Genomic DNA, 115343 nt, shown 5'->3' with positions numbered 1-115343 from the left:
TAAAAAGCTATCGTTTTAAAATTTAAAAGTTTAATTAACCTATGTATCTGAGGTCATCTTGAGTTTGTTGTGGTGCTTGTTGACCCATAGCCCTTTGAAGCATTTCTTGCTCCATTTGTTGAGCTTGGCTAATCATTTCACGGATTTCTTCAGCTTTTGCTTCTAACTCTTCAGTACTTACTTCGAGTTTTACAAGAATAGCTAATTTTTGCAAAATAGCTTCAGCCGCTTCAGCATCAATGAAATAACCCGGAGTTTTACCCATTAAGCAAGCCCCTTTCATTCCTCTGAGTCTACCTAAACCTAAGAATAAACCAGAAGCACCAACGATACCACCATCTGCAGATCTGATTTCAACATCTGCTTCCTTAAGCATTTCAATACGCTCTTCATCAGTAGCAGCACCTAAAACACGACCATCTGTACCTTCAATAGGTTGACCAGTAGCAAGACCACCTAAAGTGTAAAACTCTTTAGCCCCTTTTGATTCAACGAAGTCAAGGATAGAACCACAGAGTTCGTATTGACCTTCAGGTGCTAAAGCTTGACAGTTACCTACTAAAAATATGAAATCTCTTTCATCTGCACCAGCAGACTTCAAGTAATACATTTCATTTGTCATATCCTCTACAATTCCCCCTTCACCAACAAGAACTTGTGGAGGGAAGTAAGGAGAATAGATTTCTACAAATTTAGTAGCATCAAGTTCATCAATAACATGATCAATTGCTAATTTTCCTACATGACCGATTCCAGGAAGTGCTTCAATAAATATAGGATTGTTTAAACTAACTTCTTCTAATACTTTAAATTGAGTTGTTCTCATAAGATCACCTTTAAGAACATTTTATATATAATCAATAATCGCAAATCAAATAATTGTAAATCAATAATTGTAAACCAAATAATAGTAATCGTAAAATCCATAAAAATAGAAAAATAAAAAAATAGAATAATGGTTTTTAAACTAACAATAACTTGCTAATCAAAAACTTTTTATTCATTATTAAGCATCTCTTTCTTTAATTGTCTACGATATTTACCATACTTATCCTCAACGGAAAATTTAGGCGGATAAATCACTTTAAGTTCACCACCGCAATTAGGACATTGGGATTTAAGTGTGTAAATATTACAAACAGGACACTTCTTCATTTTCATTTTCATCTGATTCACTAATTAATTTTCAATTTCACGTAAGAATTCTCCAGTTCCATCTGCATCTTCTACAATAGAAATTGCTTTTTCTGCTGCTTCCTTCAATTGCTTTTCAGCAACCAAATAATCAGTAGAAGTTACAGTGATTCTGTAACGAGGAGCTCCAACACATTGAACTTCAATGTTTTCAGCTTCTGCTGCCATAAGTGCTTTCTTAATAACCTCTACACCATCGGGGTTGTAGTTTTTAATATCTACATAACCTGAGATGTGAACTTCAGGAGGTTGAATGTTCTTCTCAGCAACTTCAGTTATGGCATCAGCCCACTCTTGGCTAATTCCCTCTTCAGTAAGAGTTTCTGCCCCTTCTTCAGAAGCGCTTTCAAATGCACCATAGATATCTCCAAAGATATCCATAAGCTCATATCCCACTTCATCGTAAGCGGTATCCAAGTCCTTATCTAAAGATTTAGCAGCTAATTCCAAGAATTTTTCAGCTTTTTGTTCAATTTTCCATTGTTGGATCTTTTTAGTCCTTTGGTCTTCTCTGATTCTTTTTAAAGAAGCATCTACATGACCTTTTTTAGGATTAACTCTTAAAACACGAGCAACAATCTTTTGATTTTCTCTTACATGATCTCGAATATTCTTTACCCAACCAGAAGAAACTTCAGAAATATGAATGAAAGCTTCCTTACCTGCGTATTCTTCCAAGTTAGCAAATGCACCATAGTTAACAACTTTGTAGACAGTTCCTACAATATGATGTCCTTCATCTGGCCATTCTTGACTTTTTCTTACCAATTAAAACACCGAAATAAAAACAGTTAAGATATGGTTAAGAATAATTAAAATAATCATTATAACCAATCTTTATTCTAAGATCACATAACAACCAATTACATATTCGGCTAAAATAGCGTGTTTTGATAGTAATTGGCTATTAATAATTTTAAGCTTATTGTAAAACTTCATCGATGTGAGCCATGATTTTAGCTTTTCCACCACGGGATTTTACAATAGTTTTACCGCAGATGATACATTTTACATCAGAAGCTGCACGATCGAAAATGATTTGTTCGTTATCACAATCTAAACATTTAACTCTTAAAAAGTTTCCTCTTCCATTACTTGCCATACAAATCACCTAGTTAGATACCCATTCAGGTTTTCCTACTCTGAAAGATTTTCTGATGTGGGATTTTCCACATTCTTTACATTTGTATCTTAAATCTAATTTTTTAACCGGCTTGTTACCACCTGGTAATGGTCTTGGATAACCTCTGTACCCTGCAGTAACTCTTCTGAATTGTCTTTGTCCCCATTTTAATTCACTAGCTTTTCTCTTTTTGGAAGTATGCACTTCATGCATAGTGTGTTTTTTACAATGTGGACAGTAAGTTCTTTTTTCTTTAGGCATTTTCATATTTTTCACCTTTAATTGATTTCTCTGTTAAAAGACTTTTAGAACTTAATTAACAGATTATATAATAAATAATTACAACAAACCACTTGGAACTGTTTAGGTTTCCATTTAGCATGAGGATAAATTATAACATACTAATAAGAACATCTTTCAGTTTCCTACGAGCATGAGAGCATCTACACATCTTATAAAAATATTTTTACTTAACATTTCTAATAGATTGAACATTATAGTCCCTATTCATTCATAGGATAAACTAAATTGAAAGTTTAAAAACTATAAAAAAAGATTTAACAAACTGTAAATCTTGGAATCTAATAATTAAAAAAATATTTTAAAATAAGAAAATATCATATTATTATAGATACATTAATTATATATGATTATTATCTATATATAAACCTTTGTAATGTTTATATAATTTTTATATAAAAATAGTGAGTTTAAGAAAATAGAAATAGAATTTAATATTTCACTAAACTTGCCTTATTGTTGCCAATGAGAATTTGAGCAGTTATATTAGGCAAGATAACAACATCATTCGCTAAGAAAGGACCATAAACCTTTCCATCAATGCCTACCATCTCACCGACATCCTCACTAATGACAACAGTTGCATTCTCTATTTCATCTCTAGCAAATAATCCTCCTCTTGTCTTATCAACTGGTTTTTTAGGAGCATTATCCTTTTTAGAACCATCATTATTATCATCAATAGCTTTATTAAAACCATCAGTACGACTAATCTTCTTTTCCTTGACATCAAGACCAGATGAAAATCCTAAATCTGATTTCGCAGATTCGTCCTTAGGCTTTTTAGGTTTTGCAAAAATAAGATTGAAGTCATCTTCACTTGGAGCAGCATAATTGGATCCTGCAGCTATTGAATTATAATAGTCATCATCATAATTAGGTTCCAATTTGTCCAAATCCACAAACTGACTGTCTGGATTTTTGTAAAAGTCCTCTGGATTAGTGGAAACAGAAGTCTCATTTTTAATGTCTTCTTCCCCATTGGATTGAATTTCTTTAGTTTCTTGAGACTCTTGGCTAAGAACTGAAGTTTCTTCTTGTTCTTCTCCCACTTCTGCAACTTCCACTTCTTCAGCTTCCTCTTCAAGCTCTTGATCAGTTTCTGCATTACCTTGGCCAGGATACATTTGATTAGCTACTTGCTTATCAATGTTTTCATAAGTTTCATCAGTGATTACCTTTGCATTCTTGATTTGATTTAACCTATTTAAAACTTCATCAGACTCGCCAAGAGCATCAGAAATCTCATCTTCCATATCATCGGAAACATCACTTTCCTCTTCAACAGAACTGCCGGATTCGTAGGAATCCTCTACAAAAGAGCTTTCCTCATCCTCATCGAAATCCTCATCGTAGTCTTCATCATCTTCATAATTTCCTTCAATAGCTTCTTCAGTATATTCATCTAAGGAAATTCTATATCTGTGATTTTTAAGAGCATCCATCAATGAGAAATACAATGTTTCCTCTTCATCTGTAAGATTCAAAGGAGTTGTATCCAAGAGATCAAATTGAGGATTGTCCTTCTTGAACAAAAGAAAAGATCTGTAGATATTGTTATTGGCTGCTTTAGTAATTTTAGATTCCCTAAGCTCACAGATTTCAGTAGCAATTCTTTGAGCATTATTGAGCAACAATTGCTCATTTCCAAAAGGATCGTTAGCTACAGAACGTTCTAGATCTTTAATGTAATCACGTAACTGCTTATAAAAATTATTATCCACTCTAGCTAGAGATGATTTGTTACGTTCTTCCTTTTGAACTCTGCGTAATACTTGAAAAAAGTCGCCTTGCATAAGAATCATAAATTTGAAATAAAGTCGCCAAAACTTAAGAAACTAAAAATTTAGTTAATACTGATTTAAGTTAATACTTATTTAATTAATACTGATTTAATATTGATTTGGTTAATACTGATCGTTTTTAATAAAGTTATAATGTATAAAAAATTTAAATGGTGTAAATAGCTTTAAAGCTATAAAAAATAAATAAAATAAATTAATTTAAGAATAAATTAATTTATTGACTTTAAAAAAGCTTAAATCTTCTCAATTAGTCTTCAGATTCTATTCTTGGAGCAAGCAAGAAACTGAGTTCCCCATCTTCGGATACCATTTTAAGACTTAAGGTCAATGGCATGTCATTTCCAAGAGAGATAGTAGCGATTTCAGAGAATTTGTCTGCTTTAAGCATTTCTCTGATTTTTTCTAAAGAGAAAATGGATTTGGCTTTAGTGTCTATTTTTTCACCATGTAAATATTCAATGTTTGCATCTCCAAACTCACCTTCAGCAGATGCATAGAAGTTTTCTTGATCTACCATTAAAGTGATTTTATCAGAGAAAATATCCATATCTTGAATTGAGTCTTTTAAAAGTGTGAAAGGAATCTCAAATTCAGTTGGATAATCCAATGAAGGAGGTGCAGGAGAATCATATTCTATATCAATCAATCTGATCTTGAAAGTTCTTGTAGCTTCACCAACAAAAGTGAGAATAAGATTTCCTTCATCTAATGACATTAAGACACGGTCATTAGATTTAGAACGTTTTAATACTTTCATTAACTCATCTGTGTCAATATTGATCTTTTCCGGTTCATCACAAATGAACTCATCAAATAAACTGGATTTAAGTTCTAGATGAACAAAAGTAATATGACTACGGTCTAAGGCATCTAAACGAAAACCTTCACTGTCAGTTTGGATTTGTACTTCATCAACAATAGATGAAATAGCATCAAAACTGGTTTTTAAAATACTAGAATCACTTAACTCTGCTTTAAACATTAAAAATCAACTCTTGATTTAATTTTAAGCATTGATTATTTATTTTATAAATCAAAATAGCTAAATTGAGCCATATTTTATTTATAAAAAATTTATTAAAATAATGCATAATTTAATTTTTTAAATTCTTGAAATTTAATAAAATCATATTATTTTATTATAATATTATATAAGTATCTAATCATTTATAAATCTAATCAAAAGTGAAAATTTTTTAAAAATTTTTATATGAAAAAATGAAAAAAATATTGAAAAATATTAAAAAAAGTGTGAAAAAAACGAGCATATAAGCTAAGTGAATAAAAAATAGATGATATGATTTTACGAAAATAAAGAAAAAATAAATTTAAGAAAAATTAATGTTTTCTTAAACTATTATCAAAATTGGTTCCTTCAATGATTCTTCTTTTTTTCTCTTCCAATTCTTGAGCTTTCCTTTCCTTTTCAGCCAATCCCTCTTCACTTAAGGAATCGCCATCAAACTTTGACAAGTCAACAGACTTTTTGAATTGAGGTTTAGAACTTTTAGATTCTTCAAAGGTCTCATCAGAATCATCTTCAAAATCGTATTTGGAATATTTTTCTTCTAAACCATCCATCTTTTCAGCCTCTAAATTGGAATCAACATCTTCGACGATGCCCTCTTCAAGATACTGCTCTTCAATAACTTCCTCTACAGGCTCATCCACAGGTTCAGCTATAGGCTCTTCAATATCCTCATCAACAATCAATTCATCTTCTTCAACTAAATCAGAGTCATCTTCAGGAATTTCTTCAGGAACATCCTCAGAAATCTCAACAACTGAATCATATTCATCCTCATCATCTTCAAAATCGTATTTGGAATACTTATCCTCCAAATTGGATTCATCAGCTTCTTTGTTTAATCTTGAATGAATAGGAATGATCTCATCAGAGTCATCATCAGTTTCATCATCTGAAAGTTCTGTTGAATTGGCATTTTCATGCTCTTTAAAAGAAGATTGATTTTTTTGAGATGTTAGATTTGAATCAGAATATAAAGAATTGATATCATCATCAGAAAGTTCTTCTTCCTTGTCTTTCTCAAATAAATCTTTAGGGGAATCAACAGATTTGTCATTATCGCCGTTATCGGAAAAATTAGAATCTTTTTTTCTCTTTAAAACGCTAAAAATAGCATCAAAGTCTTCACGAGTGATACCGTCCTCGCTTACTTCGTCATAATCAATACTCTTAATGCTGTTGAACGTATCGATAATTAACGAAGACTTTGAGGAAGAGAAGAACTTCAATAAAGAAAATCCAATAATAATAAGTCCAATAATTACCAAGAAAATAGCAAGCCCTGCAGTTTCACCGGATAAAACATTATCCACAACCCTGTCAGAACTTGAAGCCTAATAAGTTATTCCAATAATTAGGATTGCCAAACCTACAATAAAACCAACAAGGGTAAAAATTGTAGAGGAATCAAAAATATCTAAAGATTTTTTAGAGTCAGAAGATTTTTCCTTATTATTTATCAATACACCTTGAGCAGAAGATTTGCCAATTTTTTCTTCTACATCTTCATCTGCTAACGCAACATCACTATCTTTTACATCGATAAATGAATCTTCATAATCAATCTCTTCATCACTATCAAATGATTCGCTAGACTCATCACTAGCTTCATCATCAATAGAATCAGTATTTTCTTTTAAATCAACATTCCCAGTTGATTCAATAACATTTGCTTCAATTGAATCATCTACATTAGGATTAATGATAACTCCTCCTTCAATAGATTCATCATCGAAAGCATCAGATTCTTCTAAATCCTCATATTCATTATGAATAGGAATGATCTCATCTACATCATCTTCATAGTCATTAGAAACTTCATAAGATTCATCATCTTCAAATTCCAATTCCTTGAAAACCTCAGAGATAGATTTGGATTTATTGAATCTAGTTTTTTTATTAGAAGCGGAATCGTTAGCTCTGGGAGCTGATTCATCGTTTCCCTTAGAAACGTCTTCCAAATTACTATTTTTTGAATTAGTCATTTTATCTCCTTACTTAAAAATACTAAGAATACTCACTCATCAATAATTAACACACCATAATACCCTTAGTAAAATCGCTATAAATACGATTAAATGAATAATAAATATAAATATTAATTTAAAACTAAAATATTAGATTAAAAGCATTGCATCAAAGCAATGCAAAAAAATGATTAAAATTAATTAATCATATCCTCTCCATTTATGACCACATTTTTCACAAGTGAAGAAACGAGTTGGCGCTTCATCAGCACTACGGGTTTGTAGCAATTCGTAGGAAGCACGATCATGTCCACATTTAGGACAAATTTCTCTTACAGTAGAACGTAAACCGCTTTCATCTCCTCTCATTATAACAGTTTCTTTGGATTCTACTTTCTTTTCTATTGAATATTCAGCTTTATCCACTTCAGATGAATCATAGCCGCAGGTGGAACATTTTAATACAATCTTTTTGTCATCTTCATCCCCTACTTCTTGAGGGAGAATCATGCCACCACATTTTGGACAAAATTCCATTATTTACCTCCAATATTTAAGATACTACTCTTTAAAAACAGAAATTAAAAAATTTTAAATTAAAATTAAACAATTAGAAACTGATTATAATCTCCAATAATTATAATCGAAAACATTTACCTTTCATATAATAATTCAACTTAATTAAAATTCTAAAATTTAAGTTTTTTAAATTTCGTAAATGATTAAATACTTTATATATAACATACTTATAAATAAAGATTATTATGTCATAGTATTTAAACTTAATTTAAAAATAGGGTAAAAAACGCCTAAAAATTAAGAAAAATTGTAAAAATTTAGTAAAAAATAATAATAAAAACAGATTGTTAGTAGATTGAAAAATAGTAAAAAATTTACTATTTTTTTGAAAAAATTTATTCAAAAATCAGTCAGTTTTTTCTAAATGTTCCTTGACTTCACTCAAAATTTTTGCATGGTCAAATGCAAGTTCTTTTTCCTTCAAAACATCAAATGAAAATACACCGATATCATTAGCATCATCATCTGCCTTTGCATCATCAAAATTTCCATGAGCCAAATAAACTATAGAAACCGTATGCCTTCTTGGGTCACGGTCCGGCTCGGAATATACACCGAATAATTCAACAGATTCAATATCAATGGAAGTTTCTTCCTTTGCTTCTCTTACTGCAGCATTTTCTGTTGTTTCACCATAATCAACAAAACCACCTGGCAATGCCCAACTGCCTTTAAAAGGGTCATTTTTCCTTTCGATTAGTATGAATTCATGATTTTCATTATAAATAAAAATATCAACAGTCAATGATGGAATCTTATATTTAATACTCTCACCCCACATAAAAATAATAAAAAATAATAAATAAATCAATAATACATCGAATTTAAAACAAAACCTAAAAAATAATTTAAAAATGATAAGAAAATAATAAAAAAAGATTATTAAAACTAAAAAATAAAAAAATAAAAAAGAAGAGAGAATTAAACTTAAATTCCTTCAAGCAATTCTTTAAATTCAGCAGTTTCTTCTTTTAATCTTTGAGCTGCTCTTAAAAGAGAATCTCTTGGCCTTTTTGTTCTTTTAGTTTTAATGGTCATGATAGGTTCACCGGTAAGAGGGTGGTCAATACCATAAACCGCATATTCTACATCATTATCTTCCATGAGATATTTTCTTAAAACATTACAAAGAGAGTGGTTTTCTCCGTGAATAATCATTTCGAGTTCTAATTTGGTATCTTTTACAACTTCAATTTCCATGTTATCTTTTCCTTCAAAGTTAAATGACTTCAACAATAAAATTTACAATTTGGATGCAAGTTAATTATAAAAATTAATAATCATAATTTTTAGAAACTTTTCTTTTTTCCTTTCTATCACATACAGGACAGTATACTTCAGATTCATTGCAAGGATCCATAAAGGTTCTGCATCTGGTACACATAGCCTTTACAACACCAGAAGTAATGTCTTCTGTGTTTAAATCAAGGTTATCTCCCATGATTTTAACTACTTTAGCTTCAATTAAATCTCCAATTCTAAAAGCATCTGTAAGCTTATCAATATAACCTGGGGTTACTTGAGAGATGTGAATAGCTGCCAAATAAGGAAGAGCCAATTCACGTTTGGTTCCCTTCTTAGCATAAATAGTTATTAAAGCTCTTTGGCCACGTACATCTTTTACTTCACCATATACAATATCTCCAACTTTCAATAGGTTTGGACCACCAGATTTTGATATTACAGAGATTTCCTTTTCATCTTCATCAATCAATACATTTCCAGGAACACCAGATTTTACGCTACCATCATCTTCGTATGCTCCTTGACCTGGTAAAAACTGTTCACTTACACTTAAAAAGTCACCAGGCATTACAAAATCTCCAGATTCCATTTTCATCTAAACACCTCATAACAGGCAATTTTGCCATGTTCACCAATAGGCAATTACGCCAATTTCAACATTTTATAATTCCGTTTATAAAATAGGACAATCATCCGAATAATCCCATAACTCCGTTTATAGAATTAGGATAATCAATCCATAATAAATCCCATAATTCCATTTATAAGATTTATTAAATTATGAAATTAAATTTGATATAAATTTTCATCCATAAAATTATCAATTATTTATATGTAAATTATTTATGTTTTTTAGTAATATATAAAAAATTCGGTTTTTAGAAATAGTTTTAAAATTATAAAACAAATAAGCAGGGCATTATCTGAAAAAATATTTTAAAAAATAAAAAAATAGAAAATTGAAAAATAAAAAGAGAAAATTGAAAATAGCAAATAGAAAATAGAAATTGCAAAATGGAATATAGAACATATAAAAATAGAATAAAATCTCAAACTATTGGTAATATCTATCTTCAAACAATATTTCATCCAATTGATACTTTTCCCATTCCCTTTTGTTTAAGACAATCTCTAACTCTTTTGGAGTTATAACCGGCTTTTTATACATTTGAGAATCATCAATAGCTATTCTAGGACATGCAGTTACAACAAATCCTTCAAGTTCCATATATGGTAGCAATACATCAGGATTTACATGATCCATGAGAAGTATATAGGCCTCCATTCCTTCATCCTCAAGAAGTTTCTTAATTTCCTTAGCCAATTTCATCCTGTATTGGCCTTCTTTAGAAGAAACTATAATTCCCCATTTTGTAACTTCCCGTGCCTTCACGATTCTTGCAAATCTTATTCTCAATATCCTGTCTGCATAGGCACTCATTTCACGAATGTCACCGCTATAAGGATCAATAGCTAAAACTGGAGCTTTTGTGAATAGATAGATTCCTAAAGGATGGAAATTGCCGCTGCCAATGAATAGGTAAACATCTGCTCCCAAGTTCTTTACAGAAGCGAAATTGCAACCTAAAACCTGACCTTTTCTTGTGCTTCTTGAAGAGCCAATAACAACTTCCTTGCCATTATCCTCTAAAAAGTCCACTATCTCATCAAGCAAATGCAAGTGCTGTGCAGTTGTTGCAATAGCTATTTTGGAATAGCCCTCCAATTGCTCCAATGCCTCTTCAAGGTAATCCTTGATTTTAACATTGGCTTTAGCTTCTATAAACATTGTAGGGATGCTGTATCTGAGCGGAAGAGGAGTATGCCCATAATGAACAATGAAATCCACAATTCCATTCATCTTTCTGTCTGAAACATCACAAGCTCCAAAGCAAGGATCTGCTGATACAATTACAGTGGCATCAGTTTGCTTTTCGATTTCCCTTGCAAGAGCTACAGCCTGCATCTTAAGCCCTTCTGGAAACTGCAATCCTACATTCCTAACATTCAAAGAGTTTATTTTCTTTATAACCCTTTTAAGCTCCATATCATATAATGCCATTTTATCAACTAACAATGAAAAATAATTTAAAAAAACAAGATAAATCTGAGAACCAAAACCCTAAGACTTATCTTAAAAATAGAATAAATGAATAAAAAGTAAAAAGTTAGCCATTTCGACTAACAATTAAAGCTTAGCAAATTTATATCAATGAATCAGCTACAACTTTTCCATCAACAACATCCAATTTTACAAGAGTCTTGATGTCTTCACCGGTAGCTTCTTCAACAACACCTTTACCTTCACCTTTTTCCACAACAACAACAGTGTCAACTAAGTTTACACCAATGCCTTTCAATTCATTGATTACAGCAGTAAGAGTTCCTCCTGTACTTACTACATCATCCACTAAAAGGATATTATCTCCCTCATTCAAGTCGTTGATGTATAATTTGGAAGTTGCGTAACCAGTGGATTTCACGATTTCATGTTCTCCAGGCAATCCGTATTGTCTTTTACGAATAACGATAAATGGAATGCCAGTTTCTAAAGACAATGCAGTTGCAATGTGAATACCCATTGCTTCAACACCTACAATCTTATCGATTTTAGACAAATCTAAAATTTCATCAATCACTTTAGCAATTTCCTTTAAAACTGCTGGGTCCATTGCAGGCACTCCGTCACTGATACCGTGAACGAAATAATCATACTCTCCTTTCTTAACAACTGGTGCTTTTCTTAATGATTCTACTAATTTTTCAAGCATTTTTTAACCCTCAACTACAAAAATATTTATCTTTGACATAAGATTCAATTCAAATTTTAAATTAATGATAAAAAATAAAAAACTTAAAATCAAATTTATGTATTTATATCAATAATTTTATAATAAAAGATAAATAAACTTTTATATAATATTAATTTATACATTAAAGTTAATAAGATAATCTATTATTCTGTTTTAGAGAACCGAAACAGAATAGTGATTTAAAAATTATAATTATTTAATCCATTATCAAAAAATATCGGAGAGATATTATGTCAATGTTAGGAAGTTTAGGAGAAAACCTTACAAACACCATGAAAAAATTGGCTGGAATGAGTGTTATTGACAAAAAGGTTGTAAAGGAAGTAGTTAAAGACATTCAAAGAGCTTTAATCCAATCAGACGTAAATATCCAGCTTGTATTAAAATTATCCAAAACAATCGAAGACCGTGCACTTAATGAAGAGCCACCAAAAGGAATTACCCCTAGGGAACATGTAATCACAATTATCTATGAAGAAATGGTTAATTTGCTCGGTAGTGAAGCAAAAGAGCTTGAAATCAATAAAAAGCCATTCAAAATATTGTTCTTAGGATTGCAAGGTAGTGGTAAAACCACCACAATCGGTAAATTATGCAAGTACTTGCAAAGAAAAGGTTTCTCTCCAGCAGTTGTTTGTACAGACACATGGAGACCTGCAGCATATGAGCAGTTAAAGCAACTCACTGAAGATATGCAAATCCAACTTTATGGAGACCCTAATAATAAGGATGCATTAGACCTTGCAGAAAAAGGTTTAAAACAATTTAAAAATCAAAAAATCATTATTTTCGATACCGCAGGTAGACATAAGAACGAAGAGGATTTAATTGAGGAAATGAACAAGTTGGATAAGATCATTGAACCTGATGAATCCATTCTAGTTATTGACGGTACAATAGGTCAACAGGCAGGAGAGCAAGCTAAAGCATTTTCACAAGCGACCGATATCGGTTCCATAATCATTTCAAAACTAGACGGTACTGCTAAGGGGGGAGGAGCTCTCTCTGCAGTAGCTGAAACTGGCGCACCAATCAAATTCATTGGTACTGGTGAAAGAATCGATGAATTTGAAGCATTTGACCCTGAAAGATTCATTTCAAGATTATTAGGTATGGGAGATATCAGAAGCCTTATCGAAAAGGCTGAAGAGGTTATTGATGAGGATGTAGCTACCAAAACCATGAACAACATGCTTAGCGGAAAGTTCACACTTATGGATATGCAAAACCAGTTTGAAATGATGAACAGCATGGGGCCTATGCAACAGGTCATGAACATGATCCCTGGTTTAGGAGGCAAGATTCCTAAAGAGGCCAGCCAAATGACTGAAGATAAGATCAATGAGTTCAAGATCATCATGTCTTCAATGACTGAAGAGGAAATGCTCAACCCTAAAATAATCAAGACTTCCCGCATTACCAGAATTGCAAGAGGTGCTGGTGTAGACGAGAACAGCGTAAAGGAACTTTTAAGATACTATAACAATACTAAAAAAGCAATGAAAGGTATTGGACGTAGAGGAATGGGTGGAGGAGCCATGAATAGAATCATGGGCCAATTCATGAAATAAACATTCCACACACCAAACTAAACTACTTTTATTTTTTATATTCATTTTTTTAAAGAGAGATTTTAATGAATCAGGAAATACTTAATAAGGCTGAAGAATTAATCAATTATACAAATGGAAATATCTGCAATCATTGCCTTGGACGTAAGTTCTCAGATTGCGTAGAAGGAGATGGCAATGAGGATAGAGGGATTAGAATTAGAGAATCCCTAAATTTGGATGCTTACAATGGTGAAGAATGCGAAATATGCCATAATCTCTTCAACTTTATTGAAGATGATGTTCTTGATTTGGTGAATGAAAAGATAGAGCTACTCAAAGTTGAATTTGACACCTTTGTTGTTGGCTGCAAATTACCTAAGGAAATAGTTGAAAAAGACCAGGAAATCAGCGATGACCTTGATTTTAATGTAGAGATAATCAAAAAGGAAGTCAATAGGGAAATCGGCAAATTGCTTGAAGCAAATCTCAAGCAGAATGTTGATTTTGATGGAGAAGATGTTCTTGTGATGGCTGATTTTAGAAGAATCCTAAAGGAAGACATTGAAAATCCAGTGAAAGTCAGACTTCAAATCAACCCTATTTTTATTGAAGGAAGATACAGAAAGCTTGTTAGAGGCATACCTCAAACAAAGTGGCCATGCACCAAATGTAAAGGAAGAGGCTGTGAGGAGTGCAATTTCACAGGAAAGCAATACCCTGAATCAGTGGAGGAACTTCTATCCGAAACTGTCTTAAAGCACACAAATGGATATGAAGCCAAGTTCCATGGCGCTGGAAGGGAAGACATTGACGTTAGAATGTTAGGCACTGGAAGGCCATTCGTGCTTGAAATCAAGGAGCCTAAGATTAGAAAGATAGACCTTGAAAGGATTGCTGAAGAGGTTGCTGAAGTCGCTAAAGGGAAAACTGAATACTTGAATCTCAAGTTTACAGAAAGGAAGAGAAAAGCTGAAATCAAAGTATCCTCACCAGACACCTATAAGGTTTACAGAGCATTGGTCAAATGTGAAGATGACATCAAGGAAGATGACTTGGAAAAGCTTCAATCACTTCATATGATTCAACAAAGAACTCCAATAAGAGTATCCCATAGAAGAGCAGACAAGATTAGAGAGAAGGAAGTGAAAAACATTGAAGCTAAGTTCATTGATTCAAAGACCTTTGAAATGATCATTAAGACAGAAGGCGGACTGTATATCAAGGAACTTATCTCAAGTGATGAGGGGAGATCCAATCCTAGCGTGACTGAAGTCCTAGGCACACAGGCAATCTGTGCAGAATTGGATGTGATTGAAGTTGGAATTAAATAATTCCAATTTTAAAATTAAAAAAGCTATTTTTTAAAAATTTAGAAATAATTTTAAATATACTTTAGAAATCTTTTAAAATATTATAAAATACCTAAAAAACATAAACTTTATTAATATCTTAAAATATATAGTTTATTACTATCAAAAATAGAAGATTGGATTATTGCTGAAATCCAGTCACTAAAATTTTATGATATTTTATAATATTTTTGATATTTTTTTCTTTCAATATATAAAATTTAGATATGTCTTAATCAATTAAACCTACGGTTAGGGCTAAGTCTAAATAAGACTTATATATTGGCTTTTACAATGAATAGCTAAACCGAAGGGCTTAAGCTATGATATTCAACTTAAATATCGTACTGGGCTACTAGCTATTTAAAAAGATATAAAATGATGGGTTTTATATTTTTACTACACAATTAATTAAATATTAAAGAGGTATAAAAATGCAAAGATCCAGAGGATTTAAAAGTAGAAGTAGAAAAAAATTGACCAAAAGAGTAAGACCTGGTCGTGCAAACCCAATTACCAGAAGAATTCAACAATTCGAAAATGGTGATATGGTACACATTATCATCGACCCAAGTATCCAAAAAGGCCAACCTCATTCCAGATTCCATGGAAAAACCGCTAAAGTAGTGGACAAAAAAGGTAAAGCTTACATACTTGCATTAAAAGATGGTAATAAAGCAAAAGAATTAATCGTTACTCCAGAACACTTAAAATTACAAGAGTGAGTACAATGATTGGGAAAAAAACATTAGAAACAGAACCAATACCTGCAGCTAAAGTGAAAGAAATTCTTGAAGAGTTTTCAGAAAAACATGAACTTAGTTATGAACAAAATTTAACTTTAGCTCATGTAACTAATCTAAATAAACTTTCCCTTGAAGATACTGAAAAATTAATCGAAGAACTTGAAGCTTATGTCGACCACAAGCAAGCTGTTCGTATGGCAGACATTGTGCCAAGAGACATGGCTGACTTAAGATTAATTTTCGCAAAAGAAAGAAATGCTCCTTCAAACGATGAAATGAAGGAAATTCTTGAAATTTTAGAAAAATATGATATTGAAGAGGATTTATTCTTATAAATCTCTTTAAATCAAATTATTTTTCTATTTTTATTCTTCAATGCAGAGATTACTTTTTAACAATTTTTACTACTTTTAACTATTTCTTATTTTTATTAAAAAATAACAATTTACTATTTTTTAAATATTTTTTTAAATTTCTTAATTTTTTTTAGATTTTACTAATGATAAACTAATGATCTTACTAATTTTCATTTTTTAAAATCCTCCCTTAAACTTCAATTAATCTTACTATTTTTAACAAAAAAGAATAAAATTATAAATATTAATAAGATTAAAATATACTAATATTATATTAAAAAATTAAATAATAATTAAAAAAAATAAATTATTACAAAAACATATCGTAAACAGATGGCAAAGTAAAAAGAATATTTGCTGGAACTAATAAACATTTAAAATTAAAATGAGGTGAAAATATGGATAATCCAAACATTGATAATCCGAATCCAAAGAAAGAGGAGTACGTAATTATTTTAGATTATCTTAAATTTGGGTATGTAAATCCAGAAAGACCAACTGCTCATGGCAAACCTATTGCACAAGCTATTGGAGTAGACAAATTCACATTAATCGAAGTTACCCCTAAAGAAGGTGTTGATTTAGATATTCATGACAAAGTCTATATAGGATCTGGAAAAAGGGATAAGGTAAATAGAGTAAAAGGATTATTAGACTTTGAAAACTTAACTGCAACCAGTAGAATAGAATTGGAATATGCAATTAAGGAAATCATATTGGCTCATGAAGACATTTATGTAAAATTCTTTAATGAAATCGATTCACTTAACATCAAAATGCATAAATTGGAGCTAATCCCAGGTATTGGTAAAAAGCACACACAAATGATTTTGGAAGAACGTAAAAAAGAGCCTTTCAAAAGCTTTGAAGACTTGAAGGAAAGAGTTCCTCTCCTTGGAGAACCTGTGGATATGCTTGCAAAAAGAGTCAGATTAGAACTTGATACAACTACCGTCAAAAGAGGTAAAAACAAGTATTACATGTTCACCCAAGTTCCTTCTAGACACCCTTCCAACAGAAAGAAAAAATTCAACAAAGGCAGAGGAAGAGGTAGAAACAATAGGAACAAAGGTAGAAAACCAAATAACAGAGGCAAAAAACCTCAAAACAAACCAAATTCCGAAAACAAGGAATAAAATTCCTGAGTGAAACTCTAAAAAGAGTTGAACTCATTTTTCTATTTTTTTAATTTTTTATTTTTTTTAAATGTAATCATCAATGATTTTCATATGATAAACTACTATTTTAATGGCTAAAAAGGTGATTAGTTGACTGAAAGAATATCCTTAGCTAAAGAGACTAAACAAATATTGCAGGAAAATGGGATTATCTTAAATAAGAATTTAGGTCAGAATTACCTTATAGATGACTTCAAAAGAAAGAAAATCATTGAATATGCAAATCTTACAAAAGAGGATACTGTACTTGAAATTGGTCCAGGTATCGGAACATTGACAATTGAACTTGCCAAGAAAGCTGGAAAAGTAATAGCTATTGAGCAAGACACCGCTATTTTTAACATATTGAAGAAACGTATAGAGAAAGAGAAAATCGATAATGTGGAGCTTATCAACGGCGATGCCGTTAAGGTGGATTTCCCAGAGTTCAATAAAATCGTTTCAAACCTTCCTTATCAAATATCCTCACCAATCAGCTTTAAGTTCCTAAAGCATGACTTTGACCTTGCAATTCTAATGTATCAGAAAGAATTTGCAGACAGAATGAACGGTAAGGTAGGAACTAAGCAATATTCAAGGCTTTCTGCTATGCTATACTTTAAGGCAAACATCAAGTTCCTAACAAAAGTTTCTCCTGAATCATTCATACCATCCCCTAAGGTGGATTCATCTGTTGTGGAATTGAAACCAAAAGAAAGTAAAATAGCGGATGCCGACTTTAAGATCTATTCAAAAGTCGTTAAGGCATTATTCCAACACAGAAACAAAAAGGCGAGAAATGCATTGATTGATTCAAGACATATAATTGGTTTTAAGGACAAGAAAGAATTGAAATCAATTTTAAACAATTTAGAAGATGAAAATCCAAGAATCAAGGAATTATTATTGGAAAGAACAATTAATCTATCTCCAGAAAACATTATGGAACTATCTATCTTATTAAAAGAGCATATTAACTAAGGGCATGAATGAAAATTATAAATGCTAAAAAACCTAATTGAGGATTATTTATGAAAATGGGAAAATTTGAAATAGAAACAGATGATTTGGTTTACATTCCATCAGATGACACTTTCCTTTTGGCGGAAAATCTTGAAATCAAAAAAGGACAAAGTGTTCTTGAAATTGGAACCGGATCAGGTCTCGTTTCCATGTATGCAAGTCTCTTAACCGATGATGTTACAGCAACTGACATCAACTACAATGCCCTTGAACTTGCAGAGAAAAACTTCAAGCTAAACAATATCGGCACAATAAAACTTGAGTTCGGTGATCTCTTTGAACCTGTAAAAGATAAGAAATTTGATGTTATACTATTTAATACTCCATATCTCCCTACTGATTCAGATGACATTATCAATGACGATTTAAATTATGCATTTGACGGCGGATTAGATGGAAGGAAAGTCATAGATAGGTTCATTAATCAAGTGTCAAATCATTTAAACGAAAAGGGAATTGTGCAGATAATTCAGTCCTCATTATCTGACAATGATAGGACATTGCATATGTTTGATAGGAATGGATTCATTGCAGAAATAGCTGCAAGCGAGAAGTTTTTCTTTGAAGAGATTGTTTTGATTAATGCATATAAGATTTAAGGCAAAATTAATTTTTATGATGATAATATGTCAAAAAACACCACAAACACTACTTCAAGACCACCACTTACAAAAGACCTGAAAAGTGAAGACTTTAGGAAATACTATTTTTTAAAAGAGGAATTAAAGGACTTTTGTAAAAATGAAGGATTGAAAGTTAATGGAAGCAAGAACCAATTGGAAGAAAGAATTATTTACTATCTTGATACAGGAAAATCCTTAGACGATTCTAGACATGTTGAGAATAAAAATAATTATCCGAAGTCTAAATCAAACAAAGTCACCACTTCTAAAGAAATCAGATTAGATTCTATTTTAGGTGAAAATTTCAAATGCAGTGAAGATAAAAGGGAATTTTTTGAAAAGGAAATAGGAAAAGGATTCAAATTTAAGGTTCAATTTCAAAAATGGTTAAAAGCTAACCCCAATAAGACATATCAAGATGCAATCAAGGCTTATTATAAAATTCAAAACTCAAATGAAAAAACTGCAATAGACAAGCAATTCCAATACAACCAATACATAAGGGATTTCTTTAAAGACAATGATGATAAAACATTAGAAGATGCCATAAAATGTTGGAATTATAAAAAGAGTTTAAAAGGCCATAATAGATATGAAAACTCCGATTTAGATGCTTTAAACTAATCTATTAAAAACCCTTAATATATTAAACTAAGTAAAGAATACATTTAAGGATAGAATAATCATATTTAATCATATAATCTAGCAAAATTAATCAAAATCAAAAAGAAGGAATTATTTATGGATTTAGAGGAGAAAAATTCAAAGGAAATAGAAGAGTTTCTTAAATCAAAAGGTGCAGAAGTAGTTGGTTTTGCTAGTTTAGAAGGTATTAAAAACGTTCAAAAGGAGTATCCAAACAGCATTCTAATAGGAATTCCAATAGAAAAGGAAGCATTGAAAACCATTTATACAGATGATCAGTCCAAATATGTGAAATCCATGAAAAGTTTAGCATTGAAGCTTAATGACATCGTCCTTGAAGGTGAGGATTACATTAAGGAAAACATGAATTACAATGCATTGGCAATGTCTCGTGAAAGAGTTGCAAAAGACTTTGAGGGTTTGGCAAGCAAAATCCCACATAAGACAACTGGAACAAGGTCTGGACTTGGATGGATCGGAAGATGTGCATTGCTTATCAGTCCAAAATATGGGGCTGCACTTAGATTATCCACTATTCTAACAGACATGCCTATAAAAGTAGGCACCCCAATCGATGACTCATTATGTGATGACTGTACAGATTGCCAAGACGCTTGTCCTGTCGATGCAATAAATGAAGTTAAATGGGACTCCAGAAAAGAAAGAGAAGAGTACTTCGATGCAGAAAAATGCTTTGAATTCATTAAAAAAGAAATGCAAAGAACTCATGGAAAAAGCTTATGTGCCAAATGTGGTCTGGCTTGCCCTTACACTAAAGAATACTTAGGAATAGAAACTGATAGGGATTTGATTAAGGAAATATGAGACCTGATTAACAAATATGATTTAAAATTTAATTAAATGTTAATTAAAGTTTAATTTGCTTCTTTAAATAGGAATTTTTAGGGGGTTTTACTATTTTTAATGGAAATCCATTAGATTTTTACAAGCAAGAACTGCCAAGATTTATGATTTTATCAAAAAACATTTTGAAATATTTGAAAGAGGGAAAAACACTTGAAGAGGCTTGCGCTAAGGCAGGTGTTGTTCAAAATGAGTTGAATATTTGGAAGCTTTGGGCAGATAAAGGTTTGCAGCCTTATGCAGATTTCTTTAGGGAAATTCAAAATTATAGATGAATTCAGCAAGTTATGAAAATAAATTGCAATTTGAAAAAAAAATATTAAAAATAAAGTTTAAAGAATATAAAAATAATATAAAAATAATTTAAAAATAATTTAAAAAAAGTAAAAAGAAAATTTATTTAAAATTAATAAATTTATTGGATTTCAGCATTGAAGACCAATGCTGCAGGTCCTTTCATGAATGCTCCGAGTTCTCCCTCCTCTTCATAGACATTAAACTCTAAGTCTCCACCAGGTAAGTGAAGAAGAACTTCATTATCAAAAAGACCTAATTTTACACCAGCAAGTGCAGTTGAAGTTGCACCGGTACCGCATGCAAGTGTAACACCAGCACCACGTTCCCAAGTTCTCATTTTTCCTTCATTCTTGCTTATAACTTCAACAAAATGAACATTGATCTTTTCTGGGAATACTTCATGGCATTCAATAGCTGGACCATATTTGTCAATGTCAATAGCATCAACATCATCAACAAAGAGGATTGCATGTGGGTTTCCTACATTGACACAAGTTGCCTTGAAGGTGGTGTCAATAACATCAAGGTCACCGTCGACAAACTCCTCTGAATCTGCAATCATTGGAATTTGTGGAACTTTGAATGTTGATTTGCCCATATTGACCTTAAAGAGAACAGGTTCGCCATCTTCTACAGTAATTTCAATGGTCTTGATACCGGATTTGGTTTCAACGGTCATTGTTTCCTTTTCAACGATTTTATTTCTGTAAACGAAATCTCCGAAACAACGGATACCATTTCCACACATTTCAGCTTCAGATCCATCTGGATTGAACATCCTGTATCCAATGTCTGCCACTTCAGATGGCACTACAAATAATACTCCATCTCCACCTACACCAAAGTTTCTGTGGCATAATTGTCTGCATGCTTCAGCTTTGTCTGCTTCTGGAATTTGTTCCCCTTGACTTTCATCTATAATAGGGAAATCATTACCGATACCATGCATTTTAGAGAATTTTAAACCTTTTAAATCTACCATTCTATCACCTTAACATCTATTGTAAGTGGTCAGGAACAGATTGTTTTTCAAAGATGTCATCGTAGCTTTGTGCTTCACGGATTACGAAAGACTCTCCGTTTTTAACAAGAATCTCTGCAGGAAGAGGTCTTGAGTTGTAGTTGGAAGCCATTGTGTAACCGTATGCACCAGCATTCAATATTCCTAAGATGTCTCCTTCTTCAATGTCTGGAAGAGGTCTGTCTCTTGCAAACAAGTCACCTGATTCACATACATTTCCTGCAACATCCACTTCTTGAGTTGGCTCTTCATTCATCTTGTTTGCAACAACAATGTGATGATAGGAGTCGTACATAGCAGGTCTGAGCAAGGTGTTGAATCCAGCATCTACACCGATGAATTTTCTGTAGCTTTCCTTTACACTGTTTACTTCAACTAAAATAACAGAAGCGTCACCTACAATGTATCTGCCTGGTTCAAGGTATAAGGTAGGTTCTCCCATATCAAACTCTTCTAATTTTTCTTTGAATAATTTGACGTTTTCTTCTGCAAAGTGTTCCAAGTCAAGCAATTCTTCATCAGGAGTGTATGGAATTCCAACTCCACCCCCGAAGTCAATGAATTCAAAGTCAATTCCTGCTTCCTGGTGAACTTTTCCTGCAATGTTCATAGTGGATTCAATAGCTAATTTGAATGGTTCTGGGTCTAAAATGCCTGAACCAATGTGAGAGTGCATACCTACAGGTTCAAATCCTAATTCCTTAGCTAATTTGTAAATCTCTACAGCTTCGGTTTCCATAATACCGAATTTACTCATTTCCCCACCGGTAATGCAGTGGCCGTGGTGACCAGCACCTACCATAGGGTTTACTCTGAATGAGATTTTTTTACCATTAGGATCAATGCTTTCTGCAAGTCTTTTAAGAGCTGAAACAGAGTCAATGTTTAAGATTACATCTTCACTGTTTACATAATCCATCTCATCGTTTCTGATGTTGTTTCCGGTAAATAAGATTCTGTCTCCAGAGAATCCCATTTTTTTACAGATGTATACTTCTCCAGGAGATACAGCATCAATGCAGCATCCTTCTTCCTCGAGGATTTTTAAAACAGCAATGTTTGTATTTGCTTTACAAGCATAGAATACTTTGAATTTAGGATAAAATTTAGTGAAAGCATTATAAAATCTGTTGTAGTTGTCTCTAATTCTTTCTTCATCAATTACATAGATAGGAGTACCGTATTGCTCTACAAGGTCGCATACATCAGCACCACCAATATCTAAATGGCCTTTATCGTTTGTTTTTATATTTAAATCCATTTTGTGCCTCCGATAAAAATAATATATAATGAATAATTATCTTTATAATAATCTGAAAATAAGTTTTCAATAAATATCTATTTAAACTAATATATAAAATTATTTAAGGAAATGGATTAGCCGACTCGAGAAAAATATGAAATAAAGTTTATTAAAAAAGGATGAAAGCCTACCTAAGGCAAGAGTAAACCTAAAACTTTTTGTAAAATTCGACTGTCTAAAAAATCACTTATTCAACAAACAATAAAATCATTTGTATGAATAGAATTAATAACAATAAAAATTGTTTGAAATAAAATTCCATGATTTTTCCTCCTTTTATCTGAAATGGCATTCTTTTTAAGGTAGTGAAACCTAAAAAATAATTTTTTAATGACTATTAATAAACATGACGATTTGATGAGCTTTAAATTTAAAAATAACAATTATATTGACTTAAAAATAGAAAATTAGATTTATATTGTGAAAAATAATTAAATTGAAGAATTATAAAAAAAGTAAAAAATTATCAAGGTTTAGTGAATTCAAAAGAATTCAAAAACCTTACCATTTCAGATAATTGGAGATTTACTCAAAGAGAAAAACTCCTTAAAAATACTTTAAACATCATAATATATAAATCTAATCAAATTTAAAAACTAAAATAACGAAATAAAAGCAATAAAAGAATCAAATAGAATATTCATAGGTGAGAAAATGAATGATAAAAAGGACTGGGGATTGACAGTGAGAGGAGTAGTTAAAAAAGAGGATAAGACACTAATCCTTAGAAGACATCCTAAATCAAGAAACAATCCTCATAAATATGAGCTTCCTGGTGGTAAAGTGGATCCTGGAGAGTTCTTTGATGTGGCATTGATAAGGGAATTCAAGGAAGAGACTAACCTTGATGTTAATATAGAAAGCTTGTTTGAAGTTGTGCAAGATGAATTCATTAGCAGAAGAACCAATCAGCCAATAAGCACAGTTCAACTGATGATGAATCTGGAAATATTAAGTGGAGAAGTTCAGATAAGCGATGAGCATGATGATTTCAAATGGGTGAGCATTGAAGAACTAAAAGAGCTTTACAATGAGGATATGCTTACTCCTACACTTAGAAAAACTTTAGAAAAAAGAGATTTTGAGATTTGAATAAATCCCATTATCTTTTTTGTCTTACATTTTTTTAATCTTAAACTTTTTTTAAAATAAGCCTATTATTTTTCATATAAACGTTCAACATAAGGATTTAAATGAGTTTGAAGAACCTTTACAATAGGCCCAATTATTAGAGCAGAAACGATTGTTCCTTCACGGACTCCTGCAAGATATCCTAAGAATACAATTGACAAAATAGCTGCAGTAAGTACAAAGCTTGTGTCAACAAATGGCTTTACCTTTGGAAACTCCTTTTTTAAAACCTTTGAAATGGCTACAATTATCCCATCCGGAGGAAGATAAACCACTTCTGTTTGAACTTCAAGCATCACACCAAAAGCAACCACTACACAGCTTAAGAGAAGTGTTGCAAATTGACTTAAATAATCTGCAGGATTCAAGAAACTTACCAACATCATTGAAAAGTCTAAGGTAAGGGAAAAGATTGTTCCTACAATTATCTGCAGATACTGTCTCTTTTCAAATCCGCTTCTTAGAAGGATTATCTGTACAGATATAAAAATAACATTAAAGATCAAGCATACTGTTCCAACACTCATTTTCAATATCAGACTTGAAACATATGGAAGACAAATGATAGGGGAAGTTCCTAAATTCGCTTTTATTGATATGGCTCCACCTAAGGATATTAAAAACAGTGAAAATAAGTAAATGACATATCTTGAAATCTTTTTTACTTGCATAAAATATAGTTTGCTTTAAAATACTTAAATAATTTTTTAAAAAAAAAGAAAAAATAAAGAATAAATAAAGAATGAAAAAAGAATTAATAAAAAAATAATATAAAAAAGAGAAAATTAATTATTATTTAAATTTAAAACAAGTGCTCTCTTTTTTGGAGTAACAGTTATTGCAGCTTTGACAAATTGAAACTCCTTCTCCATTTGCTTTCCAATCAGCTAAAAAGTCTGGCTGTGCTACAAATGGCTTGGACATGGATAAGAATTCCACCTTGGAATCATTTAAAACATCATTCATTGATTTCATATCCCTCATTGAACCGCCTAAAATGACTGGAACATCAATCTCATCAATCAATTTATCCACATACACAAGGAATGGATTTCTATCATTGCCATCATAAAGATAGGATATTGTCCTTGCAGTCAATTGAATGCTGTCAGCACCTGCCTTTTCAAGTTCCTTTGCAACCTTTATGCTTTCTTCAGGAGTCATTCCATTCTTTCTGACATCCCAAGGGTTAATTCTGCAGCTGACATGGAAATCCATAGTCTTTTTTAGAACCTTAATAATCTCTGAACAGATTCTGACACGATTTTCTGTATTGCCCCCATATTGGTCCTTTCTTTGATTGAAAAAAGGATTGATGAATTTAGCAAGGTAAAAATTATTACCAATGTCTATTTGCATTCCATCAAAACCTGCAAAGGAGAACTTTTTAGCAGCCATGATAACATCTGCCTGAAGACGTCTTATCCCTTCCAAACTAATGTCATTCGCTTCAACCTTTTGATTCAATCCGTCATTATAATAAAAGAATGCCAACTGTCCGAGAACCGGCACATCATGATTATGGCATATGTCTGTAATTTCCTTATAGTCCTTTACAAAACCCTTATAGTTTACATTATTGCAGTATTCTGCAAATCTATCTCTTGGATCAAACACAAACATTTCAGAATTAATCAATCCTACACCGCTTTTAGCCATCTTTTCATATCTGTCAAAGACTTCACTTTTTAGGAATCCCCCATCTTCAGTTTGTCTTTCCCAAGTTCCTGTTCTTACAATACGGCTTTTTAGCTTTAAATCTCCTAAACTACATTCATCAAATATATCTTTCATAATATCACAATTTACCTATTAAAAAAATAAAATATTAAAAAATAAAAAGCGAGGAAAATACTAATAATTGTATTTATCCTCTATTACTTGACCATCCTTGATTTTTATGGTTCTTTCTGCCAAAGCGGCAACACCATTGTCATGTGTAACTATAATCAAAGTCACATTATAACGCTCATGCATTTCCATAAGCAAATTCAATATCATTTCACCTGTTTTTGAATCAAGAGAACCTGTCGGTTCGTCTGCTAAAATGATAGATGGGTTATTTACCAATGCCCTTGCAATAGCTACCCTTTGACGTTGACCACCAGACAATTTATTAGGCCTTTGCTTTTTCTTATCCTCCAATCCTACAGCACGGATAATTTCACTTGCCTTTTCCTTCATCTCCTTATTGGACATTCCAGTAGGAAGCAGTGGAATCTGAACATTGTCAAATACGGATAAGTTAGGAATCAAGTTGTGCAATTGGAAAACGAAACCTATTTTTTCCTGCCTGAACTGGCTTAAATCCTTCTCTTTAATAAGGTCAATGCCGTCAATATAGATCTTTCCTCTTGTAGGCTTGTCCAAAGCGCCAAGCATATTCAAAAGGGTGGATTTTCCAGAACCGGAAGGTCCAATGATGGATACGAATTCCCCTTCAAAGATATCAAGGTTTATTCCATTCAATGCCTTGACAGTTCCTTTATCGTATTCCTTTACAACATCGAATAGGCTGATCAATGGCTCTTCATAATAGTATTCCTCGCCATCCTCACCGATGAAGGTTTCATTATAGATATATTCATCATCAGGATATGCATTCTCATTTTCTATGTAACCATCCATAAAATCACCTATTCATACCTCAATGCTTCTGTTGGAGCAAGCTTGGATGCCTTATAAGCAGGATAGATTCCTCCGATTATTCCAACGATTATTGTAATTCCGAATGCAAGAATGAAGGTCTTAGGGGAGTAACCTAATGCAAAATCTGTTACATCAAATAATCTAAGGCCAACTTCAGGTATCAATATTCCAAATATTGATCCGACTATTCCGGATAAGGTTGTCAGTACCAATGTTTCCCCTAGAATCATGGTTAAGATCTTTCTGGATTTCCAGCCCACAGACTTTAAAACACCGATTTCCTTTGTCCTTTCATAAACTGCCATAACCATGGTGTTTATGATTCCAATAGCTCCCACAATAATTGCAAGAGCTGAAACTGCAAGGGTGGCAGTGTCCAATATTCCTAAAACATCATCTGCTATTGAAGATATCTCTTCACTTGTCAATGTTGTAAAGTTTTCATAATCCTCTTCAATCTTATCACTGATTGCTGAATCGTTTACATCTTCGCCTGTTTTTACAAGAATACGTGAAACTCCATCATTATCGGTTATATCCTGCAAAGTGTCCAATGGAACATAGATTCCACTATCTACAAATGGGCTTCCTGTCTCAAAGATTCCTGTAACATTGAATTCCTTGCCTTGTAGGGTAATGTCATCTCCACGACTTACATTATTTAGTTCAGCGTATTCGGCTCCAACAATTGCATCTCTAGAGCCATTTTCATACACTTTTCCATCAATGTTCTTTATTCCCATCATATAAAGTTTCTCAGGTGCCAATCCTACAACAGTGGTTGCAAAACTGCTTCTAGAATCCGAACTGCCTGATTTCAGCCGATCCATATTCATTTCAGTAACCGTTAGCGAACCTGCAGCATCTATTACTCCAGTCCTATTTTTCATCTCATCAACTATTTCGCTATCTATCAATCCGGTGTTTGTGCTGACAGAACTAGAATTACTGACTGTTATCTCAGCACCAACATCATTCAGCGAAGTTTGGACTGAATCCTCCATTCCAGTAGTGATAAGACCTAATGCCACAATTGTTGTGATGCCTATAGCGATTCCGATAATGGACAATGCACTACGGGTCTTATTCCTAAATGGATTTTTTAAAATTAAATTAATGAATCTTATAATAACATCCCCTTATAAATAATTATTATTTTACTTTTTAAATAATTAAACTTAACTAAAAAATTATTGAATATTAAGTGAATTAAATTTAAATAATGATGATAAAAAGGATTAAAATAGCTATTTGAGTGATTTAAAGCTTAAAAAAGAAAAAACAAGCAAACCTAGGAAATAATAGACAATAAATAAAAAAAATAAAAAAATAAAATAGATAGAAAAAGAAAAATTAAAGAAAAAAGAGACTTGTTTAAAGAGAAGCGAATACCTTATCAAGTGCTTCCACAAGTGCATCAATTTCCTCTTCCTTAACCACTAAAGGAGGTGCAAACCTTAATACGTTTCCTGCTGTACAGTTGATCAAGAATCCTTCTTCAAGCATTTTGCCAACTATATCTGCTCCTTCGAAGTTCAATTCCACACCAACCAAAAGACCGGATCCTCTTACATCAGTGATGAAATCGTATTTTTCTTTTAAAGGAGCTAATTTTTCCAAGAAGTATTCTCCCATTTCCTTACTATGGTCTACAAGATTTTCCTCTTCAAACACATCAAATACTGCATTTGCTGCCGCACCTGCAAGTGGACTTCCTGCAAAGGTTGTACCATGGTCACCAGGTACAAAACCGCCAGCTACATCCTCTTTTGCCAAGAATGCAGCCATTGGGAATCCTCCACCAATACCTTTAGCTACAGTCATGATATCTGCATCTATGCCGAATAATTCATGAGCGAATAAAGCACCGCATCTTCCGAAACCGGATTGAACTTCATCTACAATGATTAAAACTCCTTTTTCCTTACATAAGTCATTCAATCCTTTGTAGAACTCTTCGCTTGCAACATGAACACCACCTTCACCTTGAACAGGCTCAATAATAATAGCTGCAGTGTTTTCAGTGATTGCTTCCTTAACACTGTCCAAATTGCCGAATTCAACTTTCTTGAATCCTCTTGGCAAGTTTTCTGTGTAAGGTGCACTGTATTCTGGGTGGTCAGTTACAGATAAGGTCAAAAAGGTTCTTCCGTGGAATGAGTCACCACAGAACAATACCTCATGCTTGCCGCTGTATTTGATTGCAAGCTTAAGTGCTCCCTCATTAGCTTCAGCACCAGAGTTTGCAAAGAAAATTCTATCAAAATTGGTTGCATCAACTAATCTTTTAGCATAAACGGTAGCAGGTTCATTATAGTAAATGCTTGAAATGTGAATTAGCTTTTCAGCTTGATCTTGAATAGCTTTCACAAGCTTAGGATGATTGTGACCTAAACAGTTTACAGCAATCCCTGCCAAAAAGTCCAAATACTCGTTACCGTCAATGTCCCATACCTTAACCCCTTCTCCATGGTCAAGTACAATTGGGACTCTGTTGAATGTATTAATGAAATATTTATCTTCAATATCAATGATTTCTTGTGTATTCATAAATAAAAACTCCTAATTTTTAAAATTATTTAGTCAGATTGAAATGTTTTAAATAATTGACTAATAAATCAATTGAAAAAGTTATAATAATTTAACACAATTATATTTATAGTTTATTATATAAAAAAATAAGTAATGGAATAAGACATATGGAATTAGAAATGTAGTGATAAGAAATAGGATAAATTCCATAATGTATTACATATTATATTTGGATTGATTATATGGCAAAAATTATTCTCGGTAAAACTGGACTGAAAATAGAAAAGAATGGTTTTGGAGCTCTCCCTATCCAAAGGGCTTCATTTGATGAAACTAAAGAGATCGTTCAAAAGGCTTATGCAAATGGAATTAACTTTTATGACACTGCAAGAGCATACACCGATAGTGAAGAAAAGCTAAACTATGCCTTTGAAGGATTCAATGATAAATATCCGAGGGAAAGCATCATAATAGCTACAAAAACCCAAGGGGAAAACAGAAAGGATATAGAAAAGGACATTAAAACAAGCCTTGACAATCTTGGCACTGATTACATTGACCTTTATCAAATCCATAATCCATCATTCTGTCCTACTGAAGGTGATGGAAGCGGAGCATATGATGCCTTATTCGATCTCTATGATGAAGGAATCATAAGACATATCGGTTTTACCTCCCATAAAGCGGAAATTGCTAAAGAAGCTATTGAAAGCGGATTGTATGAAACTATCCAATTCCCATTCTCCTACCTTACAGGCCCAAAGGAACTTGCCATTGTTGAGATGGCAAGGGCAAACAATGTAGGATTCATTGCAATGAAAGCAATGAGTGGAGGATTGATTGGAAGCTCTAAAGCGGCTTATGCTTACATAAATAGCTTTGATAATGTGGTTCCAATCTGGGGAGTTCAAAGAATGTCTGAACTTGATGAGTTCCTATCCTATATGAAAGATGAACCAACTCTTGATAACGAATTGGAGGAAATCATCAAAAAGGAAAGAGAGGAATTGCAAGGAGATTTCTGCAGAGGCTGCGGATACTGCATGCCTTGTCCTGAAGGAATTGAAATATTCCAATGTGCAAGAATGTCCTTATGGATTAGAAGATTCCCCTCAGCTCCAAGCTTGACTCCAGAGTCTCAAGAAAAGATGAAAAAGATTGAAGAGTGTACAGAATGCAGACAATGCGTAAGCAGATGCCCATACGAATTGGACATCCCAGAACTCTTGAAGAAAAACTATGAGGATTATAAAAAGATCTTGTCTGGCGAGATAAAAGTAGATTAATTTTTATTTAAAATAGTTTAAATATTAAGTAAAATAAATTATAAATAGTATTTTTTAAAAGATGTTTTAAAAATATGTTTTAAACAACTGAAAAAATAACTAATCATTAAAAAGTGAAACGTGATTATAATGAAAAAAGCAATTATTGAAACTGAAAAAGGAGATATCGTATTGGAATTATTCCCTAATGAAGCTCCTGGAACTGTAGCAAACTTTGAAAAATTAGCAAACAGTGGATTTTATGATGGACTAACTTTCCACAGAGTAATCCCTAACTTTGTTATTCAAGGTGGTTGCCCTATCGGAAACGGTACTGGCGGACCTGGCTGGACCATCAAATGTGAAACTGAAGGAAACCCACACAAACATGGAACTGGAGCATTATCCATGGCTCACGCAGGTAAAGACACTGGTGGAAGCCAATTCTTCATTACTCACAGTCCACAACCACACTTAGATGGTGTTCACACCGTATTCGGACAAGTTATCGAAGGTATGGATGTTGTAAATGCTATCCGTGCTGGAGACAAAATGTTAAAAGTAACCATTCAAGGTTAGATTAAAAATTAAAGCAGTTTTTAACTGCTACTTATTCTTTTTTTTAAGATTTTTTCATGCATTATTTAAATAAAAACTTTTTTTAAAAACATTACAATACTATAAAAATGAAAAAATAGAAGAGAAAAAATGAAAAAAAAGAAGATAAAAATTAAGTAAAAATTAAAAAAATTAATAAGAAATCAAAATCAATAGCCATACTCTTCATCGGCTAAATCCAAATCATCAGGATTTCTAATCATATATCCGCATTCATGACATTTGTATGTATTGTAGTTGATCTCTTCAATAGCTTCAGAACCACATCTTGGACATCTTGCCATTAATCACCCTCCTTTAATGAATGATTATTTTATATGCTTTGCAGTTTATAAAACTTTCTAAAAAATTTCAGCTCGAAGAAAAAATTTATTTATAAAAACAATTATATATTATTAAAATTAATACAAAATTAAATAAAAATAATAAAGGTGAAAATATGGAATATGAAATACGTGGAGGAGCTTTCCCTATTGTAATATGCACATTGCATGAAGGGGAAACCATTAAAAATGAAACGGGGGCAATGTCCTTTATGACCTCTGGAATGAAAATGGAAACCAATACTGGAGGAGGCCTTTTAAAAGGGCTTGGAAGAGCATTGTCTGGAGATAGCTTATTCTTAAACTTCTTTACTGCAGAGTCCGGCACTCAGCAAATAGGATTCTCAGCACACAGCCCAGGAAAAATCATCCCTTTTAAATTGGATGGAACCAACACCATAATCGGTCAGAAAAATGCATTCTTGGCTGCAGAAGACTCTGTTGAAATTGAGATATACTTTAAAAACAAACTTGGAACCGGAATATTCGGTGGTGAAGGATTTATCCTTCAAAAGTTCTCTGGAGAAGGATTAGTATTCTTGGAAATTGATGGTGAAGTAATTGAACATGACCTCCAAGAAGGAGAAACCTTACTTTTAGATCCGGGACATCTCGCTGCAATGGAAGAAACTGTTGGATATGAGATTGAAAGAGTCAAAGGTGCTAAAAACATATTATTCGGTGAAGGACTCTTCTTCGCTAAAATACAAGGCCCAGGAAAAGTTTGGATTCAAACCATGCCTATCAGCAAATTAGCTGAAGCAATCATCCCATTCATTCCAACAAGCACTGGATAATAATGATAATGTAATAAAAAATTTTAAAAAGTTTATTATTTAATAAACTTTTTTTCTTTTTTAATATTTGAACCATCCAAAAATCAATATTAACTTCATTCCCTTTTTTTAATTTTTCTAAACAATTTATCTCATTATTTCTCGTCTTTTTTTAAAAAATTTTTAAACAACATTAAATAATATAAAATCATATCTATAATTATATTATTCGAAAAGGAAAACACAGAAGAAAAAAATCATAACCGCTACTTTTAACATTGTTCAAAAAGAAGGTGTTCAAAAAGCAACAACTAAGAAAATAGCTGCTGAAGCCGGAGTGAATGAGGTAACTATCTTTAGGAAATTTGAAAATAAAAAAAATCTCATAGAGGCTACTAAAGATTACTATATGTCAAAGCTTCTTTCCAGACTGGAAGAAACCTTCGATTATGATGAGGATGAAAGCATCGAAGATTATCTTAAACACTGTTTTTATGGAATTCTAGATTTTTCACAAGAGGATATTAGCATTATCCGAGTTGCTATGCAAGAAATTACAGGAGAAACAGATGAAAAACTTTTAATTCCCCACATCACTGATACAATTATCAATAAAATGGAAGAATTCTTTAAATTGCAATTGGAAAAAAGCGTTATAAAAAATGTTAACTCCAAAGCAATATCCGTAATGTGCTTTAGCATAATATTCCAATCCACTATTTTATGGCAGATATACGGAAACAATGCAGATATTGATTCAGACATTTTCGCTGATGACTATCTCGATATCATCTTTAATGGAATAAAACCTTAATTAAAGACTAAATTGCCACTTATTAATCAAATAACGACAATTTATTGTTGTTTTTAGCATTTTAACATGTAAGTAAGCACTTACATTCGAAAATCTTTATATAATAAGGTTTTTAAATATAGTAGTGTGAACTATAATCACACTATATCCAAAAAAAGAATTCATATATTAGACCTTTAAAAATTCGTAAAAAATTAAAAAATTTGTTTAATTTTTTTATCAACCTTAATTACTGTTAAGAAGTGTTTCTGCATCTATGATATGGATCACTACAGTAATTCTATTTTTAAAAACTTTTTCACTTCACTATTAACACTATTTTAATAATACTATTATGATAATTTATAATTTCTAATTTTTAATTTCTAATTTTCAAAGATCAATTAGTTAAAAAATATACTGCTAATAAAATGAAAAGCAAAGCTAAATTCAAAACTGTAAATACAATCAGATATCTGATTTTTAAATCATTAAACTCTCTAGCAAGTATTTTATAGGAAATAAGATTAGCCATTGATGCAATGAGAGTACCTAAACCCCCAATATTTATTCCCACAATAATGGCTTCATAATTTGTACTGAATCCACTGAGCAATATGGCTGCAGGAACATTTGAAATGATTTGGGATGAAAGAATTCCAAATAGAACTTCATTTCCTATAATCCATTGCTTAAATAGTGAATTTAAGAAAGGAATGCCTTGCAGATTTCCTATCAATACAAATAAGGCTATAAAAGTTAAAAGCAAGTAATAATCTACGCCTAAAAACACTCTTTTCAGGAATCCTTCCCACTCGATTTCAATCTTTCCCATACTTGGCAAATTGATTACATCACGTGGAATAAAGAATGACAATATGATTAAAAAGATCACTGATACAACAATATAAGGTAAAAGCAACATGAAAAATGATTGGAATGGGATATGAGATACAGTATACATTACAATATTGTGTGGAGCTCCAATAGGAAGAACCATGCATCCTACATTAGCTGCAATGGTCTCTAAGCTAACTGCAAATATTATTAAATCAAGCCTATCCACTTTCTTTAATGCCAATAAGGCAAATGGCACAAAAATAATCAGGGAAACATCATTTGTAATAAAAATGGAACTAAAGAAGCATGTGAAAACTAAAAACAATACAAGTCCACGAGTGTTTTTAACTTTATTCAATAGCTTACGGACGAATATCTCAAAAACAGCCAGATTCTTTAAGATCTCTACAAAAACCATTATGACAAAAAGAAGAATGATTGTTTCCCAATTGATGTAATTCAAATAATCAATGCTTGGCAAAACAAAAAAGCATGAAACAATAGCCAATATTAAAGAAATGCAGAATATTGTTTCATTTTTAAAAAAGTTTAAGAATCCGTCTGTCAAATTATTCATAATATTATTTTAGTGAATATGTTTAATAAAGTTTTTAAATAGTTTAAAAAAATTTAAAAAAAGTCTTAAAAAAAAGTTTGGAATATAATTAAAAATAGTTTAAAAAAAAGAAAAAGAAGAATATAATTAAAATAATTATATTCTCTTAAGTTGGTCTATCTGTATTGAACTTATCTTTGGATCTTACACCAACCAATGAAGCAAATACAGCGAGGATACAAGCTACTGCACATATTCCACAAATGATTTGAGATGCTTGAACCACCATTCCAGCATATTTGGTTGCAAGAGGCAAGGTTCCCATGACCCAAGCGAATACAAGGGTAAGAAGACCTAAACTCATGGTCTGACCAATTGTCCTCATGGTTGCTTGAGATGCTGATGCTGTTGGAGCGTCTTTTGGTGGAACTGAACTCATGATTGCATTCATGTTTGGACTTGAGAATAGACCCATACCGATACCTTGAAGCACCATAGCTAAAATAACCAAGTAGATTGGAGTGTCTCCATTCAAGAATGTCAAAATCAACAGCGCTACGGTTGCAATTCCCATACCAATAGCTGCCAACTTTTGAGGATGTATCCTATCTGAAAGCTTACCTGAATTAGGAGCCATGATTGCCATGATAATAGGTGTGATAATCAAGATCATACCAGCCATTTGAGCATCCCATCCCCTTACATACTGGAAGTGGTAATTCAATATTGTTGTAACTACCATAACTGCAATGTAACTGCATAAAGCTGCAATATTGGATGAAGTGAACTTCTTGTTTTTAAACAAGTTCATATTGAATACAGGAGATTTTTGCCTAAGCTCATAAGCTCCAAATACAACCAATATGATAAGTCCAAGAATAGTCAAGATAAGACCAATGCTTGTTGTTAAAGTAGTAAATCCATAAATGAACAATAAAATTCCTATTCCATATAAGATGGAACCTATTGTATCGATTTTATCGTTTTCATATGTTTTCCATTCATCTGTAATTTTCCAAATCATAAGTGCAATACAGAGCACTAGGAATGGAATTACAAAGTAGAACATTGATCTCCATCCTAAGTTATGCACCAGGAATCCGCAGATTACAGGAGACAATGAAGTTGCCAAGTAAACACCAGTTACAGTAAACCCTAAAGCCTTACCTCTGTTTTGAGGTTTAACAGCTTGAACTACCATTGCCATAGCGGACACATTCAAGAATGCCACACCTGCACCTTGAAGCATACGGAAAATCAAGAATGATTCTGTTGAAAATGAAAGCACTGCACCTATTGAAGCGAATAGGTAGAGCAATACCCCTCCAAGCAAAGACTTCTTAACACCGAACTTACCTGATATCTGCCCTGCAGGAACTGTGAATACAGCAACCACAAGGAAGAATATGGTAGGAACCCAATTCTGAATAACGTTATTCATCGCAAATTCCTGTGCAATAGCTGGAACACCTATAATGATTCCATTGGATAAGAACACCGCAAAGAATGAAGTGATGAATGACACCGCTATTACTACAGTTTCTAAATCAAATTTCATAACAATCCCTCTTTTTATAAAAATTCATAAATTTAAATTAAAACTGAAATATTTATAAATCGAATTTTATTTTTCACCTTTTTAAGATTTTAAATAAGAATAAATAAATTTAACTTGCATTTGTATTGAACTCATCTTTAGATCTTATTCCCACAAGTGAAGCGAATATTGCAACTACACAAATTATTGTACATATTATACAAACTATTTGAGAAGCTTGAACAACCATACCTGCATATTGGGAGGAGAGCTTTAAGCTTCCCATAATCCAAGCGAATACAAGGGTAAGAAGACCTAAACTCATTGTCTGTCCAATTGTCCTCATAGCAGATTGAGCTGCAGATGCATTTGGAGTCTCCTTTGGAGGCACTGAACTCATGATTGCATTTGTATTTGGAGATGTGAACAGCCCCATACCGATACCTTGGAAAATCATTGCAATGACTATGAGCCAAATTGGAGTGTTTGCATCCAGGAATATCAAGATCAATAGCGCCAATGTTGCAATTGCCATTCCAATAGCTGCCAATTTTTGAGGATGTATCCTATCAGAGAGCCTACCTGAATTAGGAGCCATTATCGCCATGATTATTGGAGTAACTATTAATATAAGTCCCGCCATTTGGGCATTCCATCCTCTGACATATTGGAAATGATAATTCAATATTGTAGTGAGTGATGCTATTGCAAGGTAACTGCATAATGCTGCAATATTGGATGAAGTGAACTTCATGTTCTTGAATAATCTCATGTTGAATGCAGGAGTGTTGACTCTGGTTTCATAATATGCAAATACAAGAAGCAAAATGAATCCTATTGCAACGCTAAGCTTACCAAATGTGGTCATCAAGCTTGTAAATCCATAAATGAAGAGTAAAATTCCTATTCCATAAATGAGATAACCTATACTGTCAATCTTATCGTTTTCATATGTTTTCCAATCTCCAGGAATCTTTAAAATCATAAGTGCAATACAGACAACGAAGAATGGTATTGTAAAGTAAAACATTGACCTCCATCCGAAGTTATAAACCAAAAATCCGCATATCACTGGAGACAGTGACCCTGCCAGATAAACACCAGTTACAGTAAATCCTAAAGCCTTACCTCTGTTTTTAGGATTGATTGCCTGCACAACCATAGCCATGGATGCGACATTTGAAAATGCTCCGCCAATACCCTGAATCACTCTAAAGAATAGGAATGATTCACTAGAGAAGGATAAGCATGCCCCTATTGAACCGACAAGGAAAATCAAGACCCCTATCACTAAAGACTTTTTAACACCAAACTTACCTGACAATTGCCCTGCAGGGAGAGTGAAAATAGCTACAACAAGCAATGCAATTGTTATAATCCAGTTTTGAACAACATTGTTCATTCCAAACTCACTTGCTATTGATGGAACCCCTATGACTATTCCTGCAGCTAAAAACACCGCAAAGAATGATGTGAGGAATGATACAAGCACTACAGAGGTTTCTGAATCAAATTTCATATTATCACTTTAAACCTATAATCATAAATCTTCAACTAATTTCATGCCATTAATAGCTATTTCCTTAATTCTTTCAATGACTTCTCGATCGTCTTCTGTTATTCCCACTTCCTTCTCCCAATCCTTAGATATTTGCCTAACCTTAGGAACCAATTCGTCACCTTTGGAAGTGGTCTTTAACATGTATTTTCTTCTGTTTTTCGGATTGACTTCCCTTTTAATGAATCCATCATCCTCTAATTTCTTTAAGGATTTGGCAATGTTTCCCTTGCTTTGACCAGACATTGCCACCAAATCATCCTGTGAAATGCAAGGGTTATCATAAATCATCATTATGTATCTCACTTCATGACCCAAATCAAATTCAGCAATCTTAAACTTTAAGTATTTAAAATGATTTTTAGATAGATTATGAATCCATGCAACTAAAGGAGAGCTATCCATTATACCTTGAAAGCTTTCACTTTCCATTATTTCACCTACTTTAAAAATTTAACAAGTAATCACTTTCAAGATTATATTGTCTTTCATATGATATAAATGTTTCATTTGAAACAGTTAAAAATGAAACTATTAAAAAATTAATTATCTCTCCTAAAAAGATATTTAAGAATTGAAAAGAAATATAATATAAGATTAAAGAATAAAGGGAAAGAATATGAAATTAGTCATTCAAAGAGTAACAAATGCCAGTGTAGAAGTTGAAGGAGAAATCACAGGCCAAATTGATGAAGGGTTAATGGTTTTAGTTGGCTTTGGCCAGACTGACAGCGAAAAAGAAGTTGAATATTTGGCAAGAAAACTATGCAAACTTAGAATATTCCCAGATGATGAAGGCAGAATGAACAGATCAGTGCAAGACATAGGGGGAAAACTTTTACTTGTTCCTCAATTTACACTATATGGAAAAACCAAAAAGAACAGGCCTTCATTCCATAAGGCATTGGCACCGGATAAAGCCACCAAATTATTTGATTACTTTGTAGAAAAATGCAGTGAAGACGTTCCATGTGAAACTGGAGTCTTTGGAGCATTCATGAAAGTAAGCCTATTGAACAATGGTCCAGTAACCATCTTGCTTGAAAAAGAGTTTGATGAATAGTTTAAATTATTTTATTGTATTTCAAAAGAGTTTTCATCATCAATAATGACTTGGAAACGGACCCTTTTTTAATCTTTCCATGAGGACTGATCACTTCACAGGTTACAGCAGGAATTCCTTTTAAATTAACCTCATCCTCTAAAGCGCCAGGATATTCCACTCCTGCCCTTTTATAAATTTTGTATTTCACTTTTGCATTTTTTGCAATGTATTTAGCTATTGTTGCACTTTTTTTAGTTGGCTTATATGATCCAAAAACCAAATCCTTACCCGGCTTACCTCCAGGCCTTGTAGCATGAAAATCACCGTAAGCATCACATTTTAACTTCTTAATCAATTTGACAGTCTTATAGGAAATGGTTCCTTTTTTATTAGCCTTTTTATTCAAGTGAACTCCCTTGTAATCCCTGACATTTGCTGCAGTTCCCTTTGGATTCATGAAAGGCATAACATAAACTGTTCCTTTAATGTAATGAGTCTCCAAATACTTGATCAATTTCATTGCAGCAACTTGAGAAGGTATCTCATTACCATGACATCCTGCAGTAATGAAGACGACTTTTCCTTTTCCACCCTTGAATTTGATTACAGGAGTGCCGGATTTTGCAAGCTTAATGATCTTTCTTACAAGTGCAGAGTTTGGAACATTTGCCTTAATCTTTTTATTCTTTAAGACATTAGCTCCAGATTTCCATTTGTAATTGGTTATTTTATAGTAATTCTTTACAGTGCAGTAGTTTTTTCCGGAAATGCCGCTTGCATTATATTTGATTGCATATTTTCCTGCATTCAAGTTAAGATAAACATAAGCTATTCCGTTGGCATTTGTGTAACGATTATATGTTTTTCCTGAAACCTTAAAAGTCACTAATGTATGATTAATCGCTTTTCCTTCATTATTCAGTGCTTTAACAGAGAATTTGGCCTTTTTTCCATATGTTGAACTAATATTTTTAGTGGATGAAAACTTAGAAGGGGCTTTTGAAGAATCAGTGCTTGAATTGTTGCTTGAATTATTGCTTGCATTCTCTGTGGAGTTGTCAGTAGCATCCAAAGAAATATCTGAATTAGCATCATCCCTGGAAACTTCAGAAGTTTCAATTGATTGCTCTTCACTTATTTCAATATTTGCATTGGAATCATCAGAACCTATCTCTTCAGCACTAACTGAAGATACCAATAAAAATAAGCTAATTCCAAATAATGCCAATGCTAAAAATCTTTTATTCATACAAAACCCTTAATCCATAAAAATATAATCCATAAATAATTATTTCCTGATTTTTTCCATTAAACCTGACTTACGAGCATAATGGAATAAATAGAGTTGAGCATAACCTGCATAATCTCCAAAGTAATCTATTCCAAAATCTCTTGTCTTATCTGCAGAAATCTCATCTCCATCAAAGTATAAATGGGAAACTATTCTTTTAATCCAAACATCAGATGGAAATGCCTCTTGAAAACCAAATCCATACAATAAGATGCAGTCTGCCACTTTAGGCCCTACACCAGGCATTTTTAAAATTAAATCAAATGCTTCATCATAAGTCATGTTAAAAATATCATTCAAATCCATCTCATCAAGAATCATCTGACTTGCCTTTTTCATATAAGGTGCCCTATAGCCAACACCACATGCCTTTAAATTATGAGTATAGCAATCTATTTCATAGCTATGCCCATCTGCATCAGCTTCCTCTATTGGAGTTTCATAAAAGTCCAGGAATTGATTTGGATTTGGGAATCCATAAAAAATTCCACTATCGAACTCAACTTTTTCACCCCAATTGCGCTTTATCTTATCAATTGATTTTGTCCAGCGTGCAATTGAATTGTTTGCAGAACATATTGAAGATATAATGCATTCAAATGGATCTTTTGCAATGAACAATCTCAAGCCATTGCAGAAATCTACAGAAGGAGCTAATTTCTCATCATCCAATAGGAATTCATAGAATTTTTCCAAGTCAAAATCCAAGTCATAGATTTTGGCCAATTCCTTTTTGATTTCATTTTCGATGGTTTTGATTTCATTATTTGATAAATTATTTTTATCAAAAATATTAGAAAATTGATGATTTCCTACTTTTTTAGGAAACTCATATAGATAAGAAAATTCATTAAAATTAGATTTATCTTGTGATAGCTTTAAAAGAATTGGAAGGTTATTTAAATTAATAGTTTCATCATTAAGTTCATTAATAATTGAAGGAACTTTTAAGTAAATTAATTCATTAAACTCATCCATATTTCCAACTGAATTATGTCTCCATGGAGACTGTGAAGTTTGACCTGATTCTTGGGTCAACTTAAGATTGATTAATGAATTGAATTGAAAACTAGACATGCCACCACTATCTTAGAAATGTTATGTAAACTAGAAAGTTTCCCTAATTGGAACACCTTTTTCTTTCAAGAACTTTTTAACTACTGGAACTGGGTACTCATCAAAGTGGAAAATGCTTGCTGCAAGAGCTGCACTTGCATCAGCTATTTCAAAAGCTTCAAGTATGTGTTGAGGGTTTCCTACACCACCAGATGCAATTACTGGAATGTCCACATTATCGTTGATTGCTTTTGTAAGGACAAGATCATATCCATCTTTGGTTCCATCACCATCCATTGAAGTGAGAAGAACTTCACCTGCACCTCTGTTCTGACATTCCTGTGCCCATGCTATGGCATCCATTCCAGTGAACTCCCTTCCACCATAGATACTGCAATCAAACCACACTTCACCTTGGTCTGTATCTACAATGGTCTTGCCTTTAGCAGCTTCCTTGTCTTCTTCAACATATCTTCTTTTAGCGTCAATTCCTATTACAACTGCTTGAGATCCTACGACTTTGGAAGCATCTGTCAATAGCTGAGGATTGTGAATGGCTGCAGTGTTTGTAGAGCATTTGTCTGCACCTGCCTTAAGCATGCGAGTGTAGTCCTCTACCTTTCTTATTCCTCCACCTACACAAATTGGAATGAATACATTTTCAGTCAATCTTTCTATAACATCCACCATAGTTCCTCTGCGTTCATGTGAAGCGGTGATATCCAAGATTACAATCTCATCTGCCCCATCTTCGTAATATTTGGTAGCAAGCTCTACTGGATTTCCAGCATAACGGATCTGCTTGAATTCGACTCCCTTCACCACTCTCCCTTCTGGAACCTGCAGGTCACAATCTAAACAAGGAATAATTCTTTTAGTAAGCATGATAATCACAAAATGTTAAAAATTCTATCTAACTCTATTTTTATTTTATATAATTAATATTTTTAACTAAAAATAAAAATTTATTGTTAATAAAAACTAAAATTTTAAAAAAGATAATAAATAAACTAATATAGTAGATTAATTATTGTAATTAATAAATAATGAAAACTATTTTTGGGCCTATAGTCTAGTCAGGATTATGACGTGGGACTTCGGATCCCAAGGTCGGGGGTTCAAATCCCCCTAGGTCCGTTTAAAAAAAAGAATTGATTGAAAATATTGAATTGCATTTTATAACTTATTCTATTGATTCTAGAATCAATTTTCCCTCATTATAGAATACAATGTCTAATCCTTTTTCTATACATGCCTCTAAAATATCTTCCAATTTTTCATATCTGGCAAGTACAGTTGCATCATAATGAGTACTGTCTAGTTTTATTAGTTGATAACCTAATACTTCCATCATATCACCCCAAATTTCTTTATAATTTTAATAGTATTGGTTTTATATAAATGTTCCCTTTCTATTTTCAACAATTATTGCTCTTCATTCAGTAATTTCTTTATCTCTCTCCAATTTGGACAGAAATTATCCATAAGTGCCTTGAATCTTGGACCATGATTGAATTCAATCAAATGGCACAGCTCATGAATCAAAACATATTCTGTGCAGATTGGAGGTTTTTTAGCCAATTTTAGATTTAAGGTAACTCTCTTATCCTTTCTGCAGTTTCCCCAATTCTTCATGTTCCTGATTTTAACTTCCTTAGGCTCCTTTCCTACAAAATAAGTGCACTTTTCAAGGAAATAGTCAAGATTTCTGTTCATTTCATCCCTGTAAAGTTCAAATAAGATCTTTTCTCTCTGCTTTATATTGGACCTTTTAGGAACTGGAAGATAAATAATGGACTTTTCACTATCATAAAAAGCTTTTTTAGCATCCTCATTTCCAATTAATTGAAGAGTGTATGGCTCTCCCCAAATATAGTGAGTTTCCCCGTCCTTATATTTTACCTTAGGCTTTGGTGGGTTTTCAAGCATCCTTGACCTTGTATCCCTAATCCAATCTATTCTTGATAAGACAAATTCATTGATTGCATCATCAGATAATCTCATTGGAGAAGAAACCTTAACAGTGCCATCCGGCTTGATTCGAAGGTATAGATTCTTAATATTCTTTCTCTCTAAAATTATAGAAATTCCTTCAATTTCAATTTCTTCTCTTTTCACTGCCATATTACCACTCATAAACGAGAAAAAAGTTTTGGTTCCGGTTTTGCAGGCCGAATGCCTGGAAAAGCGGAGTTAAATAATACGATCATCATTGATTACAATAGCTTCCTTAAAGAACTCTGGAATCAATGACTTGTACAAAGGACTCTTAAGGAGCATTTGAATATCGGAATCAAGGATATAAGTTACACATGAATCGTCATCCGCTCTCATTCCTCTACCATAAGTCTGCACTAAAGTCATTGCAGTCTTATAGGCATACCATCTTTGGTCCTTTTTCATTCTCATATTAATCTGCTTATCACCAAGATATGGGAACGGTATCTTATAGATTATCTGGAATCTGCACTTGTCATATGGTAAGTCAACACCTTCACTCATGGATGGGCTGACAAGAACCAGTGGATTTTCATCCTCTTCAAAGAATTGCAAGACCCTTTCCCTATTGTTGGTTCCATGTGCAATCAACCGGTTATTGTATAAGTGATTGATGATGTACTGTTGGCACTTATAGCTGTGAGTATGAATAAGCCCCTTTTCCCCTTCATGCCTTTTCAATATCTTCTGCATTATTTCAATGGATTTTGGAGCTGATTGCTTTACCCTATTCTTAGACATCTTTCCAGCTAAGTTTAACTCAATTGGCCTTTTTTCAACAGAGAATGGGCTGTCAACTTGAATATGATAAACATCACGAGGGTCGAGTCCTAACCATTTTGAAAACATCTTATGAGACAAGATTGTTGCACTTAAGAAGATTACAACATCCCCATGCTTGAATAGATAATCTTCAGCATAGTGGTTGACTCTGAGTGGCTTAAATGAAACCCCATGCTCATCTGAATCAATCACCCAATTTCCAGGTTCCTTTTCAAGATTGGTTTTAAGAGCCTTTAACTTGGAGATTGTTGAATTGATCCTGTCTGCCTTGTTTGTAGGCAAATCCTTTAGTTCAATATCTGAGTAATGACCTTGAATCGCTTCAATTTCCATTATCCATTCGCCTTTTTCAGCGCTTTTTAGGGTTTGCGGACTAATGACTTTCTTGATGTCCTTTTCAAGCTGGCGATTATATAAATTAATCTCCATTGTTCTCATTAGCTTATCTTCTATGTTATGTGCCTCATCAAGAATAAGCAAGCTTCTTTTTCCAAAGTGTTTTACGTAATTCAACTCCAAGATTGCATAATCATAATTCATCAATGTAATTGGAGAGTTTATAGCATTTGCCTTCTGTTGCCAGTATTTGCAGTGATCAGTTGTTTGGAAGAATACATCACTTCCAAATGAATCCTGGAAAGCCAATTCTCCGGTTAATGTTGGATTTTTGCTTATTCCGTAAGGACAGAAGAACTTAGCGGACTTCGGTGCTGTTTTACATGCACCCATATCACAGGTCACTTCAAAACCATCCTTTAAACAGTCAAAATTGCCTCTTCCCTTAACGAGAGGGAAATCAAACTCATCTGCATATTGCTTTTGAAGCTGTTTAGTCATTGTCAAAATATATGCAGATTCATACATACGAGCCAATGTGGAAGCAATAGCTGATTTTCCTGTACCTGTACCTGCCTCCAATATGATGTATTTATATCCTTTTGAAATGGCCTCTTCAATATCTGCAATAATCTCTAGCTGACCTTCCCTTGGCTGTTCAAATGGGAAATTCTCGATTATCTGCTCTGGAATTTCAGGATATTCTTCCTTTAACCTATCAATGACCTCTTGAGGAAGGTCATGCTCTGCAATATCATAAACCTCTGCAATAGGAACATCCTGTTCTTCGCTAACGGTTATAGGCTTTTTATTTTCATATTGATAAAGCCCTTTAGCAGTACTTTTAGTCTGCTTTTTAGCGATGTTCTTATCCTTCTTTTGATAAGGTTTTTTAGTCCTATCTGCAACGTATTTTCCACATACGCAATTTTTCTTTAGCATCCCACAATTGGGACAAAACAATGAGTCTGACATTACAATTATATTAGGATTAAGTTATATAAAAAGGTTTTAGAAAGAGCAATTGAAAGGTAATATTTATTGTAAAAAATTGATTTAAATTTGTTAAATCGATTTTTCAGTGAAATATTTTAATCAAATCGAAAAATTATTATCATAATAGAAAAATCAGTGAAAAACAGAAAAAAATAAATCTAAAATAAAATTTAAAAATAGAATTAAAAAAATAAAAAAAGAATAATTAATTAAAAAATTAATTACTTAGTAAGCGAAAGCCTCTCCATCTGGGGATTCAACTAAGAATTTACAGCAGTCGTCACCCATGGTGAAACATTTCACTTCAGTTACGTCAACATCCTTTTTGAGATAGTTTGCAAATAAAGCTTCAAAAATACCTGCATCTAAGTAACAGGTTGGTTTTCCTTTCTTAGGAAGCAAACTGCACTCGAAACATTCATAAGCAGTAATGTTAATGATGTCGCCTAAATCAATTTCGAGTTTTCCTAAACCGTTGTCTACCCAAAATTGAATGATGTTATCACAGAACTTGTTGATGTCATCATCATAAAGCTTTTCATACATTGCCGCTCCAATATTTTTACCTGATTGGTTCAATACAGGATTGATGTTGATTCCCTCTTGAATTAAGTTAGATCTTAAGGTGTGGAACAATAGGAAAGAGAACTTGAAGTTGTCTACATCCATAATGTTTTTAACCAAGAATTCAGCTTGTCTTTCTTCCAATTCCTTTTCATCTCCAGATTGGACTTCACCTAAGAATTTGGAATTGATGAAGAAGATTTTCTTTCTGTGGTCGTTTGCATCAAATCTATAGCTTACGATTCCATCTTCCCTTAATGATTTCAAATGAACGGAAATGGTGGATTTTGATTTACCAGTGTTTTTAACAATTTCATCAAATTCCATATCGGTATCTTTCAACATTGAAAGAATTGTTAATTTAACTGGACTTTTAACTACATTTACACCAAGCTCACCCGGAGCCTTTGCAAAAATTTGAATTGCTTTAGGTTGGATAGTCTTTTCTTCGTTTTCCATAATAAACCCTCAAAAAATAAAAATTTTAACAATATAATATTCCATGTAAAATTTATTTAAAATTTATAAAAGAATTATAATAAATTTATAAAAAATTTTAAACATTATAAACAAAAAATTGTTTGTTAAATATAGTATAAACTTTCTTACATATATACTTGTTCTTATGTTTACAAAATGTTTTATTATCTTAGATTTTAGTACGAATAGTTTTTAAAAATTATAAGGATTTTTAGTTAAAAATACGAACATTCGTTATAAAATATCTAAAATAGGGAAAAAATACGAACAAATATTAAAAAATAACATGTGTTAAGAGAGTTTTAAAAATAAATAAAAAAAGAAAAAAATAAAAAAAGAACTTTGAAATTAAAGTTCTAATTTTTTAGCTTCTTCAACTAATTTTTGACCTAATTTGAAGCTGGTGTCATCGTCTTCTGAGTCAGGAACATAGTAGATTTCCTGTTGGTCAAGAACTTCGAATCCACATTCGGTGAGTTCGTTTGCGATGAATTCTACAGCTCCGCCTCTTCCTCCCATGGAACCGAAGGTAACAGCAGGTCTTTTGAATCCAGTTCTGTTGAAGTGGAGACCTTTCAAGTAGTAGATGATATCACCAATGCTTGGGAATGGGAAGTCGTTAATGGTTGGAATACCGAAAGCAACTGCCTTGCTGGTTAAGATGCTTTTTACGATTTCGCTTCTTTCATCTTCGTGCAAGAAGTACATTTCCACATCGTATCCTTCTGCAATGATTCCTTCAGCAACTTCGTGAGCCATTTTTTGGGTAGAGTAGTGCATGGTATCGTAAACAATAGTTACTTTGTCTTCTGCTCTTTTACCGGTTGCCCAGTCACTGTAAGCGCCGATGATCTTCATTGGATCAGTCCAGATTTGTCCGTGGGAAGGAGCAATCATTTTTACTTGTTCTAAAAGGCCCAATTCAATGATTTCATCAAATTTATTAAGTACTTTTTTAGATAATGGGGTAATCAAGTTACCGTAGAACTTTTGTGCTGCATCCATAAGTACAACTTCTGGAATGTCAGTATCAAATCTTTTAGCGAAACATAAGTGTTGACCGAATGCATCGTTAGGGAATAAGATTCCATCTTCTGCAAGTAAGGTGAACATGCTGTCAGGCCAGTGAAGCAAGAAAGCATCTAAGAATGCTAAAGTTTTACCGCCTAAGTCAAGGGAGTCTCCAGTTCCTACGATGTTGAAGTCTGCACCTTCTAATTTAGGGTAGTGTCTAAGTAATCCGCCTTGAGCGATTTTACTGCAGTAGATTGGTGCATCGAATTTTTTCCATAAGTCGTATAAAACACCACTGTGGTCTTTTTCTACGTGGTTTTGAACAATGTAGTCAACTTTCATAACTCTACCTTCTTGTTCAAATGCGTCTTCGATACGAGCCATCATTTCTTCAGTTTTTCCAGGATAAGCGTTATCGATAATAGCTACCTTTTCACCAAATACAATGTATGCATTGTAAGTGGTTCCATCTAAAGTGTATCCGTGGTAAGATCTTAAGTCCCAGTCAAGTACACCAATCCAGTATACTCCATCACCTATTTTTTGTGCTTTTGCTTTCATTTCAATTCCTCAAATTTTTAATTGAATAATTTTTATACATAACATTTTATGTATTACATTTTAGCATATTTTCCTAACTAAAGTATTATTAGTTCGTAAATGCTTAAACATTTATTTATATGATTTTTTATATATATAAAGTTTTGGTTTTATAGAATACGAACAAAATTATCGTTGAAAAAAATATAAAAGAAAAATATAAATGATAATTAGGTTAGAATGGGACTCCAACCACGCCAACAACAAGACTAACCACAATAATTATTCCCATGAAGAAAGACATGAAAGTTACGATTGGCTTATAAGCGACTTCAGGCATTATATAAGACAATAGGTTTTCAAACAAATGCCCTCCATCCAAAGGCTTCATTGGAAGCAAGTTGAAAGTTCCCACAGCAAAGTTTAGGAAATAAATCCAAAACAATAGGTCTGCTAAAGGCATTAAAAGCCATAATAAAGGAGTGTAAAACTGATTATCAAACTCATCAGCAATCACATTGTTTGCATTGACTTGGATTCCCATAAATCCTATGGACTTGTTCATAGGATTGGTTTTCAATTGGAAACTGTAATCTCCCTGATCCGTATGAATATTAACCGTGTCATTTGGTTTTAAGGTATTTGCAGCTTTCTGGAAAGAATCTATGTCAGTTACAGTGAGATTATTTATTGATTTGATTATCATTCCTTCAGACATATAATTTTTAGCATTTGCATCTTCAGTTAATCTGTTAACCACAACTCCCTCATCGTCAAATACCACAGGAACGATAAATGAAGATATAACTGTCATGATAATCAATGCAATAGCTGCTAAGGTCAAATTGGCCATAGACCCTGCAACATAAATCCTCATTTTTGCAGGACGGCTTAATTCATTCAATTCCTCTTCATCAGGCTCTACAAAAGCTCCTGGAATAATTGCAAACAATAAAAGACCGATGGACTTTATATTGATTTTCTCCACTCTTGATAGGATTCCATGACTGAATTCGTGAACTATTAAAACTGTTGCAAGTGCAATAAGTCCAGAAAGCAATGGAATAAATATAGGTGATCCTGGAACTTCAACACCGGGAACGATTAAGCTAACAGTAGGAGTATCCAACAATGTCTTTAAGGAATAGACCAATGCAACGGCCATAAGAATCATAAAACCAGTTGAAATTACGATTCCTATGTTCATATACCATTTCCAAAACCTTGGAGCACGATTGGCTAATCTGTCTATAAAACCTCTTAATCGTTGTGTTTTCCACATTAAAAGAGGAAAATTAACCTCAACTCCATGATCGGTAAGCTGGTTTTTAAATACAATTGCAATAGTCCAAATGAGAATGAAAGCTATCACATAATAATATATACCATTCATATTAACACATTGATAATTTTTAAAAGTTTTATTTTATAAAAGTTTTAGTTTATAAAAAATCCATTATTTTAATAGATTTATTTAATTGAATAATATTATTAAGTTTTCATAATATAAAAAAGTAATTATTTAAAAATTATTTAGATTTCTTTAAACATTATATTTTAGCCAGAAGGTTGCTACCACTATTGCTATAGTAGTTCCGACAACTAATAAAACACCGGAAATTGCATCAGTTTGATTTACAGTCAATCCTAAAAAGCCATTATGCCCTAGACTGTTAAACAGAAAAACTAACCCCATCCAACCAAAAATAATCATAAAATATGCGAATACTTTCTTATCATAAATTAATAAGAATATGCCTATTGATAAAATGAAAAATCCTTTTAAAAGCAGACCTAAATCAATGCCTAAGCTTAAAAAGCTATTTATTGCTAAAATTATAATTACCGCTATAACATATGCAAGCAGAAATTTTGTTTTCTGACTATTCCATTTATCTCTTAGTTGACTATTATGCTCGTAATATTTTATAGTTTGTTCTTGATCTCTTTTTAAGAAATTTTTTTCCTGAGCCTTTAAAACCTTGTATAACTCCTCACTAGCAACATATAGATAAAATCTATAGCTTAAAAATAATGTAAAAAGAAAACTCATAGGAATTAGCATAATTAATATTAAACTTAATATGGCTCCTAAAACATTTGGGATATAAGGAGCGATTTTTGAAAACATTGCCAAAATAAATATCCAAAACACTAATAGATATGCATAAAAAACTATTGTGACAAAAACTGTTAAAAGTATATCTTTTATTCTGCTGCTTAATTTGGATTGAATTGTTTTATAAAATTTATAGCTTAAAAGAAAGGAAACTATAAATTCAAGGAAAAATAACAATAGATAAATCAAATCTCCAACATAAACTGCATAAACAAAATAAGTTCTTAAAATAGAAATATTAAATAGTAAAAAAAAGAAAACAGCAATTGTTAAAATGATTTCGTAAATCTTTTCTTTATTTTCAATCATAATATCACCATTTAAGATTTATGAATATATCTTTAAAGAATAATATAAAAAAGTATCTGGTTTTGGTAATTGAAAAAATTATTTAAAAGCAACACATAAAAATTTAAAAAGAAATTTTTAAAAAACATGAGAAAAATAGAATTAAATATGGATAAAAAAATTATTTTTTTAATATGTGTAATTGGGATTATAGCACTTTTAGCCATTAGTGCAACAAGTGCTGAAAAAAGTGATGTGGACACTTCAGATTGGGTGAATATAACTGTATATAACACCAATTTTCAGATCCCGCCAGAGTTTGGGGGAGGAAGTGACTCAGGAGGAAATTATGTTAAGACAAATGTATTCACATTTGGACTTGTAGCTTTGGAAGATGACAAGTCCCTTAGAAACAATTATGGATACGAATCTACTCTTGATGAGCTTTATGACGTTGAAGAGATGGAAATTGACGGCCATCATGCCGTTGCATATTATAGCCATAGAAGCATTTGCAATCATGATGTAACTTATCTCTACTTTGAATCAAACAAGACATTCTATGCATTGAGCTATGATGGAAACGATGTCAATGATACAATGAAGAAGATTGTTTCTTACAGCCCTAAATCCAATTTCACTAAAGAGAAATTTGATGATAAATTAAATCAAATGCAAGATGATTACATTGAAGAGCAAAGCGAATATGCAGAATCCTATGCTTACGACCAAGGATATAGAAATGGATATTCACAAGGAACAATGAACAGCAGACACAATGACTTATTCGGATACTACCTATTCTATAGATTAGGAAGAAGAAGTCGTTAAAAATAAAATAATTAAATAAAAAATAATAAAAATAGTAGATAAGAATTTAAATATTCTTATCAAATTCTTTTTTTAAAAAATATAAAAATAATTAATTTTTAAAAATATTAAAATTTAAATTAGCTAAAGGGTAGGCCATGCCATATCATTGAAGAAGATCAAGTCAACTTCATCTCCTTTTTCGATTCCTTCATGGTTTTCATCAATGATAATGTAACAATTTGCCTCTACCATAGAGCGGATAATACCAGACCCTCTATTCAATACATGATGAACGCCAGTATCGTCAGCTACTGCACGGATATAATCTGTTCTACCAAGAGAAGACGGTATTTTGGTTTTAGATACTCTATTAATCACTTTATGGGAATAATCGAGCCCTTGCATTTTAAAGAGATAATGCCTTGCAATAATATCAAATTGGCCCATAGCAGCTACAGGCTGACCTGAAAGCATAAATACTTGGGTTCCATTAACAATACCTGCACCAACAGGCTTTCCTGGCCTCATTGCAACACCATGGAATAGGACTTCACCTAATTCCTCAACTGCTTCAATAACCACATCACCTTTGCTTATAGCGGTTCCGCCAGTAGTAATCACTACATCATATTCCTTACTTGCCTTGTCAATAGCTTCCTTGACAGCTTCAAAATCATCCGCACCATGTTCTATATCAACAATAGCTCCAGCACTTCTAATCAATGCTGCAATGGTGAATTGATTGGAATTGATGATTTTAGCCTTGTCAATTTCAGGAGAAGGTTCCACCAATTCATTACCGGTTATCAGCAATTTAACTCTTGGCTTTTTATAGACTTCAACTTCACTGTGTCCTGCTGAAGCTATCAAACCCATCTCTTGTGGCCTGATTAAAATGTTTTCACCTAACAATTCATCTCCTTTTGCAATGTCTTCAGCCTTTGGAGAAATGTTTTCACCAGGAGTCACTTGTGAATGAATCTCTAGATTATCACCATCTTCATAGGTGAATTCCTTCATTAAAACAGCATTAGCGCCATTTGGAATCGGTGCACCGGTTGCTATTACAATAGCTTCACCATTAGATAATGTTTTATCTGAAAAATCTCCTGCTCCAATTCTATCAATGATCTTTAATTCTTTAATGACATTATTGGAAGCACCAAATGTATCCTCTGCAATCACAGCATATCCATCCATAGCAGATTTGTCAAATGGAGGGGAATTATGATAAGAGGAAATAGAATGAGCTAAAACTCTACCTTGAGAATCTCTTATATGAACCTTTTCTGTATCCATAAGCTTTTGATTCTCATCAATTTTAGCTAAAGCGTCTCCCAATGGAATTAAATTTGATATAAACTTCATATTATCGTCCATAAAATAACTTAATAAATAAAATAATAATAAAATAATAAATTAATAAGATAAAAATTTAAAAAAAATAAAAGAAATGAAAAATTATAAATTAAGCCATATACTTTTCAATGACACCATGATAAGCATCATCCAAGTCAGCAACAGCTAAATCTACAATGGTTTCATCATCCTTTTTAATAACTAATGAATCTCCTTTAACTTCACCGATAATAGCAGCATCCACATCAATGGAATCGATTATCTCATCTGCCTTATCTGCACTTACGGTTATGATAAACCTTGCATTGGATTCGGAGAACAATAAGTTATTGTCACTGATGCCTTCTTCAGCTGGAACCTTGCTAATGTCCACTTCACATCCTAATTTGCCGCTCATAGCCATTTCAGACAATGCAATAGCTATTCCACCAGCAGATACATCGTGTGTAGCGGTTATTGCAAGTTCATCCTCGCCTTCAAGGTATTTTACATAATCTCCATCATTTGCAATCAAGTCAAGAATGGTATTTGCAGATGCCAATTCATCATCGATTCTGATTTTAGGAGCATCCCCTTGTTCAAGAGAATGTACAGCTCTGTGGTATTCAGAACCTTCAACTTCATCATAAGTCTTACCGATGATGATGATTTTATCTCCTTCATTCTTGAATGGAAGTGTTCTGATGCTTGAAAGTTTTTCAACACCGATTACCCCTACAGCAGGAGTTGGGTTGATTTTAATACCTTCGGTTTCATTGTAGAAACTTACATTTCCACTGATTACAGGAGCTTCAAATTTCTCTGCAATGTCAGACATTCCCTTAATGCACTCCTTGAATTGCCAGAGGATTTCAGGGGTTTCTGGGTTACCGAAGTTTAAGCAGTCTACAATAGCATAAGGCTTAGCACCCATTGAAACCACATTACGGATAGCTTCTGCTACACTTCCTGCTCCACCATCGTATGGAGTCAATTTAGTGTGAATAGTATTGGAATCAGCGGTAATTGCAACAGCGGTTTCATCATCAATTTGCAATACAGCCGCATCATCACCAGGTTTTACAACAGTTCTGGTTTGAACCTCATGGTCATATTGCTTGTAAACCCATTCCTTGCTTGCAATGTTAGGAGATGATAAAACTTTAATCAATGATTCATCGATTGGGCCATCAACCACTTCAACCAAATCAGTTGGTTTAGCAGGTTCTCTCATTTCCCTATCAAGTGAAGGAGGATCTGCTAAAAGGATGGTTGGAACATCACATAATGTTTGGAGTTCCACTTCTGCATCGAAATCCTTTACAACCATATGGTTTCCATCAGTCACTTCACCAATAACTGCAGAAGGAATTTCATGCTTATCACAAATTGCTTGTGCCAATTCAACATCTTTAGGATTGATAACGAAAATCATACGTTCCTGGGATTCTGAAAGCATAATTTCATAAGGTGTCATTCCTTCTTCACGAAGAGGAATAGCTCTAAGGTCCACTACTGCACCATTTCCAGACTTGTCTACAAGTTCTGATACACAGCAGGTAAGGCCTCCACCACCTAAATCCTTTACACCGGAACAATTGATTTTTTCAAGAATTTCAAGTGAAGCTTCAAGCACTCTCTTTTTAGTGAATGGATCTGCCACTTGCACAGCAGGACGGTCTTCAGTTTCAGAGTTGGAGGTTAACTCTTCAGATGCAAAGGTTACTCCATGAATACCATCTCTACCAGTGGTTCCTCCCATAAGCAAGAATACATCTCCAATATTTGGAGCAACTGCCATTACGATTTCATCTTTTTTAACAAGCCCTGCACACAATACGTTTACAAGAGGGTTTGTTCTGAATGACTCATCAAATTCAATCTCACCAGCAACAGTTGGAACACCTACCCTATTACCATAGTCAGATATTCCTTCAACAACATGCTCAAACAAGTATCTTGACTTTTGGTCTTCAAGAGGGCCAAAACGAAGGCTGTCTAAAAGTGCAATTGGCATTGCACCCATAGAAATAATATCTCTTAAGATACCTCCAATACCGGTACCTGCTCCACCGTAAGGTTCAATAGCTGAAGGGTGATTATGACTTTCCATACCTACAGCAAGAGCATACTCATCTGTAATGGACACAAGACCTGCATCGTCTCCAGGACCTAAAACTATGTTTTCTCCTTCAGTAGGGAACAACTTTAAAATTGGCCTACTACTTTTATATGAACAGTGCTCAGAGAACATTACATCCAACATTCCCTCTTCCAATTCGTTCATTTCTCTTCCGAGAATTCCTTCAATATATTTTACTTCAGAATCTGTTAAAGTCATAAAAACACCTTAGATAAGTTTAACAACAGAAATAATCACTTTGTTATCTTCAATAATCCATTCTTTTGAATATTCAACGGAAATATCGTCATCAACATTTTCCTCTGTACCTTTAAGTGTACAGACTTCACAAGCTTCACCATCAAATATTACAAGTGACTTAGCTCTTACCTCTTCACTTATTAAATCAGACTGCTTTTCAACCAATTCCTTGAATTCAGCATTGGTATTTACCATAACACCAATATTAGCCTCAACATCCAAGTCCATATCCTTTCTCATGTCTTGGATTCTTCTAATAAGTTCACGAGCCATAGCTTCAGATAAGATTTCTGGAGTGATTTTAGTATTTACGAATACGTTTCCTCCAGTAAATTCTGCACTTACAACATCATCAGGAAGCTCAGTTTCGTAAAGAACATCATCAACGGAGAGTTCAATTTCTTTTAAATTGCCTTCCCTATCTTCTCCCCTTACTACATATTTGCCAGTAGAATCTAGGCTATCCTTAATGGAATTGCCTATTCCATCGGCTTTAGCTTGTGCGAAGAATTTTTGTACAATTCCCATATCTCCTTTAAGTCTTGGACCTAAGGTCTTGAGATTAGGCTTTGCAATAAAGGTAAGGTTTTCGAATTCACTAGCAGTAATGAGTTCTTTAGTATTTGATTGATCTTTAATTACATCTTCAAGATAAGATACGCTTTCCAAGATTCCCTCATCTTGAGATACTACAGTAATGTCACTTACAGGCCATCTTAACTTGTATCTTGCAACATCCCTTGCTCTTGCAGCCGCTTCAATGACATCTCTGACATGATCCATTTTTGCTTCAAGCTCTTCATCGATTAAAGCATCATCATACATCCAATCATCCATATGAATACTTTCAACAGCCTCATCATCTAAGTTTTTAACTAAGTTTTCATATATCTCTTCAGATAAATGAGGAGTGATTGGAGCCATTAAATGGATTAAGGTATTAAGTGTAGTGTAAAGTGAATAGTATGCACCTAACTTGTCTGGATCATCGCTTTCCACCCAAGTTCTTCCTCTAATCAATCTTACATACCATCTGCTTAAGTCTTCGAGAATGAAATTGTTGATAGCTCTTGTAGCTAAATGGAAGTGAACATCATTGATTGCTTCCCCAACTTCTTTTGCAAGTGAATTTACACGGGATAAGATCCATTTATCCTCATTTCTTAATGTGATGTTTGCATCAGGACCGTCAATTACGCATTTTGCAGGGTCGAATTCATCAAGAGCCATGTAAGTGGTTGAGAACACATATACATTCCAAAGGATATTGAACATCTTTTTGACATTGTTCAATTCATCCCATACGAACTTAAGGTCATCCCATGGCTTGCAAGCCCATAAAAGGTAGAATCTGAGCACATCTGCACCATACTTTTCAATGACCTCCTCAGGTTGAACTACATTACCTAAGGATTTACTCATCTTTTTACCTTCTTCGTCCAATACGAATCCATGCATTAAAACCTTATTGTATGGAGCTTGGTCCAATGCAATTACACCAGTTCCTAATTGGGAATAGAACCATCCTCTGGTTTGGTCGTGTCCTTCACAAATAAAGTCGTAAGGATACCATTCGTTAAACATTTCCTCTTCACGAGGGTAGTATAAAGCTGCCCAACCTGCTACTCCTGAGTCAATCCATACATCCAATACATCAGGAATACGTTTCATTGAGCCTCCACAATCACATTTAATCAATACGTCATCAACATAAGGTCTGTGTACTAAATCCTCATCACTTGCAGTGATTTCATTGATTGATTCATTTTTAAGCTCTTCTACAGAACCTATTACCTTGATTTCACCACAATCAGGACAGATCCAAATAGGTATTGGAATACCCCAGTATCTTTGTCTTGAAATGGTCCAGTCTTTAGCGTTAGCTACCCAATCATGGAATCTTCCTTCACCAGCCCATTTAGGTACCCATTCAACTCTGTCAATTTCAGAGAGCATTTTATCCTTGATTTCAGGTACTTTAATGAACCATTGCTCAGTAGCTAAGTAAATAATAGGAGTCTTACATCTCCAACAGACACCGTATCTGTGAGTGATGGTGTCATTCTTAAACATTAAATCTTGAGCAATTAAATCTGCAATAATGGTGTCATTCATGTCTTTGGTAAAGCCTTCAGCATAGATACCGCCATCTTCAGTGAAACATCCTGCCTCATCCACTGGACAGTGTATAGGAAGTCCTATTTTTTGACCGATTTCAAAGTCCTCAGGACCGTGTCCAGGAGCAGTGTGTACAAAACCAGTACCTTCTCCTAACTCTACATGGTCTCCATGGAAAGTGGAGTGAACTAAACTGTTTTCTGCTTCAATTTCCATTTGTTTTGGCACTTGTTCTGCTAAAGGATAAACATAAGACAAACCTAAAAGTTCTGAACCCTTTACGGTTTTAATGATTTCATACATCACTTCTTTCTCTTCCTCGATGATGTATTTCTTTTCTTTAGACTCTTCATCCTCAGGATTATATTTAGGATTTGGCAATTTGTTTTTGTGAATAACTTCAATTGGACCTAAAACGGTTTCCAAGAGCTCATTTGCTATGATTAGGATTTCTTCTCCACTTTCATTTATTCTTTCATCCACTTTAACGAAAGAATAATCGAAGTCTTCATTTAAACAAATAGCTAAGTTTCCAGGAAGTGTCCAAGGAGTGGTTGTCCATACCAAGAATGATTGTCTTAAATCAGCTAAATCTTCAAATCCATCGCAGTTTTCTTCTGTTAAGAAGTTTTCCTTTAATGGGAAACGTACATAAATGGAAGGGTCATCTCCTTCAGTATAGTCAATTTCAGCTGCAGCAAGTGCAGTTTGACAGTGAGGACACCAGCTGATTACCCTTTGGTCACGGGTAAGCAAGTTCTTTTCATGAGTTTTCTTCAATGTCCACCATGCGGATTCCATATATTTAGGATCCAAGGTCATATAAGGATTATCCCAATCCATCCAAACTCCTAAGCTTTTGAATTGCTCAGTCATTGCAACCTTATTTTCCATTGCAAACTCTTTACATTTGTTGATAAAGTTGTCAATACCGTATTTCTCTTCAATTTCCTGCTTGGATTCAATGCCTAACAATTGCTCTACCTTATGTTCAATAGGCAATCCATGGGTATCCCATCCAGCTTGTCTTCTTAACTTAAATCCATTCATGGACTTGTAACGCAATAAGGTGTCTTTGATAACCTTATTCCAGGTAGTACCTAAATGGATTTTTCCACTACAATATGGAGGTCCGTCCAAAAAGGAATATTGTGGACCATTAGCTCGTAGCTTATTTGTTTTTTCATATATATCAGAATCTGCCCAAAAGTTTTGGACCTTTTCTTCTATTTTCTTAAAGTCATAGTTTTTATCTGCCTCTTTTAACGGCATATCGATTCTCCTAATAAATGTGATTTTTTAAATTTATTAAAATGGTAAATATCATGAAAATTTAAGATAAAATTCATTATCTTAATGATTTTAATAAATTATATAATATATATTATTATGATATATATTTTTCATTTTGAATGTAAATAAACTTTATTATTATTAATATTTATAAAAATAATAATTGTTTTAAAATTGTCAAAATATGATGGAATTAAAAAATCATAAATAGCTTGTTAAATTGATTTTAAAGTGTTAAAAACTTTTTAAAAATGAAAATATTTATAAATATATAGAATGAATAGAAAATAATAGAATTATGAACAATAAATTGAAAAATAAGAAAAATACAACTAATAAAAATTTGAGATTAATTACACTTAAAAAATCAAATAAAAAAATTGCAAAGATTAGAATAGCCAACACTTTTTTTAGTCGTTTGATGGGACTGATGTTAAAAAAGAATGCTAAAGTTCCATTGCTGTTTGAAATTCCTGAGAGAATAAATAAAAAGGAAAGATCTTCAATTCATAGCTTCTTCATGAGATTTGAGATAATTATAGTTTTTATTGATAAAAGCAATGGGGTTTTCGAAATAGCTGAATTGAAACCGTGGAAGTGTCATATACCTAAAAAACCAGCAAAATATATAGTTGAATTTGATAAAAGAGAATTCAATGATTGCTTGAAGATAGGTGATGAGATAGAAATAAAATAAATAGAAGAGCGGGAAATGAATTGATGAAAAAAAGTTAAAATAGGTGAATAATGGATAGGAAAATTATAAATCTAAACTATCCATAAGACTTTGAGGAGTGTCGAAAATCTCGATTCCCTCCATTTTTTGGAGCTTTTGAGTGTTTTCAATATCAATTTCCCTCATATGCATGGTTATGATTTTTCCTGTTGAAACCGCATCATATGGACAAATGTCCTTACAGGTTCCACAGCCAATGCATTTCAATAGATCAATCTCTTCATGAGCAATGATTGCACCATTCGGACAAGCTAAAGCAGCCTCACATTCATCACATTTTTGGCATTTTGTCTTTTCAAGCTTTGATGGCAATATGGTTTCCACATCCCCTGGCTCAATGTCTACAGGGACCATAAGGGTTCTCACTCTGCCTTTTCCAGCTTGTGCAACTGCATTTGTTACAAGAGTGTCTGAAATTCCATGAACTATCTTAGCAACGGTGTTTGCAGTTGTAGGTGATACGATAAGCAAATCATATTTTCCAAGTGAAAGCCTTCCGGTAATTGGAAAACTGAATTTTTGGTTGGAATCGCTTGCAAGTTCATTATACCTTCCACCGGTTACAGCAACAACCCTATCATAGAGACCATACATCTTTAAAACTTCTTCGGAAGCCTGTGATAGAAAAACAGTGAGATCGTTGTCTTTTGCCAATTCTTCCATAGCTTCAACGCTTTCCTTAAGCAAATGTCCTGCACCGGTAAAAGCCCATCCTATTTTCATGAAATATCCCCTAATAAAAATTAATATGATTAATGTTTTCAAATATGAAAAGTCAAGAATAATTAAAAAAAAATATAAAAAATAAAAAAAGAATTCCAGTCCAAAGACTGAAATTATTGAAATTCAAAAAGAATTAGATATGTTCAATGAACTTGTATCCTTCTTCTTCTGTGAAAGCGTAGTGAATGGTTCTGTATTGAGACATGAATTCAGTTACTTCATCCTTGATGTCTACTTTGTCACCTTCAGCAACTCTCCAGATAAATTCAGCTACTTCTTCCATTTCTTTTTCTTTCATTCCTCTTCTGGTGATTTCTTGAGTACCGATTCTGATACCAGATGGGTCATCACTGTCATTTACATTGTCACCAGGAATGAGGTTTTTGTTAAGAATGATATTGTTTTGCTCTAATTCCTTAGCCAATATGGTAGCTCTTTTAACATCTCTTACATCCATAGCTACTTGGTGAGATTCAGTGTATCCTAAGTCTTCACACATTACATTGAATCCTTGTTCTGCAAGAGCACCAGCTAATGCTTTAGCGTTCTTAATGGTTTGTTTAGCGTAATCTTCACCAAACTCTAACATTTCAGCGGTAGCAATACCTAAACCAGCCAAGTGGTGCAAGTGGTGGTTACTTACTACACCAGGGAATACAGCATTGTCAATTAATTTTTCATTTTTCTTATCGGATAAGATGATTCCTCCTTGAGGACCTGGGAAAGTCTTGTGGGTACTTCCCATAAGTACTTCAGCCCCTTCTTTTAAAGGATCTTGGAATTGTTTTCCTGCAATCAATCCAAGCACGTGAGCACCATCGTACATAATGGTTGCTCCCACTTCATTAGCTGCATCAACGACTTCGGATACAGGGTGTGGGAAAAGGAATAAACTTCCTCCAAAGAGAATGATTTTTGGTTTTTCCTCTAAGATCATTTTGTTCAATGCATCAACATCAATGTTCATCACTTCTGGGTTAAAAGGATGTTCTAAAGTTTTTAATCCTCTAATACCTGCTGCACTTACATTTGCATGGGAAATGTGTCCTCCAAAAGGAATGTTCATAGCAATCATTTTGTCTCCAGCTTTAGCAAAACCGAAGAAAGCAGCGAGGTTTGCAGTTACACCGGAAACTGGTTGAACATTTGCATAGCTACAGTCATAAACTTTACATGATAATTGTTTTGTAATGTCTTCGATTTGGTCAATGTAGGTACATCCTTGGTATAATCTTTCATAAGCTTGTCCTTCTGCATATCTGTGAGCCAAATCAGAAGCCATTGCAGTTGTAACAGCATTACTTGTTGTATTTTCACTTGCAATGAGATTAACGCTGTCTCTCATCCAGTCATTATGAACTCTCATCAAGTCATAAATCTTATTCATATCTTCTTCATATTGATACATAATCATAACACCTATATTTTCTAAAAATTGTAATCTTATAAATATAATTATAAATTAAATCTTTGATAAAAAATTAAAAATTTTAAAAGCTTATAAAAATCAGAGCAATGATTAAAAAAATACTGGTTCTAAAAAATATAATCTTATAAAATTCTTATTAATATATAATATAATTTTTTAATTAAATAAAACTTTTTATTAAATATATTATATTTTATATTATTTTCTTATTGATAATGAGAATTTGATTTCAATTTGAGAAGAAAATGATCTTAATTGAAAAAAATGTTTAAAAAAAGTTTGGAAAAAATGATTGAAAAAATATTGTAAAAAAAGTTGATTAATATACGAACAAATAAAAATTGTTTAAAAAAAAAGAAAAAGAAAAAGAGAATAAATCTCTTAATCTATTTTGCAACATCTTCGAGAGCTGCTGCAATTTGTGCCATAATTTGTTCGGTTTTGAAGTGGTTTTGGTTCATAGCACCAGATGGACATGCACCTACACAGGTACCACATCCTTTACATAATGCAACGTTAATAGCTGCGTGTTTGTCTGCGCCTTCACCTTCAATACTTACAGCACCGAATGGACATAATTCTACACATACTTCACATGCACCACAAACGGTGGTATCAGTGTCAGCAGTAATAGGTTCGATTTCTACTTCACCTTTAGCCATTGGGATAGATGCTCTTGATGCTGCAGCAGATCCTTGTGCTACTGCGTCAGGAATATCTTTAGGACCTTGTGCTACACCAGCAATGTAAACACCGTCAGTTAAAGTGTCAACAGGTCTGAGTTTTGGGTGAGCTTCCATGTAGAATCCGTCGGAAGTTCTGGATAAACCTAAGGTTTGTCTGAGTTCGTTAGATCCTTTAGGAGGTTCTAATCCTACAGATAATACAACTAAGTCGTAGGTGTATTCAGTTACTTTTCCGAGTAAGGTGTCTTCTGCTCTTACGGTTAAGGTTAAGTCATCGTTTTCGAGGATTTCTGCAGGACGTCCTCTGATGAATTCAATACCGTATTTTTCTTGGGAAGTTTTGTAGAACTCTTCGAATCCTTTACCGAATGAACGGATATCCATGTAGTAACAAGTTACTTCAGTGTCAGGTTCGTGGTCAATACATAATTGAGCGTTTTTCATGGAGTACATACAACATACTCTTGAACAGTAGGATTTACCGATTTGTTCATCTCTTGAACCGACACAGTGGATGAATGCAACACGTTTAGGTTCTTTACCGTCAGATGGTTTTTGTACGTGACCACCAGTAGGACCGGATGCGTTGATCATTCTTTCAATTTCCATTGCGGTAATTACGTTAGTGTATCTACCGTAACCGTATTCGTATTTTTCAGTTGGGTCATATGGGTCGTAACCGGTTGCTGCAATGATGGTACCAACATGGAGTTCGATTTCTTCAGGTTCCATGTTACGGTCGATTGCTTCAGGACCACATACGGTTTCACAAAGACCACAGTCGATACAGTAGTTTTTGTCGATAGTTGCACAGAGAGGTACTGCTTGAGGGAATGGGATGTAAGCTGCTCTTACCATACCTACACCTTCGTCGTAGTAGTTAGGTATTTCGATAGGACAGACTTCTTGACATTGTCCACATCCAGTACAGTCTTCTTCTTTAACGTATCTAGGTTTTTTCTCAACTTTTACAGTAAAGTTACCGATGTAACCATCTACTTCTTTTACTTCTGCGTAAGTAATTAATTCAATGTTTTCGTGTTTGGAAGTGTCTACCATCTTAGGTGCGAGAATACACATGGAACAGTCTAAGGTAGGGAAGGTTTTGTCTAATTGACCCATTCTTCCACCGATAGTTGGGTTTCTTTCTACCATGTAGGTTTTGAATCCCATATCAGCTAAGTCTAATGCAGATTGAATACCTGCTACTCCACCACCAATAACGAGACATTTTTTGTCTACTGCTACTTTAGAAGCTTCGAGAGGTTCTAATAATCTTGCTTTTGCAACAGCCATACGAGTTAAGTCTTTTGCTTTTGCAGTTGCTTCAGCAGGTTGGGTCATGTGTACCCAAGAGTCTTGTTCTCTTAAGTTAGCAAATTCAAATAAGAACTTGTTTAATCCAGCTTCTTCTACACATCTTCTGAAGGTAGGTTCGTGAAGTCTTGGAGAACATGCTGCTACTACGATTCTGTTTAAGTTGTGTTCTTTGATGTCATCTTGGATAAGACTTTGACCTGGGTCAGAACACATGTATTTGTAATCTTTTGCTACTACTACGTTAGGTAAAGTTTTTGCGTATTCTGCTACTTCAGGACAGTTTACGACTCCACCAACGTTTACACCACAGTGGCAAACATATACTCCCACTCTAATTTCTTCGTTATTAATTTCTTCTGCCATTAAATCACCTTGTACAAGTAAAATGATTAATCATTTGATCTAATTTTTTAAATATATTATATATATATAAAATATTAGATAGTTTAATTTTTCTAAAAAGTGAGTATATAAAGGTTTCTATAAATAAGTAGGAGTAAAGTATATATATGAGAAAATTTTAAATTGATTAAAACTGGATAAACTAATAAATTAAAGTTATTTAGTATTATTTTAATTAAATAAGATTAAATTAGCGTAATTATAAAAAATAAAAGATATTTAATTCTTTAATTAAGAAAATAAAATACTTTTTGATACACCTAAAAATTAAAAAAAATACAATGAAAATTTCAAAGAAAGGTGGAAAAGCCTTTAAAAATTGAAAAATTTCTGAACAAAGATAATCATTCAAATAGGTTTAAATTGGATTTAAACAGGAAATAATTATTATTGAGATAAAAAAATGATAATTAATAAGTATTAAACCCAAATAGAAATTATTTAACTTAATTTTAAAATTTAAGCTAATTTAAAAAATAATAAAAGTAGTGTAACCTTTTATGCAACACCAAAAATACGGGAAATTGACCCTATATAAATGAGTAAAAAAATTGATAATAACCCTTAAAATGTTCGTTAAAGGATAAACATTAAGAATATAGGAATTGTTACAAGACTGAATACTGTGGATGTGAAAATGCAATCAGAAGTAAGTTCCCAATCCAATCTATAGGTAACAGCCAATACCAATCCCAACATTGCAGATGACATAGCAGCTTCAATAAATCCAATAGTATGTTCAAATCCTGTTATGTGAAGTAAAGACAATACTCCTAATGCGATTAAAGGATAAATGATCAATTTTATAATTGAGGCCAAACCTACCTCCTTGAAATGATGCTTCAAGCCATCGATCTTTAAGGACAATCCTAATGATATCATAATGAGTGGAATGGTAGCCCCTGCCAAATAAGTCACCACAGTAGATCCTACAGATGTGATTGGAATGCTGAAGATATTGAATGTTATTCCCAATATGATTGACCATAGAGGCAGGAATGTTAATATCTTGCGAATTGCCACTTTGATTTCACCATCAAAAATCAATATCAAGATAAAGCTTAAGACAACAAAAATTATTGAAGTGGAAATATCACAAAATACAGCTCTTATCATACCTGCATTGCCAAAGATTCCTTGAGTGATAGGATAACCTAAAAAACCTGTGTTTCCCAAGACCACAACAATGACAATACTCCAAATTTTCCTCTTGTCCCATCCTAAAAAATTAAGTAGCAAATAAGTTAATACTCCTACAATTAAACTAGTTATTAACATGTAAACTGTTAATATGCTTAATCTTGGAAGTAAGGAAACGTCAGCAGTGTATAAAGCATTGAAAATCATACATGGTAGAGCTATATTGATTACTATATTATTGAGGGTTTCGACATCATTTTCCTTCAAAAGACCAATCTTTTTAGATAAGGTCCCTATCAGAATCATGACAATGATTGAAACAATAATAATCCTATAGTCCATACAATCAACTAGATAATTCAATAATTTAAAAAAAAATAATTAGTTAGATAAATTAAATTTATAAAAATAAGTTAAAATAGTTTTTGTAAAATTAAAAAAAATTGAAAAAAAATAGAAAATAAAAGTAGATAAGAAAAAGTAGTTAAGAGAAATTACTCCCAACTATTGAAAATATTTTGATCAAACTTTTTTTAAAAGTTTGGTTAGTCTACAATACCATCAGTGGTTACTTTAAATACAGCTTCTCCTTCTGGCAAGTGAGGGCTGTCCACTAATCTAGCAATTCTTTTACCTGCTAAACCTTTTTTCAACCAGATTCTGTAAGTTGAAGCGTGTCCTAAAACGTGTCCACCAATAGCTTTTGTTGGACTTCCGAAGAATGCATCAGGTCTTGCTTGAACTTGGTTTGTAAGGAAAACTGCCACATTATAGGTATTTGCAACTTGTTGCAATGCATGCAAGTGTTGGTTTAGTTTTTGTTGTCTTACAGCTAAAGATTCCCTTCCTACATATTCTGCTCTGAAGTGTGCCATAAGGGAGTCAACGATGACCAACCTTACATTAACACCACTTTGGATTAATTCATTGATTTTTTCAGCCATTAAGATTTGGTGAGAAGAGTTGAATGCTCTTGCAATGTGAATCTTTCTTAACACTTCTTCATGATCGAGGCCAAATGCATCTGCTATTTGTTCAACCCTTTCCGGTCTGAAAGTGTTTTCTGTATCAATGAATACACATTCTCCATCTAAACCGCCTTTTTCCTTAGGCAATTGAACAGTAACAGCCAATTCATGGGAAATTTGACTTTTACCTGATCCGAATTCACCGAACACTTCAGTAATAGCTTGAGTTTCGATTCCACCACCGATTAACTCATCAACACCTTTACTTCCAGTGGTTATACGGCCAACATCACGTCTTCTTTCCATTACATCAAATGCTGTTTCAAAATCAATTTTTTCAGCTCTACGTGCCGCTTCAATAACTTTTTCAGCTACTCCTTCACCAATTTCCGCTTTTACAGCCAATTCCTTAGCAGTAGCAGTAGCCAATCTCATCATATCAGCAAAACCAGCTTCTCTTAATTTTTCAGCAGTTTTTTCTCCTACATTAGGTAAGTCTTCAAGTTCTACCATAATTATCAACCCATTAAACAAATTTATTTAAATTCATCATACTATAAAATCAAGACTTAAAACTCATTTTTAAGAATCTTTTTAGGTCTAAGCCTTATTTCTTCATCATAATTATTATAAGTTACATCAACAAGCAATTCTAAAGTTCTTCCATCAATATCCATTGCTTTAGTTTCCAAGAATCCGATATCTCCTTCACTTTCCTCATATAGAGCAACTATATCATCATGTTTCATATCAAATAATTGCTCAACCAATTCATTGAAGAAAGTTACTTGAATCTCTCCAGTCTCATCTGTAAGTTTTCCAGGAAGCATCAATAGATATTTAGGTTTATCTATATAATTTCCACAATGCGGACATTCCTCTTCATCCTCATCTTCAAGAGTACGATTACAGATAGGACATTTTGGCATTAAAATCTTTTCTATGTATGGATCTGAGAATGTACCACTTACTTTCACACTTCTATCTTCCAATTCAAGACTTGCAATGTCTTTTGAAGTGTATAAAATATTTTGCAATTCTTCGATATCTGGAAGACTGGTTAATTCATTATAGGAAGGTTGCAATATATTTGTTGAATTGCCTATGGACAACTCTACACGATTGCTCATATCATTGTAGTTTACACGTGGATTTTGAATTTTGATTGCCTCATTAATGTCATAAGGCAAATTGGTCTTATCATCCCATAAGGTTACAGCTATAAAGCCAGAATCATCACCAATGGTCATGTTTCTAACTAAACCTTTAGTTCCATCTTGTCTTTCGAATTCACGGGTATCTTCAATTTCCAAGATTCTTGCAACAACCTTAATGTTCATGTCATCTTCTTCGATGTCAAAGATTTTCTTGGTTTCATAGATTTGCTCTTCTAACTCTTCAAATGATGGCAAATCAGATGATTCAGCATCAGAAAGCTCAATTACTCTAGTTGTTTTACCAACGTTAAGTTCAACTTCATACATGCCTAACCTTGTTCTGGCATTTTCAATTTGATATGCTTTTCCTATGCCATAGGAAGCTTCTGCCTTCTCATCCCAGAATGAAATCCTTACTTTACCGGTTGAGTCTGCAATATCTCCAGAACGTACAAAACCAGTTGAACCATCATCTCTTTGGAAAGAATGGGAATCATTAAGGGTGATTAATCTACCGATGATGTCAACCTCTTCCCCATCATCCTCATGATCTTGAACTTCCCTAATGGTGATTGGGCCTAATTTACTTGCAATCTCATTTAATCCTTCAGCCAAATCTTCATTTCCTTCAGGATTAACTCTTAATTCAGTATTCCAATTGGTATTTACCCTGTATCCGCTGGTCGCATAATCATCATATTCGATATTACCGCCCATGACTTTAAGGATATCTCCTTTAGTTACTTTTAGTTTTGTGTCATCTCCCCAGAGAGTAACTCTAATGGAACCTGTATCATCAGTGATTTCAATTGATTTTACAAATCCTTTGGTTCCGTCTTGCCTATCAAATTGGATAGTGTCTTGGATTTTAGTAACAATACCTATTAAAGTAACATCATTGATTTCTTGGGCATTTCCAATTTTAATAATGTTTTCCTCATATTCCGGAATGTCATAGTCCCCTTCAACCTTAAGGATTCTGCCGTCCCAATGGGATAATGAGATTTCACCATTTCTTTCTCTGGATTGTTCGTTAAGGATTTTGACAATGTCTCCTTCTTTTAAGTCTAGGCTGTCAATTAATTTTACATCCTTATTCCATAAGGTGTAAGCAATCTTTCCGGTTTTATCCTGAATTTCAAGTGAGGTCACTTTTCCTTTCTTGCCATTGCTCTCATATGAATGAGGAGCAGGAACCCTGATCAATCTTCCGAAAATGCTTACCTTTTCGTCAGGAACAATATCTGCAATTGAAATAATGTTCTCTTCATAAACAGGGAAGTCAGCAATGTTTTCTGGGTAATTTTCACTTGTCTCATCTATTGTTCTAAGCAAAGATCTAGGACGTAATGAGAATTCTTTGCCTCCTCTGAATCCATCCTTACAGTCAACATCGGAAATTTCAACAATGTCTCCTTCACTGATATGCTTGAGATGCTTGATGTTTTCAGTCCAAAGCACAAGTCTTACCTCACCGGTATTATCAGCAATTTGCATGTTTGCAAGCTTTCCATCCTCTCCCTTTCTGGAAGTGAACAATTTTGGATTGGAAATAGACATTACCCTTGCAATAACACTAAATCCTTGACGGCCAGGTTCAACTTCAGCAATGGTTTTAGGAGTGCCAACATCAAAATCAGCTACAGTTTCGCCTTTAGTTTCCTCTCCAGTGAATGGATTTACCACCATATCTATGAAATCTTTATCACTGAAAAATGAAGCGTCTTTGTATTCTTCTTTAATTTTATTAAACTTGTCTATGAATTCATCCTTTGATAAAGCATCCTGAACTTTTTCCCAACCATCCTTAATGTATTGGAAATCTTCTTCACTAATATCTTCGGCTAAATTCATTCCATTGAAAAATTCTTTATCCATACCAAACCCTCGTTTTCTTTTAAATTATAAATTTAGTAAAAATAATTCAATAAAATAATAATCTAAAAATAATCATTAATGATGTTTTACAGTATGTTTTACAGTCAATTTCATTAAAGGAATTTTGAAATTTACTTTGATCATTATTTTATCACAATTTTTTCAAGTTAAATTATAATTTAATTTTTTCTATATATAATAATTAAGACAGAGCATTTGAAAACTAATAGTACCATTTCAACTGAAAAGAAAATGAACGATAAAAAGGTCTATTAATTCCCAAATCCTTTTTAAAAATGTAACCATTTAAGATAATTAAATAATGAAATGAGAATAAATAATAAAATAAATTTTATAATAAAAATATTTGTAAAAATAATGTTTATAAAATAATATTTGTAAAAATTAAAATTTTTAAACAAACTTAAACAAAAATTTTATTTTTTAAAAATTTATTTTTCAAATCATTAAATTCATTATAATTATATATTTATAATCTATATTATTTTAATATTTTTAATATCCGAATTCTGATAAAAATCATTACCATAAACAAATCAAAAAAATTATCAAATCATGTTAAATTCTTTTTGAAAATCCTAAGGATTCGAGTATAAACATTAAAACATTGTAGCTTATAAAAGTTTATATTACAATATAACAATTATATAGTGCATATCATAGTTTACAAATTTTTTATTCAAATTTCAAAACTTTAATCCATAGGCAATATTTTTAAAAATTAAGTCTGTAATAATCAATTAATTAACTAAATATATAAACATATGCTTTTTTTCATTATAATAATTGAAAATAACATCAATTTATCGATTTAAAGCAAATATATTAATTTAATTAAAAAATAACCAAATCATGACAATTTTAAAATAAATATAAAAAAATAGAATAGTGATTGTAATTGAGATTGGAGAAAGAGATTAGTAAGCATTGTCATCTCTTCTGAAAATAGTCTTAAGCATGATCTTAATGTCTAAAGTCAAGCTCCAGTTTTCTACATAACGGATATCATATTCAATACGCTTTTCTATAGAAGTGTTTCCCCTATATCCATTGACTTGAGCAAGACCTGTTAAGCCTGGCCTTACTTGGTGCTTAACCATGTATTTTGGAATTGACTTTTTGAATTGCTCAACAAAATATGGCCTTTCAGGGCGAGGGCCAACTACACTCATCTCCCTTTTCAAAACATTGAAGAACTGAGGCAATTCGTCTATGCTCATTCTTCTAATGAAAGAGCCAACTTTTGTTTTTCTTGGATCATCTTCAGTGGTCCATTGGGATTTCTCCTCATCCTCATCCTGGACCTTCATGCTTCTAAACTTATACATCATGAATGGCTTTCCACCATACCCTATCCTTTCCTGTTTAAAGATAACTGGTCCTGGTGATTCCAATTTGATTGCAATAGCTGTTATGAGCATGATTGGAGAAGTAATGATGATTGCTACAATGGCAACAAAATAGTCTTCAAGAATCTTTTTGAATTTGTTGAAGGCATCATCCAAAGGAACATATCGTATGTTGATTATTGGCAAATCATCCAACATGTCTACAGAAGGCTTTGCAGGCAAGTATTTATAATAGTCAGGAATGATTTCTGCCTTGATTCCCTCTTCCTCACATGCATCCACTATTTCATTCAAGTGATAATAATATTTCAATGGAATAGCTATAACTACCCTATCAAACTTATGGGACTTCAAAACATCCGGCAAATCCTTAAAGGTACCAATGAATTTGATTCCCTCATATGTTTTCCCAAGGTGTTCCTTTCTTCCTAAGAATCCTCCGATATTGTATCCCAAATAGGTTTTGGAATTGATCTTATGGGCAAAGGTAAAAGCCAATTCGTTATCTCCAATGATGAGCATATGCTTTAGATTACGATTGTTCACTCTCATGAATCTTAAAACCAAAATTACAAGAGCCCTTTCGATAATGGTGAAAATCATACCAAATAGGCTTAAGAGGAACAGCATAATCCTTGAAAAGTCAGGTTGGTCAATAATGAATAAAATAGCTACCAATATGATAAAAGCCATTATATCCGATTTGATTATATCTTCTGCACCTGAAAATATGGAAGATTTGTTTCTAAACGGCTTGTATAAACCAAAAAAGTAGTATAACAATAAATAAGTAGGAATAATGCATACAACAGTGAATATCAAATAATTCATAAAGGGCAAAGATCCTCCTAAAGGACCAAATAAGGTGGTTTTGAATCTAACATAATAAGCTAGAACCAATGAAAATAGAATTACAAGAACATCTATTACAACAAGCAATGTGTTCAATATTCGTTGATTTTCTTTAATCATTTACTATGCCCCTATTGATTAAAAATTTTATCTGAAATTGTAAAAAAGCCTATAATTAAAAAATATACTGATTTACTTGAATTTATACTTGAATTATATAAGTATATTTATGTAAAGAGAATCTATACAATAATAGATTTAATACCTATTATTTATAAAATTACCTATAAATATTTTTAGAAATGATATTGTTTTATTAAGACCTTAAGGCATTTTTGATTAAATTAAAAATCAATAAAACACCAATACCTACATAAACGGCAATATTCACAAATACATTGTACTTTTTAGTATAATGTTTCCTATAAAAGACATACATTGCCCTATAGAATTCATAAATAAGCTTCGGATTTCTCTTTTTGGTCTTTTTATCTTCACTGCTTGCTCCCTTGTAATGAATGATTTCCGCTTCTCCAAAGTAAATGATTCTCCATCCTGCCTGCTTTATCCTATAACACCAGTCAATGTCCTCTCCATACATGAAGAAGGTATCATCCAATAGGCCAATGTCATCAATTGCTGTTCTTCTGACAAGCATGAATGCTCCAACTAGACAGTCGATTTCATAAACTCCATCATCATCCAAATCATCTAGATTATAATCATCCTTTCCGCTATTTGTCTTAACATTGAATAGCTTATAGAAAGCATTTGCAGGATTTGGGAAACTGCGTTTGCAAGCCTTGTCAAGAGATCCATCTGCAAGTGATACCTTACAGCCCAATGCACCAACATCAGCATTTGTGGCTTTGGTCATGTAATCCATACATTTGTCGATTGTAGCTTCCTTAATAAGTGTATCTGAGTTTAAAAGAAGGATATATTCCCCTTCAGCTTGCTCAATAGCTAAATTGTTAGCCTTTGCAAAGCCGTCATTGCTGGAGTTGGCTATGACCTTGAGGATTCCCCTTGATATCTCATCCTTGAAGTAGTCCTCTAATTTAGCCAAACTGTCATCAGTTGACTTATTGTCTACAAGAAAGATCTCATAGGTATAATGAGTCGGCTCAGCCAAGCATGAATCAATGGTCTCCTTTGTTAATTTGAAAGTGTTGTAATTAACAATGATAATTGATAAATCTAAATCTCTCATTTTATTACACCTAAAGTAAAGCATTTATTTCCTTAAATAAGCAAAAGTGTTTTTTATAAGTTTCCATTCTATTTTAAAGTAATTTTTCCAGTTTTTTCTTAAAAATGGGGTTTTTGTTAATTCTTTTCTATTTCCTAATCCTTCCTTGACTCCATCCAAGTAAATGGAACCGTATCCTTTCATTGCGAAGAATATGTATTTTATTAAAAATCCAAGAAATATGAATATGAAATTGATGATTTTCTGTAAAATTGGGAAGTTCTTATAAATCAGGAATACATTGTTACGGGCAGCCAATCTGATCTTGAATTCATTGTATCTGCTTCCGCTTGTTCCGCTTCCATAATGGTAAACGATTGAATCTGGGCAGAAGTAATTCTTGTACCCGTAAATCTGAGACCTGTAAGCCAAGTCTATATCTTCTACATAGGCAAAGAAATTATCATCAAAAAGCCCTATTTCCTCTAGGGCTGATTTTCTATACAATGCCGCTCCTGCACATGATGAAAATATTTCCCTTTTCTCATCATATCTTTCCACTGGCTGGCCATCACCGATCTTTTTAGTCCAAGCAAGTATAGTGTATTCATCTCCAGCATCATCAATCAGTTTCCTATTGTAGTGCTGAATCATCTTTGACTGGATTGAAAATGGATTTTCCCCTAAGTCAATTGACTCATCCATAGCCTTGATGATCTCTTCCAAAGCGTTCCATTCAAGTTCCACATCATTGTTGACTGAATAGATGTACTCACATTTAGCTTCTCTTATCCCCTGATTCACTGCAGGGGCAAAACCTAAGTTATCCTCATTTTTTATAAGAACTATGTCGATAGGATAGTTTGCGCTATTTATAAACTCTTCAATGAATTCTATGCTTCCATCAGTAGAATCGTTGTCAATTATGATGATTTCTTCAATAAATCTGCTTTGAATCAATAATGTTTCAAAATAGCTATTCAAGAATTTCAAACCATTGTAATTTGGTGTAACTACTGATACTTTCATAAAATCACTTTAAAAAATTAAAAATTATTTTTTGGAATACATTTTCTCATAATATTCCTGATACTCACCTGATTTTACCTTTTCCATCCAATCCTGATTGTTCAGATACCAATTGATTGTTTCTATGATTCCTGTTTCAAAGGTGTATTTTGGCTTCCAGCCTAATTCTTCAGTTATTTTAGTTGAATCGATTGCATAGCGTCTGTCATGCCCTAATCTGTCTTTTACGAATTTAATCAATGATTCGCTCTTGCCAAGCTCTTTTAAGATGAGCTTTACGATTTCAATGTTTTCCTTTTCATTATGGCCACCAATATTGTAGACCTCACCTAATTTCCCCTTATGGAGAACAAGGTCAATAGCTGTACAATGGTCATAGACATGCAACCAATCCCTAATGTTCTTACCATCACCGTAAACTGGCAACTCCTTATCCTCTAAAGCATTTGAAATCATTAATGGAATAAGCTTTTCAGGGAATTGATAAGGGCCATAATTGTTTGAGCATCTTGTGATGTTGATTGGCAAGCCGAATGTTTCTCCATAGGCTCTCACCATTAAATCAGCACCTGCCTTTGAAGCGGAATATGGACTGTTTGCCTGAAGTGGGCTTTCTTCTGTGAAATACCCTTCCTTACCTAAACTTCCATAGACCTCATCTGTAGAAACCTGTAAAAACTTCTTGATATTGTGCTTTTTGGCAGCATCCAACAACACTTGAGTTCCAATGATATTGGTCTTGATGAATATTTGAGGATCTTCAATGCTGCGGTCTACATGACTTTCAGCAGCAAAATGAACTATATAATCAGTATCCTTGACAATAGAATCAACCAATTCCTCATCTTGAATGTCACCTTTAAAAAAGGCATAGTTAGGATTGTCTTCAATATCCTCCAAATTTTCAAGATTTCCACAGTATGTAAGGGCATCTAAATTTACAATCTCATAATCAGGATACTTTTCAAGCATATACTTTACAAAATTGCTCCCTATAAATCCTGCTCCACCAGTTATTAAAACTTTAGTCATATAAATCACATGTTGAATGAATAATTGAATATTGAATAATTGATAATAAAACGTTAAATATTAAATAAATTAAAAATCTGTTTCAGTTTCCTTCATTGGTTTCCATAACTTATCCTTATCAGATAAAAGAATGTTTTCCTCTCCGATTCCTTCCAATGGCCAATCAATAGCTATATCAGGATCGTTCCAAATGATTCCCCCTTCATCTTCACCATTGTAGAAATCAGTGCATTTGTAAACGAATTCGGCTTCATCTGATAAAACCAGGAATCCATGAGCAAATCCCTTTGGTATGAAAAGCTGTTTCTTATTCTCCTCAGAAAGAATCTCACCTATCCATTTTCCGTAAGTGTCTGATTTCTTTCTAAGGTCAACAGCCACATCAAAAACCTCACCTTTTATTACGCGAACCAACTTTCCTTGAGGTTGGGTGTATTGAAAATGAAGCCCTCTTAAAACTCCTTTTGATGATTTTGATTGATTATCCTGGACAAAGGTCAAGTCAATGCCTTCCTCCTTGAAATCATTTTCATTATAGGTTTCCATAAAGTATCCTCTTTCATCACCAAAAACTGTTGGTTCAACAGTGAAGACTCCTTCAATTTCACTTTTAGTTATCTTGAATTTACCCATTTTCATACCTTCTGATTGATAAAATTTGATTATGAAATTTTTGTTATAGCTTTCTGTCAGCCAGTTCAATTAAATATTGGCCATATTCTGTCTTTTCAAGAGGCTTTGCCAATCTCAATAAATCTTCCTTATTGATATAACCTTTTAAATAAGCTATCTCTTCCAAACAAGCTATAAATAAACTTTGCCTTCTTTGGACTGTTTCAATGAAATTACTTGCTTCAAGCAATCCGTCATGAGTTCCAGTATCAAGCCAAGCCATTCCTCTACCAAGCAATTCGACCTTAAGCTTTCCGCATTTAAGGTATTCTTCATTGATTGAGGTTATTTCAAGCTCACCCCTATCAGATGGCTTGACATTCTTAGCGATTTCAATAACATCATTGTCATAGAAATAAAGTCCAGGAACAATGTAATTGGATTTAGGATGCTCAGGCTTCTCTTCAATGGACAAGACATTCCAATCCTTATCAAACTCTACAACACCGAATTCCTCAGGCCTGTTTGTATAATAACCAAAGACAACTGCTCCCTCTTCAAGGGAACATGCCCTTTCCAATATTTCTGTGAACCTATGTCCATGGAACACATTGTCTCCTAAGATAAGAGCAACATTGTCATCACCAATGAATTCCTCACCAATGATGAATGCTTCAGCCAAACCATTAGGATTTTCCTGCTCTGCATAAGAGAAAGACATTCCCAAATCAGAACCGTCCCCCAATAATTCCTTATACATCGGCAGGTCTCTTGGAGTTGAGATGATGAGGATATCCCTAATGTTAGCTAACATTAATACGGATATCGGATAATAGATCATCGGTTTATCATATAAAGGCAATAGCTGTTTGGAAACAGCCTTTGTAATTGGATACAATCTTGTTCCAGCTCCACCAGCCAATACTATTCCTTTCATATAATCACTCACTTTTTAAAAATTAATTTGCATTTATTAAATTTTTTGTAATTTGTTAAAATTTTTTGTAAATATTATTTTTAGATTTTTAAATCAAATCTTTCTAAGTCGTTTAAAAAAATTATACAATGATAAATAAGAACCTAAAGCCTCTTTATAATCTCTCATTGGAACAAATCCTGATGCGTTCCACTTTTTATTGTCTAAAACTGAATAATGAGGTCTTGGAGCAGGCCTTGGGAATTCCTCAGTGCTTACTGGAATGACATTAACATCAACATTGGACAATTCAAATATCAGTTTTGCAAAATCATACCAGGAACATTCACCTTCATTTGTCACATGGTAAATTCCATACTTATCGCTATTCAATAGATTGGTGATTGCAACAGCCAAATCCAAGGAGTATGTTGGAGATCCTATTTGGTCATTGACAACAGTTATCTCATCATGGGTTTCAGCCAAATCGAGCATTGTCTTTACAAAATTGTTTCCATGAAGGCCATATAGCCATGCAGTACGAAGAATGAAATACTTGTCAGTATTCTCCTGTATGAATTTCTCTCCCTCCAATTTTGTTTTTCCATAAGCGCTTTGAGGACCTAACTTATCGGTTTCTATGAGAGGAGTTCTCTCGCTTCCATCAAAGACATAATCTGTGCTGATATGGACTAAAGGAACATCAATGCTATTGCAAGCAATGGCTAAATTTTTAGGGCCTAATGCATTTACAGCGTATGCCTCATCAAAATTGGTTTCACAATCATCGACAGCAGTATAAGCTGCAGCATTAACAACCAAATCAGGTGATTTTTCACTGATGAAATCAATCACTTTCTCTTCATCAGTAATATCCAAATCCTTAGAACCGGTACAGATCAATTCAAAGTTTTTAAGAACCTCTCTTAAATCAGAACCTAACATTCCATAGGCACCAGTTATCATTATTTTCATAAAATTCCTCAAATTAAATTAAAGTTTAATAAACTATTATAATATAATTTTTAGTTTTATAAAATATAAATATATTCTATAATTAAAATATCCTAAATTATGAATTATATAAAATATTTATATTAAATAAAAATCATAAATAAAATCGTATAAACTAATAATACTTTTAAAAAAGTTTTATTTTAAAAATAATTTAAAACTATGACAAAATAAAACATTCAGGGCGATATTTATGAAAATTTGTATTGTAGGTCAAGGTTACATTGGATTGCCAACAGCCGCATTGTTTGCTAAAAATGGCTGTGAGGTCCTTGGAGTAGACGTAAATGAAGAGATTGTTGATAAGTTAAACCAAGGAATTGCTCATATTGAGGAGCCAGGAATTACAGAAGCTATTGAAAATGCAGTGAAAAAAGGACACTATCATGCTTCATTGAAGCCTGAAGAGGCAGACACATTTATAATCACAGTTCCTACACCTTATGTGAAGGAGGACTTAAGCTGTGACTTAAGCTATGTAATATCTGCATGCCAATCCATCTTGCCTGTTTTAAAAAAGGGAAATGTTGTCATCATTGAATCTACAATAGCTCCTATGTCCACTGATGAAATAATTAAGCCGATTTTTGAAAATGAAGGATTTGTAATTGGAGAAGATTTATTCCTTGCTCATTGCCCTGAAAGAGTTCTCCCTGGACAAATCATGGAAGAATTGGTGAACAACAACAGAATCGTTGGTGGAATAACCGAAGAGTGCAGCCGTAAAGCTGCAGATGTCTATAGAACCTTTGTTGAAGGGGAAATTATTGAAACTGAAGCGAAAACTGCAGAATTATCCAAATGTATGGAAAACACCTTTAGGGATGTGAACATTGCACTTGCAAATGAGCTTGCAAAGATTGGTGCAGAGATTGGAGTTAACGCACTTGATGTTATTGAAATGGCTAACAAGCACCCTAGAGTGAATATCCACAGTCCAGGTCCTGGTGTAGGCGGACACTGTCTTGCAATCGATCCGTATTTCATCTATGCAAAGGCTCCTGAAACAGCTAAGATAATCAAGTTGGCAAGGGATACAAACAACAGCATGCCAGGATTTGTAATTGAAAACACCGGCAAAATACTATCAAAGCTTGATGAGGATGCAGAAAAGATCTCTGTCTTTGGAGTGGCATATAAGGGAAATACAGATGATGCAAGGGAAAGCCCTGCATTTGAAATAATCACTGGATTGAAGGCAGCAGGATACGAAATAGCTATCCATGACCCTCACTTTGACAATCCGGATTACCTTGATTTTGATAAAGCCACTAAAGACTCATCATTGGTTTTAATCTTAACAGACCATGACCAATTCAAGAACTTGGATTATGAAGCATTGTCTAAAAACATGAAGACAGGAATCATCTTTGACACTAAAAACATAATCAAGGAAGTGCCAGATGAGATTACTTTAATAAATTATGGAAACTTGTATAAATACAACAAATGAATTTAGATGAAATATGGAAATTTGTAAAAATACAAAAATAATCTATCATTCTAACTAACTATCATTAACTCTTTTTAATTGAGGTGAAAATATGTCAACAATTGCTGAAAAGATATTTGCTAGAGCTTCCGGCAAAGGAGAAGCTGAAGCTGGAGACATTGTCATGGCAGATATCGATATAGCTATGATGCATGATTTGACTGGACCTCTCGCAGTTGAATCATTCGAAAAAATAGGAACTGAAAAGGTATGGGATTCCTCTAAAATAGTGATTCCATTTGACCATCAGGTTCCAGCAGATTCTCTAGATTCCGCTAATAACCATATATTGATGAGAAAATTTGTAAAGGAACAAGGAATTGAAAACTTCTACGATGTAAAGGAAGGTGTTTGTCATCAGGTCTTGCCAGAAAAAGGCCATGTAATACCTGGAACCGTTATTGTAGGTGCAGACTCACATACCTGTACATATGGAGCTTTTGGTGCATTTGCAACAGGAATCGGCTCTACAGATATGGCAATGGTCTTGTCTACCGGACAGCTATGGTTTAAGGTGCCTGAAACAATCAGATTCAATGTGGAAGGAAAACTGAAGGAGAACACATCAGCAAAGGATGTTATCTTGAACATCATAGGCCAAGTCGGAGCGGATGGCGCTACCTATAAGTCATGTGAATTTGCAGGAGAAACAATCTCCAACATGAGCATTTCAGATAGAATGGTCCTATCAAATATGGCAATTGAAATGGGAGGAAAAACCGGACTTATAGAGCCAGATGAAAAGACATATGATTACCTTAAAAACCGTGTAAGCGGTGAAAATAAAAACAGATTGAAAGCTTTTATCGAAAAATCAAATCTTACAAGTGACCTTGATTCTCCAAGCCTTGAAATAAGGGACATTGATGTAAGTGATCTTGAGCCGCAAATAGCTTGTCCTCATAATGTGGATAATGTAAAGCCTGCAAGCGAACTTGGTGATGTTGAACTCGATCAAGTCTTTATCGGTTCATGCACTAATGGAAGAATCGAAGACTTAAGAGATGCTGCAAGGATATTGAAAGGAAACAAGATAGCAAATGAGCTTAGAATGCTAGTCATCCCTGCTTCCAAGGAAACTTACATTAAGGCATTGGATGAAGGATTGATCAAGATATTTGTAGAAGCTGGAGCACTTGTTTCAGCACCATGCTGTGGACCATGCCTTGGTGGCCATACAGGCCTTATCGGACCTGATGAGGTAAGTCTGTCAACATCAAACAGAAACTTTAAGGGAAGACAAGGAAGTCCAGAAGGAAAGGTTTACCTATCTTCAGCTAAAGTGGCAGCACAGTCAGCTATTGAAGGAAGAATCTCTTCCTAAGGAGGAATAAATCTATATTCAGAGGTTATATTATGAAAGGAAAGGTTTGGAAATTTGGAAATGACATTGATACAGACATTATTCTTCCAGGAAGATACTTGATTTACACTGATGAGGAAAGGTTATCAGAGCATTGCATGGAAGGATTGGTATCTGACTTTAAGTCAAAGGCAAATGCAGGAGACTTCATTCTTGGAGGAACAAATTTCGGATGCGGATCAAGCAGAGAGCATGCTCCAATAGCTATTAAGGGATGTGGAATATCTGCAGTGATAGCAGAATCCTTTGCAAGAATCTTTTATAGAAACGCTACAAATGTTGGAGTTCCACTTTTGGAAGCCCCTGGAGTGTCTGAACTTATTGAAGATGGTGAGGAAATAGAAGTGGACATGGAAAAGGGATTGATCATATCAGAAAGCGGAAAGGAAATCGAATTTAAGAAATTGCCTCCATTCATGCTTGAAATCCTTGAATCCGGTGGTTTAATCAATTACTTGAAAAATCAAAAGAATGAATAATTATTCTAAAAAAAATTTAAAAATTATCTAAGAAATTAATATAATATTCATTCATATTTTTTCTAATAAAAATCTAGAAATTATTTTTTTATTAATTTATGAGGTTAAAAAATGTATAATATTGCTGTAATTCCAGGAGATGGAATTGGTAAAGAAGTTATGGACGCATGCATAAATGTATTGAATTCATTGGATATTGACTTTAATTTCAATTATGGTGAAGCTGGAGACGAATGTCTTGAAAAAAATGGTGAAGCTTTGCCAGATGAAACAATAGCACTTGCAAAAAGTGCAGATGCATGTCTTTTTGGAGCTGCAGGAGAAACTGCAGCAGACGTTATTGTAAGACTTAGACAGGAATTGAACCTCTTTGCAAACCTAAGGCCGGTCAAATCATATCCAAACACCAATGCCCTATTTGACAACCTTGACTTTATGATTGTAAGGGAAAACACTGAAGGAATGTATATTGCAAAGGAAGAGGAATATACTGAAGAAGGGGCAATAGCTAGAAGGATAATTACCAAGAAAGCTGAGAGAAGGATTATCGAATACGCTTTCCAATACGCTAAAAACAACAATAAGTCTAAAGTCACTGGAGTTCATAAGGCAAATGTCTTGAAAGTGACTGATGGACTGTTCAAGGAAATATTATACGAAGTGGCTAAGGATTATGAAGGTGAAATAGAAGTGGAAGACTTCTATGTGGATGCCACTGCAATGTATCTCATAACAAGGCCTGAAAGCTTTGAAGTCATTGTAACCACTAACTTGTTCGGGGATATCCTATCAGATGAGGGAGCAGGTCTTGTAGGTGGATTAGGCATGATTCCATCAGGTAATATTGGAGAGGATGGGGCATTATTTGAGCCTGTTCATGGTTCTGCACCAGACATTGCAGGTCAAGGAATTGCAAATCCAATGGCTATGTTACTGTCAGCTTGCATGATGCTGAACTACTTGAAGGAATATGAAGCAGAAGAAAGATTGAATGATGCAATACTTGAGGTCTTGAATGAAGGAAAAACCTTAACTCCAGACCTTGGAGGAACTGCTACAACCAGCGAAGTGGCTGAAGCAATCATAAATGCTTTAAACTAAATTTTTAATAAATTTTAATTATTTTTATATTTAATTATTTTAATTAATTTTTAAATTAATTTTATTTTTTAACCAATTAATCTAAGTGAATTTAAATGACCAATCCAAAAATATCTGTTATTCTTTCTGCATACAATGAAGAGAAATTCATTAGTAAAGCCATTGAAAGTGTAGTAAACCAAACATTGAAAGATATAGAAATTATCATAATCAATGATGGATCAACTGACAATACATTAGACATTATCAATAGCTATGCAGATAAGGACAATAGGATTGTGGTTATTGACCAGGAAAACATTGGCCTTGGCGCAAGCAGAAACAAGGGCATGAAAATAGCTAGAGGGGAATATGTCACTTTTCTTGACGCTGATGACTGGTTTACAGAAGAAGCCTTTGAAATTGCATACAATGAAGCAAAGGCCAAGGATACAGACATTACAATGTATCAGATGATCAATTATGATGATGAAACAGGAAGAGTCTATGAGAATGATTGGTTCAATTTGAATAATCTTGATGAAAGCTTTGATGATGTCGTATTCTCAAGTGAGAAAACAAAGGATTTCCTATTTGACTTATCTGTAAGCAGCTGCCAAAAGATTTATAGAAACAGCTTTTTAAAATCAATTGACGCTAGCTTTCCAGAGGGAATATACTTTGAGGATATGCCATTTTTCTTTTATGTTTATCTAAAGGCCAAAAGGATTTCAATCATTAGAAAGCATTTCTATTACAGACGAAAGCACAATGCCTCAATAACTCATGTAGTGGATGCAAACTACCTGGATACTGTTGAAGCAGGATGCGAACTTATGAGAAGAATGATTGACAATGGATTCTATGAAGACTACAAGTTCGACCTTTTAGCCTACAAGATCAATGGTCCAAGAATGGCACTTATGGACATTACAGAAGATTCTAAGGAGCCTCTTTTTAATCTAATAAAGGAAGACTATGAAAAGATTAAAGAGACTGAGTATTACCAAGACTACTTGGATAATTTAGGCCCAAAGAAGAAAAAGTTCTTCTTAGATGTCTTGAAGTATGACAACTATTCTGAATTCAAAAAGGAAAATCCAGAATATTGATTTGATTCTTAATTGAAACTTTTTGATTTATAGTCATTTTATTCAAATGAAAAAATTAAAATTAAAAATTAATATTGAATAATTTTAAATAATATAAAACATTTATAAGTAATTACAATAATATATAAAAATATTAGAAGATTAAAATTACAATTAATTTTATTATCTAAAAAAAGGAGATTTAAAATGGACGCAGTAAAAATTGCAGCATTGTTTATTATTTTTATTATGGTTTTCAGTGCAGTGGCTACTTTCATTGCATATGTAATATAAATCAGAATAATTAATAATGAAAATAATAAATGAAAATAAAAGATTTAAATCTAATTAATTACAAGAAAACTTTATTGTGGAGGATAAAAAATGGTAAAATATAATATTGGTGCAGTAGTTGCAGAATTTAATTATGATATCACTCATATGATGTTAGAACTTGCAAAAGCAGAAGCTAAAGTTCGTGACTGTGAAATTACAAAAATTGTAATGGTTCCTGGCGTATTCGATATGCCACTTGCAATCAAAAAATTAACTGAAGCAGATGAAGAAGGCAGAATTGACCTTGACTGCATAATCACTTTAGGTACCGTAATTGAAGGTGCAACCGATCACGACCAAATCGTAGCTCAACATGCATCCCGTAAAATAGCTGACTTATCCTTAGAATGGGGTAAACCAATTTCCCTTGGAATCAGCGGTCCTGGAATGACCAGATTAGATGCACACAGAAGAGTTAGCTATGGTAAAAACGCTGTTGAAGCAGCTGTTAAAATGTGTGACAGATTACAAGACATTTAATTTTAAAAAAAGAATTCTTCAATGAATTCTTTAAAACTATTTTTCTATTTTAAAAAAATTTAATTGATTTAATCATTATTGAAAAAATTTTGATTAAACTTTTTCTAAAAGTTTAGAGGATAATATGGCAATTTTAAAACCTGAAGAGTTAAAGGAAAAATTTGATGACCCATGGATTGCTCCATATGAAAAAGTCATAACAATGGCTGATGGAGATTTAGTAGAACTTATTGAATACCACCCATGTCCAAGCGGTTCCAACTGGTTGCTTTATCAATACCAACACAGCAGTGAACTTATCATTAAAGCTAAAAGGGATGGTAACAAGCACACATACCTTTGTAAAGTAGGCAAAAAGCCAATAGACCTTAAGGCAAGTATCAATGCTGCTGGAATTGAAGAGGTTGCAATTGATGAAGAGGCTAAGGAAGTTAAGGTAACCCATGGAGGCCTTGCTGGTGCTGGCGTAGGTGCTGGAATGTGCAGAGGAATGGGAGAAGGTGTCAAATACGTGGATGTCCTTGAAGTTGGAGGAGGCAGTAAGGAAGGAAAAGCTACTGTAGTAACTCCAAAATACGAAAAGCTAGTCATTGGAATCGATGACACTGACGTTAAGGATGCTGGAGCAACTTGGACTATGGCTCATAATATTGGCCTTCAATTGAAAGAGGAAGGATTCGAGTATCTTGACCATATTATCGTTCAGTTATTCCCACATAATCCTCACAAAACTCAAAACTGTGTTTCAATTGCACTTACCTTTGCTGTAATGGCTGAAGATAAGGAAAGATTGATCAATAGACTTATTGAAATCCTTGAGCATGACACATTATCCGATAAGACTGCAATAGCTATTCTTGAAGGAATTGGAATCCCACCAAAACTTAGAGAATATGCAATGGCTACAAAAACAGGTATGATGGATGTTGAAACTGCTGAAAAGCTTGCAGAAGAATTGGACATTCCACTCATTGCAGTTACAGGAGACCAAGGTAAAGTAGGTGCACTTGCAGCTTTAGGTCTTCATGATGATGTTGATGAGGCTGTTAAAGTTTATTACTAGTTCAAACTTTTAAAAAGTTTGAACAATTTTTTTCTTTTTTTATTTACTCTTTTTCCATTGATTTTACATAATCATCCAACAGATTAAACAGATCTTCTTTTGTATTCATTTTAAATATTTGCTGCTTTAATTCTATTGTTCTTGGCAATTTCTTAACGTAATATGCAGCTTGAGTTCTCATTTTTGGAATTGCAAATTCCTCTCCCTTGACTTCAATAAGCATATCTATGTGTTTTTTAAGGGTTTCCATTCTCTCTTCCATTGTAACTTCATATGGAAGTGTGCCGTCTTCAATATAGTTAACGCAATCCCTGATAAGCCATGGATTTCCAAGTGAGGCCCTTCCAATCATGACTGCATCACAATTTGTTTCATCAAGCATTCTCTTTGCATCAAAGCATGATTTGATGTCACCATTTCCAATAACTGGAATATTCACATTTTCCTTGACTTCTTTTATAATGGACCAATCCGCCTTTCCTGAATATCCTTGATCCTTTGTTCTTGGATGAACTGTAATTGCTGATGCACCTGCATCTTCGACTATTTGTGCTACTTCCACTGCATTTATGCTGTTTTTATCCCAACCGCTTCTAATCTTTACAGTCACTGGAATCGGCACAATGTCTACAATAGATTCTACAATAGATTTTATCTTATCCGGTTCTTTCATCAAAGCACATCCTGCCTTTGACCTGTTTGTCACCTTAGTTACAGGACATCCCATGTTAATGTCAATGATATCTACATCTGTATTTTCCCAGATGTACTTTGATGCAAATGTGAGAGATTCCAAATCAGAGCCGACAATCTGCTGTGAAATTGGATGTTCATAATCAGTCATGTATAGCATTTCCTTGGTTTTCCAATTGCCATACATGATAGCCTTGTCTGAAACCATTTCAGTTTCAATCAGCCCACATCCCATTGACTTTACAATGGTTCTGAAGCTGAAGTCACATACTCCCGCCATAGGGGCCAAAGCTATTTGATTGTCTATTTCAACATTTCCAATTTTCCACTTCATATTAATCAGTTCATCATTAATTTTTTTGATTTTTTAAAATTCAATTATTAATATGTTTATATTTATTGTAAAAAATATATAATTCATTCCAAAAACTCAAAGCTTAATATATTGAAAAAATAAAAAATTAATTGTAAAGTGAATTGGTGATATGATGGATAAGAAACTATTTTTTCAAGCATTAAGCAAATTCATAATTGGTTTTATAATCATTTGTGCACTTCTTTTCATTCCTGCTGGAACTTTTGATTATCCTAATGGATGGCTATTTATAGCATTGCTCTTTATTCCTATGTTTTTTGCAGGAATAATCATGCTTTTCAAGTCTCCGGATCTTTTAAGAAGAAGATTGAATGCAAAGGAAGAGGAAGATGAACAGAAAACAGTGATATTGATTAGCGGAATAATATTTCTACTTGCTTTCATTTTAGCAGGGCTTAATTTTAGATTCGGATGGTTCAAGCTTCCAACTGTGGTGATTATTATCGCTTCAGTCATATTTTTGATAGCTTATATCATGTATGCTGAAGTACTTAGAGAAAATGAATACCTTTCACGTACCGTTGAAGTGAGTGAGAATCAAAAAGTGGTTGATAGTGGATTATATGGCATTGTAAGGCATCCAATGTACACTTCCACAATATTCCTGTTCCTGTCAATGCCATTGGTATTGGATTCAATATTTTCATTCGTTGTGATGCTCGTTTATCCAATAATAATCATATTTAGAATAAGAAATGAGGAAAAGGTATTGGAGAATGAATTGATTGGATATAAGGAGTATAAGGAAAATGTAAAATATAAGCTAATTCCTTATTTATGGTAAAAATAACTAAAAATTAAAAGTAAAAAACATGATGCCCGTTGGTAAAAAAGTGTGAAAAATAAAAAATAAATAGCTAAAAATAGCTATTAAATCTCAAAGCTTCCAGCGTAGAATAATCCTTTAAGCTCTTTAGGATTGTCTTTCATGTAGAATCTAAAGCTATCCTCATTCGCTGCATAAAGATGTGCCAAAGCTATTCCTGTATCAATCCTATTCCATTTCTTATAGAATCTGTTTCTAAGTCTTCCAAGTTTCACTCTGTATAAGTCATAACTTCCATCGTCGTTATGTGTAAAGTACCATGGCTGGGTATTTGAAGCGGATGGTGCAAATTGTGCAGGGACTAGTTTTTCATCCCCTTTATCGGATATCTCATCAAGACTTTTTCTTCTAAACTGGTCCATCTCCCTGTAGAGATTCCCTTTTGGCTTACCAAGTGATATGATTATAATGAATTTTTGGTCATTATCTGGATTTTCATAATTTTTAGGATTTCCCATTCCTATCCAACAGCTTCCTATTCCCTTGCTTTGTAAAAAGAGGTCTACCTGTTGAAAGATAAAACCAATATTTTGATAGTAGTTCTCCTTTTCTTCACTAAAAATAGCTATGTAATGAGGTGCCTTCCATCTCATCATTGTAGAGATATTCTCTGTTGGGAGAATTTCATAACTCCATTTTATGTTTGGATTCAATTCCTTTGCATTATCAATGAAATCCCTTATCTCATCAAGGGTTTGATTGTCAAGTGGTGCATCATCATAAGATCTAATGGATTGTCTTTTATATATTGTATCTTCAAGGTTCATTTTATCACAATACCAGTCGTTTTTAAATTTTATTTCTCAAATATAATTTTTAAATGAATATGATTTAAATCTATTGAATTGAGAAAAAACATAACATAGTTATAAGGAAAATAGATTAAAATTTTTATAAAAATGATTTATATTAAAAAGAATATAATAATACATATTAAAAAAATTTGAATAGGTAAAACGATGAGTAGAAAAGATCCTATGATGATTGCAGAAATCATGAAGAATAACTTCAAGGGAGCATTCTCTAATCCTATTGTAGTGATTGTTCTCATTGGAGTAATTATACTTCCTTCACTTTATGCGCTTTTGAACATACAGGCGTGTTGGGACCCTTATGGAAACACTGGCGATGTTCCATTTGCAATAGCTAACCTTGATGAAGGAGCATCATTCAATGATAAAGACATAAATGTAGGAAAGGAACTTGTAAAAGACTTGAAGAATAACGATAAATTCGAATGGACATTCGTTTCAGAAGATGACTTGCGAAAGGGCGTGTATAACGGAACCTATTATGCGGGAATTGTCATACCCAAAAACCTGAGTGAAAACATTGTTTCAATCACTGGCGACAATCCCAAACAAGCAAAGCTTGAATACATTGTCAATATGAAAACAAACCCTGTAGCAACTAAATTGACTGATTCTGGTGCTAATGCTGTTTATACATCATTGAACGCAAAGATAGTTGAAATCATAGATATTGCAGCTTACCAAAAGCTTGGTGAATTGCAGGCAGGCCTTGCTGAAGGAGCTCAAAAACTAGCAAATGGTGGAAAACAGCTTCAAGCAGCTAATGCAAAAGTTCAGGCAGGAGCAAACCAAGTCAAAAGCGGTGAAAGCCAAGTAAAAGATGGTGCGAGTCAAGTTAAATCTGGAGCATCTTCACTTAATGATGGTGCATCACAATTAAAGCAAGGTTCAGACCAATTAAGTGATGGTGCATCCCAAGTGGAAAAAGGTTCAGAGGAATTGTCAGCTGCAGTTGACCCTTCATTAATACCTGATGGACCAATAAAAGACTATGCCGAAGGAAACGTTAAGCTTGCTGATGGAAGCAGTCAAGTGGCTGCTGGAGGAAAACAGTTAGCAAACGGTGCAAATCAGTTAGCTAATGGAGGAAGCCAACTGGCAGATGGTGCAAATCAAGTAGCTGACGGAAGCAGTAAATTAGCAGAAGGTTCAGTAAGTCTTGCATCTGGAGCATCACTGCTTTCCAATGGTGCAACAAATGCATTGTTTGCAGCATCCAGTTCATTAGGATCCACTGCAGATACACTTGGTGGAATCACAGGTATAGATGAAGACACTCTTGGAGATTATTTCCTTTCTCCTGTAGAATTGGAAAGAAACGAGCTATTCCCTGTTAATTCATACGGTTCTGATGTATCTCCATTCTATCTTGTATTATCCATGTGGGTAGGTGCTGTAATCACTTGTGTAATGATGAAGCCAGGAACCAGCCAAGGAACCAAGTATTCCCCATTTGAAATGTACTTCGGTAAATTGTTAACATACATTATAATGAGCATACTTCAAGCATGCGTGACAATAATAGGATGTTATCTTCTCGGCATTCAAATATTAAATCCAATACTCTTTATTGCATCCTGCATACTGGTATCGATGATATTCATGATCTTAATCTACTCAATAATTTCTGCAATCGGTACAGTTGGAAAGGCTATTGGAGTTGTCCTTTTGGTTCTTCAAATATCTGCAACTGGAGGAATCTATCCAATTCAAATCATGCATCCATTCTTCAGGGCATTGTATCCATACATGCCTATGACTTATGGAATTACATTGGTACGTGAAGCACAGCTTGGTACTGTTTGGTCAAACTATATCCCAGCATTGGCCATACTTTTAGCTATTGGATTTGTAACAATAATCGCCGCAGTGATCATTAAAGAAAAATTAGACAAGCCTTCCCATTACTTTGAAGAGAAACTAGAGGAAAGCAAATTATTTTAGAAATTACGTTAATCTATATATGATAAATGAAATGAGGAAAGTTTATGAAATTCAAAAAAAGCCTTCTGATGGTATGCCTAATCATTTTCCTATTCACCATTGCAAGCGTTTCTGCAAATGAGGTTGATGATGCAGTGAATGCAGCCGAAGACACTGGAATCATTGCTGTTGATGACAGCGATTCAGTTGGAAATATAGATGAAATCCTAACTGAATCTTCCGAGGAGGATGTAATGGAAGCGAACCCAGAAGATGATGGAACATTTTCTGCATTGCAACAGAAAATCAATAATGCAGAAGAAGGGACTGTAATTACATTGGATAAGAATTACACTTATGATGATGGATTTAGCAAAAGAGGTATCCAAATAAATAAGAACTTGACAATAAACGGTAACGGCCACACACTAGACGGATTGTCCAAGTCAAGAATATTCTTAGTGAGATATGGCCTTACTGATAACAATTACGTTGTATTGAACAACATTAAATTCGTCAATGGAAACACCGATCTTTACGGTGGAGCAATATTCAATTATGGTAATTTAACCGTTAACAATTGTGTCTTTACAAATAACTACGCTAAATATTGTGGTGGTGCTATAAACTCTGTAGGACACTTGAACTTAAAGAATTCCAAATTTACCAAGAATACTGCAGGAGGAGACGGTGGAGCTGTCTTAACATTTTCCATAGACAAAGCCGTTGAATTCTTTAAGAAAGCTTATGAGGATGAAACTCCTGAAGGGGAAATGGAATTCATTTTCAATGCTCCATTAAACATTGATTTAAGCTATGGAACAGACTATGTATCCAAATGCATTTTCACCAACAATATTGCAAAAGGACGTGGTGGAGGAGCAATTTATGGATTCACTCACCTAAACATCAATTCATGTACATTTAATTCCAACCAAGCTAATGAGCATGGAGGAGCGGTATTTGCAAACAAGAATTTGGTTTTAAAGAATTCAAAATTCACAAATAACAAGGCACCTAAAAATGGTGGAGCGGTTTACTTCAGATGCCATGAACAAAGCGGCAGTTACGTAAACAAGACTTGGGTTCCAAAGATGAAATACTATTCTGCAAATATCACCAATTGTGCTTTCAGCAAAAACACTGCTAACAAAGGTGGAGCAATATATGGATTTTTAAATGTTGCATCTGACAAGAAGCGTTTGAAAGTGAATAAATGCAATTTCACTGCCAATAAGGCAAGTTCATCTGGCAGGGATGTATTAGGTGGAACCTGTTCAAACTGCATTTACAATTACATCAAATTGACTTCAAAAAACAAAACAGTGAAAAAATCTGCTAAAAAACTCACTTTAACTGTAAAGCTTACTAAAGGAAAAGCATTGCTTAAAAATAAAAAGATTAAATTCAGATTCAGAGGCAAAAACTATTATGCAAAAACCAACTCAAAAGGAATTGCAAAAGTCATAATCAAAAAAAGCGTGCTTAAAAAGCTTAAAGCAGGTAAAAAATACACTGTAAAAATGTCTTATCTTAAACACAGCATTAAAAGAACTGTGAAAGTCAAAAGATGATTTAAATTAATATTTAAAATAAAATAGAATGCCTTATTGAATTAAGGCATTTAATTTTCTTTTTTTTCAAAATTTTTATTTAACAATTAAAACCAGCTATTTTTAAAAGATCAAAACTTATGAAAGGGCTTTGAAAATTAATTAAAAAAAGATTTAAAAATAAAAAATTAGTGAAAAAATTAATTGAAAAATATTAAAAAAATAATTAAAAAATAAAAAAAGAAAAAATAGAAGAAAAATAATTTAAAAATAAATTATTCTTCTGCTTCTGCTTCCTTTTCAGCTTCAATGATTTCAATTTGGTTTTCAAACCATGGAAGAATGTCTTCATCTTCAGCATGGTATTCCGCTTTAGCCTGTTCGAATTCTGCTTTTGCATCTTCAACATTGCCTTCTTGAGCTTTTACCAAAATGGAAGCCAAAATAGCGGTCTTGTCTTCTGGAGCTTCTGCTTTCCATTCTTCAATGATTTCTTTCAATTTAGCAATATCTGCTTCTAATGGCTCTTTATTGGCTTTTATCTCTTCAAAGAGTTTCATGAAGATAATTGCTTTTCCGACTTTTTTTGCTGCGCTTTTAATTCCCATATTAAATCCTCCTTTATAGAATTTATTTGTAATTTAAATGAATTTAACTTACTTATCAGCTTAGAATTAATTTGTAATTTTGAAATTTGAACTTATTTGTCAAGGAGGACATATTTTATAACTATGTAAAATCCTAAGACTGCACTTAATAGGAATCCGAATAGACCAATTGCAGAAGTGTCCCACATTTTTGGTCCGCTGTTTGATAGGATAGCCAATGATGAACCTATGATAAGTGCAGATATTATGAGTGATGCTGAAAGCTGATTCTTAAGTTCAGTCAATCCTTTAAGTTCCAAATTGACTTTTATTTCTCCTTTTTCCACTTTTGTAAGGGTGGAATTTATCCTATCAGGCAAATCCTTCATTAAATGTTCAACATCCAATAGATAGTCATAGCTTCCTTTTGCAACATTCACAGGATTGAACTTATTGACAACTAATTTTTTGGAGAATCTTTGAAGTGCCTCTCCAATATTGAAGTCCTTGTCCAAATTATATCCTATATCTTCAATAAGTGCCACTCCTCTTCCAATCATGACGAATTCTCTTGGAAGTGTTACTCCATGCTTGATCATGGTGTTGATTAATTTTTCCAAAACACCATCCATTTGGTCCAAATCAGCACCAATGTAACGATTTACCAAATCCTCGATATCCATCCTTAACTCTTCAGTATCCTGTTCAGGAGAGATGATTTTCATATAAAGCAATTGCTTGACAAGGCTGTTTGCATTTCCTCCTAGCAATAATAAGATCAATTGAGCCAAGTCACTGCGGAAAGTTTCATTCAATATTCCCATCATACCTAAATCAAGGTAGCAGAGCTTTTTCTCTTCTGCATCTATGATCATGTTACCTGGGTGAGGGTCTGCATGGAAGAAACCGTCAATCATCATTTGCTTGAAATAGGATTCGACTATATCATTTGCAATTTTCTTGCCTGATATGCCTTCAATCTCATTGTCATACAAGTCGGTGACATTATATCCTTCAACAAGCTCCATATTGATGAGCCTATTGGTACATAGCTTAGGATATACTTTAGGATATTTCACATAATCATGACCTTCAAAGTTCTTGGTGATCTTTTGAATGTTCATGACCTCTTCCATATAGTCAAGTTCCTTGAAAATGGATCTTTCAAATTCCTTTATGATTGCCGGCAAGTTGAATGTTCTTGTTTTTGTAATGTACCTGTCAGCCTTTTCAGCCAAGTAAACCATTATCCTTACATCAGATGCAACGATATCATATGAACCTGGCTTTTGGACTTTCACAGCTACATTTTCACCAGTTTCCTTCAATGTGGCCTTGTAAACCTGACCGATTGACGCTGACCCGAGTGGCTCCTCTTCAAATTCGGAGTACACTTCATCCAATGGCTGACCAAGTTCAGTTTCTATCACTTCCCTGATCTCTTCAAATGGGGTGACAGGAGTGTTATCCCTAAGCTTTGTCAGTTCCTCTGCAATCTCATTTCCGACAAGGTCAGGCCTTGTACATAAAAGCTGACCTAATTTGACATAAGCCGGGCCTAATTCCTCCAAGGCCATTCTAATTCCAGAAGAATCCAATTCATCTTCATATTCACCTTGAGAGGGGTATTTAGGTTTTCTAGATTCAGATATCAAATGTCCTACATTATACTTCTTAGCAACGTTACGGATTTCGTTAATCCTTTGACTAGCTTCCTTTATTTCTTCTCTTGATGCCATAATATCCTAACCAAATTACATGAATTAAACATTATTATGATAATGTTTATAAAAAAAAGTTAAAAAATTTTTCTTAATATGATTAACATTTGTTAAAATAATTTATTTATATATAAAAAAGATATATAAAAAAGTATTTTAATCACTTACAATATATTTTAATATACAATTCTCAGGGCGGAGTGAAATTCTCCACCGGTGGTGATTCATTAGTGCAAAAATTTTTTCTAAAAATGATAAGTCCACGAGCACAATTGTGTTGATTTGGTGAAAGTCCAAAACCGACGGTGACAGTCCGGATGGAAGAGAATATGAGTTTAAAGTAAATAGGTTAGATAACTCTATGTTTGATTAATAGAGAATAGCTAAAAATCTAAAAAAAATCACCTTTACTTAAAAATAAATATCCTTTTTTTGCCCTGATTCTAGTAACTAGAATTAGAAAACTTTTAATTTAAACAACTAAGGAGCTTTACTATGAATCATGAAGAAAGTTTAAAAGGAAGTCCTCAAGAAAGAGTGGAAATAGCATTGGATGCAATTAGATCAGGAAATGGAGTCATTGTAACTGATGATGAGACACGTGAGAATGAAGGAGACATGATCTTTTCATCAGAACACTTGACTGAGGAGCAAATGGCACTTCTCATAAGAGAAGGAAGTGGAATCGTATGCTTATGCTTAACTCCTGATAAGGCAGATGAATTGGAACTTCCTTTAATGGTAGAAAACAATACAAGTACCTATGGTACTGGATTTACAATAACAATTGAAGCAGCAGAAGGAGTAACCACTGGCGTATCTGCAGCAGACAGAGTAAAAACCGTTAAGGCTGCATCAAATCCAGATGCAAAGCCAAGTGATTTAAACCACCCAGGTCACGTATTCCCTCTTAGAGCAAGAGAAGGTGGAGTGCTTGAAAGAGATGGCCATACTGAAGCAACCATTGATTTAATGAGACTTGCTGGCCTTAATCCTGCGGGGGTATTATGTGAAATCACATTGCCAAACGGAACCATGGCAAGGATGCCAGATGTTATTGAGTTCTCAAAAGAGCATGACATGCCTGTTGTAACAATTGAAGATATTATTACATATCGTAAAGAAAATAACGTTTAACCAAGCTTTTTGACTTCGTCAAAAACCTTGACCAAAATTTTTTGCAATTAAATTAAAAAACTAGCAATTGATTAAAAAAAAACAACTAAGAAGGGAAATTATGGAAATTAAAACTATCACAACTGATGTATTGATTATAGGTTCTGGTGGTGCAGGCTGTAGAGCAGCAATTGAAGTGTCCAATCAAGGAAAGGAAGCATTGATTGTTTCAAAAGGATTGACTTTCAGATCAGGCTGTACTGGAATGGCTGAAGGTGGATACAATGCTGCACTTGGACTTGTAGACCCAGAGGATAGTGTAGAAGCGCATATTAAAGACACCTTAAAAGGTGGTAGCTACCTTAATGACCCTAAATTAGTAGACATTCTAATCAATGAATCACCTGACAGACTCCGTGACTTGGAAGAGTATGGCGCCCTCTTTGACAGACAGGAATCCGGTGAATTGAACCAAAGGCCATTTGGTGGTCAAACCTATAGAAGAACCTGTTTCCAAGGAGACAGAACCGGCCATGAAATCATGACTGCACTTAAGGAAGAAATCATCAAGCGTGGCATCAAGACCATTGATGAAGTGATGATTACAGCACTTATCAAGGATGACTCAAACAACATCCTCTCAAAAGTGATCGGTGCAGTTGGACTTGACCTCAAGAACAATGACATCATCTATTTCCAAGCTAAAGCTGTTGTTCTTGCAACTGGTGGATCCGGTCAATTGTTCCCTGTAACCTCAAATACAACCCAAAAGAATGGGGATGGATTTGCACTTGCATGGAATGTTGGAGCAGACCTGATTGATATGGAAGAGATACAGTTCCACCCAACAGGTATGGTCTATCCGGATTCAAGAAAGGGAGTTCTTGTAACTGAAGCGGTAAGGGCTGAAGGCGGAAGACTCATCAACAGCGAAGGTGAAAGGTTCATGGGCCGATACGATGACCGTATGGAACTTGCTACCCGTGACGTTGTTGCAAGGTCAATCTACAATGAAATCATGGAAGGAAGAGGAACCGAACATGGTGGAGTCTACCTTGATGTAAGCCACCTCGACCCAGACTTGATTGATGAAAAGCTTGAAACAATGGTGCTTCAGTTTGAAGACATTGGAGTGGACATAAAAACCGAACCAATGGAAGTTGCACCTACTGCACACCATCATATGGGAGGGGTCAGAATCAACGAAGATGGTCAATCCACTGTTGAAAACCTATTCGCTTGCGGTGAAGTATGTGGAGGAGTCCATGGTGCTAACCGTCTTGGAGGTAATGCACTTGCAGACACTCAAGTGTTCGGTAAAAGAGCAGGATTTGCTGCAGCTCTTGCATGTGACTTGACTGTCATGCAGTACAATTTCACAGCTGTTGAAGAGGAAAAGAATAGAATAGAATCATTGATGAAGGAAGGTTCCATCGATCCAATAGCTATGAAGAAGGAAATCCAGCAATTGATGTGGGAAAAAGTCTCAATTGTAAGAAATGAGCAAAACCTAAAGTCCGCTCTTGAAAGACTTCTTGAAATGAAAGAGGAATTGAATGACCTCAATGTTGATGACAGGACTCAATTCAATGAATCACTCCTTACCGCTCTTGAAGTAATCAACATGGTTGAAATCTGTATCCTTATCGTAAAATCTGCAATACTCAGAAGAGAAAGTAGAGGAGCACACTTCAGAGAAGACTTCCCAGAAACTAACGATGAGCTTTGGAAAAAGAGCATTATCATGGGACCAAATAAGATTAGATTTGCTAAACGTTAGTAAGATTGACTAATTTTTATCAATATCTTTTATTCTAATTTTTGTGGAGTTCAGCTCCACTTTTTTTATCTTGGAAAAAATAATTCGTATTGTAATAAACTATTTTTTTAAGAATATTATTATATTAATTTAACAATATTATAATTGATTAAAACTGTTAAATTGACTTAATATTTGTAAATTGATATTAAATTAAAAAAATAAATCCAAAAATTAGTTAAATTAATAAATAATTAGTTTTAAACTAATATTTGGCAATTCTAAATTTGGAAATTTATCTAGAACTACAAATTTTAAGCAGGAGGAAAAACACAAGTATGCTCCTGACTAAAAGACAGGAGGTGGTTCTATGATGGATGAAATTTTAAAACTACTACGTGCCATTAGTTTAATAAATAGAATTCATATTACCTTTTGTATAAAAATTAATTAATTTGTAAAAATTTTTAAATACTGAGTAATTTAAATTTTCCATTTTTAGTTTTGCCTTAGAAATTTCTAGAGATAAAAATATTTAAATATTTAAAAAAACTATATTTAATTAAATACTTGTGTGTCAATCTCATTTGAGATTGATTTTTCCTGCTAGTGGAGATTTATCTCCACTTTTTTTATCTTGTAAAAAATAGTTCGTGTGAAATGAAATAATTTATGTAAAAACTTGTTTTAAAAAAATAAAAAAGGAGTTTTAAAGCTTTTGAGTGTTTAGAACCAACTTCAATAAGGATTTTTTCAAGACTTTTCTCTCATCCTCATCGATTCCATCCATTACTGTATCTTCCCAGTAATCGATGTACTTTAATATCTTATCAGTTCTTTTAATGCCTTTATCAGTTAATTTAACTAATTTTCTACGCCTATTAGATGGATCTTCTATTCTTTTAATAAGACCAGCCAATTCAAAACGCCTTAGAAGCTTTGCAGTGTAACCATCACTGACCTTGAATAGATTCACCAATTCCTTTTGAGTTCCTTCAGTGGAAAACCTTATTCTGAGTAAAAAAGGAAGTTCAACTAAACTGATGTCTTCATCTACAAATTCCTCATCAATGTAATTTTTAAAGCTTCCTACCAATTCCTCTACAAAGTGATAAATTCTAATGTCCTCAGGATTTTCATTAATAAACTGATTAGGCAATTCCATATTTACACCAATTCTAAAACAATAAAGCTTATTCTCTTTATATAAACTATATCTTTCAATCTATTTAAATATTTTCATTAGATAACTGTTTCCTTAGGAAAGATTTATATATTATATCAAATATAATATTTTTAAAAATATATGAAAATTCAAGAGAATATTATAATCTAATTAAACAGGTGACAATTATGAGCGATGATGTTATGTTTGGATTTGGAGCTATGAGATTGGATTTGGAAGATGAAAACAATCCAAGTTCCATAAATTACGATGATGTTACAGAAATGATTGACTATTATATGGATCAAGGTTTCAACTACTTTGACACTTCCTATGCATACCACAATGGTGCTTCTGAAGCTGCCTTAAAGATTGGACTTGTAGAAAGATATCCAAGAGAATCATTTAAGATAGCTGATAAGATACCTACATGGGCTTTAACTAGCGAAGAGGATAATCAAAAATTTGTAGATATCATGCTTGAAAGATTGGGAACAGATTTCTTTGATGTATTGCTTATCCACAATATCAATGAAGCATTCCTTCAAATAGCTGAAAACTGCAACAGCTTCGATTACATTAAGAAAATGAAAGAGGAAGGAATAGCTAAGAAAATAGGTATCAGTTACCATGACAGGGCGGATCTTCTTGAAGAAATCCTTGAAAAATACGGCGATGAAATAGATGTAGTGCAACTTCAATTAAACTACCTTGATTGGGAAAGCAAACTTACCGAATCCAGAAAGAATTATGAAATCTGTGAAAAATTCGGCAAGGATGTAATTGTAATGGAACCAATAAAAGGTGGAACTCTCTACAATTTGCCTGACGACATTAAAGAAAAATTTGAAAAAGAAGGCATGACACTGGTTGAAGCTGCCTTAAGATTTGCAGCAAGCCATGAAAACGTCAAAGTGGTTTTAAGTGGTGTAGGAAACCTCGAGCAGATGAAAGAGAACTGTGGAGTATTCAAGCCATTTGAACCTATGAGCGAAGAGGAAGAGAAGTTCGTGCTTGAAATGGCAAATGAAATCAAGGAGCTCATTGCAATAGACTGCAGTTATTGCGGATATTGCCTAAAGGAATGCCCAGCAGGAATCCCTATACCTGATTTCTTTGAATTGTACAACAGTGAAAAGATGTATTCACTTCCTTCATTGCATGCTATCTATGGAACAACTGCAGCTGCAAATGCACCGGCATCTGCATGTACTGAATGTGAATCCTGCATGGCAATCTGTACCCAAAAACTAGACATTCCAACACTTTTAAAAGATGTTGTAGATACATTTGAATAATTCTAAATAATATAATGAATAAATTTTTTAAATCAATAAAGATGGTGATAAAATGAAAACTTTAGTAGCTTATTTCTCAGCAAGAGGAGTAACCAAAAAAGTGGCAGAAAAAGTGGCAAATGCACTTGATGCAGACATCTTTGAGATTACTCCTGAAACTCCATATACCGCAGCAGACTTGGATTATATGGACAAGACAAGCAGATCAACTATTGAAATGAACGACAAATCTTTCAGACCTCCAATCAAGGAAACAATTGATGTGGCTGAATATGATACTATCCTCATCGGTTTTCCAGTATGGTGGTATACAGCACCTACAATAATCAACACTTTCATTGAAAGCATTGACATTGCTGGAAAAACTGCAATAGCTTTCTGTACCTCTGGTGGAACTGGAATCAGCGGTTGTGAAAACGACTTGAAGAACGCTTATCCAGAAGCTAATTGGAAACCAGGAAGAAGATTATACGGCAGAGAAAGTGATGATGAAATAATCAATTGGGTAAATGAATAAATATTCTAAATGAAAATGAATAAAAAATTATTCATTTTCTTTTTTTATAAACCCAAAAATAGTTCGTAAAATATAAAATAAATTTAGGAATTAAAAAAATAATAGGAATAGAAAAATTGCCTATTCCTCAGCTTCAGCTTCCCTCAACTCTTTCATTTCAGCAATAGCTCTTTTTGCCTCACTTAAGATATGGCCTTCATCAACAGTGAGAAGCTTTCTGTTTTCCATCAATATTTTTCCATTACAGATAGTGGTGTCAACATTTGAACCATTTGCTGAATAGACCAAGTTTGATGAAAGTGCATTGCTCATTGGAGTCATGTTAGGATGATTTGTGTCAACGAGAATAAGATCTGCCTTTTTGCCAACTTCAATTGAACCTGCATCAATGCCTAATGCATTTGCACCATTGAATGTTGCCATATTTATCACTTCATCTGCAGTTGCAAGTTTTGGATTGAGAGTAGAAACCTTTTGAAGTAATGCTGCAAATTTCATCTCATCGAACATGTCAAGATTGTTATTGCTTGATGCACCATCAGTACCTAATCCAACACATACACCTTGACTTAATAGTTCACCTATAGGTGCTGCACCAGATGCAAGTTTCATGTTACTGCAGGGGTTGTGTGAAACCTTGACATCATACTTTTTAATCAAATCTATCTCATTTTGGTCTAACCATACACAGTGAGCCGCAACAATATCACTACCTAATATGCCCAAGTCATCTAAATACTCGAAGGGCCTTTTATTTTGATGGTTTTCCTTACAGTCATTAATTTCCTTCATTGTCTCATTCATATGAATGTGGATACCAACTTGGTACTTATCAGCTTCCTTTCTGACCCTCTCTAGAAGCTCACTTGAAGTTGTATAAATTGAGTGTGGACCAAACATTGTAGTGATTCTTCCATCAGCAGTGTTGTTGTGATTTTTTATGAGTGCAATGTTTTCCTTGAATTCGTTTTCACGTTTTTCCTCAATGCCGAAATCAATCATACCATATGACAACACTGCCCTCATACCAATTTCTTCAACTGCCTGTGCGACACCATCCATATAGAAGTACATGTCTGAAAATGTTGTTGTACCACTCTTGATCATTTCAACTGCACCAAGAAGTGCACCTACGTAACAGTACTCCCTGCTTAAGTGTGCTTCCATAGGCCAGATGTGATCGTTAAGCCAAGTGTCCAATTCCAAATCATCAGCTATTCCACGTAAAAGTGACATTGAGATGTGAGTGTGAGTGTTGATGAGCCCTGGCATCAATATCTTGTCTGTTGCATCAATTATCTTTTCTGCATTTGATTCATCGATTGAATTGTTTATTTCTGCAATCCTATCTTCAACAATCAATACATCTGCAGATTTCTCTTCTGTTTTTCCATTTCCCAATGGATTTAGTATAGTTGCATTTTTGATTAATATATTTTGACTTTCCATTGAAACACCTATGAATTTAAGTAATGATATTTTTTAACTGATTTTTTTATCTAATATATATTTTTGATTAGATTAAATTTAAAGATTTTTATTATTGAGACATGGTAAAAAAAAACAATCCTTATTTAAAAATAGTGTGGCAAATATAGATTAATAGCTAAAGAAAGATTAAGACTAAAATATACGAATAAAAAGATTTGTTTAAAAAAACCAATTTTCAATTATGATAGTAAAGGGTTTTCTGTATAAACATATATTTTAGGAAAAATAATATTAGTTCGATAGTTTTAATAAATTTTTTTAATTATATAGTTTTAGGGTAAATTTTATCTCAAGTCTTTAGCTAAAAATCTATATAAAGTATAATTGAAAAAATATCCATTATACTTTATTTAATATTTGTTATTACTATCATATAAATTTTTTTAATTGCAAATTGATAAAAAGAGTAAAATTCAGATAAGAGTGAAATATTTAAAAAATAGCTTAATAGGACTTAAGAAAATCTTTAGAAAGGTATTTTAAGAGCAGCATAAAATGCTGCCCTTAACATGATTTGATAACTAAAGTGATATGTATTCTAATCTCAGATATTAGAAAATATCACAAGATATGATTTATAAAAAGTCATTTAAGTATTTTATGATTAATCGATTGATTAAAAATGGGAAAGAATGGAGAAATCTTCCTCAATAAATAGAAAAGAATAAAATAAAAAAATCCCCCCTCACTAAAATAGAAAATAAAAAAATAAAAAAAATCCCCTCTCACTAAAATAGAAAAGAATAAAATAAAAAAATCTGCACCCACTAAAATAGAAAAGAATAAAATAAGAATAAAATAATAATATTAATTAACTAAAATCAAAAATTAATTTGGGGGTTAATATGAATACAAAAGATATCATATACATATGCGCTACAATAATCATTATTCTTGCAATTGGAATGTTTGTACTGTCCCATCCTTTTGGAAGTGCTGAAAAAACTGCAATTCTCACTATGGAAAGCAACCAACAGCTTAATGAAGGGGATAGCCTGGTACTAAAGCTTTCTGATGAGAATGGAACTGCAATTTCAGGTGAAAGGATTGAGATAAACCTTACTCATGAAAGCAATGGAGTAACTGAAAACTTCACTCTCAAGACAAATGCAAATGGAGAGTGCAGATTGGAAGACATGATAGCAGACAACTTTACATTAAGCGCTAAATTCAATGGAAACAAGGATTATGAACCGGCTATGATTACTGGAACAATATATGTAAAGAAGATTGCTCAATCATCAAGCAGTGACAAGTACAAAACAGACAATAAGGTGGATGATGTCATTGACGGCTGGGATCCAAAAGAGCATGAGGTTTCAAGAGAAGACCTTGGTGATGGAACATATAGAATAACCTACGATGACGGATACTTTAGAATCGTGGATGAAGAAGGAAACATCTTGACTTATGGGTACTGATTTCTATCAGTACTTTACTCTTTTTTTAAATAATTATTTTTCCTTTAAAGAATTTATCTCTTCTATTGATAGGCCAGTAAGTTCGGAAATTACATCAATATCCATACCTCTCATCAACATCCTTTTAGCTACTGAAATAATTCCATCTTTTCTACCTAATTCCACTCCTTCACCAATACCTATAGATTTGCCTTCTTTTCTTCCTTCTTCTATTAAATCTCCACTTGTTCTTTTAACAAAAGATAATAAATGACTTGACTCCATCATAATATCACCAAAATTTTTTAATTCCTCTTTATCTTTTATGAATTTATTCCCTAAAATCAATAGAATTGACTTTACTTGATCTTTAACAAAGTCAGATTCAAATCTTGCCTTATTCGTCAAATCTCCAACTTCAAACAACAATTCCTTTTCATTAAAGTCCGATTTCATAAAAACAATTGAAATCAATGAAACGATATCTTCACCATTAAAGGTTTCCTTGTTCCTTATTTTTGATTTTATACTATTTAAAGCTTTCAATCCGTCCCTATCCTTTAACGATATGATATAAATAGTAAACACATCATTATGATGCCATTTTTCTATTTTTCGACTTTTATCTTCGACTGTACTTATAATAAAGGTTTTTACTGGAAGTTTGAACTTTACAAATAAGGATGATGCATAATCAAAGATCCTAATCTCATCCTCTTCGCTTAAGACAGTTGATTGGAATTCAACATTGATGATTTCATAATTTCTAGACAGGCCACAGTAATCCAATCTGCGATTCATGCAATTGGTGGCCATGAGCTCTGTAGGAAGTGGAACTATTATCTCCTCATCAATTCCAATTCCCTTTAAAAAATCATGCATTGTAAAATCAATCAATATCTTAAAGGACTTGTCTTCATGCTGGCTTATTAACATGCTTACACCTCTTTAACAGTGAAATAAAATCTATAAAAAGAAGCATATAAATTTTTTCTAAAAAATAAGAGCAATTTAATAGTTAAATCGAAAAATAACAAGTTTAATTTAATATTTATAAAAAATAGTAAAAAATAATAGAGATATAATATTATAACAAGATTAAAACAATTTTTAAATTAAGAAATTTACCAGGATTCTAAATCCTTTAGAAACTCCTCTTTAGATAAAGCTTTCTTATCTGATTTGTCCATACGCTCTAAAGCACGATTGGTTCTATCAATAAAATCATTATCCTCTTTATTTTCATCGGTAGAGGAATTTTTTCTAATCTTCAATGTAAAATCTCCAGAATTAAAAAATAATTAAAAATAAAAAAGCAAATCAATAAAAGATAACCAACCCCTACAATATTAGCTTAAAGGAACTAACATTTTCTAATCAAAGAAAATCATCCTTATTTTCGATTAAATGATTCAACCCCCAAATATAATAACTTTTGCATTAATGATCTTATAAAAGGGAACCATTAATCAAACCCCTTTAAGATAATTAATGTTCCAATTCAAAGATAATTAATAGTTATTACATGTTCCTAGAGAATCAGATAAATCTCATTTAAGGACAACTGTAACCAACCCTTTTATTAAAACAATAGTATACTATTATTTACAATTGATATTTTATTTTATTAAGTATATTAAGTTTTTTATTTGATTAGAAATGCTTAATTAAGTTAAGAATTAATTCCAAGGAATTTTAAAAAAGGAATTTGAAAAAGAAACTATATGCAAGTGATAATGAAGTTGATAGATAAGTGATAGATATATGATAGATACTTGATAGATATGTGATAGATATATGATAGATATTAGATAGATAATTTAATTTATTAAACCGTTTAAATCCAAAATCTTATCACGAATGAAATCAATCAATTCTTTTTTATTCTCTGATGCTCCTCCTGGATTTAATGGAAATGCTCCTACTGATTTTAATCTCATTTCCTCTTCATGATACAATTTCTTCTTTTCACCAGGATAAAGAACATAGGCGCCAATTGTATCTGCAATAGCATCCTTATAAGCATGCATCTTTACAACATCCTCATTCTTGAAGGATTCATCATTGATGTTCAACTTGTATTTTGCATCAAAATGAATGATGTATCTTTCATCTCCAATATGAATTATCAAGCTGTAATCTGGCCTTAAATTGACTGAATAGGAATTATAATCATTGAATTTGCTTTTACTAAATGTTTTGTTATACAATAAATCTATTCTGATATTTTCATCTTTAATATTGAAATTGAATTTTTTGACAATGCCCTCTCTTAATGATATTGTCATCTTATCTTCACTAAGTGAGAATATGTCATTGAAATCTATTGTAGAATCACAAAGATTGCTGATTATATCAGCCAGCTCAAAATAGCACCAATACTCATAAAGCTCAAAGACCTTTTTCTCATTGCCCTTGAATACATCGGTGAGTTCATCCCATTTCAGCTTGAATCCTAACTCAAACATCAGATAGTATTGGAGTATATCACGATACCCCTCCTTTTTTTGAAGAAGCTGTGAATTTAAAGGAACATAATCCATCATACCTATATCTTTAAAGTATCTCTGTGAAAGATAAGCACTAATTGTTTCCTTGTATGTATGGAGTTTGTCTTTGATGTATCCTTCTGTAACATTTTTCAATAATTGATTGATTAGAGTCTCAATGGATTCCAAAAAGTTCTTGTAAAAACGATTCTCAGGAACATCTATGTTGTCAATGTATTTTGTCTCATTGATCTTTAGTGGAATATGGCCTTTTGTTTGCTTATACCATATTGAATCTGCATCATTAGTCTTTGTCAAATTATCAGAATTGGAAAATACGTCTATCAAATCATTTGGATTTATATTGGATGCAAATGATGTAGGAACCTCTTCTTTTGTATCGATTAGTGCGGAATACAAGTTTCGGGAAAGATATTCTATTGTAGACGGCAGGTTTTCATCCTTAAACAAGTATTCAAGCAACATGAATTCCTCATAGCTTGACTTATCCTGTATATTGTCAAGATCAAAAAGTTGGGATAATGGTGAAGATGATTCATATATCAGACTTTGGGAATATTTGGATAAATCTCCAATCATGGAAGCATATTCAGTTGCATAATCGATTTTGCGAGAGCGAACTTCAAATGGAATCTTAAAGACTGATTTGTTGTTTTCATAAATGTCAAAATAGCTTTTTCCAACATAAGATCCAAAGGATAGGAATCCATTATAGCTGTGTGGAAAGAGCTCTAAGACTCTAGCTTCAAATTTTAATAAGGAGTGGAAAACATCCAAATCATTGAATTCCTTGTCCAATTTATAGTTTGGCTTAAAGCTTAAGTTATATCTGAAGTCCTCTAAAAGCATTATGTTGATATAGTTCTCACTGTTTTTGTAAAATTGAATAGGAGTTTTATTGTCATATTCATAGACTAATGGGACATTATACAAAATCAGAGTGGCATAGGAAGGTATATTGTATATGGAATTGTCTAGTTTGATTTCTTTATTAAAATCTACAATAGTCCTTGTGGATTTTGTAGAACGTTCCAGTACAATTGAAAGTTTGATAGTTCCTAAAAGCTCTCCTTCATCATTATGCGCTTTTATTTTAATATACTGTTCCATGCTTTAACCCATAAATCTAATTAATAAATGATACATAGCGTTGTTTAGTTAAAATATCCCTCATTTCTTTTAATTTACGAGCAGATTCAGGATAATTCGCAGTTTCATATGTTAAATGCTTGCCTACACATTTGGAATATAATTTATCCAATGTTTCCCCTATAATTTTCTCTGAACCATGTAACTTAGGAAGTAGCTTTTGCTTTATGCATGCATCAAAGTAACGTTTCCAATTAGTAAATTCATCCGGTTTATCTTCATATTCCCATGCAACAGCCATGAAACGAACTATTTCATTGATGACTCTGAATCCAAAATCAAACCCTGATTCCTTTAATATTTTTTGGAATTCGTAGATTTCATTAGTCAATAAATTCCAGAATGGCTCTCCTTCATATTCCACTTCATCAAATAGATTTCTTAGTTCATCTATTCCATAAGAACGAATCTCATCTCCTGCCAATGGATTTTCCAAGTAAGATATGTTTCCACTTGGTGCTGTGAGATTGATTTTATTATTCATGTAATCAGAAGCAGAAAAAGTCTCAAACTCAATAACATTAGCACGATCCAAGACTTTTGGAGAGAACATGTAAGTGGTTTCATCTACATTTACTGTACCTATGATGAATAGGTTTTGTGGTAAGGTTAGTTCCTCTTCTCCGTATAATGGGATTTTCTCTCCACTTTCAATAGCGGATAGGAAGTCTGCAAAGTAGCGTTCCACATGAGATAAGTTCATTTCATCTAGAATGAGGAAATATGGTTCTGTAGAATTATTTGCAGCTTTTATTAAATCATATGCAGGTGTGGATTGGTATTCATTTGTAATTACATTGTAATAGCCTATTATGTGTCTGTTTTCAGTCCAATTAGCACCTACTGGGATTATTTTATAATTAGGATTATTTTGTTTATAATTATTTCCACCCCTTTTTTCTAAAATATCTCTCTTCAAATCTTCTTGATGGCCAAATAATAAATCAATTCCTGTTTTATTTTTATAGGTTTCATAATCAATAAATTCTCCAAAAGTAACAAAATTAGATGTTCTATTTTTTTTATATTCAAAAGTATTAGGATGTATTCTTACATAAACAGATTTGCCTTCACCAATTGAATTCTCATCATTTAATTTAAACATGATGTATAATCTAAAAATTGCTTCACCAAATATTTTGTCATCAACAATAACCCTACAACGAGTTTCGTGCCTTAATGGAACAAAATCAGATATATCTCCAGGGAAATCTTTTCTTTTAAGCGGTAATTTGATTCTTTTTAAATTATTGTTTTCTAAAAAACCCTCCAAAATTTCATTACTTTTAATAAAATCTTCTATTAAACATTTTGAAATATCTTTGGAATTGAATTTAATATTAATATTTGAGTCATTGCCTTTCGGATAATTACTTTTTATATATTCTATTATCTCCTCATTTTCTTTAAAACTAATCCAAGGTTCATATACAACATCCGCCATTTGTACTTTACGATTTAATTCAACAAGGCAAGTACCATAATATTCATCAAAGGGATAAAGAGTTTTACTAAATTCATCTTCAAAGTTTTTTGCAAATTGTTTTGAACTCTTGGTCAATTCTACATAATATTCCCCAAAATCATTACCTTTTTGAAAATGTTGTGTATCAAAATAATCTTCATTATTATAATTTTTATCGGCTTTAAAATTTGTGATATCCTCATCTAATAATATTTCTAAAGGAACCTTTTGCTTCTCATCTTCATTTGCCAATTCCGCAAGATGTCGCTTTAATTCATCTCCTTTGTAGAATAAACGAGGATTTAATTTTAAATTTGCATTTGCAGGAACACCATCAACAACAATTGAATAACTATTCTCAAGTTCATCAATTGGAATTAAATCTTTTATATCATTTCTATTTAAAGACCATCCCCCACTTTCAGAGGATTTTCCAACTAAAACTTCAGTATTAATAGAACTGATAGTGTCTTCATTTTCTAAGGGATGATTATCTGTAAGATATTGAGCAAATAGCTGAGACAATTTGGTTTTTCCAGTCCCTGAATTACCTGTCAAAATAGCAAATGGTTTAGCTTTTAAAGACAATAAGTAATTTTCAATTGTTTCCTTATCAAAGAAATATCCTTTATACAAAAGATAATCATAAAATGAATTAAATAATTTTTCTTCAGCCATATCATCTACCCTTTCAGTTTCAATAAAATCTTCTTCTAAATCATTATCATAAATATTTTCAAATACATCAACTTCATCCCTATTTCTATTAACTTTTCCTAAAGCTTCTATTAATTCATCTTTTAATGTGAACTGGAACGCTTTTCCAGTTTTACCTTTATTCCTTGCTCTAACCTCTGTTCCATAAAAGAATCTCATCCAATAATTTTCAGTTCCATCTTTATTATAAACTGCTTTCTTGTTTAAAAAATCCTTTACTCGCTTTGAATTAGCAATAATTGTACTGTTATAAGATTTCTCATTGCTAAAACCTAATTTTTCTCTTATTTTAATTAATTGACCAGTAGTAGCTTGATAATCTACTATATCATACATGATTTCAAGAATACTGAACATTTTATTATCGATTACAGAGTTATCTTCTAAAGCAGAGACCCATTCATCTACAGAGATGTCGATTTGATCTGTATAATTATTTAAAACAAATTTACGTAAATCTGAAAATCGTTTTATATCCAAGACTAAATCCTCTGTAGATGGAATAGTATACTTATCATAATATTTAGCCACTATTGTTGCACTATCATGTAACTTTGATTTAACTCTGTTTTCAGCTAAATCTACACTGAAAACTAAATTTTCTTCAAGCTTACCGTTTTCTTTTAAAAACTCCCGAATGTAATTTGATTTATTTCTAAGATAATTTGCATAATATTTGCCATATTTGGTTTTAGTTTTTCTTTCATATGGAACTTTTAATATTAAATATAATCCAGACATGTCCGCTTTAAAATAATACATTAGATTTATATAAAAATCTTGATCAACAACAGTATTATCAATAATTTTTATACGAGGAATGGTTCCTAAATCTTTAGTTCTTGAATATGAATCTATAGAAAAATTTTCCCCTAAAGCACGTTCTAAATCTTGTTTAAAATCATTTTTAATTAATTTAAAAATAGGATTTTTTGAAGAATCATAAGTTTTCCTAGATACCAGATATTCATCTAAAATTTGTTTTATATCTTGTTTTAAAATAAGTAAGTCCCCTTTATGTTTATAATAAAAATATTTGTTAATTAACTAACAGTTAATATATAATTTACTATTTATAAACATATAAAATTTTTTAAAAAAAAGTGAAAGAGGAATAAATAAAAAAAGTTAATCCATCAAACCAACATAAGACAAGACAGCGTGAACTTTGTCTTCCAATAATTCTAAGGAATTATCATAACAATCATCCATAACTTCCTTTACATCAGTTTCATGTTTCCATAAATCTTGAAGAAACTCGTAACCAAATTCTTTAGCTACTTTTCTTAAAACATAAACAGATACGAAGATATCATCTATATAGCCATAAGGACCATATATCTCCTCTGGGATGATGTCATCAGGGGCTACATAATAAGCAATAGCTGCACTAATCTCTAATCTCATTTCTCGACTAATCTCTTTTTGAGAAAGAAGATCACAAAGGAGATTAAATAAATTAGGGCCACAATTGATAAAGTATGCATATTCCCCTTCGTATCCATCTAAATTTTCTATTAAAGTGTCATAGAAATCTTTAAATTCTGACATAAAATCACTTTAAAATAAAAATTATTATTTTATAACCTTATCAAAATATTTTAATGCTTCAAGCTCTAAATCATCTAATAATCCTTTAGGATTTTCAATGAAATCTTCTTCTAAAAGAGATAGCCCAGTTTTTGCATATTCTTCACATATTTTAAAGTAATCATTACGTTTAGCTAAAATTTCAAAACTCTCTGTTTCCTCAACAGCAATCGCCATCATTAAATAATGAACATTAGAATTTTCAATTGTTGTTTGACGTATACGGCCAGTTTTTTTCTTATCTAAAGGAGTTCTTATTCCTGCTTTTTTACCATATATTAAAGAAATTGCAAAAATATCTATGAGATTTAAACTTCTAAAAGGTTCTTCGACCATTAATCTTTTTAAAGTTTCATAATCATCATCATTATAATTAATCCTTCTTTCATTTACTTTAGCCATTTAAAACCACCTTAGATTCTTTACCCTCATCAGAATTATTCCATTCGATTGTGTATTCTTTACCAACAGCTCTATGAAGAGTATCTCTAAAATCATCGGTATATTCTGTTCCAGTAACTAGCAATACTGTTTGTTTATCTCCAACGAATTTAGGTAAGAACTCTGCTATATTATGTCTCATATCAACATCTAAGTTACCAAGGGGAGTATCCATAATAATTGGTAAATCAAACCCAGAGATATTATGTAATGCAGACATGAAACAAAGACCTAAACATAATTTTTCACCATCAGATAAATCCCCAGGCCTTTCTAAATGATTTAATCTGTTCTTAATGAAAACTTCATAATCTTCATCAATTTTAATATCCACAAATTCGTCTTCTTTCCAAGAAATTTTTATGAATTTTTCTTTGGTAAGTGCTTCAACCTCTTTCCTCATATCCTCTTTTAATTTGTTATAGAGTTCATCTGTAGCTTCACTAATTTCTTCACAGAAAGCAATTTTTTTATCAAATTCTGCATCTTGTTTTTTGTAACGATCTTCAGCATTTAATAATTTTCGTTGCTCCCCTAAATTGGTGTTTAATCTATCTATTTGAGATTTTAAATTATTAATTTTAGATTCTGTATTTTTCCTTGAGGAAACCATCTTTTTTCTACGTTTTGTTAATCTTTCAATATCTTCTAAAGGATTCGCACTCAAACTTGCTTCAACATCCCTTTTTTCAGCAATTAATTTTTCTTGCTCTTCATTAATAGAACGAATTTCAGAATGTATCTCAAAAGATGTTGTTTTAAATTTCTTAATATCTTTTATAATGACTTCTTTCACTTGATTTAAAGCTACTGTAAGTTCTTCAGCATGATCTGTTAAAGGATTTGTTTCTTCTAACAATTGTTCCAACATTTTTCTATGTTCTAAATCAACATTTAAATCTGTACCACATATACATTTTCCACTTTCCAATAAATCTCTTATAAAACTTTTTTTAAATTTAGGGGGAATATAACCTTTTTCCCTTGATTCCTCACCTAACTCTAGGAAATTAACAAATGCTTCATAAGATAAAATGAAAGGATATCTACTTAATACATGTTTTTTACGTTTATTTTCTAAATTAGATAATTTTTTATTGTTTTGTGAAATCTTAGTTTCTAATCTTTTATTTTCTTGTGCATTTTTTCTTACTTCCGCAGATTTCTTATTGATTAACTCATTATCAATATTATCTATTTCATCATTAATCTCAACTAATATTTTTTCTGCATTAATTAAAGAAGATTCGGCTTCTTTTAATTCTTGAGTTAATCTACTAACTTCTGCATTAGCATTACCTATTTTAGGTTTGATTTTCTTTTGTTTATCAATATATTGATTTTTTACCTTTAGCATGTTTTGACTAGTATTTTGAAGTAAATTTAATTGGGATAAACTAAAAACAGCTTTTCTAATTTGTTTTGTTTTATTTTTTTGGAAGTATTCGCTTAAACGGGCTCCATCAAAAAAGAAATAATCCTCAATATCCTTTGGTATTTTACGTTCAATTGTATAAAAATCATCTCTTTTTACTTTTATATCCATTCCATCTTGAGTTTTAACTTCAAATTTATCTAAACGCGGTTGTGAAATTAAACCATTACCAGTTTTTCTAAACCCTTTAACTCTATGAAAAGCCAATATTTCTCCTTCATCTAAAAATTCTAATTCTACACTAACTTTTATTTCATCCCCAATAATAGCTAATTTTTCTGTTTTATTATTGCAAATATCCATTGAAGAATCATCTTTATAGTCATGAATTTCAGAACCATAAAGACACCAACTTAATGCATTTAATAACGTAGTTTTACCTGTACCATTATTACCTTTAATAATTGTGAAATTTTTGCCATTTCCATGTGCAAAATCAATATCAACATTTCTATATTGGCGATAATTTCGAATAGAAACCTTATTAAGTATCATTTTTTACACCTTACTCCAAAAAACTCTCAATTAAATTATCATAATTTCTAAAATAATGAGTTACATCTTCCTTTTCTCTTTTAAATTCTAATCTCAAAGCTTGTATAATAAAATCTTGTGTCTTTTTATCATACCCTGAATTTTTCACATGCTCAATTAGATTTTTACTTACTTTTAAAGCCATACAATCACCATTCTCCCAATCTCTTCAATAATTTTATACATTCCCATGAGTTTTCTGCATTAGATGCAAATTCCATATATCTGTTGATTTCCTTTTCTCTTATTTTTTCCCCTATTCTAGTTGTTTCTTTAGGAAATACCAAAATATCATATATAATAGCTCTTTCCTTTCCAGGAGAATTTCTTAAAATACGGCCTCTTCTTTGGACGTGTTCTCTTGGATTGGAAGTGCTTGACATAATAATTGCGTTTTCAGCTGAAGGAACATCCACTCCTTCATCTAAACATTTAATTGCCACTAAAGCCCTATAAGATCCATCTTCAAAATTTTTAAGCAAATATTCCCTCTCTGAATACAAATCCTTTTTCTTCTTTGTAGCCGATTGCTTTTGAGTGAATCTATGTTGGGGAATAATCCTTTTTTCATTTAAAATTTCCTGAACTCTGTCTATTTGCCGTGGAGAACAAAATACAATCAATTTATCAATGTCTGGTTTTTCTTCTAGAATATCAATAAATGCTTTGTATTTCTCTTCAGCATTATTAATAATTTTCTGACGAGCAAAGAAATATGTCTCTAAACTTATTCCATTTTCATCCTTTTCTTCACCTGCCTCCATCATTACAGCAATTCTCTTGCTATAATTAGAATATTTTTCAAATTCTTCATTCGTTAAATCAACGAGTATCGGTTTATAAATATAAGGAGTTAAGTAAGTCTTTCCTGTATCTGGATTAAACTCATTTAAAGCTCTTTCTATGTCAAATTCAAATACAACTCCACCAAAGAATTCTTCAATAACATGAGTTCCAAAATCATCAAACCATCTTGCAGGAGTTGCACTCAATCCTAAACGATAATCATAACGATTATTTAATGCAGACATTTGTTTTTCTGAACCTATTCCATGAACTTCATCAACAATTAACAATATTTCTACTTCAAATTCTTGAATTGTATCTATGAAATAATCTGAAGATAAAGAAATATGTGTTGTTAAAACAACTGCTTTATCAACTAGCCCTAAATAATAATCAGCATATAAATTTTTAAAATCTTTTTTCCATTTGTAATTCTTTCCAGATGCCGTTATAATTGGGCCATTATGAAATTTTTTTAATTCATTTATCCATTGATCAATCAAATGAGATTGAGGGCATGCAATAACGGTTAATAATCTGTCTTTAGTATCTGAAAGTTGCTTAAAACAAGAAAGAGCAGTAAAAGTCTTTCCTGTGCCTGTAGCCATTTCAAAAATACCTCTGCAATCATTATTAAACCAAGCATCAATAGCTTCTATTTGATAATCCCTTAATTTAATATTTGAACTGCTATTTTCCATTTTCCCAACCTAATAATTTTAAATCCTTTAAAGCTGATTTTAAACGACTTTTTTCTATATCAATGTCTAACATGAAATCATAATTATCATCTTCTAGTTTTTCACAAAGGAGTTTGTTTAAATTGCAATTTATAAATGAAATAAAATTGAAAATAGAAACTCTATCTTTTTCTGAAATAATACCTTTTAAGAAAATTTTTGAATAATTATCTCCACAATCTTTTTGGAATAATTGTTTTACTGATTCATTTTGAGTTTCCTCTTCAATTTTTTCAATTTCTTCTTCAGTTTCTTCTACAGATGAATCCAATTTGTTAAAGTTTTCTTTATAAGGATGGACATCAAAATATTTATTTCTAGCTAAAATAGCTTCTTCTTTTGTTTTGTAAAATCCTAAATTAATATATTCTTTATTAACTTTTGTATATACAAACCATTTGGATAATTTCTTATTGAAAGAAATTCCATCAATTTTTTTATCATCATCTAATAATATATGGATAATAGGAGTTACTAGAGTTAATGGGATATTTTCTTCGGATGAAATAAAAGTATTTGTAAAACCTAATTCTTTTAAATTTTTAAGTCTATTAGCTAGTTCTGTGTTGTATTTCCCTTCATTTATTCCTATTAACACTTGAATTTCAGTTGGAGTAAATTTGCTTTTACAATCATCACAATATTTCTGCCCAGACCCTCTCTTTTTTTCTTCAAAAGTTTTTTTACAAATAGGGCACACTTTACTATTATTGCTTTCCTTTTTTTCCTCAGAAACAAATGATAATGATGAAGCATTATCTGTAGGATAATGTCTTAAAATAGGGGTAATTAGAGGATTAGGTATGCCTAATTTATATGCAATTTGAGTATTGGTTTTTCCTTCCATTTTTAATTTTTTAATAGAATTCACTGTTTCTTTAGTGTATTTACCCTCTTTAATACCAACTAAAGCACTTAATTCTGAAGGTTTATATTTATTTTTGCATTCATCACAATATTTCCTATTTGTAGCATAATCTTTGTGAATAATTTCATTTCCACATATGACACATTTTTTATATTTATTATCAGATACATTAGATTTAATGGAAACATCAGAATCCTTCTTAGGCCCAATATCTTTTGATTCTTCAGACAACTCTAGATTTACTTCGGTTTTTGCATCTTTAATTTCCGTAGGTTCCCTCAATACATGATTATTCTCAAACTTCGAATCAAAATTATCTTTTATAATGTTTACAATGCCTATTTCTCCTAAATATCGTACAGCCATCAGTTTAGCTTGATATGGAGTGGCAAAATTTTGACTTAGGAAAATATGGCCTTCCTTTTTAAGTGTAACAATCCAATCAGAATTTTCATGATTATAATAACATTCAACAAAGTTTTGATAATCTATTAGATTTATTGCTTTATCTAAGGTTTCTTCACTTTTCAAATATTCGTCATAAATATTTAATTTAGGAATTTCTTCTTCATTTATTTTAATAATATATTCTTCAGAATCAGAATACTCCCTAATAAATTCATTTAATTTAGTTCTATTAGCTAAAATGATGAGATCATCAGAATCATATCTTAACAAACCATTATCTTCTAAATCTGCAATAATTATATCCAAATCAATATTATTAAAACCTTTTTCAATCAAAGAAGATTTATTAAATCCTGTTCCAGGTTTTACATATTCTAAAAGTTTGTGTATTTTTTCTATACTCATTTGCTTATCGAAGCAATTAGAACAAATATCAGTTCCATCATCTTCTTCCATTTCCTCTCCACAAATTCTGCATTTAGGTTTTTCTTTATCATCAGTAAAGCCAAAGTAATCATCAAGTGCTGATCTTGATTTAGATTCCTCTTCTTTTTCTTCAATAGGGTTTAATAAAGAACCAAAAGCCTCGTTAATATCTTCATTGAGATATAACTTATAAATATCATCAGAAAATGGCTTTAAAAATCCATAATCTTTTAATAATTTAAAATTATATTCAAACAATCCTTCTTCATCCCACATATATTCCAATTCAGATGTGGAAAGCATATTGGTTGAAATAGAACCTTCATTTAGTTTATAATAGAGATCTAATGCATAAATTTTCTTTAAGCAATTTTCACATCTTGCTGGAAACTTTCGAGAAAGCTCCAATAAATTTTTATTTAGAGTTGATTCTAATTTTTTACCACAAATCATACAGAATTTATAATTATCTTCCCTTTTTCTAATTGAATCTAAAGGAATAGGGTTAATAATTAATTCATCAGAATCATTTAATTTGAAATCTACATCACCCAAAATAGTTTCAAGATTATTTAAAAATTTATCAATGAAACTAAAGCAGTTTCCAAAATCGAAATAAACATGATTTTTACCTTTAACTTTGTATAACTTATAGGATTTTTTCAATAACTTGAAATGCTCATCAGATAAGTCATATATTTTAGATAAAATATGTAAATTACCATTAATATTAGCAAATGCTGCATCATATGATGATTTAGAATTATTTAATGGGAAATCAAAAATAAATAAAGGAGTTAAAGGTTTATTTTTATCTCTAGCTAACATGAAATTAAGCTGATTCCATTTTCCAAAAGCATGCCTAATAATTTCTTTTGAAATAAACTTAGTATAAAAAAATCCATTTTCTGAATAAAAAACCTGTATTTTAAATACATCTTTTTGAGATTTGTTGAGGCTAAAATCTACAAATAAAAAAGTACTGCGCTCAAATTTAGGGTATAATTTTGTTGAAAAAGATTTGCTGAAATTCTCAGAATCTTCCTTAGTTGTATAAAGTCTTAGATTCATCTAATCCTCCCCTCTTTCAAACTTATTATTACTTATTAAAAATCCTTCACTTAAATTCTTAACTACACAAGAAATCATTTCATGCCTTGATTTTTCAATATTT

General features: G+C 32.7%; 103 protein-coding genes, 1 tRNA gene and 1 riboswitch (1 of these 105 cut by a window edge). Of the genes, 34 read left to right on the top strand and 70 right to left on the bottom strand.

Going from position 1 to position 115343, the window contains the following annotated elements:
• Positions 1-34: 34 nt before the first annotated feature.
• The 15 genes from ACJMLB_RS04480 to hpt form a co-directional block, all read right to left on the bottom strand.
• Entirely contained in the window at positions 35-826 is a 792-nt protein-coding gene (locus ACJMLB_RS04480; protein WP_296855973.1) for a proteasome assembly chaperone family protein, read from the bottom strand.
• A gap of 170 nt (positions 827-996) precedes the next feature.
• Positions 997-1167, bottom strand: a complete 171-nt coding sequence (locus ACJMLB_RS04475) for an RNA-protein complex protein Nop10 (protein WP_405288876.1) — start codon at positions 1165-1167, stop codon at positions 997-999.
• A gap of 12 nt (positions 1168-1179) precedes the next feature.
• Complete coding sequence (locus tag ACJMLB_RS04470) at positions 1180-1962, bottom strand: translation initiation factor IF-2 subunit alpha (protein ID WP_405323998.1); 783 nt, start codon at positions 1960-1962, stop codon at positions 1180-1182.
• 154 nt (positions 1963-2116) lie between these two features.
• A complete protein-coding gene (locus ACJMLB_RS04465; RefSeq protein WP_292788071.1) occupies positions 2117-2296 on the bottom strand; it encodes a 30S ribosomal protein S27e in 180 nt (59 codons plus the stop codon).
• Positions 2297-2305: 9 nt separating this feature from the next.
• Complete coding sequence (locus ACJMLB_RS04460) at positions 2306-2584, bottom strand: 50S ribosomal protein L44e (protein ID WP_295607415.1); 279 nt, start codon at positions 2582-2584, stop codon at positions 2306-2308.
• A gap of 464 nt (positions 2585-3048) precedes the next feature.
• Positions 3049-4413 carry a hypothetical protein gene (locus ACJMLB_RS04455; protein WP_405323995.1) on the bottom strand — a complete coding sequence of 455 codons (1365 nt, stop codon included), beginning with the start codon at positions 4411-4413 and terminating at the stop codon, positions 3049-3051.
• Positions 4414-4669: 256 nt separating this feature from the next.
• On the bottom strand, positions 4670-5404 hold the full coding sequence (gene pcn / locus ACJMLB_RS04450) for a proliferating cell nuclear antigen (pcna) (protein ID WP_295607420.1): 735 nt from the start codon (positions 5402-5404) through the stop codon (positions 4670-4672).
• A gap of 356 nt (positions 5405-5760) precedes the next feature.
• Complete coding sequence (locus tag ACJMLB_RS04445) at positions 5761-6762, bottom strand: hypothetical protein (protein WP_405323993.1); 1002 nt, start codon at positions 6760-6762, stop codon at positions 5761-5763.
• 21 nt (positions 6763-6783) lie between these two features.
• On the bottom strand, positions 6784-7434 hold the full coding sequence (locus ACJMLB_RS04440; protein WP_405323991.1) for a hypothetical protein: 651 nt from the start codon (positions 7432-7434) through the stop codon (positions 6784-6786).
• Positions 7435-7617: 183 nt separating this feature from the next.
• The gene (locus ACJMLB_RS04435; RefSeq protein WP_405323989.1) at positions 7618-7953 is read right to left on the bottom strand and encodes a transcription factor S; all 336 of its coding nucleotides are present in this window, start codon (positions 7951-7953) and stop codon (positions 7618-7620) included.
• 388 nt (positions 7954-8341) lie between these two features.
• Positions 8342-8776 (bottom strand): NUDIX domain-containing protein, encoded by a 435-nt coding sequence (locus ACJMLB_RS04430; protein ID WP_405323987.1) that lies wholly within the window; start codon positions 8774-8776, stop codon positions 8342-8344.
• A gap of 146 nt (positions 8777-8922) precedes the next feature.
• Positions 8923-9195: a DNA-directed RNA polymerase subunit L gene (locus ACJMLB_RS04425; protein WP_298534189.1), complete on the bottom strand. Its 273-nt coding sequence runs from the start codon at positions 9193-9195 to the stop codon at positions 8923-8925.
• Between the two features lie 73 nt (positions 9196-9268).
• Positions 9269-9835 carry an exosome complex RNA-binding protein Csl4 gene (locus ACJMLB_RS04420; RefSeq protein WP_405288873.1) on the bottom strand — a complete coding sequence of 189 codons (567 nt, stop codon included), beginning with the start codon at positions 9833-9835 and terminating at the stop codon, positions 9269-9271.
• Between the two features lie 459 nt (positions 9836-10294).
• Positions 10295-11302, bottom strand: coding sequence for a diphthamide biosynthesis enzyme Dph2 (gene dph2 / locus ACJMLB_RS04415; protein WP_405323984.1), 1008 nt, complete (start codon positions 11300-11302; stop codon positions 10295-10297).
• 142 nt (positions 11303-11444) lie between these two features.
• Positions 11445-12011, bottom strand: coding sequence for a hypoxanthine/guanine phosphoribosyltransferase (gene hpt, locus ACJMLB_RS04410; RefSeq protein ID WP_405323982.1), 567 nt, complete (start codon positions 12009-12011; stop codon positions 11445-11447).
• Between the two features lie 272 nt (positions 12012-12283).
• Between hpt and ACJMLB_RS04405 the strand changes: the two genes are divergently transcribed.
• The 10 genes from ACJMLB_RS04405 to ACJMLB_RS04360 all read left to right on the top strand — a co-directional run bounded on the left by ACJMLB_RS04405 (position 12284) and on the right by ACJMLB_RS04360 (position 20644).
• Entirely contained in the window at positions 12284-13624 is a 1341-nt protein-coding gene (locus ACJMLB_RS04405; protein ID WP_405323980.1) for a signal recognition particle protein Srp54, read from the top strand.
• 65 nt (positions 13625-13689) lie between these two features.
• On the top strand, positions 13690-14937 hold the full coding sequence (locus tag ACJMLB_RS04400) for a tRNA pseudouridine(54/55) synthase Pus10 (RefSeq protein ID WP_405323978.1): 1248 nt from the start codon (positions 13690-13692) through the stop codon (positions 14935-14937).
• A gap of 452 nt (positions 14938-15389) precedes the next feature.
• Positions 15390-15680, top strand: coding sequence for a 50S ribosomal protein L21e (locus ACJMLB_RS04395; RefSeq protein ID WP_292788089.1), 291 nt, complete (start codon positions 15390-15392; stop codon positions 15678-15680).
• 5 nt (positions 15681-15685) lie between these two features.
• Positions 15686-16036: an RNA polymerase Rpb4 family protein gene (locus ACJMLB_RS04390; RefSeq protein ID WP_295608214.1), complete on the top strand. Its 351-nt coding sequence runs from the start codon at positions 15686-15688 to the stop codon at positions 16034-16036.
• A gap of 419 nt (positions 16037-16455) precedes the next feature.
• Positions 16456-17193: a DUF655 domain-containing protein gene (locus tag ACJMLB_RS04385; RefSeq protein ID WP_295608216.1), complete on the top strand. Its 738-nt coding sequence runs from the start codon at positions 16456-16458 to the stop codon at positions 17191-17193.
• A 132-nt stretch (positions 17194-17325) separates the two neighbouring features.
• Complete coding sequence (gene rsmA, locus ACJMLB_RS04380; RefSeq protein ID WP_405323975.1) at positions 17326-18195, top strand: 16S rRNA (adenine(1518)-N(6)/adenine(1519)-N(6))-dimethyltransferase RsmA; 870 nt, start codon at positions 17326-17328, stop codon at positions 18193-18195.
• Between the two features lie 56 nt (positions 18196-18251).
• Complete coding sequence (locus ACJMLB_RS04375; protein ID WP_405324082.1) at positions 18252-18836, top strand: HemK2/MTQ2 family protein methyltransferase; 585 nt, start codon at positions 18252-18254, stop codon at positions 18834-18836.
• Between the two features lie 27 nt (positions 18837-18863).
• Positions 18864-19484, top strand: a complete 621-nt coding sequence (locus tag ACJMLB_RS04370) for a DUF6434 domain-containing protein (protein ID WP_405323973.1) — start codon at positions 18864-18866, stop codon at positions 19482-19484.
• 117 nt (positions 19485-19601) lie between these two features.
• Positions 19602-20330: a 4Fe-4S double cluster binding domain-containing protein gene (locus ACJMLB_RS04365; RefSeq protein ID WP_405323971.1), complete on the top strand. Its 729-nt coding sequence runs from the start codon at positions 19602-19604 to the stop codon at positions 20328-20330.
• A gap of 143 nt (positions 20331-20473) precedes the next feature.
• Positions 20474-20644 (top strand): hypothetical protein, encoded by a 171-nt coding sequence (locus tag ACJMLB_RS04360; protein ID WP_405323969.1) that lies wholly within the window; start codon positions 20474-20476, stop codon positions 20642-20644.
• A 140-nt stretch (positions 20645-20784) separates the two neighbouring features.
• Here ACJMLB_RS04360 and dapF read toward each other — a convergent pair whose 3' ends face one another.
• Together dapF and lysA are read right to left on the bottom strand one after the other, a co-directional pair.
• Positions 20785-21648 (bottom strand): diaminopimelate epimerase, encoded by an 864-nt coding sequence (gene dapF / locus ACJMLB_RS04355; protein ID WP_405323967.1) that lies wholly within the window; start codon positions 21646-21648, stop codon positions 20785-20787.
• 16 nt (positions 21649-21664) lie between these two features.
• Positions 21665-22948, bottom strand: coding sequence for a diaminopimelate decarboxylase (gene lysA / locus ACJMLB_RS04350; RefSeq protein WP_405323965.1), 1284 nt, complete (start codon positions 22946-22948; stop codon positions 21665-21667).
• Positions 22949-23644: 696 nt separating this feature from the next.
• On the opposite strand from lysA, the gene ACJMLB_RS04345 reads away from it, so the two are divergent.
• On the top strand, positions 23645-24082 hold the full coding sequence (locus ACJMLB_RS04345) for an NUDIX domain-containing protein (RefSeq protein WP_405323963.1): 438 nt from the start codon (positions 23645-23647) through the stop codon (positions 24080-24082).
• Positions 24083-24147: 65 nt separating this feature from the next.
• Here the strand turns inward: ACJMLB_RS04345 and ACJMLB_RS04340 are convergent, their stop codons facing one another.
• From ACJMLB_RS04340 to ACJMLB_RS04320, 5 genes are all read right to left on the bottom strand, one after another.
• Positions 24148-24792, bottom strand: coding sequence for a YitT family protein (locus ACJMLB_RS04340; RefSeq protein ID WP_405323962.1), 645 nt, complete (start codon positions 24790-24792; stop codon positions 24148-24150).
• 121 nt (positions 24793-24913) lie between these two features.
• Positions 24914-25915 carry an NADH-dependent flavin oxidoreductase gene (locus ACJMLB_RS04335; RefSeq protein WP_405323960.1) on the bottom strand — a complete coding sequence of 334 codons (1002 nt, stop codon included), beginning with the start codon at positions 25913-25915 and terminating at the stop codon, positions 24914-24916.
• A 60-nt stretch (positions 25916-25975) separates the two neighbouring features.
• Complete coding sequence (locus ACJMLB_RS04330) at positions 25976-26749, bottom strand: ABC transporter ATP-binding protein (RefSeq protein ID WP_405323958.1); 774 nt, start codon at positions 26747-26749, stop codon at positions 25976-25978.
• 8 nt (positions 26750-26757) lie between these two features.
• Positions 26758-27840, bottom strand: coding sequence for an ABC transporter permease (locus ACJMLB_RS04325; protein WP_405323956.1), 1083 nt, complete (start codon positions 27838-27840; stop codon positions 26758-26760).
• 304 nt (positions 27841-28144) lie between these two features.
• Complete coding sequence (locus tag ACJMLB_RS04320) at positions 28145-29320, bottom strand: aspartate aminotransferase family protein (protein ID WP_405323954.1); 1176 nt, start codon at positions 29318-29320, stop codon at positions 28145-28147.
• 224 nt (positions 29321-29544) lie between these two features.
• Here ACJMLB_RS04320 and ACJMLB_RS04315 point away from each other — a divergent pair, with 224 nt between their 5' ends.
• Both ACJMLB_RS04315 and ACJMLB_RS04310 read left to right on the top strand, forming a co-directional pair.
• A complete protein-coding gene (locus ACJMLB_RS04315) occupies positions 29545-30588 on the top strand; it encodes an aldo/keto reductase (protein ID WP_405323952.1) in 1044 nt (347 codons plus the stop codon).
• A gap of 129 nt (positions 30589-30717) precedes the next feature.
• A complete protein-coding gene (locus ACJMLB_RS04310; RefSeq protein ID WP_304093496.1) occupies positions 30718-31146 on the top strand; it encodes a peptidylprolyl isomerase in 429 nt (142 codons plus the stop codon).
• A gap of 188 nt (positions 31147-31334) precedes the next feature.
• Here the strand turns inward: ACJMLB_RS04310 and ACJMLB_RS04305 are convergent, their stop codons facing one another.
• On the bottom strand, positions 31335-31469 hold the full coding sequence (locus ACJMLB_RS04305; protein ID WP_295608249.1) for a hypothetical protein: 135 nt from the start codon (positions 31467-31469) through the stop codon (positions 31335-31337).
• Between the two features lie 155 nt (positions 31470-31624).
• Here ACJMLB_RS04305 and ACJMLB_RS04300 point away from each other — a divergent pair, with 155 nt between their 5' ends.
• Together ACJMLB_RS04300 and ACJMLB_RS04295 are read left to right on the top strand one after the other, a co-directional pair.
• The gene (locus tag ACJMLB_RS04300) at positions 31625-32305 is read left to right on the top strand and encodes a TIGR00266 family protein (protein ID WP_405323950.1); all 681 of its coding nucleotides are present in this window, start codon (positions 31625-31627) and stop codon (positions 32303-32305) included.
• A gap of 235 nt (positions 32306-32540) precedes the next feature.
• Entirely contained in the window at positions 32541-33098 is a 558-nt protein-coding gene (locus ACJMLB_RS04295) for a TetR/AcrR family transcriptional regulator (RefSeq protein ID WP_405324080.1), read from the top strand.
• A 379-nt stretch (positions 33099-33477) separates the two neighbouring features.
• Here the strand turns inward: ACJMLB_RS04295 and ACJMLB_RS04290 are convergent, their stop codons facing one another.
• The 4 genes from ACJMLB_RS04290 to ACJMLB_RS04275 form a co-directional block, all read right to left on the bottom strand.
• Positions 33478-34494, bottom strand: a complete 1017-nt coding sequence (locus tag ACJMLB_RS04290; protein WP_405323948.1) for an SLC13 family permease — start codon at positions 34492-34494, stop codon at positions 33478-33480.
• Between the two features lie 145 nt (positions 34495-34639).
• Positions 34640-36031 (bottom strand): MFS transporter, encoded by a 1392-nt coding sequence (locus ACJMLB_RS04285; RefSeq protein ID WP_405323946.1) that lies wholly within the window; start codon positions 36029-36031, stop codon positions 34640-34642.
• Between the two features lie 109 nt (positions 36032-36140).
• Complete coding sequence (locus ACJMLB_RS04280; RefSeq protein WP_405323944.1) at positions 36141-37529, bottom strand: MFS transporter; 1389 nt, start codon at positions 37527-37529, stop codon at positions 36141-36143.
• Between the two features lie 21 nt (positions 37530-37550).
• Entirely contained in the window at positions 37551-38000 is a 450-nt protein-coding gene (locus tag ACJMLB_RS04275; protein WP_405323942.1) for a MarR family winged helix-turn-helix transcriptional regulator, read from the bottom strand.
• A 187-nt stretch (positions 38001-38187) separates the two neighbouring features.
• Here ACJMLB_RS04275 and dtd point away from each other — a divergent pair, with 187 nt between their 5' ends.
• A complete protein-coding gene (gene dtd, locus ACJMLB_RS04270) occupies positions 38188-38631 on the top strand; it encodes a D-aminoacyl-tRNA deacylase (RefSeq protein WP_405323940.1) in 444 nt (147 codons plus the stop codon).
• Between the two features lies 1 nt (position 38632).
• Here dtd and ACJMLB_RS04265 read toward each other — a convergent pair whose 3' ends face one another.
• From ACJMLB_RS04265 to hisF, 3 genes are read right to left on the bottom strand one after another with little or no spacing between them, the layout of a single operon-like run.
• Positions 38633-39862 carry a succinylglutamate desuccinylase/aspartoacylase family protein gene (locus tag ACJMLB_RS04265; protein ID WP_405323938.1) on the bottom strand — a complete coding sequence of 410 codons (1230 nt, stop codon included), beginning with the start codon at positions 39860-39862 and terminating at the stop codon, positions 38633-38635.
• Between the two features lie 39 nt (positions 39863-39901).
• Positions 39902-40981, bottom strand: a complete 1080-nt coding sequence (locus ACJMLB_RS04260; RefSeq protein WP_405323936.1) for a DNA glycosylase — start codon at positions 40979-40981, stop codon at positions 39902-39904.
• 30 nt (positions 40982-41011) lie between these two features.
• Positions 41012-41845: an imidazole glycerol phosphate synthase subunit HisF gene (gene hisF / locus ACJMLB_RS04255; RefSeq protein ID WP_405323934.1), complete on the bottom strand. Its 834-nt coding sequence runs from the start codon at positions 41843-41845 to the stop codon at positions 41012-41014.
• 176 nt (positions 41846-42021) lie between these two features.
• Here hisF and ACJMLB_RS04250 point away from each other — a divergent pair.
• Positions 42022-42097 (top strand) — tRNA-Arg (locus ACJMLB_RS04250).
• Between the two features lie 46 nt (positions 42098-42143).
• Here ACJMLB_RS04250 and ACJMLB_RS04245 read toward each other — a convergent pair.
• The 7 genes from ACJMLB_RS04245 to ACJMLB_RS04215 all read right to left on the bottom strand — a co-directional run bounded on the left by ACJMLB_RS04245 (position 42144) and on the right by ACJMLB_RS04215 (position 50099).
• The gene (locus ACJMLB_RS04245) at positions 42144-42311 is read right to left on the bottom strand and encodes a hypothetical protein (protein WP_405323932.1); all 168 of its coding nucleotides are present in this window, start codon (positions 42309-42311) and stop codon (positions 42144-42146) included.
• Positions 42312-42385: 74 nt separating this feature from the next.
• Entirely contained in the window at positions 42386-43084 is a 699-nt protein-coding gene (locus ACJMLB_RS04240; RefSeq protein ID WP_405323930.1) for a M48 family metallopeptidase, read from the bottom strand.
• Positions 43085-43153: 69 nt separating this feature from the next.
• Positions 43154-45052, bottom strand: coding sequence for a helicase C-terminal domain-containing protein (locus ACJMLB_RS04235; protein WP_405323928.1), 1899 nt, complete (start codon positions 45050-45052; stop codon positions 43154-43156).
• A 246-nt stretch (positions 45053-45298) separates the two neighbouring features.
• On the bottom strand, positions 45299-46096 hold the full coding sequence (locus tag ACJMLB_RS04230) for a V4R domain-containing protein (RefSeq protein WP_295608280.1): 798 nt from the start codon (positions 46094-46096) through the stop codon (positions 45299-45301).
• Between the two features lie 369 nt (positions 46097-46465).
• The gene (locus ACJMLB_RS04225) at positions 46466-47692 is read right to left on the bottom strand and encodes an FprA family A-type flavoprotein (protein ID WP_405323926.1); all 1227 of its coding nucleotides are present in this window, start codon (positions 47690-47692) and stop codon (positions 46466-46468) included.
• Between the two features lie 214 nt (positions 47693-47906).
• A complete protein-coding gene (locus ACJMLB_RS04220; RefSeq protein ID WP_405323924.1) occupies positions 47907-49064 on the bottom strand; it encodes a site-2 protease family protein in 1158 nt (385 codons plus the stop codon).
• Positions 49065-49214: 150 nt separating this feature from the next.
• A complete protein-coding gene (locus tag ACJMLB_RS04215; RefSeq protein ID WP_296856041.1) occupies positions 49215-50099 on the bottom strand; it encodes a hypothetical protein in 885 nt (294 codons plus the stop codon).
• 147 nt (positions 50100-50246) lie between these two features.
• On the opposite strand from ACJMLB_RS04215, the gene ACJMLB_RS04210 reads away from it, so the two are divergent.
• Positions 50247-50909, top strand: coding sequence for a hypothetical protein (locus ACJMLB_RS04210; protein ID WP_405323922.1), 663 nt, complete (start codon positions 50247-50249; stop codon positions 50907-50909).
• A 123-nt stretch (positions 50910-51032) separates the two neighbouring features.
• Here the strand turns inward: ACJMLB_RS04210 and glp are convergent, their stop codons facing one another.
• From glp to ileS, 3 genes are all read right to left on the bottom strand, one after another.
• Complete coding sequence (glp, locus tag ACJMLB_RS04205; RefSeq protein WP_405323920.1) at positions 51033-52259, bottom strand: gephyrin-like molybdotransferase Glp; 1227 nt, start codon at positions 52257-52259, stop codon at positions 51033-51035.
• 100 nt (positions 52260-52359) lie between these two features.
• Positions 52360-54570, bottom strand: a complete 2211-nt coding sequence (gene purL, locus ACJMLB_RS04200) for a phosphoribosylformylglycinamidine synthase subunit PurL (RefSeq protein WP_405323918.1) — start codon at positions 54568-54570, stop codon at positions 52360-52362.
• A gap of 9 nt (positions 54571-54579) precedes the next feature.
• Positions 54580-58002: an isoleucine--tRNA ligase gene (gene ileS / locus ACJMLB_RS04195; protein WP_405323916.1), complete on the bottom strand. Its 3423-nt coding sequence runs from the start codon at positions 58000-58002 to the stop codon at positions 54580-54582.
• Between the two features lie 319 nt (positions 58003-58321).
• Between ileS and ACJMLB_RS04190 the strand changes: the two genes are divergently transcribed.
• The gene (locus ACJMLB_RS04190) at positions 58322-58720 is read left to right on the top strand and encodes a DUF192 domain-containing protein (protein WP_405323914.1); all 399 of its coding nucleotides are present in this window, start codon (positions 58322-58324) and stop codon (positions 58718-58720) included.
• A 63-nt stretch (positions 58721-58783) separates the two neighbouring features.
• Here ACJMLB_RS04190 and ACJMLB_RS04185 read toward each other — a convergent pair whose 3' ends face one another.
• The 13 genes from ACJMLB_RS04185 to rfbD form a co-directional block, all read right to left on the bottom strand.
• Entirely contained in the window at positions 58784-59482 is a 699-nt protein-coding gene (locus ACJMLB_RS04185; RefSeq protein WP_405323912.1) for a dihydromethanopterin reductase (acceptor), read from the bottom strand.
• A gap of 133 nt (positions 59483-59615) precedes the next feature.
• Entirely contained in the window at positions 59616-60890 is a 1275-nt protein-coding gene (gene glyA, locus ACJMLB_RS04180) for a serine hydroxymethyltransferase (protein WP_405323910.1), read from the bottom strand.
• Between the two features lie 407 nt (positions 60891-61297).
• Positions 61298-63280 (bottom strand): 4Fe-4S binding protein, encoded by a 1983-nt coding sequence (locus tag ACJMLB_RS04175; RefSeq protein ID WP_405323908.1) that lies wholly within the window; start codon positions 63278-63280, stop codon positions 61298-61300.
• A 615-nt stretch (positions 63281-63895) separates the two neighbouring features.
• Positions 63896-64801, bottom strand: a complete 906-nt coding sequence (locus ACJMLB_RS04170) for an AEC family transporter (protein WP_405323906.1) — start codon at positions 64799-64801, stop codon at positions 63896-63898.
• Positions 64802-65004: 203 nt separating this feature from the next.
• Complete coding sequence (gene radA / locus ACJMLB_RS04165) at positions 65005-65940, bottom strand: DNA repair and recombination protein RadA (protein ID WP_304087395.1); 936 nt, start codon at positions 65938-65940, stop codon at positions 65005-65007.
• A 56-nt stretch (positions 65941-65996) separates the two neighbouring features.
• Entirely contained in the window at positions 65997-68462 is a 2466-nt protein-coding gene (locus tag ACJMLB_RS04160; protein ID WP_405323904.1) for an OB-fold nucleic acid binding domain-containing protein, read from the bottom strand.
• Positions 68463-69400: 938 nt separating this feature from the next.
• Complete coding sequence (locus tag ACJMLB_RS04155) at positions 69401-70804, bottom strand: undecaprenyl-phosphate glucose phosphotransferase (protein ID WP_405323902.1); 1404 nt, start codon at positions 70802-70804, stop codon at positions 69401-69403.
• 196 nt (positions 70805-71000) lie between these two features.
• A complete protein-coding gene (locus ACJMLB_RS04150) occupies positions 71001-71897 on the bottom strand; it encodes a glycosyltransferase family 2 protein (RefSeq protein WP_405323900.1) in 897 nt (298 codons plus the stop codon).
• Between the two features lie 24 nt (positions 71898-71921).
• On the bottom strand, positions 71922-72905 hold the full coding sequence (locus ACJMLB_RS04145; RefSeq protein WP_405323898.1) for a glycosyltransferase family 2 protein: 984 nt from the start codon (positions 72903-72905) through the stop codon (positions 71922-71924).
• 24 nt (positions 72906-72929) lie between these two features.
• A complete protein-coding gene (gene rfbB, locus ACJMLB_RS04140; RefSeq protein WP_405323896.1) occupies positions 72930-73937 on the bottom strand; it encodes a dTDP-glucose 4,6-dehydratase in 1008 nt (335 codons plus the stop codon).
• A 69-nt stretch (positions 73938-74006) separates the two neighbouring features.
• Positions 74007-74570, bottom strand: coding sequence for a dTDP-4-dehydrorhamnose 3,5-epimerase (gene rfbC / locus ACJMLB_RS04135; RefSeq protein ID WP_405323894.1), 564 nt, complete (start codon positions 74568-74570; stop codon positions 74007-74009).
• A gap of 43 nt (positions 74571-74613) precedes the next feature.
• Entirely contained in the window at positions 74614-75486 is an 873-nt protein-coding gene (rfbA, locus tag ACJMLB_RS04130) for a glucose-1-phosphate thymidylyltransferase RfbA (RefSeq protein WP_405323892.1), read from the bottom strand.
• 93 nt (positions 75487-75579) lie between these two features.
• Positions 75580-76440: a dTDP-4-dehydrorhamnose reductase gene (gene rfbD, locus ACJMLB_RS04125; RefSeq protein ID WP_405323890.1), complete on the bottom strand. Its 861-nt coding sequence runs from the start codon at positions 76438-76440 to the stop codon at positions 75580-75582.
• A 232-nt stretch (positions 76441-76672) separates the two neighbouring features.
• Between rfbD and ACJMLB_RS04120 the strand changes: the two genes are divergently transcribed.
• The 7 genes from ACJMLB_RS04120 to mmp11 all read left to right on the top strand — a co-directional run bounded on the left by ACJMLB_RS04120 (position 76673) and on the right by mmp11 (position 83863).
• On the top strand, positions 76673-77932 hold the full coding sequence (locus ACJMLB_RS04120) for a nucleotide sugar dehydrogenase (protein ID WP_405323888.1): 1260 nt from the start codon (positions 76673-76675) through the stop codon (positions 77930-77932).
• Positions 77933-78023: 91 nt separating this feature from the next.
• A complete protein-coding gene (hacA, locus tag ACJMLB_RS04115) occupies positions 78024-79295 on the top strand; it encodes a homoaconitase large subunit (RefSeq protein ID WP_405323886.1) in 1272 nt (423 codons plus the stop codon).
• A gap of 32 nt (positions 79296-79327) precedes the next feature.
• Positions 79328-79813, top strand: coding sequence for a 3-isopropylmalate dehydratase small subunit (locus tag ACJMLB_RS04110; RefSeq protein WP_295608385.1), 486 nt, complete (start codon positions 79328-79330; stop codon positions 79811-79813).
• 111 nt (positions 79814-79924) lie between these two features.
• A complete protein-coding gene (locus ACJMLB_RS04105) occupies positions 79925-80914 on the top strand; it encodes an isocitrate/isopropylmalate family dehydrogenase (RefSeq protein WP_405323884.1) in 990 nt (329 codons plus the stop codon).
• A gap of 95 nt (positions 80915-81009) precedes the next feature.
• Positions 81010-82005 carry a glycosyltransferase family 2 protein gene (locus ACJMLB_RS04100; RefSeq protein ID WP_405323882.1) on the top strand — a complete coding sequence of 332 codons (996 nt, stop codon included), beginning with the start codon at positions 81010-81012 and terminating at the stop codon, positions 82003-82005.
• Between the two features lie 363 nt (positions 82006-82368).
• A complete protein-coding gene (gene ribH / locus ACJMLB_RS04095) occupies positions 82369-82800 on the top strand; it encodes a 6,7-dimethyl-8-ribityllumazine synthase (RefSeq protein ID WP_295608389.1) in 432 nt (143 codons plus the stop codon).
• A gap of 124 nt (positions 82801-82924) precedes the next feature.
• Positions 82925-83863 carry a methanogenesis marker protein 11 gene (gene mmp11 / locus ACJMLB_RS04090; RefSeq protein WP_405323880.1) on the top strand — a complete coding sequence of 313 codons (939 nt, stop codon included), beginning with the start codon at positions 82925-82927 and terminating at the stop codon, positions 83861-83863.
• A gap of 43 nt (positions 83864-83906) precedes the next feature.
• On the opposite strand, the gene dusB is transcribed toward mmp11, so the two are convergent.
• Complete coding sequence (dusB, locus tag ACJMLB_RS04085; RefSeq protein ID WP_405323878.1) at positions 83907-84890, bottom strand: tRNA dihydrouridine synthase DusB; 984 nt, start codon at positions 84888-84890, stop codon at positions 83907-83909.
• Positions 84891-85044: 154 nt separating this feature from the next.
• On the opposite strand from dusB, the gene ACJMLB_RS04080 reads away from it, so the two are divergent.
• Entirely contained in the window at positions 85045-85716 is a 672-nt protein-coding gene (locus ACJMLB_RS04080; protein ID WP_405323876.1) for a methyltransferase family protein, read from the top strand.
• Between the two features lie 86 nt (positions 85717-85802).
• Here the strand turns inward: ACJMLB_RS04080 and ACJMLB_RS04075 are convergent, their stop codons facing one another.
• Complete coding sequence (locus ACJMLB_RS04075) at positions 85803-86525, bottom strand: nitroreductase family protein (RefSeq protein ID WP_405323874.1); 723 nt, start codon at positions 86523-86525, stop codon at positions 85803-85805.
• A gap of 192 nt (positions 86526-86717) precedes the next feature.
• Here ACJMLB_RS04075 and ACJMLB_RS04070 point away from each other — a divergent pair, with 192 nt between their 5' ends.
• Both ACJMLB_RS04070 and ACJMLB_RS04065 read left to right on the top strand, forming a co-directional pair.
• Positions 86718-88514: a YhgE/Pip family protein gene (locus ACJMLB_RS04070; protein ID WP_405323872.1), complete on the top strand. Its 1797-nt coding sequence runs from the start codon at positions 86718-86720 to the stop codon at positions 88512-88514.
• Between the two features lie 44 nt (positions 88515-88558).
• A complete protein-coding gene (locus ACJMLB_RS04065; RefSeq protein WP_296856082.1) occupies positions 88559-90067 on the top strand; it encodes a hypothetical protein in 1509 nt (502 codons plus the stop codon).
• Between the two features lie 254 nt (positions 90068-90321).
• Here ACJMLB_RS04065 and ACJMLB_RS04060 read toward each other — a convergent pair whose 3' ends face one another.
• Together ACJMLB_RS04060 and ACJMLB_RS04055 are read right to left on the bottom strand one after the other, a co-directional pair.
• Complete coding sequence (locus ACJMLB_RS04060) at positions 90322-90654, bottom strand: hypothetical protein (protein WP_292778727.1); 333 nt, start codon at positions 90652-90654, stop codon at positions 90322-90324.
• 92 nt (positions 90655-90746) lie between these two features.
• A complete protein-coding gene (locus ACJMLB_RS04055) occupies positions 90747-92372 on the bottom strand; it encodes an AarF/ABC1/UbiB kinase family protein (protein ID WP_296856085.1) in 1626 nt (541 codons plus the stop codon).
• Between the two features lie 164 nt (positions 92373-92536).
• Positions 92537-92687: riboswitch (FMN riboswitch) on the top strand.
• A 162-nt stretch (positions 92688-92849) separates the two neighbouring features.
• Between ACJMLB_RS04055 and ribB the strand changes: the two genes are divergently transcribed.
• Together ribB and tfrA are read left to right on the top strand one after the other, a co-directional pair.
• Complete coding sequence (ribB, locus tag ACJMLB_RS04050) at positions 92850-93491, top strand: 3,4-dihydroxy-2-butanone-4-phosphate synthase (protein ID WP_295608406.1); 642 nt, start codon at positions 92850-92852, stop codon at positions 93489-93491.
• Positions 93492-93591: 100 nt separating this feature from the next.
• Positions 93592-95250 carry a fumarate reductase (CoM/CoB) subunit TfrA gene (gene tfrA / locus ACJMLB_RS04045; RefSeq protein WP_296856088.1) on the top strand — a complete coding sequence of 553 codons (1659 nt, stop codon included), beginning with the start codon at positions 93592-93594 and terminating at the stop codon, positions 95248-95250.
• A gap of 688 nt (positions 95251-95938) precedes the next feature.
• Here the strand turns inward: tfrA and ACJMLB_RS04040 are convergent.
• Positions 95939-96394 carry a MarR family winged helix-turn-helix transcriptional regulator gene (locus tag ACJMLB_RS04040; protein ID WP_296856090.1) on the bottom strand — a complete coding sequence of 152 codons (456 nt, stop codon included), beginning with the start codon at positions 96392-96394 and terminating at the stop codon, positions 95939-95941.
• Positions 96395-96582: 188 nt separating this feature from the next.
• Here ACJMLB_RS04040 and ACJMLB_RS04035 point away from each other — a divergent pair, with 188 nt between their 5' ends.
• Positions 96583-97692: an aldo/keto reductase gene (locus ACJMLB_RS04035; protein ID WP_405323868.1), complete on the top strand. Its 1110-nt coding sequence runs from the start codon at positions 96583-96585 to the stop codon at positions 97690-97692.
• 52 nt (positions 97693-97744) lie between these two features.
• Positions 97745-98209 (top strand): flavodoxin, encoded by a 465-nt coding sequence (locus tag ACJMLB_RS04030; RefSeq protein WP_405323866.1) that lies wholly within the window; start codon positions 97745-97747, stop codon positions 98207-98209.
• Between the two features lie 120 nt (positions 98210-98329).
• Here the strand turns inward: ACJMLB_RS04030 and ACJMLB_RS04025 are convergent, their stop codons facing one another.
• Complete coding sequence (locus tag ACJMLB_RS04025) at positions 98330-99658, bottom strand: amidohydrolase family protein (RefSeq protein WP_405323864.1); 1329 nt, start codon at positions 99656-99658, stop codon at positions 98330-98332.
• A gap of 887 nt (positions 99659-100545) precedes the next feature.
• Between ACJMLB_RS04025 and ACJMLB_RS04020 the strand changes: the two genes are divergently transcribed.
• Positions 100546-101121 carry a carboxypeptidase-like regulatory domain-containing protein gene (locus ACJMLB_RS04020; RefSeq protein ID WP_405323862.1) on the top strand — a complete coding sequence of 192 codons (576 nt, stop codon included), beginning with the start codon at positions 100546-100548 and terminating at the stop codon, positions 101119-101121.
• 33 nt (positions 101122-101154) lie between these two features.
• Here the strand turns inward: ACJMLB_RS04020 and ACJMLB_RS04015 are convergent, their stop codons facing one another.
• From ACJMLB_RS04015 to ACJMLB_RS03965, 11 genes are all read right to left on the bottom strand, one after another.
• Complete coding sequence (locus tag ACJMLB_RS04015; protein WP_405323860.1) at positions 101155-102036, bottom strand: hypothetical protein; 882 nt, start codon at positions 102034-102036, stop codon at positions 101155-101157.
• 188 nt (positions 102037-102224) lie between these two features.
• Entirely contained in the window at positions 102225-102374 is a 150-nt protein-coding gene (locus ACJMLB_RS04010) for a hypothetical protein (protein WP_296856105.1), read from the bottom strand.
• 546 nt (positions 102375-102920) lie between these two features.
• Positions 102921-104720 carry a DUF2357 domain-containing protein gene (locus tag ACJMLB_RS04005; protein ID WP_405323858.1) on the bottom strand — a complete coding sequence of 600 codons (1800 nt, stop codon included), beginning with the start codon at positions 104718-104720 and terminating at the stop codon, positions 102921-102923.
• 16 nt (positions 104721-104736) lie between these two features.
• On the bottom strand, positions 104737-107919 hold the full coding sequence (locus ACJMLB_RS04000) for an MrcB family domain-containing protein (RefSeq protein WP_405324078.1): 3183 nt from the start codon (positions 107917-107919) through the stop codon (positions 104737-104739).
• Between the two features lie 150 nt (positions 107920-108069).
• A complete protein-coding gene (locus tag ACJMLB_RS03995; RefSeq protein WP_405323856.1) occupies positions 108070-108492 on the bottom strand; it encodes a YkvA family protein in 423 nt (140 codons plus the stop codon).
• A 24-nt stretch (positions 108493-108516) separates the two neighbouring features.
• Positions 108517-108933, bottom strand: a complete 417-nt coding sequence (locus tag ACJMLB_RS03990) for a hypothetical protein (protein ID WP_405323854.1) — start codon at positions 108931-108933, stop codon at positions 108517-108519.
• Positions 108926-110902, bottom strand: a complete 1977-nt coding sequence (locus ACJMLB_RS03985) for an AAA family ATPase (RefSeq protein WP_405323852.1) — start codon at positions 110900-110902, stop codon at positions 108926-108928. Before ACJMLB_RS03985 ends, ACJMLB_RS03990 begins: the two co-directional genes overlap by 8 nt.
• Positions 110903-110912: 10 nt before the next feature.
• Positions 110913-111086 carry a hypothetical protein gene (locus tag ACJMLB_RS03980; RefSeq protein ID WP_405323850.1) on the bottom strand — a complete coding sequence of 58 codons (174 nt, stop codon included), beginning with the start codon at positions 111084-111086 and terminating at the stop codon, positions 110913-110915.
• 4 nt (positions 111087-111090) lie between these two features.
• Complete coding sequence (locus tag ACJMLB_RS03975) at positions 111091-112428, bottom strand: DEAD/DEAH box helicase family protein (RefSeq protein WP_405323848.1); 1338 nt, start codon at positions 112426-112428, stop codon at positions 111091-111093.
• Positions 112418-115240: a hypothetical protein gene (locus tag ACJMLB_RS03970; protein WP_405323847.1), complete on the bottom strand. Its 2823-nt coding sequence runs from the start codon at positions 115238-115240 to the stop codon at positions 112418-112420. The genes ACJMLB_RS03975 and ACJMLB_RS03970 overlap by 11 nt, the downstream gene beginning before the upstream one ends.
• Positions 115241-115343, bottom strand: the 3' end of a protein-coding gene (locus ACJMLB_RS03965; RefSeq protein WP_405323845.1) for a hypothetical protein. It continues 824 nt past the right edge of the window; 103 of the gene's 927 nt are visible here — the last part of the coding sequence; its start codon lies off the right edge, out of view — the gene reads right to left on this strand; the stop codon is at positions 115241-115243.

Source organism: Methanobrevibacter sp. (genome assembly GCF_045114555.1).
In the GTDB taxonomy this organism is placed as follows: domain Archaea; phylum Methanobacteriota; class Methanobacteria; order Methanobacteriales; family Methanobacteriaceae; genus Methanobrevibacter.
This window is presented reverse-complemented; position numbering and strand designations above follow the sequence as displayed.

Bases quoted from the DNA above. Each gene is read 5' to 3' on its own strand.
- hisF (WP_405323934.1), bottom strand. From the start codon at position 41,845: ATGCTTACTAAAAGAATTATTCCTTGTTTAGATTGTGACCTGCAGGTT.
- ACJMLB_RS04245 (WP_405323932.1), bottom strand. From the start codon at position 42,311: ATGGAAGTATTAGGTTATCAACTAATAAAACTAGACAGTACTCATTAT.
- mmp11 (WP_405323880.1), top strand. From the start codon at position 82,925: ATGGCAATTTTAAAACCTGAAGAGTTAAAGGAAAAATTTGATGACCCA.
- dusB (WP_405323878.1), bottom strand. From the start codon at position 84,890: ATGAAGTGGAAAATTGGAAATGTTGAAATAGACAATCAAATAGCTTTG.
- ACJMLB_RS04465 (WP_292788071.1), bottom strand. From the start codon at position 2,296: ATGGCAAGTAATGGAAGAGGAAACTTTTTAAGAGTTAAATGTTTAGAT.
- ACJMLB_RS04460 (WP_295607415.1), bottom strand. From the start codon at position 2,584: ATGAAAATGCCTAAAGAAAAAAGAACTTACTGTCCACATTGTAAAAAA.
- ACJMLB_RS04145 (WP_405323898.1), bottom strand. From the start codon at position 72,905: ATGAAAGTATCAGTAGTTACACCAAATTACAATGGTTTGAAATTCTTG.
- ribB (WP_295608406.1), top strand. From the start codon at position 92,850: ATGAATCATGAAGAAAGTTTAAAAGGAAGTCCTCAAGAAAGAGTGGAA.
- ACJMLB_RS04215 (WP_296856041.1), bottom strand. From the start codon at position 50,099: ATGATTGAAAATAAAGAAAAGATTTACGAAATCATTTTAACAATTGCT.
- ACJMLB_RS04385 (WP_295608216.1), top strand. From the start codon at position 16,456: ATGGATAATCCAAACATTGATAATCCGAATCCAAAGAAAGAGGAGTAC.
- ACJMLB_RS04190 (WP_405323914.1), top strand. From the start codon at position 58,322: ATGAACAATAAATTGAAAAATAAGAAAAATACAACTAATAAAAATTTG.
- radA (WP_304087395.1), bottom strand. From the start codon at position 65,940: ATGGTAGAACTTGAAGACTTACCTAATGTAGGAGAAAAAACTGCTGAA.
- ACJMLB_RS04480 (WP_296855973.1), bottom strand. From the start codon at position 826: ATGAGAACAACTCAATTTAAAGTATTAGAAGAAGTTAGTTTAAACAAT.
- ACJMLB_RS04275 (WP_405323942.1), bottom strand. From the start codon at position 38,000: ATGGAAAGTGAAAGCTTTCAAGGTATAATGGATAGCTCTCCTTTAGTT.
- ACJMLB_RS04230 (WP_295608280.1), bottom strand. From the start codon at position 46,096: ATGGAAAACGAAGAAAAGACTATCCAACCTAAAGCAATTCAAATTTTT.
- rfbB (WP_405323896.1), bottom strand. From the start codon at position 73,937: ATGACTAAAGTTTTAATAACTGGTGGAGCAGGATTTATAGGGAGCAAT.
- ACJMLB_RS04390 (WP_295608214.1), top strand. From the start codon at position 15,686: ATGATTGGGAAAAAAACATTAGAAACAGAACCAATACCTGCAGCTAAA.
- ACJMLB_RS04060 (WP_292778727.1), bottom strand. From the start codon at position 90,654: ATGGGAATTAAAAGCGCAGCAAAAAAAGTCGGAAAAGCAATTATCTTC.
- ACJMLB_RS03990 (WP_405323854.1), bottom strand. From the start codon at position 108,933: ATGGCTAAAGTAAATGAAAGAAGGATTAATTATAATGATGATGATTAT.
- ACJMLB_RS04375 (WP_405324082.1), top strand. From the start codon at position 18,252: ATGGGAAAATTTGAAATAGAAACAGATGATTTGGTTTACATTCCATCA.
- ACJMLB_RS04330 (WP_405323958.1), bottom strand. From the start codon at position 26,749: ATGGATGGTTACATAGAAAATGAGAATGCATATCCTGATGATGAATAT.
- ACJMLB_RS04015 (WP_405323860.1), bottom strand. From the start codon at position 102,036: ATGTTAATAAGCCAGCATGAAGACAAGTCCTTTAAGATATTGATTGAT.
- ACJMLB_RS04040 (WP_296856090.1), bottom strand. From the start codon at position 96,394: ATGGAATTGCCTAATCAGTTTATTAATGAAAATCCTGAGGACATTAGA.
- ACJMLB_RS04100 (WP_405323882.1), top strand. From the start codon at position 81,010: ATGACCAATCCAAAAATATCTGTTATTCTTTCTGCATACAATGAAGAG.
- ACJMLB_RS04290 (WP_405323948.1), bottom strand. From the start codon at position 34,494: ATGAATAATTTGACAGACGGATTCTTAAACTTTTTTAAAAATGAAACA.
- ACJMLB_RS04320 (WP_405323954.1), bottom strand. From the start codon at position 29,320: ATGAATACACAAGAAATCATTGATATTGAAGATAAATATTTCATTAAT.
- ACJMLB_RS04285 (WP_405323946.1), bottom strand. From the start codon at position 36,031: ATGAAATTTGATTTAGAAACTGTAGTAATAGCGGTGTCATTCATCACT.
- ACJMLB_RS04455 (WP_405323995.1), bottom strand. From the start codon at position 4,413: ATGCAAGGCGACTTTTTTCAAGTATTACGCAGAGTTCAAAAGGAAGAA.
- ACJMLB_RS04210 (WP_405323922.1), top strand. From the start codon at position 50,247: ATGGATAAAAAAATTATTTTTTTAATATGTGTAATTGGGATTATAGCA.
- ACJMLB_RS03970 (WP_405323847.1), bottom strand. From the start codon at position 115,240: ATGAATCTAAGACTTTATACAACTAAGGAAGATTCTGAGAATTTCAGC.
- ACJMLB_RS04235 (WP_405323928.1), bottom strand. From the start codon at position 45,052: ATGTCAGACTCATTGTTTTGTCCCAATTGTGGGATGCTAAAGAAAAAT.
- dtd (WP_405323940.1), top strand. From the start codon at position 38,188: ATGAAATTAGTCATTCAAAGAGTAACAAATGCCAGTGTAGAAGTTGAA.
- ileS (WP_405323916.1), bottom strand. From the start codon at position 58,002: ATGCCGTTAAAAGAGGCAGATAAAAACTATGACTTTAAGAAAATAGAA.
- ACJMLB_RS04360 (WP_405323969.1), top strand. From the start codon at position 20,474: ATGATTTTATCAAAAAACATTTTGAAATATTTGAAAGAGGGAAAAACA.
- ACJMLB_RS04105 (WP_405323884.1), top strand. From the start codon at position 79,925: ATGTATAATATTGCTGTAATTCCAGGAGATGGAATTGGTAAAGAAGTT.
- ACJMLB_RS04150 (WP_405323900.1), bottom strand. From the start codon at position 71,897: ATGAGAGATTTAGATTTATCAATTATCATTGTTAATTACAACACTTTC.
- ACJMLB_RS04305 (WP_295608249.1), bottom strand. From the start codon at position 31,469: ATGGCAAGATGTCCAAGATGTGGTTCTGAAGCTATTGAAGAGATCAAC.
- ACJMLB_RS04170 (WP_405323906.1), bottom strand. From the start codon at position 64,801: ATGGACTATAGGATTATTATTGTTTCAATCATTGTCATGATTCTGATA.
- ACJMLB_RS04475 (WP_405288876.1), bottom strand. From the start codon at position 1,167: ATGAAAATGAAAATGAAGAAGTGTCCTGTTTGTAATATTTACACACTT.
- ACJMLB_RS04370 (WP_405323973.1), top strand. From the start codon at position 18,864: ATGTCAAAAAACACCACAAACACTACTTCAAGACCACCACTTACAAAA.
- ACJMLB_RS04300 (WP_405323950.1), top strand. From the start codon at position 31,625: ATGGAATATGAAATACGTGGAGGAGCTTTCCCTATTGTAATATGCACA.
- rfbC (WP_405323894.1), bottom strand. From the start codon at position 74,570: ATGGGTAAATTCAAGATAACTAAAAGTGAAATTGAAGGAGTCTTCACT.
- ribH (WP_295608389.1), top strand. From the start codon at position 82,369: ATGGTAAAATATAATATTGGTGCAGTAGTTGCAGAATTTAATTATGAT.
- ACJMLB_RS04075 (WP_405323874.1), bottom strand. From the start codon at position 86,525: ATGAACCTTGAAGATACAATATATAAAAGACAATCCATTAGATCTTAT.
- ACJMLB_RS04315 (WP_405323952.1), top strand. From the start codon at position 29,545: ATGGCAAAAATTATTCTCGGTAAAACTGGACTGAAAATAGAAAAGAAT.
- ACJMLB_RS03975 (WP_405323848.1), bottom strand. From the start codon at position 112,428: ATGGAAAATAGCAGTTCAAATATTAAATTAAGGGATTATCAAATAGAA.
- tfrA (WP_296856088.1), top strand. From the start codon at position 93,592: ATGGAAATTAAAACTATCACAACTGATGTATTGATTATAGGTTCTGGT.
- pcn (WP_295607420.1), bottom strand. From the start codon at position 5,404: ATGTTTAAAGCAGAGTTAAGTGATTCTAGTATTTTAAAAACCAGTTTT.
- ACJMLB_RS04110 (WP_295608385.1), top strand. From the start codon at position 79,328: ATGAAAGGAAAGGTTTGGAAATTTGGAAATGACATTGATACAGACATT.
- ACJMLB_RS03995 (WP_405323856.1), bottom strand. From the start codon at position 108,492: ATGTCAGAATTTAAAGATTTCTATGACACTTTAATAGAAAATTTAGAT.
- rfbD (WP_405323890.1), bottom strand. From the start codon at position 76,440: ATGAAAATAATGATAACTGGTGCCTATGGAATGTTAGGTTCTGATTTA.
- ACJMLB_RS04280 (WP_405323944.1), bottom strand. From the start codon at position 37,529: ATGAAATTTGATTCAGAAACCTCTGTAGTGCTTGTATCATTCCTCACA.
- dph2 (WP_405323984.1), bottom strand. From the start codon at position 11,302: ATGGCATTATATGATATGGAGCTTAAAAGGGTTATAAAGAAAATAAAC.
- glp (WP_405323920.1), bottom strand. From the start codon at position 52,259: ATGAAGTTTATATCAAATTTAATTCCATTGGGAGACGCTTTAGCTAAA.
- ACJMLB_RS03985 (WP_405323852.1), bottom strand. From the start codon at position 110,902: ATGATACTTAATAAGGTTTCTATTCGAAATTATCGCCAATATAGAAAT.
- hacA (WP_405323886.1), top strand. From the start codon at position 78,024: ATGTCAACAATTGCTGAAAAGATATTTGCTAGAGCTTCCGGCAAAGGA.
- ACJMLB_RS04080 (WP_405323876.1), top strand. From the start codon at position 85,045: ATGGATAAGAAACTATTTTTTCAAGCATTAAGCAAATTCATAATTGGT.
- purL (WP_405323918.1), bottom strand. From the start codon at position 54,570: ATGACTTTAACAGATTCTGAAGTAAAATATATTGAAGGAATTCTCGGA.
- ACJMLB_RS04030 (WP_405323866.1), top strand. From the start codon at position 97,745: ATGAAAACTTTAGTAGCTTATTTCTCAGCAAGAGGAGTAACCAAAAAA.
- glyA (WP_405323910.1), bottom strand. From the start codon at position 60,890: ATGTATCAATATGAAGAAGATATGAATAAGATTTATGACTTGATGAGA.
- ACJMLB_RS04160 (WP_405323904.1), bottom strand. From the start codon at position 68,462: ATGGATAAAGAATTTTTCAATGGAATGAATTTAGCCGAAGATATTAGT.
- ACJMLB_RS04340 (WP_405323962.1), bottom strand. From the start codon at position 24,792: ATGCAAGTAAAAAAGATTTCAAGATATGTCATTTACTTATTTTCACTG.
- ACJMLB_RS04120 (WP_405323888.1), top strand. From the start codon at position 76,673: ATGAAAATTTGTATTGTAGGTCAAGGTTACATTGGATTGCCAACAGCC.
- ACJMLB_RS04265 (WP_405323938.1), bottom strand. From the start codon at position 39,862: ATGAATAAAAGATTTTTAGCATTGGCATTATTTGGAATTAGCTTATTT.
- ACJMLB_RS04025 (WP_405323864.1), bottom strand. From the start codon at position 99,658: ATGGAAAGTCAAAATATATTAATCAAAAATGCAACTATACTAAATCCA.
- ACJMLB_RS04240 (WP_405323930.1), bottom strand. From the start codon at position 43,084: ATGGCAGTGAAAAGAGAAGAAATTGAAATTGAAGGAATTTCTATAATT.
- ACJMLB_RS04335 (WP_405323960.1), bottom strand. From the start codon at position 25,915: ATGAAAGATATATTTGATGAATGTAGTTTAGGAGATTTAAAGCTAAAA.
- ACJMLB_RS03980 (WP_405323850.1), bottom strand. From the start codon at position 111,086: ATGGCTTTAAAAGTAAGTAAAAATCTAATTGAGCATGTGAAAAATTCA.
- ACJMLB_RS04220 (WP_405323924.1), bottom strand. From the start codon at position 49,064: ATGAATGGTATATATTATTATGTGATAGCTTTCATTCTCATTTGGACT.
- ACJMLB_RS04225 (WP_405323926.1), bottom strand. From the start codon at position 47,692: ATGAAAGCAAAAGCACAAAAAATAGGTGATGGAGTATACTGGATTGGT.
- ACJMLB_RS04345 (WP_405323963.1), top strand. From the start codon at position 23,645: ATGAATGATAAAAAGGACTGGGGATTGACAGTGAGAGGAGTAGTTAAA.
- ACJMLB_RS04405 (WP_405323980.1), top strand. From the start codon at position 12,284: ATGTCAATGTTAGGAAGTTTAGGAGAAAACCTTACAAACACCATGAAA.
- ACJMLB_RS04430 (WP_405323987.1), bottom strand. From the start codon at position 8,776: ATGTGGGGTGAGAGTATTAAATATAAGATTCCATCATTGACTGTTGAT.
- ACJMLB_RS04420 (WP_405288873.1), bottom strand. From the start codon at position 9,835: ATGAAAATGGAATCTGGAGATTTTGTAATGCCTGGTGACTTTTTAAGT.
- ACJMLB_RS04070 (WP_405323872.1), top strand. From the start codon at position 86,718: ATGAGTAGAAAAGATCCTATGATGATTGCAGAAATCATGAAGAATAAC.
- lysA (WP_405323965.1), bottom strand. From the start codon at position 22,948: ATGGATTTAAATATAAAAACAAACGATAAAGGCCATTTAGATATTGGT.
- ACJMLB_RS04260 (WP_405323936.1), bottom strand. From the start codon at position 40,981: ATGTCTAGTTTTCAATTCAATTCATTAATCAATCTTAAGTTGACCCAA.
- ACJMLB_RS04020 (WP_405323862.1), top strand. From the start codon at position 100,546: ATGAATACAAAAGATATCATATACATATGCGCTACAATAATCATTATT.
- dapF (WP_405323967.1), bottom strand. From the start codon at position 21,648: ATGGTAGATTTAAAAGGTTTAAAATTCTCTAAAATGCATGGTATCGGT.
- hpt (WP_405323982.1), bottom strand. From the start codon at position 12,011: ATGCTTGAAAAATTAGTAGAATCATTAAGAAAAGCACCAGTTGTTAAG.
- ACJMLB_RS04175 (WP_405323908.1), bottom strand. From the start codon at position 63,280: ATGGCAGAAGAAATTAATAACGAAGAAATTAGAGTGGGAGTATATGTT.
- ACJMLB_RS04155 (WP_405323902.1), bottom strand. From the start codon at position 70,804: ATGATTAAAGAAAATCAACGAATATTGAACACATTGCTTGTTGTAATA.
- ACJMLB_RS04055 (WP_296856085.1), bottom strand. From the start codon at position 92,372: ATGGCATCAAGAGAAGAAATAAAGGAAGCTAGTCAAAGGATTAACGAA.
- ACJMLB_RS04005 (WP_405323858.1), bottom strand. From the start codon at position 104,720: ATGGAACAGTATATTAAAATAAAAGCGCATAATGATGAAGGAGAGCTT.
- ACJMLB_RS04435 (WP_405323989.1), bottom strand. From the start codon at position 7,953: ATGGAATTTTGTCCAAAATGTGGTGGCATGATTCTCCCTCAAGAAGTA.
- ACJMLB_RS04065 (WP_296856082.1), top strand. From the start codon at position 88,559: ATGAAATTCAAAAAAAGCCTTCTGATGGTATGCCTAATCATTTTCCTA.
- ACJMLB_RS04035 (WP_405323868.1), top strand. From the start codon at position 96,583: ATGAGCGATGATGTTATGTTTGGATTTGGAGCTATGAGATTGGATTTG.
- rfbA (WP_405323892.1), bottom strand. From the start codon at position 75,486: ATGAAAGGAATAGTATTGGCTGGTGGAGCTGGAACAAGATTGTATCCA.
- ACJMLB_RS04395 (WP_292788089.1), top strand. From the start codon at position 15,390: ATGCAAAGATCCAGAGGATTTAAAAGTAGAAGTAGAAAAAAATTGACC.
- ACJMLB_RS04440 (WP_405323991.1), bottom strand. From the start codon at position 7,434: ATGACTAATTCAAAAAATAGTAATTTGGAAGACGTTTCTAAGGGAAAC.
- ACJMLB_RS04400 (WP_405323978.1), top strand. From the start codon at position 13,690: ATGAATCAGGAAATACTTAATAAGGCTGAAGAATTAATCAATTATACA.
- ACJMLB_RS04365 (WP_405323971.1), top strand. From the start codon at position 19,602: ATGGATTTAGAGGAGAAAAATTCAAAGGAAATAGAAGAGTTTCTTAAA.
- ACJMLB_RS04310 (WP_304093496.1), top strand. From the start codon at position 30,718: ATGAAAAAAGCAATTATTGAAACTGAAAAAGGAGATATCGTATTGGAA.
- ACJMLB_RS04425 (WP_298534189.1), bottom strand. From the start codon at position 9,195: ATGGAAATTGAAGTTGTAAAAGATACCAAATTAGAACTCGAAATGATT.
- ACJMLB_RS04185 (WP_405323912.1), bottom strand. From the start codon at position 59,482: ATGAAAATAGGATGGGCTTTTACCGGTGCAGGACATTTGCTTAAGGAA.